Source organism: Pseudomonas sp. WS 5021 (assembly GCF_012985535.1).
In the GTDB taxonomy this organism is placed as follows: domain Bacteria; phylum Pseudomonadota; class Gammaproteobacteria; order Pseudomonadales; family Pseudomonadaceae; genus Aquipseudomonas.
Genome location: NZ_JAAQWP010000007.1, coordinates 172131 through 287473, shown reverse-complemented (window position 1 = coordinate 287473; position 115343 = coordinate 172131). Strand labels below are relative to the sequence as shown.

98 protein-coding genes (1 of these 98 only partly in view) are annotated in these 115343 nt (G+C 62.1%); 38 read left to right on the top strand and 60 right to left on the bottom strand.

All coding sequences use genetic code 11. The features are described 5' to 3' along the window. On the bottom strand, positions 1-1468 hold the 5' portion of the coding sequence (locus tag HBO19_RS22300) for a Na+/H+ antiporter (RefSeq protein ID WP_170042929.1). Its footprint begins 173 nt before the window's first position; only the first 1468 of its 1641 coding nucleotides appear in the window; it begins with the start codon at positions 1466-1468; its stop codon lies beyond the left edge, outside the window. Between the two features lie 192 nt (positions 1469-1660). Between HBO19_RS22300 and HBO19_RS22295 the strand changes: the two genes are divergently transcribed. The 6 genes from HBO19_RS22295 to HBO19_RS22270 all read left to right on the top strand — a co-directional run bounded on the left by HBO19_RS22295 (position 1661) and on the right by HBO19_RS22270 (position 5535). After that, a complete protein-coding gene (locus HBO19_RS22295; protein ID WP_169955732.1) occupies positions 1661-2002 on the top strand; it encodes a type II toxin-antitoxin system RelE/ParE family toxin in 342 nt (113 codons plus the stop codon). A 10-nt stretch (positions 2003-2012) separates the two neighbouring features. After that, positions 2013-2315 carry an XRE family transcriptional regulator gene (locus HBO19_RS22290; RefSeq protein ID WP_070995736.1) on the top strand — a complete coding sequence of 101 codons (303 nt, stop codon included), beginning with the start codon at positions 2013-2015 and terminating at the stop codon, positions 2313-2315. A 104-nt stretch (positions 2316-2419) separates the two neighbouring features. Beyond that, positions 2420-2782, top strand: coding sequence for an ArsC family reductase (locus HBO19_RS22285; RefSeq protein ID WP_169955731.1), 363 nt, complete (start codon positions 2420-2422; stop codon positions 2780-2782). A gap of 32 nt (positions 2783-2814) precedes the next feature. Then, a complete protein-coding gene (dapD, locus tag HBO19_RS22280) occupies positions 2815-3849 on the top strand; it encodes a 2,3,4,5-tetrahydropyridine-2,6-dicarboxylate N-succinyltransferase (RefSeq protein WP_169955730.1) in 1035 nt (344 codons plus the stop codon). 70 nt (positions 3850-3919) lie between these two features. After that, positions 3920-5125 carry a cysteine desulfurase gene (locus HBO19_RS22275; protein ID WP_170058328.1) on the top strand — a complete coding sequence of 402 codons (1206 nt, stop codon included), beginning with the start codon at positions 3920-3922 and terminating at the stop codon, positions 5123-5125. Next, a complete protein-coding gene (locus HBO19_RS22270) occupies positions 5122-5535 on the top strand; it encodes a SufE family protein (RefSeq protein ID WP_170058327.1) in 414 nt (137 codons plus the stop codon). The genes HBO19_RS22275 and HBO19_RS22270 overlap by 4 nt, the downstream gene beginning before the upstream one ends. 115 nt (positions 5536-5650) lie before the next feature. Here the strand turns inward: HBO19_RS22270 and tcdA are convergent, their stop codons facing one another. Next, on the bottom strand, positions 5651-6466 hold the full coding sequence (gene tcdA, locus HBO19_RS22265) for a tRNA cyclic N6-threonylcarbamoyladenosine(37) synthase TcdA (RefSeq protein WP_122718756.1): 816 nt from the start codon (positions 6464-6466) through the stop codon (positions 5651-5653). A gap of 202 nt (positions 6467-6668) precedes the next feature. Here tcdA and HBO19_RS22260 point away from each other — a divergent pair, with 202 nt between their 5' ends. The 4 genes from HBO19_RS22260 to HBO19_RS22245 all read left to right on the top strand — a co-directional run bounded on the left by HBO19_RS22260 (position 6669) and on the right by HBO19_RS22245 (position 11906). Then, complete coding sequence (locus tag HBO19_RS22260) at positions 6669-9260, top strand: glycosyltransferase (RefSeq protein WP_169955726.1); 2592 nt, start codon at positions 6669-6671, stop codon at positions 9258-9260. 234 nt (positions 9261-9494) lie between these two features. After that, a complete protein-coding gene (gene dapE, locus HBO19_RS22255; RefSeq protein WP_169955725.1) occupies positions 9495-10646 on the top strand; it encodes a succinyl-diaminopimelate desuccinylase in 1152 nt (383 codons plus the stop codon). Then, positions 10646-11455 (top strand): putative RNA methyltransferase, encoded by an 810-nt coding sequence (locus HBO19_RS22250; protein WP_170058326.1) that lies wholly within the window; start codon positions 10646-10648, stop codon positions 11453-11455. Before dapE ends, HBO19_RS22250 begins: the two co-directional genes overlap by 1 nt. Positions 11456-11528: 73 nt before the next feature. Further along, positions 11529-11906 (top strand): hypothetical protein, encoded by a 378-nt coding sequence (locus HBO19_RS22245; RefSeq protein ID WP_029300131.1) that lies wholly within the window; start codon positions 11529-11531, stop codon positions 11904-11906. 178 nt (positions 11907-12084) lie between these two features. On the opposite strand, the gene HBO19_RS22240 is transcribed toward HBO19_RS22245, so the two are convergent. Further along, a complete protein-coding gene (locus tag HBO19_RS22240; protein ID WP_003189131.1) occupies positions 12085-12294 on the bottom strand; it encodes a cold-shock protein in 210 nt (69 codons plus the stop codon). Between the two features lie 178 nt (positions 12295-12472). Between HBO19_RS22240 and plsB the strand changes: the two genes are divergently transcribed. From plsB to HBO19_RS22225, 3 genes are read left to right on the top strand one after another with little or no spacing between them, the layout of a single operon-like run. Continuing rightward, entirely contained in the window at positions 12473-14977 is a 2505-nt protein-coding gene (plsB, locus tag HBO19_RS22235) for a glycerol-3-phosphate 1-O-acyltransferase PlsB (RefSeq protein WP_170058325.1), read from the top strand. Positions 14978-15028: 51 nt separating this feature from the next. Beyond that, positions 15029-15430 carry a YbaY family lipoprotein gene (locus HBO19_RS22230; protein ID WP_170058324.1) on the top strand — a complete coding sequence of 134 codons (402 nt, stop codon included), beginning with the start codon at positions 15029-15031 and terminating at the stop codon, positions 15428-15430. Positions 15431-15455: 25 nt separating this feature from the next. Beyond that, positions 15456-16142 (top strand): DUF4197 domain-containing protein, encoded by a 687-nt coding sequence (locus tag HBO19_RS22225; RefSeq protein WP_169955721.1) that lies wholly within the window; start codon positions 15456-15458, stop codon positions 16140-16142. 71 nt (positions 16143-16213) lie between these two features. Here the strand turns inward: HBO19_RS22225 and HBO19_RS22220 are convergent, their stop codons facing one another. From HBO19_RS22220 to HBO19_RS22210, 3 genes are all read right to left on the bottom strand, one after another. Further along, positions 16214-16396 carry a hypothetical protein gene (locus HBO19_RS22220; protein ID WP_169955720.1) on the bottom strand — a complete coding sequence of 61 codons (183 nt, stop codon included), beginning with the start codon at positions 16394-16396 and terminating at the stop codon, positions 16214-16216. 138 nt (positions 16397-16534) lie between these two features. After that, positions 16535-19600, bottom strand: a complete 3066-nt coding sequence (locus HBO19_RS22215; RefSeq protein WP_170058323.1) for an efflux RND transporter permease subunit — start codon at positions 19598-19600, stop codon at positions 16535-16537. A gap of 6 nt (positions 19601-19606) precedes the next feature. Next, positions 19607-20710 carry an efflux RND transporter periplasmic adaptor subunit gene (locus tag HBO19_RS22210; protein ID WP_170042934.1) on the bottom strand — a complete coding sequence of 368 codons (1104 nt, stop codon included), beginning with the start codon at positions 20708-20710 and terminating at the stop codon, positions 19607-19609. 92 nt (positions 20711-20802) lie between these two features. On the opposite strand from HBO19_RS22210, the gene HBO19_RS22205 reads away from it, so the two are divergent. Continuing rightward, positions 20803-21438 (top strand): TetR/AcrR family transcriptional regulator, encoded by a 636-nt coding sequence (locus HBO19_RS22205; RefSeq protein ID WP_169955717.1) that lies wholly within the window; start codon positions 20803-20805, stop codon positions 21436-21438. 94 nt (positions 21439-21532) lie between these two features. Here the strand turns inward: HBO19_RS22205 and HBO19_RS22200 are convergent, their stop codons facing one another. After that, positions 21533-22315: a class I SAM-dependent methyltransferase gene (locus HBO19_RS22200; protein WP_170058322.1), complete on the bottom strand. Its 783-nt coding sequence runs from the start codon at positions 22313-22315 to the stop codon at positions 21533-21535. A gap of 95 nt (positions 22316-22410) precedes the next feature. On the opposite strand from HBO19_RS22200, the gene HBO19_RS22195 reads away from it, so the two are divergent. Further along, positions 22411-23031, top strand: a complete 621-nt coding sequence (locus HBO19_RS22195) for an energy transducer TonB (RefSeq protein ID WP_170058321.1) — start codon at positions 22411-22413, stop codon at positions 23029-23031. A 3-nt stretch (positions 23032-23034) separates the two neighbouring features. Here HBO19_RS22195 and HBO19_RS22190 read toward each other — a convergent pair whose 3' ends face one another. From HBO19_RS22190 to ppc, 7 genes are all read right to left on the bottom strand, one after another. Next, the gene (locus HBO19_RS22190) at positions 23035-23733 is read right to left on the bottom strand and encodes an extensin family protein (protein WP_170042936.1); all 699 of its coding nucleotides are present in this window, start codon (positions 23731-23733) and stop codon (positions 23035-23037) included. Between the two features lie 3 nt (positions 23734-23736). Next, complete coding sequence (locus HBO19_RS22185) at positions 23737-24564, bottom strand: isocitrate lyase/phosphoenolpyruvate mutase family protein (protein ID WP_170042937.1); 828 nt, start codon at positions 24562-24564, stop codon at positions 23737-23739. Positions 24565-24589: 25 nt separating this feature from the next. After that, positions 24590-25450: a DUF72 domain-containing protein gene (locus HBO19_RS22180; protein WP_169955712.1), complete on the bottom strand. Its 861-nt coding sequence runs from the start codon at positions 25448-25450 to the stop codon at positions 24590-24592. Continuing rightward, positions 25450-25770: a hypothetical protein gene (locus HBO19_RS22175; protein ID WP_169955711.1), complete on the bottom strand. Its 321-nt coding sequence runs from the start codon at positions 25768-25770 to the stop codon at positions 25450-25452. The genes HBO19_RS22180 and HBO19_RS22175 overlap by 1 nt, the downstream gene beginning before the upstream one ends. Before the next feature lie 279 nt (positions 25771-26049). Next, entirely contained in the window at positions 26050-26733 is a 684-nt protein-coding gene (gene tsaB, locus HBO19_RS22170) for a tRNA (adenosine(37)-N6)-threonylcarbamoyltransferase complex dimerization subunit type 1 TsaB (RefSeq protein WP_169955710.1), read from the bottom strand. A 90-nt stretch (positions 26734-26823) separates the two neighbouring features. Beyond that, on the bottom strand, positions 26824-27471 hold the full coding sequence (gene adk, locus HBO19_RS22165) for an adenylate kinase (RefSeq protein WP_169955709.1): 648 nt from the start codon (positions 27469-27471) through the stop codon (positions 26824-26826). 293 nt (positions 27472-27764) lie between these two features. Beyond that, on the bottom strand, positions 27765-30410 hold the full coding sequence (gene ppc / locus HBO19_RS22160) for a phosphoenolpyruvate carboxylase (RefSeq protein WP_170058320.1): 2646 nt from the start codon (positions 30408-30410) through the stop codon (positions 27765-27767). A 184-nt stretch (positions 30411-30594) separates the two neighbouring features. On the opposite strand from ppc, the gene HBO19_RS22155 reads away from it, so the two are divergent. The 3 genes from HBO19_RS22155 to HBO19_RS22145 all read left to right on the top strand — a co-directional run bounded on the left by HBO19_RS22155 (position 30595) and on the right by HBO19_RS22145 (position 32495). After that, entirely contained in the window at positions 30595-30939 is a 345-nt protein-coding gene (locus HBO19_RS22155; protein WP_057441782.1) for a hypothetical protein, read from the top strand. A 293-nt stretch (positions 30940-31232) separates the two neighbouring features. After that, a complete protein-coding gene (locus HBO19_RS22150) occupies positions 31233-31658 on the top strand; it encodes a DUF4398 domain-containing protein (RefSeq protein ID WP_029300159.1) in 426 nt (141 codons plus the stop codon). A 54-nt stretch (positions 31659-31712) separates the two neighbouring features. Beyond that, on the top strand, positions 31713-32495 hold the full coding sequence (locus HBO19_RS22145) for an OmpA family protein (RefSeq protein WP_169955707.1): 783 nt from the start codon (positions 31713-31715) through the stop codon (positions 32493-32495). 86 nt (positions 32496-32581) lie between these two features. Here the strand turns inward: HBO19_RS22145 and HBO19_RS22140 are convergent, their stop codons facing one another. The 16 genes from HBO19_RS22140 to HBO19_RS22065 form a co-directional block, all read right to left on the bottom strand. Further along, positions 32582-32893 carry a hypothetical protein gene (locus HBO19_RS22140; RefSeq protein WP_170058319.1) on the bottom strand — a complete coding sequence of 104 codons (312 nt, stop codon included), beginning with the start codon at positions 32891-32893 and terminating at the stop codon, positions 32582-32584. Between the two features lie 99 nt (positions 32894-32992). After that, on the bottom strand, positions 32993-33319 hold the full coding sequence (locus HBO19_RS22135) for a hypothetical protein (protein WP_032858203.1): 327 nt from the start codon (positions 33317-33319) through the stop codon (positions 32993-32995). Then, positions 33316-34230 carry an alpha/beta hydrolase gene (locus HBO19_RS22130; protein ID WP_170058318.1) on the bottom strand — a complete coding sequence of 305 codons (915 nt, stop codon included), beginning with the start codon at positions 34228-34230 and terminating at the stop codon, positions 33316-33318. The genes HBO19_RS22135 and HBO19_RS22130 overlap by 4 nt, the downstream gene beginning before the upstream one ends. Positions 34231-34373: 143 nt before the next feature. Beyond that, positions 34374-35651 carry a flavohemoglobin expression-modulating QEGLA motif protein gene (locus HBO19_RS22125; RefSeq protein ID WP_169955704.1) on the bottom strand — a complete coding sequence of 426 codons (1278 nt, stop codon included), beginning with the start codon at positions 35649-35651 and terminating at the stop codon, positions 34374-34376. Between the two features lie 21 nt (positions 35652-35672). Further along, the gene (locus HBO19_RS22120; RefSeq protein ID WP_170042943.1) at positions 35673-36221 is read right to left on the bottom strand and encodes a hypothetical protein; all 549 of its coding nucleotides are present in this window, start codon (positions 36219-36221) and stop codon (positions 35673-35675) included. A 43-nt stretch (positions 36222-36264) separates the two neighbouring features. Continuing rightward, complete coding sequence (locus tag HBO19_RS22115) at positions 36265-36981, bottom strand: TetR family transcriptional regulator (protein WP_029300174.1); 717 nt, start codon at positions 36979-36981, stop codon at positions 36265-36267. 108 nt (positions 36982-37089) lie between these two features. After that, complete coding sequence (lysS, locus tag HBO19_RS22110) at positions 37090-38589, bottom strand: lysine--tRNA ligase (RefSeq protein WP_170042944.1); 1500 nt, start codon at positions 38587-38589, stop codon at positions 37090-37092. A gap of 110 nt (positions 38590-38699) precedes the next feature. After that, positions 38700-39795, bottom strand: a protein-coding gene (gene prfB, locus HBO19_RS22105; protein WP_104911704.1) for a peptide chain release factor 2 whose coding sequence is annotated in 2 segments (ribosomal slippage) — positions 38700-39722 and positions 39724-39795 — 1095 coding nt in all. Because the reading frame shifts where the segments join, the coding sequence is not laid out codon by codon here. Positions 39796-40030: 235 nt separating this feature from the next. Continuing rightward, the gene (locus HBO19_RS22100) at positions 40031-41032 is read right to left on the bottom strand and encodes a diguanylate cyclase (RefSeq protein WP_169865341.1); all 1002 of its coding nucleotides are present in this window, start codon (positions 41030-41032) and stop codon (positions 40031-40033) included. 51 nt (positions 41033-41083) lie between these two features. Further along, positions 41084-42094 (bottom strand): chemotaxis response regulator protein-glutamate methylesterase, encoded by a 1011-nt coding sequence (locus tag HBO19_RS22095; RefSeq protein ID WP_169955701.1) that lies wholly within the window; start codon positions 42092-42094, stop codon positions 41084-41086. After that, positions 42091-44388 (bottom strand): hybrid sensor histidine kinase/response regulator, encoded by a 2298-nt coding sequence (locus HBO19_RS22090; protein ID WP_170058317.1) that lies wholly within the window; start codon positions 44386-44388, stop codon positions 42091-42093. The genes HBO19_RS22095 and HBO19_RS22090 overlap by 4 nt, the downstream gene beginning before the upstream one ends. Continuing rightward, positions 44385-45083 (bottom strand): chemotaxis protein CheW, encoded by a 699-nt coding sequence (locus HBO19_RS22085; RefSeq protein WP_169955699.1) that lies wholly within the window; start codon positions 45081-45083, stop codon positions 44385-44387. Before HBO19_RS22085 ends, HBO19_RS22090 begins: the two co-directional genes overlap by 4 nt. Further along, positions 45080-46345 (bottom strand): CheR family methyltransferase, encoded by a 1266-nt coding sequence (locus tag HBO19_RS22080; RefSeq protein WP_170058316.1) that lies wholly within the window; start codon positions 46343-46345, stop codon positions 45080-45082. Before HBO19_RS22080 ends, HBO19_RS22085 begins: the two co-directional genes overlap by 4 nt. Beyond that, the gene (locus tag HBO19_RS22075; protein ID WP_169955697.1) at positions 46345-46866 is read right to left on the bottom strand and encodes a chemotaxis protein CheW; all 522 of its coding nucleotides are present in this window, start codon (positions 46864-46866) and stop codon (positions 46345-46347) included. The genes HBO19_RS22080 and HBO19_RS22075 overlap by 1 nt, the downstream gene beginning before the upstream one ends. Continuing rightward, a complete protein-coding gene (locus tag HBO19_RS22070; protein ID WP_169955696.1) occupies positions 46866-48488 on the bottom strand; it encodes a methyl-accepting chemotaxis protein in 1623 nt (540 codons plus the stop codon). The genes HBO19_RS22075 and HBO19_RS22070 overlap by 1 nt, the downstream gene beginning before the upstream one ends. A 147-nt stretch (positions 48489-48635) precedes the next feature. Then, positions 48636-49346 (bottom strand): tellurite resistance TerB family protein, encoded by a 711-nt coding sequence (locus HBO19_RS22065; protein WP_169955695.1) that lies wholly within the window; start codon positions 49344-49346, stop codon positions 48636-48638. Between the two features lie 991 nt (positions 49347-50337). On the opposite strand from HBO19_RS22065, the gene HBO19_RS22060 reads away from it, so the two are divergent. Further along, positions 50338-51963, top strand: coding sequence for a glucan biosynthesis protein D (locus tag HBO19_RS22060; protein ID WP_169955694.1), 1626 nt, complete (start codon positions 50338-50340; stop codon positions 51961-51963). Between the two features lie 45 nt (positions 51964-52008). Here the strand turns inward: HBO19_RS22060 and HBO19_RS22055 are convergent, their stop codons facing one another. From HBO19_RS22055 to HBO19_RS22035, 5 genes are all read right to left on the bottom strand, one after another. Continuing rightward, the gene (locus HBO19_RS22055; protein ID WP_170058315.1) at positions 52009-52194 is read right to left on the bottom strand and encodes a hypothetical protein; all 186 of its coding nucleotides are present in this window, start codon (positions 52192-52194) and stop codon (positions 52009-52011) included. A 246-nt stretch (positions 52195-52440) separates the two neighbouring features. Next, positions 52441-52974: a GNAT family N-acetyltransferase gene (locus HBO19_RS22050; protein WP_170058314.1), complete on the bottom strand. Its 534-nt coding sequence runs from the start codon at positions 52972-52974 to the stop codon at positions 52441-52443. Between the two features lie 105 nt (positions 52975-53079). After that, on the bottom strand, positions 53080-54186 hold the full coding sequence (locus HBO19_RS22045; protein WP_169955691.1) for an NADH:flavin oxidoreductase/NADH oxidase: 1107 nt from the start codon (positions 54184-54186) through the stop codon (positions 53080-53082). 170 nt (positions 54187-54356) lie between these two features. Next, positions 54357-56066 (bottom strand): single-stranded-DNA-specific exonuclease RecJ, encoded by a 1710-nt coding sequence (gene recJ / locus HBO19_RS22040; protein ID WP_170058313.1) that lies wholly within the window; start codon positions 56064-56066, stop codon positions 54357-54359. A 172-nt stretch (positions 56067-56238) separates the two neighbouring features. Beyond that, positions 56239-56781, bottom strand: coding sequence for a YaeQ family protein (locus HBO19_RS22035; RefSeq protein ID WP_057438005.1), 543 nt, complete (start codon positions 56779-56781; stop codon positions 56239-56241). A 147-nt stretch (positions 56782-56928) separates the two neighbouring features. On the opposite strand from HBO19_RS22035, the gene HBO19_RS22030 reads away from it, so the two are divergent. Together HBO19_RS22030 and HBO19_RS22025 are read left to right on the top strand one after the other, a co-directional pair. Next, positions 56929-58128 (top strand): CaiB/BaiF CoA-transferase family protein, encoded by a 1200-nt coding sequence (locus HBO19_RS22030; protein WP_169955689.1) that lies wholly within the window; start codon positions 56929-56931, stop codon positions 58126-58128. Between the two features lie 25 nt (positions 58129-58153). Beyond that, positions 58154-59038 (top strand): TIGR02285 family protein, encoded by an 885-nt coding sequence (locus HBO19_RS22025; protein WP_170058312.1) that lies wholly within the window; start codon positions 58154-58156, stop codon positions 59036-59038. A 170-nt stretch (positions 59039-59208) separates the two neighbouring features. Here the strand turns inward: HBO19_RS22025 and HBO19_RS22020 are convergent, their stop codons facing one another. Next, positions 59209-59493: a DUF3509 domain-containing protein gene (locus HBO19_RS22020; RefSeq protein WP_169955687.1), complete on the bottom strand. Its 285-nt coding sequence runs from the start codon at positions 59491-59493 to the stop codon at positions 59209-59211. A 193-nt stretch (positions 59494-59686) separates the two neighbouring features. On the opposite strand from HBO19_RS22020, the gene HBO19_RS22015 reads away from it, so the two are divergent. Beyond that, complete coding sequence (locus tag HBO19_RS22015; RefSeq protein ID WP_169955686.1) at positions 59687-60349, top strand: response regulator transcription factor; 663 nt, start codon at positions 59687-59689, stop codon at positions 60347-60349. Between the two features lie 27 nt (positions 60350-60376). Here the strand turns inward: HBO19_RS22015 and HBO19_RS22010 are convergent, their stop codons facing one another. The 12 genes from HBO19_RS22010 to ffh form a co-directional block, all read right to left on the bottom strand. After that, on the bottom strand, positions 60377-61606 hold the full coding sequence (locus HBO19_RS22010; RefSeq protein WP_169955685.1) for an EAL domain-containing response regulator: 1230 nt from the start codon (positions 61604-61606) through the stop codon (positions 60377-60379). Positions 61607-61678: 72 nt separating this feature from the next. Then, positions 61679-65221 (bottom strand): transporter substrate-binding domain-containing protein, encoded by a 3543-nt coding sequence (locus HBO19_RS22005; RefSeq protein ID WP_170058383.1) that lies wholly within the window; start codon positions 65219-65221, stop codon positions 61679-61681. 291 nt (positions 65222-65512) lie between these two features. After that, complete coding sequence (gene thrC, locus HBO19_RS22000; RefSeq protein ID WP_170058311.1) at positions 65513-66922, bottom strand: threonine synthase; 1410 nt, start codon at positions 66920-66922, stop codon at positions 65513-65515. Between the two features lie 66 nt (positions 66923-66988). Next, complete coding sequence (locus tag HBO19_RS21995; RefSeq protein WP_029296281.1) at positions 66989-68293, bottom strand: homoserine dehydrogenase; 1305 nt, start codon at positions 68291-68293, stop codon at positions 66989-66991. Between the two features lie 127 nt (positions 68294-68420). Beyond that, entirely contained in the window at positions 68421-69152 is a 732-nt protein-coding gene (gene dsbC / locus HBO19_RS21990) for a bifunctional protein-disulfide isomerase/oxidoreductase DsbC (protein WP_170058310.1), read from the bottom strand. Positions 69153-69293: 141 nt separating this feature from the next. Continuing rightward, positions 69294-70190 (bottom strand): site-specific tyrosine recombinase XerD, encoded by an 897-nt coding sequence (gene xerD / locus HBO19_RS21985; protein WP_169955682.1) that lies wholly within the window; start codon positions 70188-70190, stop codon positions 69294-69296. A 138-nt stretch (positions 70191-70328) separates the two neighbouring features. After that, complete coding sequence (locus tag HBO19_RS21980) at positions 70329-70742, bottom strand: acyl-CoA thioesterase (protein ID WP_057437995.1); 414 nt, start codon at positions 70740-70742, stop codon at positions 70329-70331. A gap of 82 nt (positions 70743-70824) precedes the next feature. Continuing rightward, positions 70825-71175: a 50S ribosomal protein L19 gene (gene rplS, locus HBO19_RS21975; protein ID WP_003175895.1), complete on the bottom strand. Its 351-nt coding sequence runs from the start codon at positions 71173-71175 to the stop codon at positions 70825-70827. A gap of 45 nt (positions 71176-71220) precedes the next feature. Next, entirely contained in the window at positions 71221-71994 is a 774-nt protein-coding gene (trmD, locus tag HBO19_RS21970; RefSeq protein ID WP_170058309.1) for a tRNA (guanosine(37)-N1)-methyltransferase TrmD, read from the bottom strand. Continuing rightward, the gene (gene rimM, locus HBO19_RS21965) at positions 71976-72512 is read right to left on the bottom strand and encodes a ribosome maturation factor RimM (protein WP_010565276.1); all 537 of its coding nucleotides are present in this window, start codon (positions 72510-72512) and stop codon (positions 71976-71978) included. Before rimM ends, trmD begins: the two co-directional genes overlap by 19 nt. A 5-nt stretch (positions 72513-72517) precedes the next feature. Next, positions 72518-72769, bottom strand: coding sequence for a 30S ribosomal protein S16 (gene rpsP, locus HBO19_RS21960; RefSeq protein ID WP_003175899.1), 252 nt, complete (start codon positions 72767-72769; stop codon positions 72518-72520). A gap of 250 nt (positions 72770-73019) precedes the next feature. Then, a complete protein-coding gene (gene ffh / locus HBO19_RS21955) occupies positions 73020-74396 on the bottom strand; it encodes a signal recognition particle protein (RefSeq protein WP_029296179.1) in 1377 nt (458 codons plus the stop codon). Positions 74397-74639: 243 nt separating this feature from the next. Here ffh and ccsA point away from each other — a divergent pair, with 243 nt between their 5' ends. The 3 genes from ccsA (at position 74640) to HBO19_RS21940 (ending at position 78357) form a co-directional block, all read left to right on the top strand. Then, on the top strand, positions 74640-75443 hold the full coding sequence (gene ccsA / locus HBO19_RS21950; RefSeq protein ID WP_169866826.1) for a cytochrome c biogenesis protein CcsA: 804 nt from the start codon (positions 74640-74642) through the stop codon (positions 75441-75443). A gap of 12 nt (positions 75444-75455) precedes the next feature. Continuing rightward, positions 75456-76694: a transporter associated domain-containing protein gene (locus HBO19_RS21945; protein ID WP_170058308.1), complete on the top strand. Its 1239-nt coding sequence runs from the start codon at positions 75456-75458 to the stop codon at positions 76692-76694. 352 nt (positions 76695-77046) lie between these two features. Next, complete coding sequence (locus tag HBO19_RS21940; RefSeq protein ID WP_169878379.1) at positions 77047-78357, top strand: MFS transporter; 1311 nt, start codon at positions 77047-77049, stop codon at positions 78355-78357. 78 nt (positions 78358-78435) lie between these two features. On the opposite strand, the gene purT is transcribed toward HBO19_RS21940, so the two are convergent. The 5 genes from purT to HBO19_RS21915 form a co-directional block, all read right to left on the bottom strand. After that, positions 78436-79617 (bottom strand): formate-dependent phosphoribosylglycinamide formyltransferase, encoded by a 1182-nt coding sequence (gene purT, locus HBO19_RS21935; protein WP_076962107.1) that lies wholly within the window; start codon positions 79615-79617, stop codon positions 78436-78438. 69 nt (positions 79618-79686) lie between these two features. Continuing rightward, the gene (locus HBO19_RS21930) at positions 79687-80154 is read right to left on the bottom strand and encodes a VUT family protein (protein ID WP_169956637.1); all 468 of its coding nucleotides are present in this window, start codon (positions 80152-80154) and stop codon (positions 79687-79689) included. A 146-nt stretch (positions 80155-80300) separates the two neighbouring features. Then, positions 80301-80516 carry a DUF1289 domain-containing protein gene (locus HBO19_RS21925; RefSeq protein ID WP_057437987.1) on the bottom strand — a complete coding sequence of 72 codons (216 nt, stop codon included), beginning with the start codon at positions 80514-80516 and terminating at the stop codon, positions 80301-80303. Then, positions 80513-81037, bottom strand: a complete 525-nt coding sequence (locus HBO19_RS21920; RefSeq protein WP_170058307.1) for a gamma carbonic anhydrase family protein — start codon at positions 81035-81037, stop codon at positions 80513-80515. Before HBO19_RS21920 ends, HBO19_RS21925 begins: the two co-directional genes overlap by 4 nt. Positions 81038-81072: 35 nt before the next feature. Further along, positions 81073-81675 carry a CoA pyrophosphatase gene (locus HBO19_RS21915; protein WP_029296164.1) on the bottom strand — a complete coding sequence of 201 codons (603 nt, stop codon included), beginning with the start codon at positions 81673-81675 and terminating at the stop codon, positions 81073-81075. Between the two features lie 146 nt (positions 81676-81821). On the opposite strand from HBO19_RS21915, the gene HBO19_RS21910 reads away from it, so the two are divergent. The 8 genes from HBO19_RS21910 (at position 81822) to HBO19_RS21875 (ending at position 96176) form a co-directional block, all read left to right on the top strand. Continuing rightward, on the top strand, positions 81822-82370 hold the full coding sequence (locus HBO19_RS21910) for an NUDIX hydrolase (protein WP_170058306.1): 549 nt from the start codon (positions 81822-81824) through the stop codon (positions 82368-82370). A 35-nt stretch (positions 82371-82405) separates the two neighbouring features. After that, on the top strand, positions 82406-82909 hold the full coding sequence (locus HBO19_RS21905; RefSeq protein WP_170058305.1) for a L,D-transpeptidase family protein: 504 nt from the start codon (positions 82406-82408) through the stop codon (positions 82907-82909). A gap of 261 nt (positions 82910-83170) precedes the next feature. Continuing rightward, positions 83171-83929 (top strand): GntR family transcriptional regulator, encoded by a 759-nt coding sequence (locus HBO19_RS21900; RefSeq protein ID WP_169956645.1) that lies wholly within the window; start codon positions 83171-83173, stop codon positions 83927-83929. Positions 83930-83938: 9 nt separating this feature from the next. Next, positions 83939-85045: an N-acetylglucosamine-6-phosphate deacetylase gene (nagA, locus tag HBO19_RS21895; protein ID WP_169956647.1), complete on the top strand. Its 1107-nt coding sequence runs from the start codon at positions 83939-83941 to the stop codon at positions 85043-85045. After that, a complete protein-coding gene (locus HBO19_RS21890) occupies positions 85026-86048 on the top strand; it encodes an SIS domain-containing protein (RefSeq protein WP_169956649.1) in 1023 nt (340 codons plus the stop codon). The genes nagA and HBO19_RS21890 overlap by 20 nt, the downstream gene beginning before the upstream one ends. A gap of 36 nt (positions 86049-86084) precedes the next feature. After that, complete coding sequence (ptsP, locus tag HBO19_RS21885; protein WP_170058304.1) at positions 86085-88595, top strand: phosphoenolpyruvate--protein phosphotransferase; 2511 nt, start codon at positions 86085-86087, stop codon at positions 88593-88595. Between the two features lie 26 nt (positions 88596-88621). Then, positions 88622-90319, top strand: a complete 1698-nt coding sequence (nagE, locus tag HBO19_RS21880; RefSeq protein WP_170058303.1) for an N-acetylglucosamine-specific PTS transporter subunit IIBC — start codon at positions 88622-88624, stop codon at positions 90317-90319. Positions 90320-90431: 112 nt separating this feature from the next. After that, positions 90432-96176, top strand: a complete 5745-nt coding sequence (locus tag HBO19_RS21875) for a membrane-targeted effector domain-containing toxin (RefSeq protein ID WP_170058302.1) — start codon at positions 90432-90434, stop codon at positions 96174-96176. Positions 96177-96253: 77 nt separating this feature from the next. Here the strand turns inward: HBO19_RS21875 and HBO19_RS21870 are convergent, their stop codons facing one another. Both HBO19_RS21870 and purL read right to left on the bottom strand, forming a co-directional pair. Beyond that, positions 96254-96565: a YqfO family protein gene (locus tag HBO19_RS21870; protein WP_169956665.1), complete on the bottom strand. Its 312-nt coding sequence runs from the start codon at positions 96563-96565 to the stop codon at positions 96254-96256. Between the two features lie 4 nt (positions 96566-96569). Further along, positions 96570-100466, bottom strand: coding sequence for a phosphoribosylformylglycinamidine synthase (gene purL / locus HBO19_RS21865; protein ID WP_169956698.1), 3897 nt, complete (start codon positions 100464-100466; stop codon positions 96570-96572). A 287-nt stretch (positions 100467-100753) separates the two neighbouring features. On the opposite strand from purL, the gene mltF reads away from it, so the two are divergent. Then, a complete protein-coding gene (gene mltF / locus HBO19_RS21860) occupies positions 100754-102214 on the top strand; it encodes a membrane-bound lytic murein transglycosylase MltF (RefSeq protein ID WP_169956667.1) in 1461 nt (486 codons plus the stop codon). Between the two features lie 77 nt (positions 102215-102291). On the opposite strand, the gene HBO19_RS21855 is transcribed toward mltF, so the two are convergent. The 5 genes from HBO19_RS21855 to treP form a co-directional block, all read right to left on the bottom strand. Beyond that, positions 102292-102576, bottom strand: a complete 285-nt coding sequence (locus tag HBO19_RS21855; protein ID WP_170058301.1) for a PTS transporter subunit EIIB — start codon at positions 102574-102576, stop codon at positions 102292-102294. Positions 102577-102578: 2 nt separating this feature from the next. After that, positions 102579-105110: a phosphoenolpyruvate--protein phosphotransferase gene (ptsP, locus tag HBO19_RS21850; RefSeq protein ID WP_170058300.1), complete on the bottom strand. Its 2532-nt coding sequence runs from the start codon at positions 105108-105110 to the stop codon at positions 102579-102581. Between the two features lie 169 nt (positions 105111-105279). Next, a complete protein-coding gene (locus tag HBO19_RS21845; protein ID WP_170058299.1) occupies positions 105280-106500 on the bottom strand; it encodes a carbohydrate porin in 1221 nt (406 codons plus the stop codon). A 71-nt stretch (positions 106501-106571) separates the two neighbouring features. Further along, the gene (gene treC, locus HBO19_RS21840) at positions 106572-108218 is read right to left on the bottom strand and encodes an alpha,alpha-phosphotrehalase (protein WP_170042962.1); all 1647 of its coding nucleotides are present in this window, start codon (positions 108216-108218) and stop codon (positions 106572-106574) included. 119 nt (positions 108219-108337) lie between these two features. Beyond that, positions 108338-109780 (bottom strand): PTS system trehalose-specific EIIBC component, encoded by a 1443-nt coding sequence (treP, locus tag HBO19_RS21835; protein ID WP_170058298.1) that lies wholly within the window; start codon positions 109778-109780, stop codon positions 108338-108340. Positions 109781-109980: 200 nt separating this feature from the next. Between treP and treR the strand changes: the two genes are divergently transcribed. The 4 genes from treR to HBO19_RS21815 all read left to right on the top strand — a co-directional run bounded on the left by treR (position 109981) and on the right by HBO19_RS21815 (position 115071). Further along, positions 109981-110685 (top strand): trehalose operon repressor, encoded by a 705-nt coding sequence (gene treR, locus HBO19_RS21830; protein ID WP_169956677.1) that lies wholly within the window; start codon positions 109981-109983, stop codon positions 110683-110685. 64 nt (positions 110686-110749) lie between these two features. Next, positions 110750-113782 (top strand): membrane-targeted effector domain-containing toxin, encoded by a 3033-nt coding sequence (locus tag HBO19_RS21825; RefSeq protein WP_170058297.1) that lies wholly within the window; start codon positions 110750-110752, stop codon positions 113780-113782. A 118-nt stretch (positions 113783-113900) separates the two neighbouring features. Then, a complete protein-coding gene (locus tag HBO19_RS21820; protein WP_170058296.1) occupies positions 113901-114671 on the top strand; it encodes an APH(3')-II family aminoglycoside O-phosphotransferase in 771 nt (256 codons plus the stop codon). 88 nt (positions 114672-114759) lie between these two features. Then, a complete protein-coding gene (locus HBO19_RS21815; protein ID WP_169956683.1) occupies positions 114760-115071 on the top strand; it encodes a hypothetical protein in 312 nt (103 codons plus the stop codon). Positions 115072-115343: the final 272 nt, after the last annotated feature.

Sequence of the window (115343 nt, the reverse complement as noted above, 5' to 3'; positions counted from 1 at the left end):
CCTGGGCTTCGGCCGAGTCATTGAACACCTCCAGTTGATGGCGATATTCCGACATGATCCGCGCCTTGAGCTCCGCTGCCAGCGCAGCCTGGGCCGCGTCCAGGGGCGCCTCTGCCGCCTCCTCCACCTCAAGGGCATGAATCGCGGCCTCGGCGGTTTTCCTCCAGGCATCGCGCACCTCGCCGCGGCGCTTGTCATCCGGACTCTTCTCGATGCCCCGCAGCAACAGGGGCAAGGCAATACAGGCGGCCACCAACGACAACAGGATGACCCCGGCGGCAATGAAAATCAGCAGGTCGCGCTCTGGAAATGCCTGGCCGGGGGCGAACAGCAACGGCACCGACATCACACCGGCCAGGGTCACCGCCCCGCGCACCCCGCCGACGGTCAATAGCCAGCAGGATCGGGCCGTTGGCACCAGGGTCAGCTCGCTTTTGCCGCGCAGGCGGCGTAGAAGGCCGGACAGGCGCCAGATGCTCTGCACCCAGATAAACCGCAGCACCAGCAGCACCAGGAAGATCGCGATCACGTCCAGGCAGCGATAGAACAAGGTCGGCCACAGCATGCTCTCGTGGCTGGTCACCGCCTTGATGATGTCGGGCAATTGCAGGCCCAGCAGCAGGAAGATCAGCCCGTTGAAGGCAAACTCCAGCAGTGACCAGACACTGCGATTGAGCAAGCGCGTACTGGTCTGGCGTGGCAGCAGGTCGAGCCAGCTCTGCATCATGCCCGCCGCCACCGCCGACAAAATCCCCGACGCCCCCAGGCGCTCAGCCAGCACATAGGCGGCAAACGGCAGCAGCAACATAAACACCACGTGGGTCGCCGGGTCATCCCAACCCCGGGCAATCATCCAGGCCCGCAAGCGCCCCACCAGCCAGCTCAGGGCCACACCGATGGCCAGGCCACCGAGCGCCACCAGCACAAACGTAAGGCTGGCATCGGCCAGGGAAAACACTCCGGTCAACGCCGCCACCAGGGCGAACTTGAAGGTCACCAGGCCCGACGCATCGTTCATCAGGGCTTCGCCCTGGAGCATATGCATCAAGGGCGTGGGCAGGCGGTTCTGGGAAATTGCCGACACCGCCACCGCGTCTGTCGGCGATAAAACGGCCGCCAGGGCGAAGGCCACCGGCAGCGGAATACTCGGCAGCAACCAATGGATAAAGTAACCGGCGCCCACCACGGTAAACAGCACCAGCCCCACCGCCAACGTCAGGATCGGCCCGCGCAGGCGCCACAATTCACGCTTGGGCATGCGCCAGCCGTCGGAGAACAGCAGCGGCGGCAGGAACAGGAAAAGAAACAACTCCGGGTCCAGTGCCACGTGCAGTCCCAGGGTTGGCCACGCCAGCAAGGCACCAGCGGCAATCTGCACCAAGGGCAACGGCAATGGGATAACACGCCCGACCAGACGCGAAACGCTGACCAGCATCAGCAGGATAAGAACGGTGTAGGCGGTTTGCATAAAGCGGGGTTCCTGGACAATCGACTTGCAATGACACACTTGAGGCAACAACGCGCCTTTGAAGTGCCATATTAGCTGCCTATGCTGCTGGATGACCGTTGCACATAAGTCGCAGCCAGGGCCTAGACCAATGGATAGCGGACCGCAGAGCGACACATTGAAAAATGCACCATTTTAGGTACACTCCAGCACATGAGTAAAAACTCACTCACTTTACATGTGAGCTTTTTTCGCACTGACGCAGGTAACGAGCCGGTACGTGAATGGCTGATAGATCTGCCCCGTGAACACCGGCGAATCATTGGGATAGAAATAAAAACCGTGCAACTGGGATGGCCAATCGGCATGCCCGTAGTGCGAAAGCTCGATTCAGGGCTATGGGAGGTCAGGGTTGAACTGGAGGGCACCATCGCCCGCATTATCTTCACGGTGATCGGCAGCAACATGGTGCTACTCCACGGTTTCATCAAGAAAAGCCAAAAGACACCGGCGTACGACATGGCAACCGCCAAGCAGCGTAAGGCAAGGTTATGAGGTACCACACATGAACAAGCATATCGGTTCTGACTTCGATGATTTCCTCGCCGAGCAAGGGCTCGGCGAGGAAGTCTGCGCGGCGGCCCTCAAGCGTGTCATCGCCTGGCAGATCGCGCAGGCGATGAAGCACCAACGAGTCAGCAAAAAAGCGCTGGCAGAGCGGATGCACACCAGCAGAACCGCCGTGGACCGTGCCCTTGATCAAAATGACTCGGGTATGACCCTCGCCACTTTGGCCAGCGCTGCCAGGGCCCTGGGCCAACGCGTGGAAATCCGCCTGGTTCCAGAGGATCAAGCAGCCCACGCATGACCTGCCCACCTTTGGACCAGGTAGCCTGCGCGCAGTGGCTCTACGTGGCATAATCCTTGGCTGAATTTTTGCGACCCTATTGGGGAGATTTTTAGGAATGAAATATGCCCAATAAAAACAATCAGTTACAGATTTTCGGCATCAAAGCCTGCGACACCATGAAAAAGGCTCGTACCTGGCTCGATGAAAATGCCATCAGCTATGAGTTTCATGACTACAAGACAGCCGGTATCGACCGCGAACACTTGACCCAATGGTGCAACGAGCACGGTTGGCAGGTGGTTTTGAACCGTGCAGGCACGACCTTTCGCAAACTCGAAGACGAACGCAAAGCCGATCTCGACCAGGCGAAAGCCATTGAACTGATGCTCGCACAACCCTCGATGATCAAGCGTCCAGTGCTCGATCTCGGTGACAGAACCCTGATTGGCTTCAAGCCAGAAAGTTATTCGGCGGCCCTCAAGTAGGCCAGCCACTTCATTTTTGTAGAGGTAACAGCATGTCCAATTCCCTGTTCAGCCTGGGCTTCGGCGTCGGCACCCAGAACCGCCAAGGTGCTTGGCTGGAAGTGTTTTACGCGCAGCCATTGCTCAACCCTTCGGCCGAAATCGTCGCCGCCATCGCGCCGATCCTTGGCTACACCGAAGGCAACCGGGCGATCACCTTCACCATTGCCCAAGCCTCGCAACTGGCTGACGCACTGAAAAATGTAGATGCCACCCAGGCCGCCCTGCTGACCCGCCTGGCCGAAAGCCACAAGCCGCTGGTCGCCACGCTGTTGGCTGAAGACGCCGCACTGACCTCCACGCCAGAGGCCTACCTCAAGCTGCACCTGCTGTCCCATCGCCTGGTCAAGCCCCATGGCCTGAGCCTGGCCGGTGTGTTCCCGCAACTGCCGAACGTAGCCTGGACCAGCCAGGGTGCGATCGATATCGGCGAACTGGCCGAACGCCAGCTGGAAGCACGCCTGCGTGGCGAGCTGCTGGAGGTGTTCTCGGTGGACAAGTTCCCGAAAATGACCGACTACGTGGTCCCGGCCGGTGTGCGGATCGCCGATGCCGCGCGTCTGCGCCTGGGCGCCTATGTGGGCGAAGGCACCACCGTGATGCATGAAGGCTTCATCAACTTCAATGCGGGCACCGAAGGCCCGGGCATGATCGAAGGCCGTGTATCGGCTGGCGTATTCGTCGGCAAGGGTTCGGACCTGGGCGGCGGTTGCTCCACCATGGGCACCCTGTCGGGCGGCGGCAACATCGTGATCAAGGTCGGCGAAGGCTGCCTGATCGGCGCCAACGCCGGTATCGGTATTCCATTGGGCGACCGCAACACCGTGGAATCAGGGCTGTACGTGACTGCTGGCACTAAAGTGGCGCTGCTCGATGAGCAGAACCAACTGGTCAAGGTGGTCAAGGCCCGTGAATTGGCTGGCCAGCCGGACCTGCTGTTCCGCCGTAACTCCGAGACCGGTGCCGTGGAGTGCAAAACCCACAAGTCGGCCATCGAACTGAACGCAGCGCTGCACGCTCACAACTAAGCAGCGACTCGATGCCACCGGAGCCGGCCGTGCCTTGCAGCACGGCCGGTTCATATGAGTCTTCAATCCCATGCTTGTGCCCTCGCCCTGGCGCGCCGATTTCCCGGCCATCGCTACCTTGCAACGGCAAGACCAGACCTACCTGGACAACGCCGCCACCACGCAAAAACCTCAAGCCCTGTTGGACGCCCTTGGCCATTACTACGCCAATGGCGCAGCTAATGTGCACCGTGCCCAGCATTTGCCGGGCGCCCATGCGACCCAGGCGTTCGAGGACAGTCGCAGCAAAGTGGCGCAATGGCTCAACGCAGGTGACAGCGGGCAGATCATCTTTACCCACGGCGCGACGTCTGCGCTGAACCTCCTGGCCTATGGCATTGAGCACCTCTTTAATCCGGGCGATGAAATTGTCATCAGCGCCCTGGAACATCACGCCAACCTGTTGCCCTGGCAGCAGTTGGCCAAACGCCGTGAGCTCACGCTGGTGGTACTGCCCCTCGACGACGAGGGCTTGATCGACCTGCAAGCCGCCGCCGCGCTGATCGGGCCTCGCACCCGGCTACTGGCGGTGAGCCAGCTGTCCAACGTGCTGGGCGCCTGGCAGCCCCTCGCACAGTTGCTGGCACTGGCCCAGGCACACGACGCCTTGACCGTGGTGGACGGCGCCCAGGGTATCGTCCACGGGCGCCATGACGTGCAGGCCCTGGGCTGTGACTTCTATGTGTTTTCCAGCCACAAGCTCTACGGCCCGGACGGCGTCGGCGTGCTTTATGGCCGCACCGAAGCCCTGCATCGGCTGCGCCACTGGCAGTTTGGCGGCGAGATGGTGCAACAGGCCGACTACCACAGCGCCAGCTTCCGCCCCGCGCCCCTGGGTTTCGAAGCGGGCACGCCGCCGATTGCCGGGGTGATTGGCCTGGGGGCGACCCTGGACTACCTCAACTCCCTGGATCAACAGGCGGTGCTCGCCCACGAAGCGGCGCTGCATGACTACCTGTTGCGCGGCTTGCAGGCGCGCAATGGCGTGCGCCTGCTGGGCGCGCCGCAGGTGGCCCTGGCCAGCTTTGTGGTGGACGGCGTACACAACGCCGACCTCGCCCACCTGCTGACCGAGCAGGGCATCGCGGTCCGCGCCGGCCATCACTGTGCAATGCCCCTGCTCAAGAGCCTGCATTTATCTGGGGCGATCCGGGTTTCTTTGGCGCTGTACAACGACTCCGATGACCTGGAGCGCTTTTTTGAAGCGCTGGACCAGGCACTGGACATGCTGCGATGAGCCTGCCAGTGGATGCGCAGGCCGCACTGCTGGCCTTTCAGGCGGTCGGCAGTTGGGAGCAACGCGCCCGCCTGCTGATGCAATGGGGCGAGCGGCTGCCGGTGTTGGCGGATGAAGGCAAGGTCGACGCCAACCTGGTACAGGGCTGTGAAAGCCTGGTGTGGCTGGTAGGGCGACTGCAGGACGGCCATTGGCAGTTTGCCGCCAGCAGCGATGCGCGCATGATTCGTGGGCTGGTGGCCTTGTTGCTGGCGCGGGTCAATGGGCTCTCGGCGGCCGAGTTACAGGCAGTCGACTTGCCTGACTGGTTCAACCAACTGGGGCTCTCCCGCCAGCTGTCGCCGTCGCGCAGCAATGGCCTGAATGCAGTTTTGCAGCGCATGCGCGACTTGAGCCATACGCAAAACTAACTGTGGGAGCGGGCTTGCCCGCGATATCGATGTACCAGTCAATATTGCAGTGACTGAAGAATGGCTATCGCGGGCAAGCCCGCTCCCACATTTTGTTTTATACCCAGCAGTGAGATCAGCTGGGTTTGACCCGCTCGGAAGGCCTGCGCACCCCGGCCACGATCTTGTCCACCGCCTTGGTCGCCGCCACCATGCCAAAGGTCGCCGTCACCATCATCACTGCGCCAAACCCACCCGCGCAGTCCAGCTTCACGCCATCGCCCACAAAACTCTTCTGCAAACAGATGCTGCCGTCGGGCTTGGGATAACGCAGCTGTTCGGTGGAAAACACGCAGGGCACACTGTAGTGACGGGTCACGGTGCGCGAGAAGCCGTAGTCGCGGCGCAAGGTGGAGCGCACTTTCGAGGCCAGTGGATCGTTGAACGTGCGGTTCAGGTCGCACACCTGGATCAGCGTCGGGTCAATCTGCCCGCCAGCGCCACCGGTGGTGATGATCTGGATCTTGCGGCGCTTGCACCAGGCGATCAGCGCTGCCTTGGCGTTGACCGCGTCGATGCAGTCGATCACGCAGTCGATAGTCGGCGTGATGTACTCGGCCATGGTGTCGCGGGTCACGAAATCCGCCACCGCGTGCACGGTGCAATCGGGGTTGATCGCGCGCAGGCGCTCAGCCATCACCTCGACCTTGGGCTTGCCCACGGTGCTGTCCAGGGCGTGCAACTGGCGATTGCTGTTGCTGACGCACACGTCGTCCAGGTCAAACAGCGAAATCTCGCCCACCCCGCAACGGGCCATGGCTTCTGCCGCCCACGAGCCAACACCGCCCACGCCGACGATGGCCACATGGGCCGCTTTCAAGCGTTCCAGACCTTCAATGCCATATAGACGGGCGACACCGGCAAACCGTGGATCTTCTGTGCTCATGACCATTACCCCAAAAACCGGCGCGCATTATAGGGCTACGCAGCGATAAGTTCTAAGCTACAAGCTATAAGTAAAGAACTTACCAGCGCTTTCGCTGCCCAATGCCCGGTTTTTCCTGGCTTGCTGTACGCTCAGGGAAGGGCCGGTGTAGGATGCGCGCCGTTCGACACCTCCATTCGTTCCACACCCTTTGGAACCCGAAACAGCTATGTCATCGCGTAAATTTGGACTCAACCTGGTGGTGGTGCTGGCAATTGCCGCGCTGTTCACTGGTTTCTGGGCGCTGATCAACCGCCCGGTCACTACTCCCAACTGGCCCCAGCAGATTTCCGGCTTTTCCTACTCGCCGTTCCAGCAGGGCCAGTACCCGCAGAAAGACCAGTATCCGAGCGACGAGCAGATGCGTCAGGACCTGGCGATCATGAGCAAGCTGACGGACAACATTCGGACCTATTCGGTCGACGGCACCCTGGGGGATATTCCCAAGCTGGCGGAAGAGTTCGGCCTGCGCGTGACCCTGGGGATCTGGATCAGCCCGGACCTGGAGCGCAACGAGCGCGAAATCCAGCGGGCCATCGAGATCGCCAACACCTCGCGCAGCGTAGTGCGCGTGGTGGTCGGCAACGAGGCGATCTTTCGCAAGGAAATCACCCCTGAGGAGCTGATTGTCCTGCTGGACCGGGTGCGCGCTGCCGTCAAAGTGCCGGTGACCACCTCCGAGCAGTGGCACATCTGGGAGCACAACCCGCAGTTGGGCAAGCATGTCGACCTGATCGCCGCGCACGTGCTGCCGTACTGGGAACATGTGCCGATGGCCCAGGCCGGGCAATTCGTCCTCGACCGGGCCAAGGATCTGAAGAAGACCTTCCCGAAAAAACCACTGCTGCTGTCGGAAGTCGGCTGGCCGAGCAACGGCCGCATGCGCGGTGGCGCAGACGCCTCCCCGGCCGACCAGGCCATTTACCTGCGTACCCTGGTGAACAAGCTGAACCGCCAGGGCTACAACTACTTCGTGATCGAAGCCTTCGACCAACCCTGGAAAGCCAGTGACGAAGGCTCGGTCGGCGCCTACTGGGGTGTGTTCAACGCCGCGCGCCAGCAGAAATTCAACTTTGAAGGCCCGGTAGTGGCGATCCCGCAGTGGCGAGTACTGGCCATCGGCTCGGTGGTGCTGGCGCTGCTGTCGCTGACCCTGCTGATGATCGACGGCTCGGCCCTGCGCCAGCGTGGCCGCACCTTCCTGACCTTTATCGCGTTCCTGTGCGGGTCGGTGCTGGTATGGATCGGCTACGACTACAGTCAGCAATACAGCACCTGGTTCAGCCTGACGGTGGGTTTCCTGCTGGCACTCGGTGCGCTCGGGGTGTTTATCGTGCTGCTGACCGAGGCCCATGAGCTGGCGGAAGCGGTCTGGACTCACAAGCGCCGGCGCGAATTCCTACCGGTTGAAGGCGATTCGGACTACCGCCCGAAAGTGTCTATCCATGTGCCGTGCTACAACGAGCCACCGGAGATGGTCAAACAGACCCTCGACGCCCTGGCAGCCCTCGATTACCCGGACTACGAAGTCCTGATCATCGACAACAACACCAAGGACCCGGCCGTGTGGGAACCGGTGCGCGACTACTGTGAGACGCTGGGCCCGCGCTTCAAGTTCTTCCACGTCGCGCCCCTGGCCGGTTTCAAGGGTGGCGCGCTGAACTACCTGATCCCGCATACCGCCAAGGATGCCGAAGTGATCGCGGTGATCGATTCGGACTACTGCGTGTCGCCCAACTGGCTCAAGCACATGGTGCCGCACTTCGCCGATCCGAAAATCGCCGTGGTGCAGTCGCCCCAGGATTACCGCGACCAGAACGAAAGCACCTTCAAGAAGCTCTGCTACGCCGAATACAAAGGCTTCTTCCATATTGGCATGGTCACCCGCAACGACCGCGACGCGATCATCCAGCACGGCACCATGACCATGACCCGTCGTTCGGTGCTCGAAGAGCTGGGCTGGGCCGACTGGTGCATCTGTGAGGACGCCGAACTGGGCCTACGGGTATTCGAGAAAGGTCTGTCGGCTGCGTACTACCACACCAGCTACGGCAAGGGCCTGATGCCCGATACCTTTATCGACTTCAAGAAACAGCGGTTCCGTTGGGCCTATGGCGCAATCCAGATCATCAAGCGCCACACCGCCAGCCTGTTGCGCGGCAAGGACACCGAACTGACCCGTGGCCAGCGCTACCACTTCCTCGCGGGCTGGTTGCCGTGGGTGGCAGATGGCATGAACATCTTCTTCACCGTCGGCGCCCTGTTGTGGTCGGCGGCGATGATCATTGTGCCGACCCGGGTCGACCCGCCGCTGCTGATCTTCGCAATCCCGCCGTTGGCGCTGTTTGTGTTCAAGGTCGGCAAGATCATCTTCCTCTACCGCCGCGCCGTTGGCGTAAACCTCAAGGATGCGTTCTGCGCGGCCCTGGCCGGGCTGGCGTTGTCCCACACCATCGCCAAAGCGGTGCTGTATGGTTTCTTCACCACCAGTATTCCGTTCTTTCGTACACCGAAAAACGCGGATAACCACGGCTTCTGGGTCGCAATTTCCGAAGCGCGGGAAGAGATGTTCATCATGTTGCTGCTGTGGGGCGCGGCGCTGGGGATCTACCTGGTGCAGGGCCTGCCGAGCAACGACATGCGCTTCTGGGTGGTGATGTTGCTGGTGCAATCGCTGCCGTATGTGGCGGCGCTGATCATGGCGTTCCTGTCGTCACTGCCGAAACCGGCAGCGGTGGCGGAGCCTGCAACCGCTGCGTAAAAACTTGCGCAATGCACTAAACGGCGGCCTCTGGTCGCCGTTTTGCTATAAGATAACGGCCCTTTATGGGTTCAAGCAGCCACTGCCTCCCCCTTGTGGGAGCGGGCTTGCCCGCGATGGCATCGCTGCGGTGCAACTGCTACACCGCGGCGCCTGCATCGCGGGCAAGCCCGCTCCCACATTGGATATATTTCACTCTCGTCTTGCGCCCTGACACACCTTCGGAGTTTTCCCATGACGGCCCACGCCGACCTTTCGCCGACCCTCCAACTCGCTATCGACTTGATCCGCCGCCCGTCGGTGACGCCGATCGACGCCGACTGCCAGAAGCTGATGATGCAGCGCCTGGGCGACGCCGGCTTTGCGCTTGAGCCGATGCGCATCGAAGATGTGGATAACTTCTGGGCCACCCACGGCAAGCATGCAGGCCCGGTACTGTGCTTCGCCGGCCATACCGACGTGGTCCCGACCGGCCCGGTGCAGGCCTGGCAGAATGACCCGTTCGACGCATTGATCGACGAACACGGCATGCTGTGCGGGCGTGGCGCGGCCGACATGAAAGGCAGCCTGGCCGCGATGCTGGTGGCCTCCGAGCGCTTTGTGAAGGACTATCCGGACCACAAGGGTTCGGTCGCCTTCCTGATCACCAGCGACGAAGAAGGCCCGGCGCACCACGGCACCAAGGCCGTGATCGAGCGCCTGGCGGCACGCAAGGAGCGCCTGGACTGGTGCATCGTCGGCGAACCGTCGAGCACCACCCTGGTGGGCGACGTGGTGAAGAATGGCCGCCGTGGCTCCCTCGGCGCGACCCTGACCGTGCGCGGTGTGCAGGGCCATGTGGCCTACCCGCACCTGGCGAAAAACCCGATCCACCTCGCCGCCCCGGCCCTGGCCGAATTGGCCGCAGAGCATTGGGATGATGGCAACACCTTCTTCCCGCCGACCAGTTTCCAGATTTCCAACCTCAATTCCGGCACCGGCGCCACCAATGTGATCCCCGGTGACCTGACGGCGGTGTTCAACTTCCGCTTCTCCACCGAGTCCACCGTCGAAGGCCTGCAGCAGCGGGTCGCGGCGATTCTCGACAAGCATGGCCTGGACTGGCATGTGGAGTGGGCGCTGTCGGGCCTGCCGTTCCTCACCGAGCCGGGCGCGCTGCTCGATGCGGTGTCTGCCAGCATCAAGGCCATCACTGGCCGCGAGACCCAGGCCTCCACCAGCGGCGGCACGTCCGATGGGCGCTTTATCGCGACCCTCGGCACCCAAGTGGTGGAACTGGGCCCGGTCAACGCGACGATCCATCAGGTCAACGAACGTATCCTGGCCAGCGACCTCGATGTGTTGACCGAAATCTACTACCAGACCCTGATCAAGTTGCTCGCCTGATGCTCGCCTGCCCCATTTGCAGCGCCCCCCTCAATGAGGTGGACCATGGCGTGGTATGCCCGGCCGGGCACCGGTTCGACCGGGCCCGCCAGGGTTACCTGAACCTGTTGCCGGTGCAGCACAAGAACAGCCGCGATCCGGGCGATAACCTGGCCATGGTGCAAGCGCGCCGCGACTTCCTCAACGCCGGGCACTACGCGCCAGTGGCCAAGCGCCTGGCGGCACTGGCGGCGGAACGCAAACCCCAGCGCTGGCTGGATATTGGCTGCGGCGAAGGCTATTACACTGCACAAATAGCCGATGCCCTGTTACGCGCTGATGGCTATGCCCTGGATATTTCCAAGGAAGCAGTCAAGCGTGCGTGCAAACGCAACCCGACGCTGACCTGGCTGATCGCCAGCATGGCCCGGGTGCCGTTGGCCGACGGCAGTTGCCAGTTCCTCGCCAGCGTGTTCAGCCCGCTGGACTGGCAGGAAACCAAGCGCCTGCTCAGCCCTGGCGGCGGCCTGATGAAGGTTGGCCCGACCAGCGGCCACCTGATGGAGCTGCGCGAACGCCTGTACGACGAAGTGCGCGAGTACACCGACGATAAGCACCTGGCCCTGGTGCCGGACGGCATGAGCCTGCAACACAGCGAAGTGCTGGAGTTCAAGCTCAGCCTGGCCGACCCCAAGGACCGCGCTAATCTGCTGGCGATGACACCCCACGGCTGGCGCGCCAGCGCCGAGCGCCGCGCCCAGGTGATCGAGCAGGCCGAACCGCTGCGGGTCACCGTTTCGATGCGCTACGACTATTTCGTGCTTCAATAACCGACTTTTCCGGGCGTTCGCGCCCACCCTGAATCCGCGAATGGATTTTCGAATCCCGCAACGAGGAACATCCATGCGCCAACCCGATATCGAGATTTACCTCAAGGACGCCGACGTCGACCACAAGGCCATCGCCGCCTGGCTGGGCGCCGCCCTGGGTCCGTGTACCGACTGGGTACAAAAGGGCCAGACCTACAAGTGCAAGGCCGGCAATGTGCCAGTGACCTGGCTGCCCAAGGCCGTGGGCAAGTGGAACAGCCTGTACCTGGAAAGCGACCAGACCCCGTGGGAAGACGACATCGCCTGCGCCCGTGCGGCGTTTGCCGCGCTGAACGTTGAAGTGCGCTGCGCGCCGGGGACGTGGGTCGAGGAAGAGGGCGAAGAAAGCGCCGACACCTGGATTCGGATCAGCACCGATGGTGAAGAACAGATCACCTGGAAAACTGCCTGACCCAACCTGGTCAGTGTGGGGGCTGGTTTGTGCGGGAGCGGGCTTGTGTGGGAGCTGGCTTGCCTGCGATACAGGCACCTCGGTCTCTCTGTCAGACCACGGTGATGCTATCGCAGGCAAGCCAGCTCCTACACAAGCCCGCTCCCACATGGGTTCAGCGGCGTTGCAGAAATCTGCCTTAAAGACCGACCACATCCTCCGCCTGCAAGCCCTTCTCGCCGGTCACCACGGCGTATTCCACCTGCTGGCCCTCGGCCAGGGAGCGGTGGCCTTCACCACGGATGGCGCGGTAGTGCACAAACACATCCTTGCCGTCTTCCCGCTGGATAAAGCCATAGCCCTTGGCGTCGTTGAACCACTTCACATTGCCGGTTTCGCGCGTTGTCATCTGTTTGCTCCCACTGGTTTTTATTGTTGAGTCAGTCGCATTGAACTGCCGAGTATAAGACAGGCTCAAAAACGATCAACTCAACTTTACTTCGCTGCTTTTTGCCGATTTTCGGCGAATACGGCACACTACCCGCCCGAGCGCCTGCTCGGTTTTTTCCACTCAAAGCAGCACGCCTATGACCCGCTCCCCGTTCCGCCGTCTGGTATTTGGCACCTTGCGCCGACTGTTGTACCTCTGGGTTCGCTCGGAGACGATCAACCAGTCGTCCCTCACCCTTAACCTGGACCGCAGCCGGCCGGTGTTCTACGTTCTGCAATCACCCTCCCTGACCGAACTGGCCGTGGTGGATGCCGAGTGCACCAAGGCCGGCCTGCCGCGCCCGGTGCTGCCAGTGGCCGTTGGCCCGTTGATGGAGCCGGCGGCGTTCTTTTACCTGACCCCCGACCCGGACTGGCTCGGCCGCCAGGACAAGCGTGGCGCGCCGCCGACCCTGACGCGCCTGGTCAACACCCTGACCGAGCACGCCGAAGAAAACGCGCAGATCATCCCGGTCAGCGTGTTCTGGGGCCAATCGCCGGCCAGCGAGTCGAGCCCCTGGAAACTGCTGTTCGCCGACAGCTGGGCAGTCACCGGGCGCCTGCGCCGGCTGTTGAGCATCCTGATCCTGGGGCGCAAGACCCGGGTGCAATTCTCTGCGCCAATCAACCTGCGTGAATTGATCGAGCACAATAAAGGTCACGAACGTACGGTGCGCATGGCCCAACGGATCCTGCGGGTACACTTTCGCAACCTGAAGACCGCGGTGATCGGCCCCGACCTGTCCCACCGGCGCAACCTGGTCAAGGGCCTGGTGAACATGCCACTGGTGCGCCAGGCGATCCTCGACGAGGCCGAGCGGGAAAAAATCACCCCGGAAAAAGCCAAGGCCCAGGCCCTGCGCTATGGCAATGAGATCGCCTCGGACTACACCTACACCGCCATCCGCTTCCTCGAAGTGGTGCTGAGCTGGTTCTGGAACAAAATCTACGACGGGATCAAGGTCAACAATATCGAAGGTGTGCAAAAGGTCGCCCAGGGCTACGAAGTGATCTACGTGCCTTGCCACCGCAGCCACATCGACTACCTGCTGCTGTCCTACCTTCTATTCAAGAACGGCCTGACCCCGCCGCACATCGCCGCCGGGATCAACCTCAATATGCCGGTGATCGGCAGCCTGCTGCGCCGGGGCGGGGCGTTTTTCATGCGTCGCACGTTCAAGGGCAACCCGCTGTACACCTCGGTGTTCAACGAATACCTGCACACCCTGTTTACCAAAGGCTTCCCGGTGGAGTACTTCGTCGAGGGCGGCCGCTCACGGACCGGGCGCATGTTGCAGCCCAAGACCGGGATGCTGGCGATTACCCTGCGCAGTTTCCTGCGTTCCTCGCGCATGCCAATCGTGTTTGTGCCGGTGTATATCGGCTACGAGCGGGTGCTGGAAGGTCGCACCTACCTGGGCGAATTGCGCGGGGCGACGAAAAAGAAAGAGTCGATCTTCGATATCTTCAAGGTCATTGGCGCGCTCAAGCAGCGCTTTGGCCAGGTGGCGGTCAACTTCGGCGAGCCGATCAAGCTGGCGGAGTTCCTCGACCACGAGCAACCGGACTGGCGTACCCAGGAGCTGGCGCCCAACTACAAGCCCGCCTGGCTCAACGAGACCACCAACCGCCTCGGCGAGCGCGTGGCCCAGCACCTCAACGAGGCCGCCGCGATCAACCCGGTGAACCTGGTGGCGTTGGCGCTACTGTCCACCAGCCGCCTGGCCCTGGACGACCAGGCCATGGCCCGGGTGCTGGACCTGTACCTGGCGCTGCTGCGCCGGGTGCCCTACTCGCCCCATACCACGTTGCCCGAGGGTGACGGCCAGGCCTTGATCAAGCACGTCAAGGACATGCACCTGCTGTCCGAACAGAGTGATGCCCTGGGCAAAATCCTCTATCTGGACGAGCAAAACGCGGTCCTGATGACCTATTACCGCAACAACGTGCTGCATATCTTCGCCCTGCCGGCGTTGTTGGCCAGCTTCTTCCAGAGCAGTTCGCGCATGAGCCGCGAACAGATCCTGCGCTATACCCGCGCGCTGTATCCGTACCTGCAATCGGAGTTGTTTATCCGCTGGTCCCTGGACGAGCTCGACGCGGTGGTCGTCCAGTGGCTCGAAGCCTTGGTAGAACAAGGCCTGCTGCGCTTTGAAAACAACATCTACCTGCGCCCGGCGCCCAGCTCGCGCAACTTTGTGCTGCTGACCCTGCTGTCCAAGAGCATTGCCCAGACCCTGCAACGCTTCTACATGGCCATTTCCCTGCTGCTTAACAGCGGCCAGAACAGCATCAGCGCCGAAGAGCTGGAAGACCTGTGCACGGTCATGGCCCAGCGCCTGTCGATCCTGCATGGCCTGAATGCCCCGGAGTTCTTCGACAAGAGCCTTTTCCGACATTTTATTCAGACGTTGCTCGAGCAAGATGTGCTGCGCCGCGATGAAGCCGGCAAGTTGAGTTACCACGACCTGCTCGGCGAATTGGCCGAAGGCGCCGCCAAACGGGTGTTGCCCGCAGAGATTCGCCTGTCGATCCGCCAGGTGGCGCTGCACCGCAACGACGAAGCGCCCGCGCCGGACGTCGAGCCGGACGAAACCCGCTAGATTTACCAGGGCGCCAGGGTGTTTCTGGCGCCGTCGACAAGGAGCTGTACCATGAAAAAGATCATTCTCCTGGGCCTGACCGCCCTGCTGGGAGCCTGTCACTCGATGAATCCTGCGCCCAAAGCCAGCCTTGATGGCGAAGTGTTCTACCTGCAGCGCATCGCCCTGCCACCGGCCGCCACCTTGAGCGTCAGCCTTATGGACGTGTCCCTGGCCGATGCGCCCGCCGTGACCCTGGCCGAGCAGAAAGGCCCGGTCAACGGCCAGGTGCCGCTGCCCTTCCACCTGAGCTACGACCCGGCCCAGGTCAAGCCTGGCCACAGCTATTCGGTCAGCGCTCGCATCGAGCTGGATGGCAAGCTAATGTTTATTACCACCGAGCGTCATTCGGTGCAGTTGAACGGCCAGGATCCCCAGCCGCTTCGCCTGCGCGTTGATGCCGTTGCCCACTGATCCAGTCGATTAAAAGGAAGCGCCCATGCTCCGTAACTCTCTTCGCCTCAGCGCCCTGTGCGCCGGCCTGCTGCTTGGCGCCAACGCCATGGCCCTGTCCCTCGGTGACCTGTCCCAGGGCGACGCCACGGGTGGCCTGAAGGACGCCCTGACCCAAGGCGCACAGATTGCCGTCAAGCAACTGGGGGCTCCCGGTGGTTTCAGCAACAACCCCGAGGTCAAGATCGGTTTGCCGGGCAAGCTTGAAAAAGCCGCCGGCGCCCTGAAAATGCTCGGCATGGGCGATCAGATCACCCAGCTTGAAGCCAGCATGAACAAGGCTGCCGAATCCGCCGTGACCCAGGCCCAGCCGATTCTGGTGAACGCCGTGAAAAACATGAGCGTGAGCGACGCCAAGGGCATCCTCAGCGGCGGCCAGGACTCGGCGACCCAGTATCTGGACAAAAGCAGCCGCGAGCAGATCCGCGCCAAGTTCCTGCCGATCGTCAAGCAATCCACGGACAAGGTCGGCGTAGCCCAGCAGTACAACGCGCTGGCCAAAAAAGCGCCCATGGGCTTGCTGGGTGGCAAGAGTGACAGCGTCGAAAACTACGTGACTGAACAAGCGCTGGACGGCCTGTTCAAGATGATTGCCCAACAGGAAGAAAGCATCCGCCAGAACCCGGCAGCCGCCGCGACCAGCCTGGCGAAGAAAGTGTTCGGCGCGCTGTAGATCCATCGCCGGCCACAAATACAAACGCCCCGAAAAATCGGGGCGTTTGTGTTACTGCACCAGGGGCGTCATCAGCCGTAGGTGATTTTACCTTCGAACTTGACGTTACTCGCGCAAGGCCGCGGCAGCGTCGGCTGCCATGGCGTAGGCTTGCAGGGGGGCTTGCACTTGTTGCGCTTTTTGCCCATTTTGAACGCCATCATCGGCATCACGCCGATACCAATACCTATACCACCCATCGCAAACAAGCCCATAGGTCATTCCTCACGTCTAATTAAACCTCTTCCTGTAGCAACTTCGTTGTCAGAAAAAGGCACCTGCAACCCAGGTAACCCCTGAGTGGCAGGCACGCAAGAAACAGTTCCTGAACCGTGTAGCCGCTTTACGCAGGTTTACGCCGACTTAGGCTGGACCCGGAACCACGCCGCATACAACGCCGGCAAAAACAGCAAGGTCAGGGCGGTGGCCACGATCAAGCCGCCCATGATCGCCACCGCCATTGGCCCGAAGAACACGCTGCGCGACAGCGGGATCATCGCCAGCACTGCCGCCAGCGCCGTCAGGACAATCGGGCGGAAGCGCCGTACGGTGGCTTCGATAATCGCCTGCCACGGCTCCAGGCCCGCCTTGATGTCCTGCTCGATCTGATCCACCAGGATCACCGAGTTACGCATGATCATCCCCGACAACGCGATGGTCCCAAGCATGGCCACAAAGCCAAACGGCTGGCGGAACACCAACAGGAACAGCGTCACGCCAATCAGCCCCAGGGGCGCGGTAAGAAACACCATGGCCGTGCGCGAGAAGCTGCGCAGTTGCAGCATCAGCAAGGTCAGCACCACCACGATGAACAGCGGCACGCCGGCCTTCACCGAGTTCTGGCCACGGGCGGAGTCTTCGACGGTACCTCCCACGTCCAACAGGTAACCGTCCGGCAGTTCGGCCCGCACCTGGGCCAGGGTCGGCAGGATCTGCTGGACCAGGGTCGCCGGTTGCTCCTTGCCGTAGATATCGGCGCGTACGGTCACCGTGGGCAGGCGGTTGCGATGCCAGATAATGCCTTCCTCGAAGCCATACTCCAGGGTGGCGATCTGCGACAGCGCCACGCTGGTGCCGTTGTCGGTCGGCACCGCCAGGCTCGGCAGCAGCGACAACTCGGTGCGCTCATGCACGGTGCCGCGCAGGAGGATTTCGATCAACTCGTTGTCCTCCCGGTACTGGCTGACGCTGGAACCGGTCAGGGAGCTCTGGAGAAATTTCGACAGGTTGGCCGTGCTCACCCCCAAGGCGCGGGCGCGGTCCTGGTCGACATTGAGGTAGACGATCTTGCTCGGTTCTTCCCAGTCCAGATGCACATTCACCACGTGGGGGTTTTCCCGCACCTTGGCCGCGACCTTGCGCGCCAGGGCCCGCACTTCTTCGATGTGCTCGCCAGTCACGCGAAACTGCACCGGGTAGCCAACCGGCGGGCCGTTCTCCAGGCGGGTGACCCGCGAACGCAGATCGGGGAATTGCTCGTTGAGGGTTTCGATCAACCAGGTGCGCAGGGTTTCGCGCTCCTCGATGGTCTTGGCCAGCACCACGAACTGGGCAAAGCTGGCCGCCGGCAACTGCTGGTCCAACGGCAGGTAGAAGCGCGGTGAACCGGTGCCGACATAGGCCACGTAGTTTTCGATCCCCCCATGCGCCTTGAGCAAGCCTTCGAGACGCTTGACCTGATCGGCGGTGTTGCTCAGCGAGGCGCCTTCCGCCAGTTTCAGGTCGACCATCAGCTCCAGGCGCCCGGACGCCGGGAAGAACTGTTGCGGGACAAAGCGGAACAGCGCCACCGAGCCGATAAACAGCAGCACGGTCAGTACAATCACGGTCTTGCGCCGGCGCACGCACCATTCCACCCAGCGCCTTACGCGCTGATAGAACGGCGTGCCGTAAGGATCCGGGCCATCAGTGCCGTGCTTGGCCGCATGAATCTTCGCCAAGTCCGGCAGGAGTTTTTCCCCCAGGTACGGCACAAACACCACGGCGGCAACCCACGAGGCCAGCAGCGCGATGGTCACCACCTGGAAGATCGAGCGGGTGTACTCACCGGTACTCGATTGCGCGGTGGCAATCGGCAAGAAGCCGGCTGCGGTGATCAACGTACCGGTAAGCATCGGAAACGCCGTACTGGTCCAGGCGAAACTGGCGGCCCTGAGACGGTCGTAGCCCTGCTCCATTTTGATCGCCATCATTTCCACGGCGATGATCGCGTCGTCCACCAGCAGGCCCAAAGCCAATACCAAGGCACCCAGGGAGATCTTGTGCAGGCCGATCCCCAGGTAATACATGCAGGCAAAGGTCATGGCCAACACCAACGGAATCGCCAGGGCCACCACCATGCCGGTACGCACGCCGAGGGAGAAGAAACTCACCAGCAATACAATCGCCAATGCTTCGGCCAGCACCTGGACGAATTCGCCCACGCTGGTCTTCACCGCCGCGGGCTGGTCCGACACCTTGCGCAGCTCCATGCCTGCCGGGAGGTTCTTCTGCAAGCGTGCGAATTCGCCCTCAAGGGCCTTGCCCAGTACCAGGATGTCACCGCCATCGCGCATGGCCACGGCCAGGCCGATCGCATCGTCACCCATGTAGCGCATACGCGGCGCGGGCGGGTCGTTGAAGCCACGGTGGATCTCGGCCACGTCACCAATGCGGAAGGTGCGGCCGCCCACGCGGATCGGGAAATCGCGGATTTCCTCCACCGCCTTGAAGTTACCCGACACCCGCAGTTGCACGCGCTCGCTCGGGGTTTCAAAAAAGCCGGCGGTGGACACCGCGTTCTGCTCCTGCAACGCCTGTTGCACCGCCGCCAGGGGCAGGCCGAGGGTGGCGAGCTTGAGGTTGGACAGCTCGATCCAGATCTTCTCGTCCTGCAACCCCAGCAGCTCGACCTTGCCCACATCCGGCACCCGTTGCAGCTGGATCTGGATGCGGTCGGCGTAGTCCTTGAGCACGGCGTAGTCAAAACCCTCGCCGGTCAGGGCGTAGATATTGCCAAAGGTGGTGCCGAATTCATCGTTGAAGAACGGGCCCTGGATATCCGGGGGCAGGGTCTGGCGGATATCGCTGATCTTCTTGCGCACCTGGTACCACAGGTCGGGAATCTGCGCCGAGTGCATCGAGTCCCGCGCCATAAACGTGACCTGGGATTCGCCCGGGCGGGAGAACGAGACGATGCGCTCGTACTCGCCGGTTTCCATCAGTTTCTTTTCAATACGCTCGGTGACCTGGCGCGAGACTTCCTGGGCCGTGGCGCCTGGCCAGTTAGTCTTGATCACCATGGCTTTGAAGGTGAACGGCGGGTCTTCACTTTGCCCCAGCTTGGTGTAGGACAACGTACCGACAACGGCCAGCAGCAGCATCAGGAACAGTACGATCTGGCGATTACGCAACGCCCATTCGGAAAGATTGAAACCCATCGGGGACTACTCCTTGTTGGCCGCCAGATTCACCACCCGGTTGGAGCGATCCACCGGGCGTACTTGCTGGCCCTCATGGAGCACATGCACACCGGCGGCAATCACCCAGTCGGAGGGGGTCAGGCCTTCGAGCACCGGCACGCTTTTTTCGCCGAAGGCGCCGATGCGCACCGCTGTGCGCTTGAGGGTGTTATCCGGCTTGACCAACCAGACGTAGGACGCACCGTTCTCTGCGCTGAGGGCAGACAGCGGCACCGACAACGGAACCACGCCGTCAGCCTGGATGAAAACCCGCGCACTCTGCCCCAGCTCGGCCGGGACTTTGCCGGCGTTGAAGGCGACGCGGGCGGCGAAGGTGCGTGACTTGGGATCGGCTGCCGGCGACAGCTCGCGAATACGCCCCTCGAAACGCTGGTCGGGCTGGCTCCACAGTTCCACGGAGACCGGCTGGCCGACCTTGAAGCGGCCGAAGCTTTGCTCCGGGAAGCTGATCAACACTTCACGCTCGCCATCGGTAGCCAGGGTGAACACGGTCTGCCCCGCAGACACCACTTGCCCGACTTCCACCGCACGCTTGGCCACCACCCCGTCCTGGGGCGCGCGCAACACGGCATAGCCAGCCTGGTTGTTGGCCACGTCGAATTCTGCCTTGATCTGCTGCAAGCGGGCGACGCCTGCGCGGTAGAGGTTTTCGGAATTATCGTACTGGGAGCGGCTGACCATCTGACGGTCCATCAGGGTCTTGTAGCGATCACGCTCGGCCCGCACCAGGCTCAGGTTGGCCTCGGCCGCCGTGACTTGGGCACGGGTAGCCTGCAGTTGCAGGCGCACATCCTGGGGATCGAGCTCCGCCAGCGGCTGGTTGGCCTTGACGCGCTCGCCCTCCTCCACCAGACGACGGCTGACTTTGCCGCCGATGCGAAAGGCCAGGTCCGGTTCATACCGGGCACGAACCTCGCCTGGATAACTGTCCATTGCCAACGCAGAGGGTTGTGGCTGCACCACCATGGCCGGGCGGACGGTGGTTTGGGCCGCTTCTTCATGGCCGCAGGCAGCCAGTAAAAGAGCAAGGCTCGCAGGCAACGCGAGGTGCAGGAAGATGCTGCGCATGCTGAAGGACCTTTCGCAAATGGTGCTTGGAATAATTATACTGGCCGGTATGTTATTAATACCAAACTCACCAGTCCAGTATTAAAGTGAAAATGTCCGACAATCCTGTAAACACCAATAGCCCCGGGCGCCCCAAGGACATGGCAAAACGCCAGGCAATCCTCGACGCGGCGAAAATCCTGTTTTTGAGCAATGGTTATGCGAGTACCAGCATGGATGCCGTGGCCCTTGAGGCTGGCGTGTCGAAACTGACGGTCTACAGCCACTTCACCGACAAAGAAACGCTATTCACCGCCGCCGTCGAGGCCAAGTGCGAAGCGCAACTGCCGGTCATGTATTTCGAGCTTCCCGACGGTGTGCCGGTGGAGAAGGTGCTGCTCAACATCGCCCGGGGCTTTCACCTGCTGATCAACAGTGAGGAGTCGGTGAACCTGCACCGTTTGATGATGACGTCGGGCAATCAGGATCCGAAGCTGTCGCAGATTTTCTTCGAAGCCGGCCCCATGCGGATGCTGCAGGGGATGGAGCGCTTGCTGGGCAAGATCAACCAGAGCGGTGCGCTGAGCATCGACAAGCCGTTTACCGCAGCCGAACACTTCTTTTGCCTGCTCAAGGGCACGGCGAACTTCTGCTTGCTGTATGGCTGCGGCGACCGCTTGAGCGAAGCGGCCGCCGAAGAGCATGTGCAGGAAGTGGTGGGGTTGTTTATGCGGGCGTATCGACCTTGAACAGTCGTTGATCGATCTGACGCCATCGTCGGCAAGCCGGCTCCTACAGGTGATTGCGTTTATTGTAGGAGCCGGCTTGCCGGCGACGGGGCCCTCAGGCCTTGAGCGCTTTTTTAGGGTAAATATCGTACCGGCTGGATTTGCCGTCCAGCGCGTGGCTCGGCTTGGGCCCGTCAATACACGGCGCCTTGCGCGGGCGCTTGACCACCACCCGGTGGCTGGCCAGGGCCAAAGCCGCCGCGAGCAACGCCGGGGCATCCGGATCGTCGCCCACCAGCGGGCGAAACAGGCGCATTTCTTTCTTCACCAAGGCGGTTTTCTCACGATGGGGAAACATCGGGTCCAGGTAGATCACCTGCGGCGGCTCACCTTCCCAGTTACGCATCAGCTCGATGGAGTTGCCCTTGAGCAGGATCATCCGCCCAACGATGGGCGCCACTTCAAAATCATCGGCCCCACGCGCCAGACCATCTTCGAGCAAGGCACCAATCAACGGTTGCCGCTCGATCAGGCTCATCTCGCAGCCCAGGCTGGCCAGCACGAACGCATCCTTGCCCAGGCCGGCCGTGGCATCCAGCACCCGGGGGCGCACACCTTGAGACACGCCTACGGCCTTGGCGATCATCTGCCCGCTGCCACCACCGTAAAGCCGGCGATGGGCCGCGCCGCCCTCGACAAAATCCACCCGCACCGGCCCAGGCGCATCGGCACCCAGCTGTTGCAGTTGCAGGCCTTGCTCACCCACTTGCAGGGCAAAATCGGCATCCGCCAGCTGCAACGGCAGGCCGAGCTGCTCGGCCCAGTACTGGGCACGGGCCTGGAAACCTTCGGCCAAGGCCTCGACCCGAATGCGGCTGGCCGCGGGTTGTTCGCTCATCGTTTACTACGCTCAAAAATATTAAGGATCGGCAAAAAGCGGCCGATAAAAAAGGATCAGGCATTTTGCCAGACCCTGAGCGTCGACCGAGAGAAATGTCAGACATTCATTCCCTATTCACCGGTGTCCTGCCGACCCACAACCACTTCGGCCTGCGCAATACCCAAGCGCTGGCCGGCGTCAGTCATGTGTGGCAGGACTTCTTCGCCCGGGCGTTGGCCGAGCAACTTGGCCAGGAGCCAGGTGCGCAGCTGGCCGCAGATCCGGTGCCGGTGGATGCCTCGATCGAACCCAGCGCCGGCAGCGACCTGCTGACCCAAATCGTTACCCAACGTCATTGCGACGTCCAGGACACCGAGGTCGCCCCGCCTGAACCGCTGTTCCTGCCGATTGCCGAATTCGAGCTGGACCTGCTGCCACCCGCGGCCGTGCCGTTCCCGGATGATGAAATCGTCGCCCAGCAACGCCAGCAGAACTTCGAGAGCGGCTGGGTACGCCCGATCGTCCTGACCGCTGGCCAGCCACTGCCCGAGCCAGGCCCGGCGCCACAACCCAAGCCGCTGTTCCTGCCGATTGCCGAGTTCGAACTGGACCTGCTGCCAGCGGCGGCCGAACCGTATCCGAATGAAGAACTGGTGCAGCAGCAAAAGGCCCTGGACTTCGATTGCGGCTGGGCCCGCCCACTGATCCTCAACAACCTGCGCCTGGCGGCCTGACCCTTAGCGGCACACCCACCAACGCCCCATGTCCAGATGGAAATGGTTGCGATGGGCAGCGTTGTAGTCCGGGCTCAAGACCACGTTGAAATCGTTGCACGCACGGTCGCGCACCTGACGCAAAAAGCGCGCGTTGGCGCCCTCTCCAGGCCAATCCTTCAGCACGTTGATACTGCGCCCATCCGCCAGGCGAAACCCGGCGATATCCAGGGCATTGGCCGAGGCGTGCTGGCTGAGCCGCCCTTCGGCACGCCCATACATATTGCGGCAGGCAAAACTGCCCAGGTGATCGACCCGCGTCACCGCCTGGCCAAACACCGCCTGGGCGGCCGGCTGCAAGCTGTGGCGCTCGAACAGGGCAAACGCCACCGCCAAGGGGCAACTGGCGAGAAAGCTGCTACTCAAACCCACCTGCGCGCCCTGCACCCGCAGGGTATTGCGCAGTGGGCAAGCCGCATCAGCGGGACTGTCCGCCTGATGGCTGACCCGCAGCCCGGAGGTTTTCAGCACCTGGTCGCACAGTGCCGGATCATCCTGCAACCGTCCGAGTTTGAACCGCGTCAGCAGGTTGGGCACGGCGCGCACATCCAAGGGCGCCCAGGGGTTCCATTCGGCGGGCAACGGCACCCAGCCGCGCCAGATGCCTACGAGTAGGCCGCCCGCGAGTAGCAGCAACACCCCCAACACTTTGAAAAAAGCCACGACTCAACCTTTGAACAACTGATTTGCCTGGCTGAACGGCATCGAGCGCTCGGTAAAGGTGAAGGTTCCCAGTTCCTGAACCTCCCGCGCGGCCCTGAAGAACTCCCCGTAGGCCGCCAGGGCCATGGCCGAGCCAACGCTGATGCGCTTGACGCCCATCTCGCTCAGTTGCGCCACCGAGAGCTTGAGGCCACCTGACATCAGCACATTCACCGGTTTTGGCGCCACCGCCCGCACCACCGCCAGTACTTCCTCAGCACTGCGCAGGCCCGGAGCATACAACACGTCGGCGCCCGCTTCGGCGTAGGCCTGCAAACGGCGAATAGTGTCGGGAAAATCCAGGCGACCATGTAGGAGGTTTTCCGCACGGGCCGTCAGCATGAAGGGGAATGGCAAGCTGCGCGCCGCAGCGACGGCAGCCTCGATGCGTTCAACAGACAGATCAAAGGGGTAGATCGGGTCGACCGCAATCCCCGTAGCGTCTTCGATAGAACCGCCGACGATGCCGGTAGCGGCGGCCCGCAACAGGCTCTGGGCACAACCTTGAGGCGTATCGCTGAAGCCGTTTTCCAGGTCCGCCGCCACCGGCAGCGCGGTGGCCTGAACGATCATCCCGGCGTTGCCCAAAGTGTCCTCCAGCGACAGCGCACCTTCGGCATCCGGACGCCCCAGACTGAAGGCAAAACCCGCGCTGGTAGTGGCCAGGGCTTCAAAGCCGAGGCTGGCGAGCATCTTGGCGGAACCGGCGTCCCACGGGTTGGGCATCACGAATGCACGGTCACGCTCGTGCAGGGCTCGAAAGGATTCGGCGCGAAGGGTTTGGGCATCCATGACTGACTCCAGGCATAAAAGAACCCTAGAGTAACCCCAGTTGCTCCACAGCGGGCTCCCGATGCAACTGCGCTAACGCCGGCAACCCAGGCAATCGCACCATCAATTGCTGATGAAAACGCATGGCCAATTGGGCCGCCAGGCGGTTGTCCGAGGTGTGCAGGAACACATAGGGCGTGCGGCCCTCCTCGATCCAGCCAGCGACCTTTTCAACCCACGGCACCAGGAACGGATCGTTGGCTTCCAGGTCCGGGTGGCCGATAAAACGCACCTGGGGAAACTGGGTCAACGCCGCAGGCCGGGGCGGTACCTTGGGCTTTTTCGATTGGGCGTGGAGTACCGCCGCCGAGGTGGACGTGCAACTGAACAGCGCCCGAGGATCCAGGCAGATCCGCTCGACACCACGGTCACGCAGCAGGCGGTTGAGGCTGCGCTCGGCATCGCCTTTGGCGAAGAACTCGCGGTGACGCACCTCCACCGCCAATGGCCGCTCCAGGCCGTCGATAAACCCTGCCAGTTCCCCCAGCCGTTGCGGGGTGAAGCTGGCCGGTAGTTGCAGCCACAGTGGCGAAACCCGCTCGCCCAGCGGGCTCATCAAACCGAGGAAGCTTTCGGCGGCGGGCAACTGTTCGCGCAGGTCAGCGCTGTGGCTGATATCACCGGGAAACTTGGCGGTAAAGCGAAAGTGCGCGGGCATGATCTCGGCCCAGCGCTGCACAGTCGCGACGGAGGGCCGCGCATAGAACGTGGTGTTGCCTTCGCAGGCATTGAACACCTGGCAATACAGCCCGAGAAAATCTGTGGTGCGGGCGTCTTGCGGATACAGGTACTCGCGCCAGGCGTTTTCACTCCAGGACGGGCAACCGAGGAAATAAGGCAGCAACATCAGATGTGGATATCGAGACCCAGCACTTCCATATCCCAATCGACAAAGCCTGCTGTGGTCAGGTAGCTGGCCAGGGCCGTGGCGACGTTCTTGCTCATGGAGCGCGGGAAGACCATGTCTTGCTGGCGGGCCGGAACGCCGCCGATACGCGCACCGCTGGCACCTTGGGCACGGGCGGAAACCGCTGCGCCCTGGGAGGTTTCGGGCTGGATTTCAATAAAATCGGGGGATTCTTCGACGGACTCGTCTACCTTCACGTTCGCCTTGCGTGGCTTGCGCTTGAGGGGGTAGGACTGGGAGGAAAAGCCGTCTATACGCATGCATGCAGATCCGTGATCAATGATGGCAATTTAGCGGCACTTTCCTTGGCGCGCAAATGCTCTGGTGATAACTAGAACACATAAACGGGCAAAGGTTTAAAACCGGGGGCAAATTCTGACGATTGGCGCCAATTGCCGGCGATCAACGGTGGAAGCTGTCGAGCCCCAGCGAGGCTGCGATGGCGGCGACACTGCCACTATTCATGGCACCTGACACACCGCTATAGCAGCCTCGCTGGGGCTCGACAGCTCCCACATTAGAGGCTAACCGCAATAAGCCTAGAGCCCGCGCTCGGCCTTGGTCTGCGCCACTTTATCGCGCAGGTACACCGGGGCGGCCTGGTCGGCGGGAATCGCCTCGCCGCGTTCCCAGGCAAAACGCGCCAGGGCCAGCAGGTCTTCGGCATGGGGCAGCATCGTGGCATCCTGGCCCATCGTGGGCACGGCGATCCGCTGGCCATACCCCCAACCGGTACCGGCACCAAACCAGTCGCCACTGGCATCGGCCGGCAACGCGGCGGCCTCGGGCGGCTGTACGGCTTCAACGCCGACCAGGCGCATTTCGCCTGCGGTCTCGCGGTAGCAACCCCAGTAGACCTCATCCATCCGCGCATCGATGGCTGCCGCGACCTGGGCCGCGCCGTGCTCACGCAGCGCGCGCTGGGCCAGCACGGCCAGGTTGGACACCGGCAATACTGGCCGTTCCAGGGCAAACGCCAGGCCCTGCACCACCCCGATGGCGATGCGCACGCCGGTGAACGCGCCCGGGCCACGACCAAAGGCGATGGCGTCCACCGCCGACAAGGTGGTGCCGGCATCGAGCAATAACTGCTTGATCATCGGCAGCAGCTTTTGCGCGTGCAGGCGCGGGATCACCTCATAGTGGCTCGTGACCTTGCCGTTATGCAGCAGGGCAACGGAGCAAGCTTCAGTCGCGGTGTCCAGGGCCAGCAGGGTGCTCATCGGTGTGGGTGTCCAAATCGAAAAAAAGTGCGCCAGTATAAACAACAACGGCCCGCAAGCGGGCCGTTGAACATCACGCCGATCGTCAGATCAGTTCAGCGCTTCCAGCACCTTGGCGGTGATGGCTTCCACCGAGCCAACGCCGGGGATGTGGCTGTATTTCGGTTTGCCCTGGGCAGCCGACAGCTTCTGGTAGAAGTCCACCAGCGGCTTGGTCTGGGAGTGGTAGACCGACAGGCGATGACGCACGGTTTCTTCGGTATCGTCCTTGCGCTGCACCAGGTCGTCACCGGTTACATCATCCTTGCCAGCCACTTTTGGCGGGTTGTAGACGATGTGGTAGACGCGGCCCGAGGCTTCGTGAACGCGGCGACCGGCGATACGCTGGACGATCTCTTCGTCTTCAACGGCGATTTCGACCACGGCATCCAACTCGACGCCGGCCTTCACCAGGGCTTCGGCCTGGGGAATGGTGCGTGGGAAACCGTCGAACAGGAAACCGTTCTTGCAGTCTTCCTGGCTGATGCGTTCCTTGACCAGGTTGATGATCAGGTCGTCGGAGACCAGGCCACCGCTGTCCATCACGCTCTTGGCGATCAGGCCCAGCTCGGTACCGGCCTTGACGGCGGCGCGCAGCATGTCGCCCGTGGAGATTTGTGGAATGCCGAACTTTTCAGTGATGAACTTTGCCTGAGTACCTTTACCGGCCCCGGGAGCTCCCAGCAGAATGACGCGCATCGATGTGCTCCTCAATTTTTTATAGAGATGACGCTCGGATTCGCCGCGTGGGGCCAATCTCGTAGAATATGCTCGTAAAAATACGAATCCAGGCCGCCCAAACGGCCAAAGGCTGATCAAGATACACAGCGAGCCCTAACCACACAAGCCGCCAAAAGTCGGAAGAACCCGCCCCACACAAGCCTTTTGGTCGCGGTATCCCTTGGTGCAACCCAAACCCAAAACCGCCGGCAGAGCCCTTTCGGGTCAACCGGCGGTTTTGCGTGCAAGCCCTTGAGAACACGCGACAAATGTCAGCCGGTATTACGCAGCCCGGCGGCAATACCGGCCACGGACACCAGCAGCGCCTGTTCCAGAGGGCTGTCCTGTGTCGCTTCCTGCTGGCGGGACCGCGCCAACAACTCGGCCTGCAGCAGGTGCAATGGGTCAAGGTAGGTGTTGCGCAGGCGGATGAACTCCAGGGTGTCGGGACTGTGGGCCAGCAGTTGCGACTGCCCGGTCAGGCCAAGCACCACGGCACACGCCTGCGACAATAGGTCGCGTAAATGCGCACCCAATGGCAGCAGGTCCGGCTGCACCAGACGCTCGTCATACAGGCGGGCGATATCGGCGTCGGCCTTGGCCAGGACCATTTCCAGCATGTCGATGCGCGTACGGAAGAACGGCCATTGCTCACGCATCTGCCCCAGCAACTCGCCTTCGCCCCGCTCCAGGGCCTTGCTCAATGCCGCTTCCCAGCCCAGCCAGGCCGGCAACATCAGGCGCGTCTGGGTCCAGCCGAAAATCCACGGGATCGCACGCAGGCTTTCGATGCCCCCAGCACGGCGTTTGGCCGGGCGACTGCCCAGGGGCAAGCGGCCCAGTTCCTGCTCGGGCGTGGACTGGCGGAAGTACTCGACGAACTGCGGATTTTCCCGCACTACCGCGCGATAGGCGCTGACGCCATCGGCGGCCAATTCGTCCATCAAATGCCGCCAGGCCGGCTCCGGGGGCGGCGGTGGCAATAAGGTCGCCTCCAGCACTGCGGCCAGATACAGATTGAGGTTCTGCTCGGCGATATCCGGCAAGCCGAACTTGAAGCGAATCATCTCGCCCTGCTCGGTGGTGCGAAAACGCCCGGCTACCGAGCCCGGTGGCTGCGACAGGATCGCCGCGTGGGCCGGGCCACCGCCACGGCCAACGGTGCCGCCACGACCATGGAACAACAACAGTTCCACCTGCTGCTCGCGGCAGATATCCACCAGCCGTTCCTGGGCCCGGTACTGCGCCCAGGCCGCAGCGGTAGTGCCGGCGTCCTTGGCCGAGTCCGAATAGCCGATCATCACTTCCTGCGGGCCTTGCAGGCGCGCGCGATAGCCCGGTAGCAGCAACAGGCGCTCGATTACCGGGCCGGCGTTGTCCAGGTCGGCCAGGGTCTCGAACAGCGGCACCACACGCATCGGCCGCTGCACCCCGGACTCCTTGAGCAGCAGCTGCACCGCCAGCACATCGGATGCCGCACCCGCCATGGAGATGACGTAGGAACCCAGGGATGCGGCTGGCGCGGCGGCAATTTCCTTACAGGTATTGAGCACTTCGGCGGTGTCGGCCGACGGCTTGAAATAGCCTGGCAACAATGGGCGACGGTTGGCCAACTCCTTCATCAGGAAGGTGATGCGCGCGTCTTCGTCCCAATCCTCATAGCGGCCCAGGCCCAGGTAGTCGGTGATCTCGGTCATCGCCGCCGAGTGACGGCTGGAGTCCTGGCGCACATCCAGGCGCACCAGGAACAGGCCGAACGTTACCGCACGGCGTAGGCAATCGAGCAGCGGGCCGTCGGCAATCACGCCCATGCCGCAGGCGTGCAGGGACTGGTAGCACAGCTCCAGCGGCTCCAGCAGGTCGCGATTGTTTTGCAGCACATCAGCCGGCGCCGGGAGGCTGGCGGTCAACGCCGCGTGCGCCCAATTGCGGGTGGCGCGCAGGCGTTCGCGCAGTTGCTTGAGCAAGGCCCGATAAGGTTCGACGCTCTCGCCGACCTTGGCCTGCAACTCGGGGCTGGCCTGCTGCATCGACAGCTCGGATGCCAGGTGATCGATGTCACGCAAATACAGGTCTGCGGCCATCCAGCGCGCCAGCAGCAATACTTCGCGAGTCACGGGCGCCGTCACGTTGGGGTTGCCGTCACGGTCACCGCCCATCCATGAGGCAAAGCGGATCGGTGCCGCCTCCAGGGGCAGGCGCAGGCCGGTCGCGGCGTGCAAGGCGTGATCGGCCTTGCGCAGGTAGTTGGGGATGGCGTGCCACAGCGAATGCTCGATCACCGCAAAGCCCCACTTGGCCTCGTCCACCGGGGTGGGCCGGGTGCGGCGGATTTCTTCGGTGTGCCAGGCTTCGGCGATCAGCCGTTGCAAGCGCTGGCGAATCTGCTCGCGCTCGGCGCTGGTCAAGTCACGGTGATCCTGCAACGCCAGTTGGGCGGCGATGGCGTCATATTTCTGGATCAGGGTGCGGCGCGCAACTTCGGTAGGGTGGGCGGTGAGCACCAGTTCGATCTCCAGCCGCGCCAACTGCCGGGCCAGGGATTCGCTGCTATGGCCCTCACTCTGCAGGCGCGCCAGCAGCTCGGGCAGTACCCGCGACTCGAACGGGGCGGGCTGGGATTCATCGCGCCGGTGAATCAGTTGGTACTGCTCGGCGATATTAGCCAGGTTGAGGAACTGGTTGAACGCACGTGCCACCGGCAACAGCTCGTCTTCCTGCAACTGGTTGAGGCTGGCGCTGAGCTCTTCGCCAGCTGCCGCCTCGGTTGCCCCGCCCCGGCGATCGGCCTTGGCGCCCTTGCGGATCTGCTCGATTTTGGCGAGGAACTCATCACCGTACTGTTCTCGAATCGTGTTGCCCAACAGTTCACCCAGCAGGTGAACATCTTCACGCAAACGTGCATCGATATCGCTCATCAGCCAATCTCCAGCCAGGAATCCGGGACGCTTTGATCTTTAAGAGTGCCGATCAAGCCTTGCTCTTACAAGGAACTTTAAACCTTGGCGGTTGCAGCTAGTCTCAAGGATACGTCGTCGCGTTATCCACGCCGCGACCGGTCACTCATCACCGCCCGCTACCCTGGGCATCACTGAGGTTGCCATGAAAATCCGAGAACTGGCCCAGCAATGGGAAGAAACCGCCAAGGGTCGCCTGACCAAGACCGAATATGCCATCCACCTGGATGTCGAGGCCGCCGCACGGCTGGCGGCCATCCGCGAGATGTACCCCAAGCGCAGCACCGAGGAATTGCTCGGCGAGTTGATCGGCGCCGCCCTGGAAGAGCTGGAAGCCAGCTTTCCCTATATCCGGGGCCAGCATGTGGTTGCCACTGATGAAGAGGGTGACCCGTTGTATGAAGACGTCGGCCCCACACCGCGCTTCCTGTCGTTGTCACGGCGCTACCTGCACGATATGTCAGCCACGCCTGACGATCAGAAACACTGATAAACATCCGCTGAAAAAAACCATTCCCCAGCGTACCGGGCCTTTCATAGGCCCGGCATACCGCTATGGATGGCAAAAGTTCCGATTTTTAAACACTGACCACTCAGTCAGATTTGTTCAGATGTTTTTTCGGGCAAATCGCCATCTTTGGCTGAACTATTCAAAAAAGCCTCGGGTCACAGCCAGTAAGCCATCACTTGGAACAGGCGTTTGAAAAGGCACACTGAGCTTCACCGCCAAAACGCAGACGCTGAACACCGTAGATGGATTTGATGTTTTTCTGGAGTTATCCAATGGAGTTGAAGACGATGAAGACCAGCACTGCCAAATCCTCGTTTAACCACCTGCGCGGGCTCAAATTGGCCGCGTTGGCAATCGGCACCAGCTTCGTCCTCGCGGGCTGCGCCGGCAACCCGCCGACCGAGCAGTACGCGGTGACCCAATCGGCCGTGAACAGCGCTGTAAGCGCTGGCGGTACCGAATACGCTGCCGTGGAAATGAAAGCTGCCCAGGACAAGCTCAAGCAAGCCGAGCTGGCCATGCACGACAAGAAGTACGACGAAGCCCGTCGTCTGGCCGAACAGGCTGAGTGGGACGCTCGCGTTGCAGAGCGCAAGGCCCAGGCTGCCAAGGCCGACCTGGCGCTGAAGGATTCCCAGAAGGCTGTTCAGGAGCTGCGTAACGAAGGCATGCGTCCTGCTGTGATCCAGCAGAAGTAAGCAGCGCCCTTGTTTGCATCGCACCCGAAATCGAATTGAAAGGACGACACCACTATGCGTAAACAATTGATGATCCCTGCCCTGCTGGCGATGAGCGTTGCATTGGCGGCTTGCTCCACCCCGCCTAACGCGAACCTGGAAAACGCACGGACCAACTTCTCGGCCCTGCAAGCCAACCCGCAAGCGACCAAAATCGCCGCCCTGGAAACCAAGGACGCCAGCGAATGGCTGGACAAGGCCGACAAGGCGTACCGCGACAAGGAAGACGAGAAGAAGGTCGACCAACTGGCCTACCTGACCAACCAGCGCGTTGAAGTGGCCAAGGACACCATCGCCCTGCGCGAGTCCGAAGCCAAGCTGAAAAACGCCGGCGACGAACGTGCCCGCGCCCTGCTCGAAGCCCGCGACGCGCAGATCAAGCAGCTGCAAAACAGCTTGAACGCCAAGCAGACTGAACGCGGGACCCTGGTGACCTTTGGTGATGTGCTGTTCGCCACCAACAAGGCCGACCTGAAATCCAGCGGCCTGGTGAACATCAACAAACTGGCGCAATTCCTCCAGGAAAACCCAGATCGTAAAGTCATTATCGAAGGCTACACCGACAGCACCGGCAGCGATGCCTACAACCAGACCTTGTCCGAGCGCCGTGCTACTTCGGTGCAGGTTGCACTGATCAAGATGGGCGTTAACCCAAGCCGCATCGTGACTGCTGGCTACGGCAAGGCATACCCGGTTGCCGATAACGCAAGCGTTTCGGGCCGCGCCATGAACCGTCGCGTTGAAGTGACCATCTCCAACGACAACCAGCCGGTCAAGCCACGTTCTTCGGTTCAGTAACCGACTGACGTACACCGCTAAAAAAGCCCTGCCTGGATTCCAGGCAGGGCTTTTTTTGTAGAAGAACTGCGGCAGATGGCTTTGGATCAGCCGAAGTTGACTGAGTTGGTGTTCTCTTGGGGCATCTGCATGCCTTGCTGGCCGTCGCGATCCATCTGCTTGCGCAGAGGATCTTGCTCATCCTCGCCACCACCACTTGCGCCACTGCCCTGGGAGCCGCCTGCACCGCCCGCGCCGCCCAACAGTTGCGCCAGGAGTTTCTTCAGCGCTTCCGGGTCTGCACCACCCTGCTGCTGGCCCCCTTCGACGCCCTTGCCGACCATATTGCCGGAATCGCCCATGCCGGCGCCGCCGAAGTTACCGAACCCGCTACCACCACCTACTCCACCAATACTCATAGCGATACTCCACATAATTAAGGGGGTTGCTCGTCAGCGCTGCTGACAACCCAATCAGTGGCTTCACACAAAATATGGTTCCAAAAACTACCAGCGTGCTTACTCCTGCAATTGCGGGGTTTCCTGGCCCATGCAACGCACCGCCTGCTTCTTGTTATTCACCAGTACACCGGTCAACCCTTTCTGCTCGGTATCAAACAGCACCAGCACACCGTCGACGCACTGCGCCACCTGGGGAGCCGGGGTCAGGGAGACTTTATAGTCCTCGCCGGGCACCGTCTTGAGCATGGTGAAATCACTGAGCAGCAACGCGTCCTCGGGCTTGGCGAAGTGCAGGTAGCCGTAGTACCACAGGCAGCCAACGGTGCCGATGATGGTGCCGATACCGGTGAGGATCAGGGGGATCATGTTGCGTTCTTCGCTCATTGCGGGCTCTCTGATGATTCAACTTTAGGAGTGGCGGCCGCCGGGTAATTGGGGATTTCCCCCAGGCGGCGCAGGCCATTGAAATGCTGCGGGTCGTCAAGATAACGCAGCATCACGGTTTGCCAGGTCTTGTCGGCAAAAGTCTGCACATGCCCACCGCGGGTCAATTGCAGCACCCTTGGCGGCGGCGCAGCTTGATACAGACGGATGCCGTTGGAAAGCGGCACGATCGGATCATCCAGACTGTGGAACAGCAGTTTCGGCACGCCGGTCAGCTGCGGCATGCCGTGGATCGCGCTGTCGGCGTCCGGCACCAGCCACGACAACGGCACCTGAAACGGCCATGTTAGCCAGGAAGTGCTCAGGGCGAATTGCCCTACATCACGATAACTGGCGGGCACGCCATCCAACACCAGCGCCTTGAGCCGGGGCTGGCGCTCGGGATGTGCCGCCAGGTAATGCACCGCCAATGCCCCGCCCAGGCTCTGGCCGAGCACCACCAACGGCTGGCCCTGGGTCTCGGGGGCCTGGTCAAGCCACTGGAAAGCCGCATCCAGGTCCTGGTAGATGGCCGGCAGCGAAGGTTTGCCTTCGGACACGCCATAGCCGCGATAGTCCAGCATCAGCACTTGATAACCCTGGGCCGGCAGCCACCAACTGCCCCCCAGGTGCCCGGACAGGTTGCCCCCGTTGCCGTGCAAATGCAGCACCGTGCCCTTGAGCGGCACACCGGCCTTGGCCGGCAGCCACCAGGCGCGCAGCTTGAGGCCATCGGCGGTGGTCAGGGTGACGTCACGGTATTCCAGGCGCGCCTGTTGCGGGGTAAATGGCAGGCCGGGCTCGGGGTAGAACAGCAGCGAGCTGCAGCCGTTGAGGGTCAGGAGCAGGCATAGAATGCCGAGCAGTCTCATCCGTTGAAACCTCGTAAATGGGTGGGGACACAACCCTGATAATCAATGAAGACTAACTGTCGGAGCTGGCTGTCAGTTACTCCACCGGTGGCTGACAGACCGCGATCGCAGGCAAGCCAGCTCCTACAGTTGATGGGATTTGGTCAGAGGATATTGGAGTAGTCCGCCTCGATCCGGTCCAGGCTCAGGTGATTGAGGAAGTTGGAGAAGCACATCCACGCCGACAACGCGTTCATATCGCGAAACTGCTCCGGCAAGTACTTGGGCGGCACCACCAGGCCTTCGTCCACCAATTGGCGCAAGGTGCGCATGTCTTCCAGGGTGGTCTTGCCGCAGAACAACAGCGGCACCTGCTCCAGCTTGCCCTTGCGCACGGCCAGCTGGATGTAGTTGTAGACCATGATAAAGCCCTTGAGGTAGGACAGATCCTTGGTAAACGGCAGGCCCGTCGGCGTCGAGCCGCGAAACACCCGGCTGGCGTTGCCGTAGCTCTCGGCCATTTCAAAGCCCTGCTCGCGGAAGAACTCGAACACCTGCAGGAAATCGGCGCCCTCTTCCACCATATGGATCGCGCGGGTGCGGTTGGTCAGCTTGCGCAGGCGGCTGGGGTAGGAGGCGAAGGTGATGATCTCCATCAGGATCGCCAGGCCCTCCTGGGTCACGGTCGACGACGGTGGGCCCTTGGACAGGAAGGTGCAGATCGGCTGGTTCTGGCCGTTGAGGGTGGTGCCCACATGGACCAGCCCTTCGTGGACTTCCAGGGCCCGCACATCGCGCTCGTTGAACATCGCATCGGTGCGGATCTTGATGTAGTCGGCACCCGCCGCCGCGTCGGCGACGATGCCATCGGACTCAAATACGCGGATGGTTTCCTCGGCCTCGCCAAACACCTTGTTCAGGCGGCTTTGCAGCAGGCTGACGGCGTCCTTGGCGGTCAGGGTCTTGGCTTCGTCCTTGAGATCGCCACGGCCGTCGATATTGTTCAGGTAATCGGAGAGCATCAGGCCCAGGTCGGCCAGCGTCGGGTCGCCGGCATGGAATGCATCGGAGGCCGCGCCGTAGAGTTCCTGGGAAATCAGGCCGAAATCCTCGGTGCCACGGGCTTCGAGCATGCGCACCACCATGCGGTATTCCTTGCACATACGCCGCATGATCTGCCCGACCGGGTTGAACTGGCCCAATTGGCGAGTGATATCACGCTCAATGTTCTGGAACTCCAGCTTCACCTTGCTGGAGTCGAACGACAATGGCCGGTTCAGGTAATAGTCGCGGTCCACGGCCGGCATGTGCTTGCCCTTGCCCTGGAGGAAGCCCTTGCGAATGTTGTCGTCCCACTTCACGGCGTCGAGGACGCGAATCGGTGTTTGCGCCAGCACAATGCGATCGGACAAGGTGCGTATCGTCTGCTGGTAATCGTCCACCCGGTGCTTCCTCTTTAAACGTTATTTGCCCACATGTTTATAGCGTACGGCTTCGACAAACACATCGGCGTTGGCCGGATCATCCAGGTAAGCCAAGACCTGGCTCATGGGGCTGTCGATCAATGTCCCGTCCCCTTCGACGGTCTCGACACTGCTGCCACTCAGGGTTTTGTGCGTGATGGCCTGGTTGATCGCCTCGGGATCGAGGTTGTAGACCACCAGTTCGCGGGCCTCATTCAATTCAAACCCGGCGAGGATAAAGTGCCCGCCCAGCTTGTTTGGCAGCGGCGCCGACAGGTACCAGCGGTTGCCGTGGCGGGACACACTGAACAAATACTCGTCGCGCTTGATCGGCTGGGTCTGCGAGGTGCTCACTGCCTTGTAGCGATGCTGGCCCACCCGGCTGATCTGCAGGTCGAGCGGTTCGCCCCAGGCGTTCCTGCTGGCCCACTTGCCCAGCAGCGCGTCAGGTGCGGCCTCGCTGGCCGGCAGGGGCTCCTTGAAGGTCACCAGGCAGCCGCTCAGGAGCAGCGACACCATCGCGGTCACTAACACACGCCAGGTTTTCATCCATCACTCCACAGCTGTTTTGGGCAGCCTGGCCCCCACATGACTAGACCGAGGCCAGTACCAGGTGCATGTAACGCTTGAGAATCTCGAGCATTTCTTCGCCAGTCAGGGCCTCGGGCTCGAACAGCAGGCCCTGATATTCCATCCGACTGATAATCGCCGTCAACACTTTGGCATCCTGTTGCGGCTCGCGGGAGCCCAGCACCTGGAAAAACTGGCAAGTGCCCTGCAACAAAATCTGCTGGTGAGAACGTACCAGTTCGCCCAGGCGCGGGTTCAACAAGGCTTCCTGGCGAAAGGCCTGTTCGGCCATCAGGTACTCACGCCGGTTGAGCAGTTGGCGCAGGACGTAATCGGCAGTCAGCCGCGCAATATCATCGGCCAGTTGCGAGCGCGACTCGGCACTGCCATCACCGTAGGCCACCATCTCGCGCAGCAAACCTTCGTTACGCACCCACAACTTGCCCATGAACGCCGCACTGCGCTCCACATACTGGGCAAAGGTGTCGGTGAGCAGGTCGTCGATATCCTTGAAATAGTAGGTGGTGGCCGACAGCGGCACGCCGGCCTCCGCCGCCACCGCCCGATGGCGCACCGCCCGCACGCCATCGCGCACGACAATGCGCATGGCCGCGTCGAGAATATCCTGGCGACGCTGTTCGCTGCCCTGGCGACTGGCCTTGCGGCCCTGGTACTGAACACTTTCAGCCACGGCGGCAGCGATGCCAGCGGCGCCTTCTTGAGCCATTACGCGCTTCACGAAAGATCGTCCTCTCACTCAACAAAAGTCTGGCGCCGTACGCTTGACGTTAGTACAGGCCACACAAAAAAGCCGCCTTATAAAAGGCGGCTTCGGGATTCGCTAAGGTTACGCTTGCGGCCGCATGTGCGGGAACAAGATGACATCGCGGATCGACGGTGAGTTGGTCAACAACATCACCAGGCGGTCGATACCGATACCTTCACCGGCCGTTGGCGGCATGCCGTACTCCAGCGCCCGCACAAAGTCGGCGTCGTAGTGCATGGCTTCATCGTCACCGGCGTCCTTGTCGGCCACCTGGGCCATGAAACGCTCGGCCTGGTCTTCCGCGTCGTTAAGCTCGGAGTAGGCGTTGGCGATTTCGCGACCACCGATAAACAGCTCGAAACGGTCGGTGACGTTCGGGTTGTCGTCGTTGCGACGGGCCAGCGGCGACACTTCGAACGGGTACTGGGTAATGAAGTGCGGCTGTTCCAGCTTGTGCTCCACCAGTTCTTCGAAAATCATCACCTGCAGCTTGCCCAGGCCTTCGAAGCCCAGGACCTTGGCCCCGGCTTTCTTGGCAATGGCGCGAGCCTTGTCGATGTCGTTCAGGTCGTCAGCGGTCAGCTCGGGGTTGTACTTGAGGATCGAATCGAACACCGACAGGCGCACGAACGGCTCGCCGAAGTGGAACACCTTGTCGCCGTACGGCACGTCGGTAGTCCCGAGAACCAGTTGCGCCAGCTCGCGGAACAGTTCTTCGGTCAGGTCCATGTTGTCTTCGTAGTCGGCGTAGGCCTGGTAGAACTCCAACATGGTGAATTCTGGGTTGTGACGGGTCGAGACACCTTCGTTACGGAAGTTGCGGTTGATCTCGAACACCTTTTCAAAACCACCGACCACCAGGCGCTTGAGGTACAACTCTGGCGCGATACGCAGGAACATTTCCATGTCCAGAGCATTGTGGTGGGTTTCGAACGGCTTGGCTGCCGCGCCGCCCGGAATGGTCTGCAGCATCGGCGTCTCGACTTCGAGGAAGTCACGGGCCATCAGGAAGCTGCGGATGTGCGCGATCACTTGCGAGCGCACGCGGAACGTCTGGCGCACTTCTTCGTTGACGATCAGGTCGACGTAGCGCTGGCGATAGCGCTGCTCGGTGTCGGTCAGGCCGTGGTGCTTGTCTGGCAGCGGGCGCAGCGACTTGGTCAGCAGGCGCACGTTGGTCATTTCGACGTACAGGTCGCCCTTGCCGGAACGGGCCAGGGTGCCTTCGGCGGCAATGATGTCGCCCATGTCCCAGGTTTTCACCGAGGCCAGGGTTTCTTCCGAGAGGGTCTTGCGGTTGACGTAGACCTGGATGCGCCCGGTCATGTCCTGGATCACCATGAACGAGCCACGGTTGAGCATGATGCGACCTGCCACCTTGACCGGGATCGCAGCTTCTGCCAGCTCTTCCTTGGTCTTGTCCGCGTATTGCTTCTGCAAGGCATCGCAGTAGTTTTCGCGGCGGAAGTCGTTGGGGAAGGCGTTACCCTTGGCACGCTCGGCAGCAAGCTTTTCCTTGCGCAGGGCGATCAAGGAGTTTTCTTCCTGTTGCAGGGCCTGATCGAGTTGTTGGTCGCTCATGTCTTTAAATATTCCATCTGGTTCGTTGTCCCCAGCCTGCGGCTGGGGATCGCGGGCAAGCCCGCTCCCACAGGGATCGAGGAGTGTCAGCCAATCCCGCGTTGCATGTATTACAGGCCTGATTTCAGGCTGGCTTCCAGGTATTCGTCGATATCGCCGTCGAGTACCTTGTCGCAGTCACTGCGTTCGATGTTAGTGCGCAGATCCTTGATCCGCGACGCATCAAGCACATACGAACGGATCTGGTGGCCCCAGCCGATATCCGACTTGGTGTCTTCCAGTGCCTGGGAAGCGGCGTTGCGCTTCTGCATTTCCTGCTCGTACAACTTGGCCCGCAGCATTTTCATGGCGGTGTCCTTGTTCGCGTGCTGGGAACGTTCGTTCTGGCAACTGACCACGGTGTTGGTCGGTACGTGGGTGATACGTACGGCCGAGTCGGTGGTGTTTACGTGCTGGCCACCGGCACCGGAGGAGCGGTAGGTGTCGATGCGCAGGTCGGCCGGGTTGATCTCGATTTCCACCTTGTCGTCGATCTCGGGGGAGACGAAAACCGCAGAGAACGAAGTGTGGCGACGGTTGCCGGAGTCGAACGGGCTCTTGCGCACCAGGCGGTGTACGCCGATCTCGGTCCGCAACCAGCCAAAGGCGTATTCACCCTTGATATGCACGGTCGCGCCCTTGATACCGGCAACTTCACCGGCGGACAGTTCCATGATGGTTGCTTCGAAACCGCGTTTGTCAGCCCAGCGCAGGTACATGCGCAGCAGAATGTTGGCCCAATCCTGGGCTTCGGTGCCGCCGGAACCGGCCTGGATATCCAGGTAGGCGTTGTTCGGGTCCATTTCGTGGCTGAACATGCGGCGGAATTCGAGTTTGGCGAGGTTGTCCTCGAGACGGGCCAGCTCGGCGACGACATCGCCCACTGCGCCTTCGTCGTTTTCTTCGACGGCCATGTCCAGCAGGTCGCGGCAGTCGCCCAGACCGGTGTTCAATTCGTCGAGGGTGTCGACGATCTGCGCCAGCGCAGCGCGCTCGCGGCCCAGTTCCTGGGCGTATTCAGGTTTGTTCCAGACAGCCGGATCTTCAAGCTCGCGATTGACTTCGGTCAGACGCTCATGCTTTTGATCGTAGTCAAAGATACCCCCGAATAGTTTCGGAGCGCTCGGACAGGTCCTTGATGGTGTTCAGGATCGGGTTGATTTCCATGGCGGGCAGCACTCGTTGGCGAACTTTTGAAAGCCGGCGAGTATAACGGCAAAAGGCTGGAAACGGCAGTCCGCTTGGCCGAAAAGGCTGGGTTTGTGTGATATCTACAGCCCGATAAAGATCAAATGTAGGAGCTGGCTTGCCTGCGATACAGACGACTAGGTGTATCAAGTAGACCGAGGAGACGCCATCGCAGGCAAGCCAGCTCCTACATTGGGTTGGCGGTGTTCGCAGGCTATTCGATCCCCACCTGGTTGCGCCCATTGTGCTTGGCCAGGTACAACCCCTTGTCCGCTGCCGAGATCAATTGCCGGCAATCGGTCCCCAGCAGTGGCGTCATGGTCGCAAGACCAATGCTGATGGTCAGGCTCGCCCCTTCAGAGGGTGCGATGTGCGGGATTTTCAGCGCGGCAACGGCCTGGCGCAGTTTCTCCGCCACCAGCCGCGCACCACCCGGCGAGGTGTTGGGCAGCACCAGGGCAAACTCTTCGCCCCCGTAGCGCGCCGGCAGGTCCGAAGGACGGCTGCTGGCGTCGCGAATGCTCGCCGCCACCTTGCGCAATGCTTCGTCCCCTTCCAGGTGGCCAAAGCTGTCGTTGTAGGTCTTGAAGAAGTCCACGTCGATCATCAGCAACGACAACTGGGTCTGGTCACGCATGGCGCGTCGCCATTCCAGCTCCAGGTATTCGTCGAAGTGCCGGCGGTTGGACAACCCGGTCAAGCCGTCGGAATTCATCAGGCGTTGCAGCACCAGGTTGGTGTCCAGCAGTTGTTGCTGGCTGACCCGCAGCGCACGGTAGGCCGCGTCCCGCTGCAGCAGGGTCATGTAGGAGCGCGAGTGGTAGCGGATCCGCGCCACCAGCTCGATGTTGTCCGGCAGTTTCACCAGGTAGTCATTGGCCCCGGCGGCAAACGCGGCGCTCTTGATCAGCGGGTCTTCCTTGGTCGAAAGCACAATGATCGGGATATTCTGGGTCGCCGGATGGTTACGGTACTCACGCACCAGGGTCAGGCCGTCCAGCCCGGGCATGACCAGATCCTGGAGAATCACCGTCGGCTTGATGCGGATCGCCTGGGAGATGGCCTGGTGGGGGTCGGCACAGAAGTGGAAGTCGATATTGTCCTCATGGGCCAGACCGCGCCGCACGGCTTCGCCGATCATCGCCTGGTCGTCCACCAGCAACACCATGGCGGCGTTTTCGTCGGTCTTGAAGTCGTCGAGCTGTAAATCATTCATTTGCGGTCACCTGAATTACTACGTGCAGGCCAGGACAGCGAGTTATATCGGTCATTTTGCGAATACCTCCAGCAATCGTGGCGCAATTCTGTCCAATGGGCGAATCTCAACAGCGGCATCAATCGCCGCTGCCGCTTTGGGCATGCCGTAAACCGCACAGCTCTGCTGATCCTGAGCGATGGTCAGATAGCCCTGCTGACGCATCAATTTGAGTCCCTGGGCTCCGTCGCGTCCCATGCCGGTCAGCAAGACGCCGACGGCATCGCCGTTCCAATGGCTGGCGACGCTCTCGAAAAACACGTCGATGGACGGCCGATAAATCTCGTTCACGGGCTCCGCCGTGTAGGCCAGCGTGCCGTTTTTCAGCAGCCGGATATGATGATTGGTGCCGGCCAGCAACACCACGCCGCTTTGCGGCGGCTCCCCTTCACGCGCCAGGCGCACCGGCAGGCCCGAGGCGCTGCTCAGCCACTCGGCCATGCCGGCGGCGAACACCTGGTCCACATGCTGCACCAGCACAATGGCTGCGGCAAAGTCCCGAGGCAAGCCCTTGAGCAGGGTTTCCAGCGCCGCCGGGCCACCGGCCGAAGAGCCGATCGCCACCAAGCTCTGGCGCTTGCCCGTCCCTCGCGGATGCACAGGTTCAGCGCGCACCCGGCTGCCGCGCTGGCCGATCAGCCAGCCGATATTGAGGATCTTGCGCAACAGGGGCGCGGCCGCCTCCTTGGCATCGCCAACCCCCAGGGCCGGGGTGTCCACCACGTCCAGGGCGCCATGGCCCATGGCTTCGAACACGCGGCTGACATTCTGCTGGCGATCCACGGTGACGATAACGATAGCGCATGGCGTCTCGGCCATGATCTGCCGGGTCGCCTCGACGCCATCCATCACCGGCATGATCAAGTCCATCAGGATCAGGTCCGGCGTCAGCTCGGCGCAGCGCTGCACCGCTTCCAGGCCATTGGTGGCCACCCACACCACTTCGTGGGCCGGCTCGAAGCTCAAGGCCCGGCGCAAGGCCTCGACCGCCAGGGGCATGTCATTGACGATGGCGATCTTCATGCCCGGGCGCCTCCAATCAGTTCTACCACTGCATCGAGCAGGGCATCGTCATGGAAACTGGCCTTGGCCAGGTAATAGTCGGCGCCGGCATCCAGGCCGCGACGCCGGTCTTCTTCGCGATCCTTGTAGGACACCACCATCACCGGCAGCGACTGCAGGCGAGTGTCTCGGCGCAAAAGTGTGACCAATTCAATACCGTCCATGCGAGGCATATCAATGTCAGTGATCAGCAGGTCGAAGTCTTCGGAACGCAGAGCATTCCAGCCATCCATGCCATCGACGGCGACCGCCACGTCATATCCACGATTAAGTAATAGCTTGCGCTGCAGTTCGCGCACGGTCAGTGAGTCATCCACCACCAGAATGCGCTTGCGTGCAGCCTCCACGGTTTGCTGCGCGCGGCGGGCAATGCGCTCCAGGCGACCGGTATTGAGCAGCTTGTCCACCGAGCGCAGCATGTCCTCGACATCGACGATCAGCACCACCGAGCCGTCGTCCAGCAGCGCGCCGGCAGAAATATCCTGCACCTTGCCCAGGCGATCATCCAGCGGCAACACCACCAGGGTGCGTTCGCCGATAAAGCGCTCCACGGCAATCCCGTACACCGCATCGCGCTCGCGGATCACCACGACCTTGAGGGTGTCCTGGTTGGCCTGCCCGGGCGGGCGCTGTAATAGCTGGCTGGCCGCGACCAGGCCGACATGCCGGCCTTCGTGCCAGAAATGCTGGCGGCCTTCCAACTGCACGATTTCGTCAGGTTCCAGGTCGCACATGCGTTCGATGTGGGCCAGGGGAAAGGCGTAGGCTTCTTCGCCAACTTCCACCACCAGGCTGCGCACCACCGACAAGGTCAGCGGCACTTCCAGATGGAAGCGGCTGCCCTGCCCCGCCGTCTGTTCCAGCACCACCGCACCACGCAGTTGGCGGACCATGTGCTGCACCGCATCCAGGCCGACGCCGCGCCCGGAGACTTCGGTCACCTTGTCGCGCAGGCTGAAGCCCGGCAGGAACAGGAAGGTCAGCAATTCCTCTTCGCTCAGGCGCAAGGCGGTTTCCAGCGGCGACAGATTGCGCTCGACAATACTGCCGCGCAGGCGCTCCAGATCGACGCCGTTGCCGTCATCGCTCAACTCCAGCACCAGCAGGCCAGCCTGGTGCGAAGCGCGCAGGCGGATCAGGCCCTCGGCCGGCTTGCCCGCCAGCAGGCGCTGCTCGGGCATTTCGATGCCGTGATCGACGGCATTGCGCAACAAATGGGTCAGCGGCGCCTCGAGTTTTTCCAGCACATCGCGGTCGACCTGGGTCTTCTCGCCTTCGATTTCCAGGCGTACCTGCTTGCCCAGGCTGCGGCCCAGGTCACGCACCATGCGCGCCTGCCCCGCCAGCACATCGGCAAACGGGCGCATGCGGCACGCCAGCGCCGTGTCATATAGCACCTGGGCACGTTGCCCGGCCTGCCAGCCGAACTCATCGAGCTCGGCGGTCTTTTCCGCCAGCAGCAACTGCGCTTCGCTCAACAGGCGGCGGGCATCGGCCAGGGCTTCCTGGGCTTCGAGGTTCAGGTCGACCGTCTTGAGCTGGCCGTCGAGGTTGTCCAGGGCCCGGGCGCCGTTGCTCTGGATGCGCTTGAGGCGTTGTAGGCTGGACAGGTACGGCTTGAGCCGCTGGGTTTCCACTAGGGATTTGCTGGACAGGTCCAACAGGCTGTTCAAACGCTCGGCCGTGACCCGCAACACGCGCTCGCCGCCTTCGGTCATGCGTTTGTTCTGGCGCGGCGTATCACTGCTGACGGGCGGCGCGGCCTCCGGTTCCGGGGGCAATAGCAGTGACTCTTCAAGGGGCGGCAACGGCTGTGCAGGCGGCGCAGTCACAGGCGGCGGTGCAACCACTTTGGCCGCGGGTTGCGACGGATCCAGCAAGCGCTCCATCAGCGCCACATACGCCTGGATATCGGCCGGGCCCACGCTGTTGCCCGGTGTGGCGATGCGCATCAGCAGGTCGGTGCCCTGCAACAACGCGTCGATATGTTCGGGTTGCAGGTACAACCGGCTTTCCTGGGCGCTGACCAGGCAGTCTTCCATCACGTGGGCCACGCTGACGCCAGCGTCGACCCCGACAATCCGCGCCGCGCCCTTGAGCGAATGCGCCGCGCGCATGCAGGCTTCGAGCTGGTCGGCCTGGGTCGGGTTGCGCTCCAGGGCCAGCAAGCCGGCACTCAGGACCTGGGTCTGGGCATCGGCTTCCAGGCTGAACAGTTCCAGCAGCGAGGCGTCGCGCATCTGGTCGGGGGTCATGACAGGCTCCGGGTCACGGCAGACAGCAATTGCGCCTCGTCCAGCCAGCGCAGGCTGCGGCCCTTGAACTGCAACACACCCTGGGTGTAGCGCGCACTGGCCTGGGTGCCGGACGCAGACGCCGCTTTGAGGGTGCGCTCATCGATGGCATGAATGCCATCCACTTCATCCACCGGCACCACCACCGGGCCGTCCTGCGCGGCGATGATCAACATGCGCGGCATGATCCGCCCGCCGCTGGGGCCGCCGCCCGTGCTGTCGAGCCCGAGCAGTTCCACCAGGGACAGGCAGGCCACCAGCGCGCCGCGCACATTGGCGACCCCGAGCAGCGCCCGCGAGCGCTGGTGGGGCAAGGAATGGATCGGCTGCAGCGGCGCCACTTCCACCAGGCAACGGGTGGCGATGCCCATCCACTCCTCGCCCAGGCGGAACATCAGCAACGACCGGGTGGCCACCTCATCGTCCGCCTGCGCGGCGGCGGCATGCCGATGGTCTTCCTGCTGCAGGGCATAACGATCAAGCAGGCGGGTGGCGGCAGCGGAATACACTGCACAGTTGCGGCAGTGGATGTGCTCGGCCAGCAACGGGCAGGATTTATCGCCGTGGATCCCGATGCGGTTCCAGCAATCGTCGATGGCCTGGGTATCGGCCACCGTCAGGTCCAGGTCGGTGTCCGGGAGTGCGGAGCTACTCATCGTTTAGGCTCACTGTCGGCGGCTCGCTCGCTACGGGCAGCACGGGCTTGCAAGCGCCGCGCCCCCGCCGTATCGCCCTGGGATTCCAGCAGCGCGGCCAGGTGCATCAAGGCCTGCGGATGCTGGGGCTCCAGGTACAAGGCTTTTCGATAATACCCCTGGGCTTCCAGGGCGCTACCCGCTACATCGCTGAGCAGGCCCAGCCAATAGAACACCTGGGCCGCCGGTGGATGGTTTTGCAGGTAGCGCTCGCAGGCCGCACGGGCCTCAAGGCTTTTGCCTTCATTGGCCAGGGTTGCGATCTGCCCGAGCAGCTGCGCCGCATCCGAGTGCACGGGTGCCGGCTTGGTCGGCAGCACCGGCGCGGCGAATGCCCTGAATGGCCGGGGTTTACTCGCAATCGGCGCGGCGCTGCGCTGGGGCACCGGAGGCGGTGTCGGGGTGAAGACCGGTTCGGGTGTGGTTTGGGCATGACGACTGAAGGCAAACGACTGCGGCACCCCAATCGAACGCATGCCCAGGCGCCCCAGCAGGCTACCTTCGGCCGGGCCGATAAACAGCACACCGTCGACATGGGTCAGGCCCTTGAGCACTTCAAACACCTGCTTCTGGGTCGGCTGGTCGAAATAGATCAACAGGTTGCGGCAAAACACAAAGTCATAGGTCGGCTCGTTGGCCAGCAACTGCGGATCCAGCAGGTTGCCCACTTGCAGGCGCACCTGTTCACGCACCCGATCAGCGACGCGGTAGCCGTCATCTTCGGCGCTGAAATGCCGCTCACGAAACTCGATGTCCTGGCCACGAAAGGAATTCTTGCCATACACCCCACGCCGCGCCCGTTCCACCGACAGCGGGCTGACGTCCATGCCCTGCACCTTGAACTGGTGGGGCGAAAGGCCCGCATCGAGCAGGGCCATGGCGATGGAATAGGGCTCCTCGCCAGTGGAGCACGGCAGGCTGAGGATACGCAGGGCGCGCATGTGCTTGATCTCGCCCAGTCGCGTGACGGCCAGCCGCGCCAGGGTGGCGAAGGATTCGGGGTAACGGAAAAACCAGGTCTCGGGGACGATGACCGCTTCGATCAACGCCTGTTGTTCTTCGCTGCTGGTTTGCAGGCGCTGCCAGTATTGATCGGCGCTCAGCCCCTGCAATGCCTGGCTGCGCTGGCGCACGGCGCGCTCGATAATCGCTTCGCCCACCGAGGCGACATCCAGGCCGATACGCTCCTTGAGGAAGTCGAAAAAGCGTTGGTCACTGCTCATCACGCCTCCCCAACAGTCAGGTCGGGGGCAAACAGCAAGGCGCGGACCTCGGCGGTGAGCAGGTCGGCGACGCCAATCCACTGTGTCAGGCCCCGTTCGTCTTCGCGCACCGGGCCCAGGTACGGCGCCTGGCGATTGTCCAGGCCGTAGGGTTGGAAATCCGCCGGATCGCAGCGCAGGGTGTCAGTCGCCTGTTCGAGGATCAGCCCCAGCCAGCGCGGCTCCAGCCACGCCTCTGGGCGATAGTTGACCAGTACCAGCCGCGTGCTGGTACGGGCTTGGGCCGGTGTACCAAAGGTCAGGGCACTGAGGTCGATCACCGGCACCATGTTGGCGCGATGGGCGAAAATCCCGGCGACCCACACCGGCGCATGGGCGATGGGCTTGAGCGGCAGGCGCGGCAACACCTCAGCCACTTCCGTGGCCTTGAGGGCGTAGCGCTCGCTGCCGATATGAAATACCAGGAACAAGGCTTTTCTGGCTGCCGTCACCGCGCCGCGTTTAGCCGCTGGATCACTCATCAGACTTTAAAACGCGACACGCCGCTGCGCAGACCCACCGCAACCTGGCTCAATTCATCAATGGCAAAGCTGGCCTGGCGCAGGGACTCCACGGTCTGGCTGCTGGCATCGCCCAACTGCACCAAGGCATGGTTGATCTGCTCGGCACCGGTGGCCTGGGCCTGCATGCCCTCGTTGACCATCAGCACGCGCGGCGCCAGGGCCTGCACCTGATGGATGATCTGCGACAGTTGCTCGCCCACTTGCTGCACTTCGAACATGCCGCGCCGGACCTCTTCGGAGAACTTGTCCATGCCCATCACACCGGCCGATACCGCCGATTGGATCTCGCGCACCATCTGCTCGATATCGTAGGTGGCCACGGCAGTCTGGTCGGCCAGGCGCCGCACTTCAGTGGCGACCACGGCAAAGCCGCGCCCGTATTCACCGGCCTTCTCGGCCTCGATGGCGGCGTTGAGGGACAGCAGGTTGGTCTGGTCGGCCACCTTGACGATGGTCACCACCACTTGGTTGATGTTGCCGGCCTTCTCGTTGAGGATCGCCAGCTTGGCGTTGACCAGGTCCGCGGCGCCCATCACCGAGTGCATGGTTTCTTCCATGCGGGCCAGGCCCTGCTGGCCGGAACCAGCGGCCACCGAAGCCTGGTCGGCGGCGGTGGACACTTCGGTCATGGTGCGCACCAGGTCCTTGGACGTGGCGGCAATTTCCCGCGAGGTCGCACCGATTTCGGTGGTGGTGGCCGCCGTTTCGGTGGCTGTGGCCTGTTGCTGCTTGGAGGTGGCGGCAATCTCGGTCACCGAGGTGGTGACCTGCACCGACGAACGCTGGGCCTGGGAGACCAGGGCGGTCAGCTCGGTCATCATGTCGTTGAAGCCGGTCTCGACGGCGCCGAACTCGTCCTTGCGCTCCAGGTTCAGGCGCTTGCTCAAATCACCGGTGCGCATGGTTTCGAGGATGTCGACGATGCGTTTCATCGGCGCCATGATCGCGCGCATCAGCAGCAGCCCGCACAGGCCGGCGGCAAGGATCGCGAGGAGCAGCGACACGCCCATACTGATTTTCGCGGCAGCTACGGCGTCATCGATGGCCGCAGTGGCTTTATCGGCCACCTGCTTGTTCTCGTTGATGATGTCATTGAGCTTCATGCGCCCTGCGGTCCAGGCCGGGGTCAGTTGCTCGTCGAACATCTTGACCGCCTCGGCTTCCTTGTTGGCCTGGTGCAGTTCCAGGACCTGGGCCAGCACCTGGTTGTACTTCTGGTGCAGGGCTTCGAAGGTGTCGAACTCGGTACGATCCTGGTCGATATTGATCGTATTGGCGTAACTGGCCATATGCTGCTCGAGGCGTGCCTCGAACGACTTGTAATCCTGGCGATCAGCGTCGGAAATGCCCTGGTGCTCACGCAGCCCGATCAGTTCCTGGGTCTGCAGGTAGCTGTCGACCCAGGCGCTGCGGATCATCGAGCTGAAAAACACCCCCGGTACGGCGTCGTCGCGTACCGAGTTTTCGCTCGTTTCGATCTTCAGCAACCGTGAGTACGAGACCACAACCATCAGCAGCATGATGGCGATAATGACCGCAAAGCTCGCCAATATGCGTTGGCGCAAGGTCCAGTTCTTCACAGTATTTCCTCGAGGGCCGATCAAATGCCGGGGAGTATAGCTGAGGCCGTGCCATCATTTATCAATGGGTTGTGGGCCAAGTCTCAAGGAATACAAAAACACCCCGCAACCTGGATGGCGGCGGGGTGTTTTTCTGTACCGGGCGGGTCAGAGCGTGGCTTGGCGCACCTGTTTTTCCAGCTCGGTCTTCAGGCCCGGCTCCAGCTTGAGCTGGCGGGCCAGTTCGTCGAGGTAGGACTTCTCCATGAAGTTTTCCTCGTCCACCAGCATGACGCTGGCGATGTACATTTCGGCGGCCATTTCCGGGGTGCTGGCGGCGCGCGCTACATCGCTGGGGTCCAGGGGTTTGTTGAGCTCGGCATGCAGCCAGTGTTGCAGCTCCTGGTCGTTGTCCAGCTTGACGAACTCGCCTTCGATCAAGGCGCGCTCGCGCTCATCGACATGGCCATCGGCCTTGGCGGCGGCTACCAACGCCTTGAGAATGGCCTGGCTATGCAGTTCGACCTGGGCCGGTGGCAGGCGGTCGAGGGTCTGCGGCTCGCCTTTGGGCGCACCGGCCTGTTGTGCCTGCCAGTTGCCGTAGGCCTTGTAGGCGATCACGCCGAGTGCTGCAAGGCCGCCATAAGTGAGGGCTTTACCGCCAAAGTTGCGGGCTTTTTTGTTGCCCAGCAGCAGGCCCATGGCCCCGGCCGCCAACGCCCCACCACCTGCGCCACCGAGCAGGCTGCCGAGCCCGCCACCGCCGAGCAGGCCGCCCAGGGCGCCTTTGTCATCACCTTTACGTTGACCGCCAGCCTTGTTTTGCAACATGTCCTGGCCGGACTTGAGCAATTGATCAAGCAATCCACGGGTATTCATTCATAGCCTCCAGAGACTTGGGTTCATAGGGTTGATAGGCCTCCAGCGTAAAACTAAGTGCCAATTATCCTGGATATAGAGTGCTTCCAGATGTAACTCAACTGCGATGGTTTTGGGTCGGTGTGTATATCCATTGCTGCGGTCACGGCCGCTATTGGTTCCGCTCTTACAGCGGGTCACTTTTGGAAAAGAGCCCGGAGTGCCGGCCCAGCCAAAAGTAACCAAAAGGGCTCTTGCCCCACCACTCGGCACCTCGCCCAGGCTCGGTGTGGTTTAACGGGGCGCCTAAGATCAAAAGCAAAGCGAGGCGGCCTGACAGCCGACCTGATCGTCGAGGCGTGCGCGGACTCTGTAGGAGCTGGCTTGCCTGCGATGGCGGTGTATCAGCCAATACATTTATCGACTGATACACCGCCATCGCAGGCAAGCCAGCTCCTACAGGGGAAGGCAGCTTCGTGCTCTGGCTTTGCTGTTGCTCTGCTTTTGATCTGGCTTTTGATCTTAAGCGCCCCGTTAAACCACGATGGCCGCAGGCAGGTATTGCGCAGTGGGCACCCCGGCATGGATGCCGGGGTAGACGCGACACGGCCATGGATGGCCGATCGCGGCGGGCCCACGGAGCAATGCCTGACTGCGGGCATGCCGAGCCTAGGCGAGGCACCGAGTGGTGGGGCAAAAGCGCTTTGGTTACTTTCGCGCTCTTCGAAAGTGACCCGCCGTAAGGGCGGAACCAATAGCGGCCCTGAACGCAGCAATGGATATACACACCGACCCAAAGCCATCCCCAGCAACCTCCCCTGCTGACACGTCTTGTTTCATATGCAACGCCATCATCCCGCTATCAATCAATTTTCCTTCCCTACCGAACCCCTTAAGCTATCTGGCATCTGTTTAATGTCCGTTGCGTTTGGCCGAAGGCATGTCCGAACCGTTATTTCTGATCCAGCACGCGCCAGGAACGGCACGGGATTGCTCACCACAGGTTGTATTTATGCACCGCAGGAATTTGCTCAAAGCGTCCATGGCCATCGCGGCCTACACCGGGCTGTCGGCCAGTGGCCTGCTGGCCGCCCAGGCCTGGGCAGGGAATCGTGCAGCCGATGGCGACGCCAAGGCGTTCGACTTCGACTGGCTCAAGCTGCAAGCCAAGCAACTGGCCGGCAAACAGTATCAGGACACCCGCCAGGTGCTGCCGCCGACCCTGGCGACCATGACCCCGCAGAATTTCAATGCCATTGGCTACGACGGCAATCATTCGCTGTGGAAAGATCTCAAAGGCCAGTTGGACGTGCAGTTTTTCCATGTCGGCATGGGCTTCAAGACCCCGGTGCGCATGCACAGTGTCGACCCCAAGACCCGCCAGGCGCGGGAGGTGCATTTCCGTCCGTCGCTGTTCAACTATGAAAAAACCACGGTCGATACCAAGCAGCTCAAGGGCGACCTGGGTTTTTCCGGCTTCAAGCTGTTCAAGGCCCCGGAACTGGACCGCCACGACGTGGTGTCTTTCCTCGGCGCCAGCTATTTCCGCGCGGTGGATAACACAGGTCAGTACGGCCTTTCGGCACGTGGCCTGGCCATCGACACCTACGCCGACAAACGCGAAGAGTTCCCCGATTTCACCCAGTTCTGGTTCGAGACGCCGGACAAGGACAGCACCCGTTTCGTGGTCTACGCCCTGCTCGACTCGCCGAGCGCCACCGGTGCCTATCGCTTCGATATCGACTGCCAGGCCACCCAGGTGGTGATGGCCATCGACGCCCATATCAACGCACGCACCGCGATCCAGCAGATGGGCATCGCGCCGATGACCAGCATGTTCAGTTGCGGCACCCATGAGCGGCGCATGTGCGACACCATCCACCCGCAGATCCACGACTCCGATCGCCTGGCGATGTGGCGCGGCAACGGCGAGTGGATCTGCCGCCCGCTGAACAACCCGGCCACCCTGCAATTCAATGCCTTCGCCGATAAAGACCCGAAAGGTTTCGGCCTGGTGCAGACCGACCATGAGTTCGCCAGTTACCAGGACACCGTCGACTGGTACAGCAAGCGCCCAAGCCTGTGGGTGGAACCGACCACCGCGTGGGGCGAAGGCTCTGTCGACCTGTTGGAGATTCCTACCACCGGCGAGACCATGGACAACATCGTCGCCTTCTGGACCCCGAAAAAACCGGTGGCCGCCGGCGACTCCCTGAACTTTGGCTACAAGCTCTATTGGAGCGCCCTGCCCCCGGTCAGCACGCCGCTGGCGCAAGTCAACGCGACCCGTTCCGGCATGGGCGGCTTCACCGAAGGCTGGGCACCGGGTGAGCATTACCCACCGGTCTGGGCTCGTCGTTTTGCCGTGGACTTCAAGGGCGGCGGCCTCGACCGCCTGCCCGCTGGCACCGGGATCGAGCCGGTGGTCACCTGCTCCCATGGCGAAGTAAAAGACTTCAGCGTGCTGGTGCTGGATGACATCAAGGGCTACCGCATCCTCTTCGACTGGTACCCGACCAGCGACAGCGTGGAGCCGGTGGAGATGCGCCTGTTCATTCGCACCAATGACCGTACCTTGAGTGAAACCTGGTTGTACCAGTACTTCCCACCCGCACCGGACAAGCGCAAGTACAGCTGATGCCAGGCGTTCCCACGCTCATGGCGTGGGAACGCCCCTGCCGGTTCAAAAGCGCGAAATACTCTTCATCGCGCCAATCAGATAACGCATCGCAACCTGATCGTTTTCCGTCAAGGCCCGGTACTGCTCCAGCAGTTGCGTCTCGTCCGAGCTCAGCCGGCGGCCATGCAATGACAGCTTGCGCCTGAAAAAAAGCGTCAGAACCCCTGCTACACCAATGCACTTGGTCATGGAATGTTTCTCCGTGTAGTAAACAACAACTCCTGATGCCCATAACCCTGCCCGCGAAGTGCAATGCCTCAGCGAGCAAACAGACTGACTTCCTGGGCCAGAAGCCGCCTTACTTCAAGCGTAGAAACTATCCTGGCGCGTGTGAGATTTTTTTAGAGTATTCACTTAAATAATTGCCTTGAGGCAAAAGACCTTCAGAAAATCCTCACGCACCGACCGCCGTGTACGCGCCTGATGCCGGACAGATCAGGGCAGCAGGCGATACAAGTGGATGTCATTGGGTTCCCGGTGGTACAGCTCGCTGTCGGGCTGCTTGAGCAAACGACAGCCGTGATGCAGATAAAAATCCACGGTGTTACGCGACTCGGTGGCCGAGATATACAGCGCCTGCGCACCCAGCGTTACCCCGTGCGCGCAGGCCAGCGCCAGCAGCCGCCCGCCCAGCCCATGCCCTCGGCCACTGTGGCTGACATGCAGGAACTTGAGCTGATGCATACGCAGGCCCTGGTTATGGATCACCCGGTTATCCACCACCGCTGCCGCCAGCAGCGTCGGGCCAGCAAACACCCCATGCAACCACCCGCCGCGCAGCCAGCAGCCATGCAGCTCCAGGGCATCCTGCTCGGCTTCGCCTTCGGGCCAGCCGCGCATGTCGTGGTGAGCGGCGTAGAGCACCAACTCGCCGTGTTCCAGGCGATAGCACTCATCAATCAGCTCAGTACGGTCAATCAACGCCAGCAGGGGAATGTCGCTTTCATTCAAATCACGTTCCACCAGCATCTTGGCCTCCAGCGTCCAGGACGCTCAGGATCGCTACTCCCCCGGCGACAGGCAAGAAAAAACCCACCGTGATCAGCGGTGGGTCTGGGTGATGAATGTAAAAAATCAGTCGCGCAAGTCAGACTCATGGATCGGCTGGTCGCGGTGGGTAGCCCGCTGGTATTGCGCCGGCCAGATCGCCTTACGCCCGCCCAGGTCGTCATCGGCGTGCAATGGCCAGTACGGGTCACGCAGCAGTTCGCGGGCAAGGAAGATGATGTCGGCCTGGCAGGTGCGCAGAATATGCTCGGCCTGGGCCGGCTCGGTAATCATGCCAACCGTGCCCGTGGCCATGCCGGACTCCTTGCGCACACGCTCGGCAAAGCGCGTTTGATAACCCGGCCCGATGGGGATTTCGGCATTGGCGGCGGTGCCACCGGAGGACACGTCGATCAGGTCCACACCCAGGTCTTTGAGGCGGCGTGCCAGTTCCACGGTTTCGTCGGGGTTCCAGCCGTCCTCCACCCAGTCGGTGGCCGAGACGCGTACAAACAGCGGCAGCTCTTGCGGCCACACATCGCGCACTGCCTGGGTGACTTGCAACACCAGGCGGATACGGTTTTCAAAGGATCCGCCGTATTGATCCTGGCGCTGATTGCTCAAGGGCGAGAGAAATTGATGCAGCAGATAACCATGGGCGGCATGGATTTCCACCACTTGGAAGCCGGCGGTCAGGGCACGCTTGGCGGCGGCCACGAAGTCGGCGATCACTTGCTGGATTTGCCCTTCGTCCAACTGCCGGGGCGCGGTGTGCTGCGGGTCGAAGGCGATGGGCGACGGACCTACCGGCACCCAGCCACCGTCTGCGGGCTTGACGCTGCCGTGCTTGCCGATCCATGGCCGATGGGTACTGGCCTTGCGCCCGGCGTGGGCCAGTTGGATCCCCGCCACCGCGCCCTGGGCGCGGATAAAGCGGGTGATACGCTGCAGCGGCTCAATCTGGGCATCGTTCCACAGGCCCAGGTCCTGGGCGGTGATGCGGCCATCGGCAGTGACGGCGGTGGCTTCGCTGAAAATCAGCCCGGCACCGCCAACGGCACGGCTGCCCAAGTGCACCAGGTGCCAGTCATTGGCCAGGCCATCGACGGCGGAGTACTGGCACATCGGCGACACGGCAATGCGGTTGAGCAGGGTCAACTGGCGCAGGGTATAGGGTTCAAGCAACAGACTCATGGGGCACCTCTTCTCGTATCCGGTGGGCATTGGCTCCAGGGTTCTGTCTGACCGGTGCGGGTGACGAAAAGATGAAAGGCCCGTCCCCTTCGGGCTAAAAAACAGACAAGGTCACAAGACCAATCACACAGTGCTTAGAGACTAGTCGACAACCGGGGATTGCACAGGGTTCAGCGTGGTTCGATGTGGGCAATCATCAGCTGCACGGTTTCCTGGCCACGGAATTCATTGACGTCCAGCTTGTAGGCCAGCTCCACCCAGCGAATGGTCGGGTTCGGCCACACTTCGCGGTCGATGCCAAAGGCAATGCCATCGAGCTTTACCGCGCCACACTCACTCTTGAGCACCACCTTGAGGTGACGCTCGCCCACCACCCGTTGCTCCACCAGTTGAAACACCCCGTGAAACAGCGGCTCGGGAAAATGCTGGCCCCAGGGCCCGGCGTTGCGCAGGGCGCGGGCCAGCTCCAGGTGGAACTCTTCCACCGCCAAGGTGCCATCGGACAGCAAGCGCCCGGTGAGGTCTTCTTCACGCAGTTGTCGGCGCACTTCGGCGTCGAAGGCTTCGGCGAACAACGGGAAGTTGGCTTCAGGCAAGGTCAGGCCCGCCGCCATGGCGTGGCCGCCGTATTTGGCGATCAGGTTCGGGTGCTGGCTGGCCACCACCGCCAGGGCATCACGGATATGAAAGCCCGGCACCGAGCGCCCGGAGCCCTTGAGCAGGCCATCACCGGCGTCGGCAAAGGCGATGGTGGGGCGGAAATAGCGCTCTTTCATACGCGACGCGAGGATCCCGATCACACCCTGGTGCCACTCCGGGTCGAACAGGCACAGGCCAAACGGCATCGAGTCCAGCGGCAAGTCCTTGAGCTGGGCCAGGGCTTCGCGCTGCATGCCCTGCTCGATGGCCTTACGGTCCTGGTTCATGCCATCCAGTTGCGCGGCCATTTCCCGGGCCTGGGCGAAGTCGCTGGTGAGCAGGCATTCGATGCCCAGGCTCATGTCATCCAGGCGCCCGGCCGCATTGAGCCGTGGACCGAGGATAAAGCCCAGGTCGGTGGAGGTGATGCGCGTGTGGTCGCGCTTGGCCACTTCCAGGATCGCCTTGATGCCTGGCCGCGCACGCCCGGCGCGAATCCGCTCCAGGCCCTGGTAGACCAGGATGCGGTTGTTGGCATCCAGCGGCACCACGTCGGCCACGCTGCCCAGGGCTACCAGGTCGAGCAACTCGCCGATATTGGGCTGCGGCTGCTTGTCGTACCAGCCCAGGCTGCGCAGGCGCGCACGCAAGGCCATCAGCACATAGAAGATCACTCCGACGCCCGCCAGGGCCTTGCTGGGGAACCCGCAACCGGGCTGGTTCGGGTTGACGATGGCATCGGCCGCCGGCAGTTCATCACCGGGCAAGTGGTGGTCGGTGACCAGCACCTTGAGCCCTGCCGCCTTCGCCGCCGCCACGCCTTCGACACTGGAGATGCCGTTGTCCACGGTGATCAGCAACTGTGGCTCGCGCTGCAAGGCCACGGCGACGATTTCCGGGGTCAGGCCGTAGCCGTATTCGAAGCGGTTGGGCACCAGGTAATCCACATGCGCCGCCCCGAGCAAGCGCAGGCCCAGGGTGCCCACGGTGCTGGCGGTGGCGCCATCGGCGTCGAAGTCACCGACGATCAGGATGCGCTGGCGCTGCTCCAGGGCCGTCACCAGCAACTCCACGGCGGCATCGATCCCTTTGAGCTGCTGATAGGGAATCAGCCGCGCCAGGCTTTTATCCAGCTCATCCTGCGAAGTCACGCCACGGGCGGCGTAGAGACGGGTCAGCAACGGTGGCAATTCACCGAGGAACGGCAGGACGGCGGGCAATGGGCGGGGATCGATGCGCATGGGGTGATGGGGGCTTCTGTGCAATACAACGGTTAAAAAACACTACCAGGAACGACGAACATCAAATGTGGGAGCGGGCTTGCCCGCGATAGCGGTGGATCAGTTAAAGATAAGCCGACTGACACATCGCAATCGCGGGCAAGCCCGCTCCCACACAAGCCAGCCTACAGGGTCAGCCGCGTTCGCCAACCAGCCACTGCAGCTGCACTTCGTGCTGGCCGCGGTCGTCGGTGACGAAGATCGTGCCTTCGCTGATCATCACATCCCACTTGATCACCCGTGGCATGTCCTTGGCCAGGGTTTCCAGGATTTCCTGGGGCACCGCGGCGATATGCACGTTTTTCAGGTTGTTGGCCACCGGCACCACTTTGCCTTCCCACACCCGCAGGCTGCCGTAGGCCAGCAGGCTGGTCCGTTCGGTGCGGCGTGAGCACCAGGTCAGGCGGTCGGCATCGGGCTGGCCGACTTCGATCCAGTGCAAAACCCGATCATCCAGGCTTTTTTCCCACAGGGCTGGTTCGTCCACATCTGACAGTCCGCGACCAAACGACAACTGCTCGTTGTACCAAAGGGCGTAGGCCAGCAAACGCACGGTCATGCGTTCTTCGGTTTCCGAGGGGTGACGGGCGATGGTTTGCTTGACGCTCTCGTACACCGAACGATCGAGGTCGGTCAGGTTGAGTTCAAACTTGTAGGTCGTGGACGGCTGGGCCATGAACGGACTTCTAGAGACAGGGAAAGGCGGCCAGTCTAACCGATGGCGGGCTCATTCAACGAATCCTGCGCTGCATCATCCTTATCCCTGCACCGCTCGCCTATGTTAAAAGGCAATACAAACCTTCCTGCGCTAGTAAGGATCCTCATGTCGTTTACCGCCAAACCGCTTGCCGGCCTGAAAGTCATCGAACTGGGCACCCTGATTGCCGGCCCGTTCGCCTCGCGCATCTGCGCCGAGTTCGGCGCCCAGGTGATCAAGGTCGAATCCCCCGACGGCGGCGACCCGCTGCGCAAATGGCGCAAGCTGTATGAAGGCACGTCGCTGTGGTGGTTTGTCCAGGCGCGCAATAAACAGTCCCTGACCCTGAACCTCAAGCACCCCGATGGCCTGGCGATCCTCAAGCAATTGCTGGCAGACGCCGACATCCTGATCGAAAATTTTCGCCCTGGCGTCCTGGAAAAACTTGGCCTGGACTGGGACACCCTGCACGCCCTCAACCCCAAGCTGGTGATGGTGCGGCTCTCGGGCTTTGGCCAGACCGGGCCGATGAAGGATCAACCGGGCTTCGGCGCGGTCGGTGAATCCATGGGGGGCCTGCGCTACATCACCGGTTTCGAGGACCGCCCGCCGGTGCGCACGGGGATCTCCATCGGCGACTCCATCGCGGCGCTGTGGGCAGTGATCGGCGCACTGATGGCCCTGCGCCATCGCGAGGTCAACGGTGGTCTCGGCCAGGTAGTGGATGTGGCGCTGTATGAAGCGATCTTCGCGATGATGGAAAGCATGATCCCCGAGTTCGATGTGTTCGGGTTTATCCGCGAGCGTACCGGCAACATCATGCCGGGCATCACCCCGTCGTCGATCCATACCACCGCCGATGGCAAGCATGTGCAGATTGGCGCCAATGGCGATGCAATCTTCAAGCGCTTCATGCTGACCATTGGCCGGGAGGACCTGGCCAATGACCCGCAACTGGCCAGCAACGATGGCCGCGATACCCGGCGCGACGAGTTGTACGGCGTGATCGACCGCTGGGTCAACAGCTTGCCACTGGAACAGGTGGTGGAGCAGTTGAACCTGGCCCAAGTGCCTGCCAGCCGGATCTATAGCGCCGAAGATATGCTGGGCGACCCGCAATTCCTGGCCCGGGAAATGTTCCTCAAGGCCCAGTTGCCCGACGGCAAGGATTTCAAGATGCCCGGCATCGTACCCAAGCTTTCCGACACCCCAGGCAGTTGCGAGTGGGTCGGGCCGCAGTTGGGCGAGCACAATGCCGTGATCCTGCAAACTCTGGGCTACGACAGCAGCGCCGTGGCCCGCTTGCGCAAGGATGGCGCGATCTGATGCCGCTCGGAGCATGCGCAAGATAATGGCCGGCCGTTTCATCATGGCGCTGCGGCGCCTATGGCTCATCGCCCCGCTGCTTGGGATGTGGCCGCTATCCGGCCAGGCACAGGACACCTTGACCTGGCTGGTGCGCGACCTGCCGCCGATGACCATTTTCGATGGTCCGCAAAAGGGCCAGGGCAGCGTCGATAAACTGCTACCGTTGTTGATCGAGCGCCTGCCGCAGTATCGCCACCAGATCCTGCACGTTAACCGCGCCCGTGGCATGCAAATGCTCAATGCGCCCTCCTTCACCTGCGATCCATCGCTGGTATGGACACCCGCGCGAGCCAGGAACATTGTCTTTTCCACACCGACGTTTGCCGTGTTGAGCAATGGCATCGCGATTCGCCGTAACCGACAGGACGCCCTGGCAAGCTATGTGGTTGAGGGCCAGTTCGACCTGGCGAGGTTTCTCGATGCGCGACAGACACGTCTTGGGATCGTCGCCGAGCGTAGCTACGGCCCCGGGATTGACGAACAGTTGATCCACGCCGACCCACTCGAACTGGCCCCACACTACGGCAACGATGCCCTGGGCAGTTTGCTGCAGATGCAGCGCCTGGGGCGGCTGGAAGCCGTGTTGGGCTACTGGACGGAAATCCGCTATCAGGCAGCGCAACAGGATATTGATCCACAAGACCTGATGTTCTATCCGATCAAGGGCACGACGCGCTATCAACGGATCCATATCGGCTGCTCGAACACCCCGCAGGGGCGCCAGGCCATTAGCCATATCAACCGCGAATTGCAGAATATTCCCCAGGCGGCGCTACTTGAGTCCTACGCCAACAGACTGGACCCGCTGATGCGCGAGCAATACCTCAAGGACAACCCGAGGTTTTTCAGCGAAACACCGCCGCCCTGATAAATTTTTGGCAAAAAGAAACCCCGAGCAGTGGGGAGACAACTCGGGGTTAAACGTGGCCTACAAAGACCAGTACAACAAGCTACAAGCACCGGAGCACAATGCTTGATCCTGCTGTTACAAGGTCTGACTCGCCTTCCTGTAGGAAGGTTCCAAAGATAAAAATTTCTTCATGCCTGGGCGGGAGCGCGCGCCTGGGCGGCGTTGCGCAAGGCCGCGATCACCGAAGGTTCCAGGCGCCCTTCGGCGATTTTCAGGTCGCGATGCAGGCAGTCCACCACGTCCACCAGGGCTCGCTTGTCGGTCAGTTGTGCGCGATCCACTTCGCGTTCGACCATGATCGCGCCCGTCGGGCTCTTCACCGTCACCAGGCATTCGCCGTGTACACCCGAGGCAGTCAGCGTGACCTGATAAGGGCTCAGCGCTTCGCCGAGCAATAGGCTGATACTTTCCATCTCGATCACCACTCAATCATGAGAAAAATAAATAACCACTGTAGGAGCACGCTCGCTCCTACAGGTAAGTGACCTACGCCAAAAGCACAAAGTTCGCCCTTGAGCTGAGCTTATCGAGCATGCATGGCAAATATGACAGAGAGAAAATAGCCGCCGACAGGCTAGAATCCCCTGATTATTGCCGGAGTCCACCGTGAGAGACGCGTCTGAACTGCCCCTGCGCATTGTCATAGCCGACGATCATCCGATTTTCCTGATCGGTTTGCGCGCAGTGCTGGAGCGCGACGCCCAGGTGCGCATCGTCGGTGAGGCCAACTCGCCCCAGGCCCTGGCCGCCCTGCTGCAAGACCGCCCCTGCGATGTACTGGTCACCGACTTCATGATGCCCGCCGAACCCCAGGCCGACGGCCTGCGCCTGATCGAACACCTGCGCCGGCATTACCCCGACCTGCCCATAGTGGTGGTGACCATGCTCAACAATGCGGGGCTGTTTCACTCGATCCTGGAACTGGGGGTCATGGGCCTGTTGAGCAAGGCCAGCCTGGCCGACGAGTTGCCCGAAGCTATCGACCAGGTGCGCCAGCAGCGGCCCTATGTGGCGCGTACCATTGAGCAGGCGCTGGCCCTGGCCGGCGCCGTGGGGGCTGATCGCCTGCATTCGCAGGACCAGCTATCCCCCCGGGAACTGGAAGTGATCCGCCTACTGGCGGGGGGTAAGACGGTGGGCGAGATTGCCGCGCACCTCAATCGCAGCAAGCAGACGGTCAGCACACAGAAGGTCAGTGCCATGCGCAAACTGGGGCTGATCAGTGATGCTGCGCTGTTTATCTACGTGCAGGAACATGGGCTGGCCTAGATTGTGTAGGCACCGGCAAGCCAACGCCTACAGGGCTATCGCGGCGGACTGGGCGAGCCAGTGTTGCAACATCTGGGCACTCATCGGATGGGCAATCAGGCAACCCTGCAGCCAGGCCGGCCCCAGCGCGCGCACGGCGTCGCGGTCGCCGGGGGTTTCGATTCCGGTCACGACCACGCCGACGCCCAGGTGCTGGGCCATGCTCATGGCCCCGGCAACCACCGCGCATTTGCGCTCGTCACCCGCCATCCCACTGGCAAATACCGGGGGAATCTTCAGCTCGGTGAACGGCAACTCCAGCAAACGCTGCAAGCTGGTTCCGCCGATGCCGAAATCACCAATCGACAACTTGCAGCCGATCATCCGCAGGCGCAGCAAACCGGTGACATGGGCGCTGTCGGTCTTCAGGCGCGAGGTTTCCACCAGCTCCAGGGTCAGGTTGCGCGCGGGTACGGCAAAGCGTTGCAGCAGGCCTTGCAGCGTAAGCGCGAAATGCTCCTGCTCCAGCAGCCGCCCGGGAATGTTGACCGATACCGGCAGTTCCCGACCTGTGTCCCGGGTCACCTGGGCGCAAAGACGCAACACCTGATCCAGCACGTACCAGGTAAAGGCCTGTTCTAGCCCCGCCAACTCCAGCAGCGGCAGAAACTCGCTGGGCATCAACTGGCCATGCTCCGGGTCTTGCCAGCGGGCCAATGCCTCCACGCCTTGCAGATCACCGGCCTGGTTGACAATGGGCTGGTAGCAGACACTGGCGTAACGCTCGATGGCCGCCTCGCCGACCTCGGCGCAGAGTTTCTCGGTCGCGAATTCACTAACCCCCAGCATCTGGTGCACGCGCTCCCAGGACAATGCGTGCGGGCTAGGCCGCAAGCGTTGCCGGCAGGCATCGAGCATTTGCCCGATGGCCGTGGCAGAAGCCGGTTTGGGCATGCACCCCAACACGTTGAGCCCCGCCTGGCGCGCCATGCTCGCCACGCCTTCGAGCACATCGGGATCGGCATCGCTCAACAGGACCAGCACCTGGGCCTGGCTCTGCTCGGCCATTTCACGAATCAGCCCCAGTGAGTCGCCATGCTCCAGGTACAGATCGCAGATGGCGATATCCACCGGCCCCTTGCTCGCCAGCGACTGGCGGGCGACCTCGACGCTTTCGGCCGTCAGCACGTTGAACACGCCGTTGGCGTTGAGCATCTGGTGCAGGGCCATCAGCTGGAACGGGTGATCTTCGAGAATCAGGACTTTGAGTGAGCGCATGGAAAACTCTGGGGCTGCGTGCAAGATGCTGCACATTAGCCAAAACTGCGACAAGACCCCATAGGACGCGTCCTATTCTTGCCTGTTCAGATATGGCCGGATTTGCTCCTGCAACACCCGTATGGCCACGCAAACATTTTGCCAGCGCTGCGCCAACTCATCCTCACGGTACTCGCGCGCACTGCTTTCCAGGGCAATACAGGCCTTGGCCAATGGCAGCGCATCCACCAGGCAACAAATGCCCTTGAGGCGGTGCAGGCTGGCCCGCAATTGCGCCAAGTCGTGTTCGGCCATGGCGTGGCCCAACAGGTGGTGCTCGTGCTCAAGGTTATTGGCCAACTCCTGCAACATGCTTTGCAGGATCGGACCGTCGGCCTGGGTCATCTTGCGCAGGGCCTGCAAGTCGAAGGCAGGCACCGCCGTGACCCGGGCCAGCACCTGGTTCCACTGCTCCAGGGTCACCGGCTTGACCAGCAGCGCATCCATGCCCGCCCGCTGGCCGCGCTGGCCCTCGTCTTCCTGGGCATCGGCGGTGCAACCGACCAACGCACAGCGCGGGCGCTGCTCCTGGGCCTCTATCTGGCGAATGGCCTCGGCCAGGGCAAAACCGGACATGCCCGGCATATGACAATCGGTCACCAGCACATCGAACGCCTCGCTGCGCCAGCGCTGCAACGCCGCCTCGGCACTGTGCACGGCCACCACCTGGTGCCCGAGGAACTGCAACTGCTGGGCCAGCACCAGGCGGTTGGCCGACAGGTCGTCGACAATCAACACCGACAATGCCCGATCTGCCGGCAGCAAAGACGCTGCGGCCACCGGCGCGGGCAGGTCGTCACTGCCGACCCGGTCCAGGCGCAGGTCGATACACACGGTGGTGCCTTCGCCCAGGACGCTGTGCAGGGTGATTTGCCCGCCCATCAAGTCCACCAGTTGTTGGCAGATGCTCAAGCCCAAGCCGGTACCGCCATGTTCGGCTGCCGTCAGCGGGCTGCCCTGGATAAACGGCTTGAACACCCGCGCCTGCTGGTCGACGCCGATACCGGGGCCCGTGTCCTCGACGCACAGGTGCAAGTATTCATGCCCCTCGCCATCCAACTGGCAGGCGACACGCACGCGCACTTCTCCGTGCTGCGTGAACTTGAGCGCATTGCCCAAAAGGTTATGCATGACCTGGCGCAGGCGCAGCGGGTCGAACCAGTAAAAGCCTTGCGCCTGGGGATCGAAAGCCAGGGTCAGGTGTAGGCCCTTTTTCTGCGCCGTGGCTTCAAACAGCCGCTGGATGCCCTCGAAGAACCCTTTCAGGTCGGTGGTCTGTGGCGCCAGTTGCAGGTGGCCGGCTTCGATCTTCGCCAGGTCCAGGCTATCGCCCATCAAGGCAATCAACTCCCGCGCCGAACGATGGGCCACCTGCAGCGCCTCGGAGACGGGTGCGCCCGAGGCCAGGGCGCGTTCCTGCTCCAGTTCCAGCAGGCCGATAATCGCCGTCATCGGCGTGCGGATCTCATGGCTGAGGTTCGACACAAAGGCACTCTTGGCGAAGTTCGCTTCATCGGCGGCGCGCCGCGCATCCATCAACTGGGTTTCCAGGACCTTGCGCTCGTTGATGTCGACCCAACCGCCGAGCAGCCCCTGCAACTGGCCCTGGGCATCATAAAACGGCACGGTCCATTGATAGACATGGGCGATGCCGCCATTGAACTCCAGCTGGCGGTCGATAAACAGCGACTGCTGCGTGGCCAGTTGCTCCATGTGCCCGGTATGCAGGCGCAAGGCCGTGGCGGCGGGCAGCACTGCGCTCTGCGGCAGGGTCAGGCCGCGAATCTGGTCTAACCGGGTGGCCAACTGTTGTTCATAGCTTTTGTTGCAGGTGACCAGGCGGCCAGCGAGGTCGCGCACAAATACCGGGTTGGGGATACCGTCGAGCAAGGCCCGCTTGAAGGCCAACTGGTCATTGAGCCGCCGCTCGGCCTCGACGCGCTGGCGGATCTGGCGCTTGAGCCGGCTGTTCCAGACCAGCGACACCAGCACAAACAGCAGCGCCGTGGCGACCGTCCAGTAGGCCCACGATGGCACACGCTGCCAGGCCGGCACCGGCACCGCCACCGCGCCCATCCAGCGCAGGCGCAGGGCACTCAACTCGGCCACCGGCAAGGCTTCCAGGGCCTTGTTCAAAATACTCAGCAGCTCGGGATGGTCCTTGCGCACCGCCAGGCTGTCACTGGACCACTTGCCATCGACGCTGCGACCGGCCCGCAATTCATCGGCCGGGTAGCTCTGCACTTCCACTTCACTCTGGATGGTCGCGGCGGCGTCTCCCCGGGCCACCAGGGCGCGGGCCTCGGTGTAGTTGGGCACCAGGCGCAGGCGGATCGTCGGATATTCGCGGCGGATATAAGCCTCCAGCACATGCCGCGCGGGCAGCGCCAAGACCCTGCCCGAGAGCTGTCGCAGGTTGATCACCGGCGGTGCATCGGCCCGCTCGACGAACACCCAGCCGGCGCCGCCAAACCCATGGCTGAAATCCAGAAAGCGCCGGCGCTCGGTGTTTTCCACCAGGGTGGTACTCATGTCCGCCGCGTGGTTTTCCAAGAGCTCAAGGGTTTGTGCGGTGGAAAACACTTCCTCGAGGACGAACTGCAAACCGGTCATGCGCGACAGGCGATTAAGCAGATCTACGTTCAGCCCGACCCAGCGGCCGTCCTTGTCCTTGAATACATACGGCGAATATTGCTGGGCCGCCACCAGCACCTGGGGATGGCGCAGCATCCAGGCCTGCTCGGCGGCGGTCAGGGGGATGCGCTCACCGTCAACGTCCACCCCCAGGCCGGTGGTCCAGCGGGCGAGGATTTCGCGGCGGACCGAGTCATCGATGCTGTGCAGCGCGCGGTCCAGCATGCGGCCCAACAAGGGGTCGGCGTGGCGCGTGGCGAAGGCAAAGCCAATCGGCGCCAGGCGGCTCTGCTCCTTGATCTGCATACCCAGGTAAGGCCGCAGGGACTTGTAGGCGCGCACGATCACTTCATTGCCGATAAACGCATCCACATCGCCCTGGGCCAAGGCCTCCAGGCCGCTGTAGAGGTTGGGCGCGAGCATGATATGGCTTTGCGGGTACGCCGCATGCACGTTCTTGACGTTGGCGTAACCATCAAGCAACACAACTTTCTTGCCCTTGAGGTCGTCTTGCATGGCCTCGTCAGTGCGCACCACCACCACTGAACGGTCCGGCATATAGTCCGGGGTAAAGGCCAGGCCAGGCACATCCCGCTCGTAGCCGTTGGCACTGGTGAGGATATCGATAGCCCCGCTGCGCAACGCTTCCACGGCCTGGGCCCGCTCGGCAAAACCCATCACTTGCATCGGCACGCCAAGCCGCGCGCCCACCAGGCTCAGGTAGTCGGCGCTGATGCCCTGGTAGCGATTGTGATCACGGGTGATATCGATGGGTTGGTAATCATCGATGGAGATCCCCACTTTCAAGCTGGGATGCTGCGCCAGCCATTGCTGCTCGGCGGGTGCCAGGGGCATGGGCGCCAGGGTGATAAACGCCGGCACCAGGTTGAACGGCAGGCTGACGGCGGCCAGGCTTGCAGGCAGATGACCGAGCAAGAGCATGCTCAGGAGGCACTGGCGCCATCGGGTCGTGAACCGCACCGTGGGGGTTTCCTTGTTGGTTATTGCGCACACAGCATAGCCTTACACCAAGCGACACCCCCTGTGGGAGCGGGCTTGCTCGCGATTGCGGCGGGTCAGCCAGCACATACTGCGCCTGGCACACGGCTATCGCGAGCAAGCCCGCTCCCACATTGGTGCTTCGGTGAGCGATGTACCCCAAATAAAAACGACGTTTCCCATCACGGGGTAAACGCCGTTTTTTCAAGCAAACAACATTGAGTCAGCCAAGACTCAGAGCGGCTTACCACGATTGCCATGCTGGCTGACGAACGCCTGAATAGCCGTCAGATCATTAGGCAATACCGTGCAACGCTCTTCCCGCTCAAACAGGTCAGCCAGGTGCGGCGGCAGTTCCAGAGCCTTGCCGACACCGGCCTTCTGCACCGCCTCAGGGAATTTCACCGGGTGGGCCGTGCCGAGGATCACCATCGGGATATCCAGGCTGCGCCGGCATTCGCGCGCGGCCTTGACGCCAATGGCGGTGTGCGGGTCCAGCAGCTCGCCGGTCTGGGCATAGACTTCAGCGATGGTCTCGCAGGTCTGGGCATCGTCCACGGCCAGGGAGTCGAACAGCTTGCGGGTCTCGGTCCAGCGCTCCTGATCGACGCTGAAACCGCCACCCTGCTTGAAGCTGTCCATCAGGCCGGCCAGGGCCGCGCCGTTACGACCGTGCATGTCGAACAGCAGGCGTTCGAAGTTCGACGAGACCATGATGTCCATCGACGGCGACAAGGTCGCGTGCAGGGTTTCCTTGACGTACTGGTTGCCGCTCATGAAGCGGTGCAGGATGTCGTTGCGGTTGGTGGCGACGATCAACTGGTTGATCGGCAGGCCCATGTTGCGCGCCAGGTAGCCGGCGAAGATATCGCCGAAGTTGCCGGTCGGCACCGAGAACGACACCGAACGCGCCGGCCCGCCCAACTGCAGCGATGCGTGGAAGTAGTAGACGATCTGGGCCATGATCCGCGCCCAGTTGATCGAGTTCACCGCAACCAGGCGCGTGCCTTTAAGGAAGCTCTGGTCAGCAAAGCTGGCCTTGACCATTTCCTGGCAGTCGTCGAAGTTGCCTTCGACCGCGATGTTGTGGATGTTCTCGCCAAAGATGGTGGTCATCTGCCGGCGCTGCACGTCCGATACACGGTTGTGCGGGTGCAGGATGAAGATGTCGACGTTTTCGCAGTGCTTGCAGCCTTCGATGGCCGCCGAGCCGGTATCACCGGAGGTGGCACCGATGATCACCACGCGCTCGCCGCGTTTCTCCAGCACGTAGTCCAGCAGGCGGCCGAGCAATTGCAGGGCAAAATCCTTGAACGCCAGGGTCGGGCCGTGGAACAGCTCCAGCACCCATTCGTTGCCGTTCAACTGGCGCAGCGGGGCGATGGCGTTGTGGGAAAACACGCCGTAGGTTTCTTCGAGGATCTTCTTGAAGTCAGCATCGGGGATGCTGCCGGTGACGAACGGGCGCATGACCCGGAACGCCAACTCGTGGTATGGCAGGCCGGCCCAGGAGGCGATTTCTTCCTGGGTGAAGCGTGGCAGGTTTTCCGGCACGTACAGGCCGCCGTCAGTGGCGAGGCCTGCGAGCAGGACGTCTTCGAAATTCAGGGCCGGTGCCTGGCCGCGGGTGCTGATGTAACGCATGACTGGCTCCTCTACAACATTCTTGAACAGAGGCCGCCGAACCTGCGGGGCCTCTGCAACCTATCGTTAGTTCAGGTGTTCGACACGGATCCGTACCACCGGCCCGACCACGCCTTGCAAGGCTTCCAGGGCGGCGATGGCATCGTTCATGTGCTGTTCCAGCACCCGGTGGGTCAGTAGGATCATGGGCACCAGGCCGTCGTGTTCTTCGACTTCCTTCTGCATGATCGACTCAATATTGATGCCACGCTCCGAGAGGATGCTGGCCACCTGGGCCAACACGCCTGGATGATCCTTGGCCTGGATCCGCAGGTAGTAGGAGCTTTCGCAGGCTTCGATCGGCAGGATCGGGTGGGCCGACAGCGAATCCGGCTGGAACGCCAGGTGCGGCACGCGGTTTTCCGGGTCGCTGGTCATGGCGCGGACCACGTCCACCAGGTCGGCGATCACCGACGAAGCGGTGGGTTCCATGCCGGCGCCAGCGCCGTAGAACAGGGTCGAACCGGCCGCATCACCATTGACCATCACCGCGTTCATCACGCCATTGACGTTGGCGATCAGGCGGTCGGCCGGGATCAGGGTCGGGTGCACGCGCAATTCGATACCGGCAGCGGTGCTGCGCGCCACGCCCAGGTGCTTGATGCGGTAGCCCAGGGCTTCGGCGTAGTTCACGTCGGCGGTGGTCAGCTTGGTGATGCCTTCGGTGTAGGCCTTGTCGAACTGCAGCGGGATCCCAAAGGCGATGGACGCCAGGATGGTCAGCTTGTGCGCTGCGTCGATGCCTTCCACGTCAAACGTCGGGTCGGCTTCGGCGTAACCCAGGGCCTGGGCCTCGGCCAGCACGTCTTCGAAGGTACGGCCCTTCTCGCGCATTTCGGTAAGGATGAAGTTACCGGTGCCATTGATGATGCCGGCCACCCAGTTGATACGGTTGGCCGACAGGCCTTCGCGGATCGCCTTGATCACCGGGATACCGCCAGCGACTGCGGCTTCGAACGCCACGATCACGCCCTTCTCGCGGGCCTTGGCGAAGATTTCGTTGCCATGCACGGCAATCAGCGCCTTGTTGGCGGTAACCACGTGCTTGCCGTTTTCGATGGCCTTGAGCACCAACTCACGGGCGACGGTGTAGCCGCCGACCAGTTCGATGACGATATCGATTTCAGGGTTTGTGGCCACGTCGAAGACATCGTTGGTAATCGCAATACCGGTCGTTTGGTACTGAGGCTTTGGCGTACGCATGGCAATTTGTGCCACTTCAATCCCACGCCCTGCACGGCGGGAAATTTCCTCAGCATTACGCTGAAGTACGTTCAAGGTGCCGCCACCGACGGTCCCTAACCCACAGATGCCTACTTTGACCGGTTTCACTGAAGAACTCCCCATGAAACGGCCGACTCAAGGTCGGCCGTGAAAAACAGCCGCACAACTGCGGCTCGCTATTAATGACCCGCCGACGGGTCGGCGGGTCTGACCGTCAAAGGCTCGACGATACTGTTTATTTGGCACCCAGCGCCAGTTTGGCGATTTGTGGGGCCGGCTGGTAGCCCGGAATGACCTGGCCGTCAGCCAAGACGATGGCCGGCGTACCGTTCACGCCAATCGACTGGCCCAGGTTGAACTGCTTGGAGACCGGGTTGGCACAGGCAGCAGCCTTGATGTCCTTGCCGTCGACCATCTTGTCCATGGCGCCTTTTTTGTCAGCCGAGCACCACACCGCCTGCAACTGCTTGTCACCCGGCGAACCCAGGCCCTGGCGCGGGAACGCGACGTAGCGCACTTCGACGCCCATCTTGTTCAGCTCAGGCACTTCGGCGTGCAGCTTGTGGCAGTACGGGCAGGTGGTGTCGGTGAACACGGTGATGTGGGTCTTGGTCTCGCCAATGGCCGGGTACACCACGGTTTCGGCAACCGGGATGGCGTTGATCAACTTGGACACGCCCAGGCGCTCGGCCTTCTCGGTGAGGTTGACCGGCTTGCCGTCTTTCAATTGGAACAGGTAGCCCTGGACGATGTACTGGCCGTCGGCGCTGGCATACAGCACGCGGCTGCCCTTGAGCTTGACTTCATACAGGCCGGCCATGGGGCTGGCGCTGATGCTTTCGACCGGAGTTTCGAGTTGGAGGCTTTCCAGACTCTTACGGATTGTCTTCTCGGCGGCGTCATCGGCGACGGCAAAGGTTGAGACCAACGCAATGGCTGCGGCGGCAAAAATCTGGGTCAAGCGCATGGGAACTCCTGAAGGCAGATGCAGGGACGAAGGCCAGGACGCCGATCTGGAAACACGGCTCGGGACCGTCCCCTTTGCAAACCGGCAAAGCCTACCACAATTGGGCGCCAGGGCAGACGCCGACGGCCAAATTGGGGCCTGTCAGCCCCTCGGGTGATGTTTGGCATGCAGGTCCTGCAACCTTGCGCGCGCCACGTGGGTATAAATCTGCGTGGTCGACAGGTCGCTGTGGCCCAGCAACATCTGCACCACGCGCAAATCCGCGCCATGGTTGAGCAGATGGGTGGCAAATGCATGGCGCAGGGTATGGGGGGACAGCGACTTGCCGATCCCGGCCACCTTGGCCTGGTGCTTGATGCGATGCCAGAAGGTCTGGCGGGTCATCTGTTCGCCGCGCAGGCTGGGAAACAGCACGTCACTGGGGCGCCCGCCGAGCAACTCGCTGCGGGCATCGCGCATGTAGCGCTCGACCCACACGATCGCCTCTTCACCCATGGGTACCAGGCGCTCCTTGCTGCCCTTGCCCATCACCCGCAACACGCCCTGGCGCAGGTTGACCTGCTCCAGGGTCAGGCTGATCAGCTCGGTGACGCGCAGGCCGCAGGCATATAAGACTTCCAGCATGGCGCGGTCACGCTGGCCGATGGCTTCGCTCAGGTCGGGCGCGGCCAGCAGGGCCTCGACGTCGGCTTCTGACAAGGACTTGGGCAACGGCCTGCCGAGCTGCGGCATATCGACTTGCAGGGTCGGATCGACAGCAATCAGCTTTTCCCGCAGCAAATAGCGATAAAACCCACGCACTCCCGAGAGGAATCGTGCAGTGGAGCGCGGCTTGTAGTTTTGCTCAAGACGCCAGGCCAGGTGATCGAGAATCAACTCGCGCCCGGCATGGCTCAGTTCGAGGTTTTTCTCCAGCAACCAGCCATTGAACAGGGCCAGGTCGCTGCGGTAGGACTGGCGAGTGTTGTCCGACAGGCCTTTTTCCAGCCAGAGGGCGTCGAGGAAGCGGTCGATCAGGGGGTGGTCAATGGCGGGCATGGGCGCTCGAACGGAGAAAAGAATGGGTAGATCCTATCGCAGCCGCGCTCTATGTAGGAGCCGGCTTGCCGGCGATGGCGGTCTCACGTACTGCGGTGTTGCTGCGGTCCTCATCGCCGGCAAGCCGGCTCCTACGGGTCAATCCACAAACCCAGGCAACACCGGCACCGGCCGCTTATCGTCATCAATTGCGACAAAGCTGAACACACCCTGGATCGCCTTCTCGCGGCCATCGGCACTCATGCTCTCGACAAATACTTCCACTTCCACCTTGAGGCTGGTGTTGCCAACCTTGATCACGCGGCCAATCAGTTCGACGATGGAACCGGCCGGTATCGCGTGATTGAAGTCGATACGATCGGTAGACACCGTCACCAGCGGCAAACGGCAAAAACGCGTGGCGGTGATGAACGACACTTCGTCCATCCAGGCCAACGCAGTGCCGCCAAACAGGGTGTTGTGGTGGTTGGTGGTCGGCGGGAATACGGCCTTGGTGACGTGGGTCACGGACAGGTCGGTGCGGCGCTGGATTTCTTCGAGGCGGGTGGTCATGAACGGGTTCCGGGCAATGGGCAAATTTCAGGCACAAAAAAGCAGCCCGTAGGCTGCTTTTTTCTGCATCGGGAAGCTGGACTTAAGCCAGTTTTTCCTTGATGCGAGCTGCTTTACCGGACAGGTCACGCAGGTAGTACAGCTTGGCTTTACGTACGTCACCGCGACGTTTAACGGCCATGCTGTCGATTTGCGGGCTGTAGGTCTGGAAAGTACGCTCTACGCCAACACCGTTGGAGATTTTACGAACAGTGAAAGCACTGTTCACACCACGGTTACGCTTGGCGATTACTACGCCTTCGAACGCTTGCAGACGCGAACGGTCGCCTTCCTTCACTTTCACCTGAACGACAATGGTGTCGCCCGGGGCAAAGGTAGGGATCTCTTTGGTCATCTGCTCTGCTTCGAGTGCAAGGATGATTTTGTTAGTCATGCTGTGCTCCTAAGGTAAATCGTCGGATCTACCATCGATACGTTGTTAACTATCGTCCCGCGCGAGGATGTATTCCTCGAGCAGCTTCTTCTCTTCTCCAGAAAGCGAGCGGCTTTCCAGAAGATCGGCGCGTCGTTCATAGGTCCGACCAAGGGACTGCTGTAAACGCCAACGCCGGATGTGTGCGTGATTGCCACTTAGCAACACGTCGGGAACACGCTGATCCGCATACACCTCCGGTCGGGTGTAGTGCGGGCAATCCAGCAAACCATCCGTGAAGGAATCTTCCTCCGCGGAGTCCGCATGCCCTAAAGCTCCAGGCAGCAGTCGTGTAACCGCATCTATCAGGACCATCGCCGGCAGCTCACCGCCAGACAGGACATAGTCCCCAATCGACCACTCTTCATCGACATGAGCTTCAATAAAACGCTCGTCAATGCCTTCATAGCGACCGGCAATCAGGATCAGTGTTTCCTCATTCGCCAGTTCGCGTACCGCAGCCTGTTTCAGCTGGCGGCCTTGAGGGGACAGGTAAATTACCTTCGCCTTCTCCCCTGCTGCTGCCTTGGCCTGAACCAGGGCGTCTTCCAGGGGCTTGATCTTCATCACCATGCCCGGGCCACCGCCAAAAGGGCGATCATCCACAGTGTGATGTCGATCCGTCGTGTAGTCTCGCGGGTTCCAACAAGTAAGCTGCAAGAGCCCTTGTTTCACCGCCCGACTGGTGATGCCGTACTCGCTGATGGCGGAAAACATCTCGGGAAACAAACTGATCACTTCAATGCGCAAATTAGCCACGCTTAGAAGTCCGCGTCCCATTCCACCTTCATCTCGCCCGCTGCCAGGTCGACGGCCAACACGCATTGCTCGGTATACGGCAACAGGCGTTCGCGATCATCCAGGCTGCCAGCGCAAGGCTTGACCACCATTACATCATTGGCGCCGGTTTCCAGAAGATGATCGATTTTCCCGAGCAATTGCCCGAGTTGATCAATAACCTTCAGACCTTCCAGCTGGTACCAGTAGTACTCGCCATCGGTCAATTCAGGGAACAGGTTGCGCGGCACACAGATCTCATAACCGGCCAGAAGACGCGCTTCTTCACGATCATCGAGACCCTTGAGCTTTGCGACCAGGAACTTGTCGTTCCCGCGTCCACTGACCAGCTCGACCTGTTTCACACTACCTTCGCGCTTGAGCGTCCAGGTCTTGTACTGCAACAGGTTTTCAGTCGGATCAGTAAAGGAATACACCTTCACTTCGCCGCGAACGCCATGAACAGAGTAAATCTTGCCGATAACGATCAAATCATCAGCAACAGCTGGCGTCGCGTTCATATTGCTCAGGCTGCGGCCTTAGCCGAGTCCTTCAACAACTTGGCAACACGCTCGGATGGCTGTGCACCAACGCTCAGCCAGTAGGCTACGCGCTCTTGGTTCACGGACAGACGAACTTCTTGACCACGAGCAACAGGGTTGAAGAAACCAACCTGTTCCTTGTGCGAACCGTCACGCGGGTTGCGGCTGTCGGTTACGGTCAAGTGGTAAAACGGGCGCTTTTTGGAGCCGCCAAGGGCAAGACGGATTGTTAGCATGTGAACATCGTTCCTGTAGTCGGTGCTGCAAATCTAAATGCACAGCGGGCATGGGTGCCCGAAAGGCCGCATATTCTAAGGAATATCCGGACTTTTGCAAATGTCTTTTTCCGGCGCCTGACCGCGTGCCATTCAGATCTGCTATAGAGCCGTCGGTTAAAACGGCGAGTCAGCTCCCGCCAACGGCGGGTTTGCTGGAGATCCCACATCCCTGTGGGTCTGCGCAAGAGCGAACTCTTGCGCGAATTCTTTACATCTTCGGCATGCCACGACCGGGCATCATACCTCCCATGCCACGCATCATTTTGGCCATGCCGCCTTTGGCCGAGAATTTCTTCATCATCTTTTGCATCTGCTTGTGCTGCTTGATCAAGCGACCGATGTCCTGCACCTGGGTGCCGGAACCCATGGCAATCCGACGTTTGCGCGAACCGCTGATCAGCTCAGGGTCACGGCGCTCGGCCGGGGTCATGGAGTTGATGATGGCTTCCATCTGCTTGAACTGCTTCTCTGCCGCGCCCTGGGCATTGCCCATTTGCGCCAGGTTCACACCACCGATGTTCGGCAGCTTGTCCATCAGGCCGCCGAGGCCGCCCATGTTCTTCATCTGTTGCAGCTGATCACGGAAGTCTTCGAGGTCGAAGCCCTTGCCCTTCTTCAGCTTCTTGGCCAGTTTGTCGGCCTTGTCCTTGTCGAGGGTTTGTTCAGCCTGCTCGATCAGGCTGAGCACGTCGCCCATGCCGAGGATCCGCGAGGCGATCCGCTCCGGGTGGAACGGCTCAAGCGCTTCGGTCTTCTCGCCCATGCCGATGAACTTGATCGGCTTGCCGGTAATTGCGCGCACCGACAGTGCGGCACCGCCACGGGCATCACCGTCGACCTTGGTCAGGATCACGCCAGTCAAAGGCAGCGCATCACCAAAGGCCTTGGCGGTGTTGGCCGCATCCTGGCCGGTCATGGCGTCGACCACGAACAGGGTTTCTACCGGGTTGATCGCAGCATGCAGCGCCTTGATCTCGCCCATCATCTCTTCATCGATGTGCAGGCGACCGGCGGTATCGACGATCACCACGTCGATGAATTTGAGCTTGGCTTCTTTAATAGCAGCGTTGGCAATGTCGACCGGCTTCTGGCTCAGGTCGGACGGGAAGAAGGTCACGCCGATTTCCCCGGCGAGCATTTCCAACTGCTTGATCGCGGCCGGACGGTAGACGTCGGCCGACACCACCATCACCGACTTTTTCTTGCGCTCTTTAAGGAAGCGCGCCAGCTTGGCAGCGGTGGTGGTCTTGCCCGCCCCCTGCAAACCGGCCATCAGCACAACGGCCGGCGGCACGGCGCTGAGGTTCAGGTCTTCGTTGGCCGCGCCCATCAGGCTTTCGAGTTCGGCCTGCACGACCTTCACAAAGGCCTGGCCCGGCGTCAGGCTGCGGGACACTTCAGTGCCAACCGCACGCTCCTTGACCGAGTTGACGAAATCCTTGACCACAGGCAAGGCAACGTCGGCTTCGAGCAACGCCATGCGCACTTCGCGCAGGGTGTCTTTAATATTGTCCTCGGTCAGCTTGGCCTTGCCGGTGACATGGCGCAGCGTCTGCGAGAGACGGTCAGTCAGGTTTTCAAACATGCGCGATCCTTTCAGGCCCTATTCATCGAAGTGCATCGGTAGACCGAGGTAATGGCGGCCCAGGCTGTGATAAATCGCTATTAAAAACAGCGCTCGGCGAGCCTGCGGCGTGGGCAGGTCGCGGATTATAGCGAAGACTGCCGCCATGCACACCCGCTGTCTGGCCCAGTGGTCTTTCGTGGAACGCAGGTGTGTGCCAAACTCATCGGCTTTCGGGCTTGCCTAACAGGATTTATGCTCCCTTTGTCACCCAGTTTGCTACCCAGTCTCGCCGCCGCACTCTTGTATGCCGCTGCGACCCTCTATCAGGGCACCCGCCTGGCCCAACGCGCCAGGGCGGACAAACGCCTGCTGGCCGGCCTCGGCGTGCTCGCCCTGGTGGCCCACGCTGCCAGCCTGTTCACCCACCTGATGACGCCAGTGGGCCTGGGCCTGGATTTTTTCAGCGCCGCCAGCCTGATTGCCGCCGCGGTCATCGCCTTGACGCTGCTGGCCTGCGCGCGGATCCCGGTGGAAAACCTGCTGTTGCTGCTCTTTCCCCTGGGCATGCTGACGGTGCTGCTGGCGCAATTCGCCCCCACCGGCACGGTGCAGGTAATTGATGAAGAGCCGGGCATCCTCGCGCACATCCTGTTGTCGATCCTGGCCTACGGCATGTTTACCATCGCCGTGTTCCAGGCATTGCTGCTGCTCTTGCAGGACCACCAGCTCAAACACAAGCACCCTTCCGGGCTGATCAAGAACTTCCCGCCGCTGCAGACCATGGAAAGCCTGCTGTTCGGCTTTCTCTGGGCCGGCTGGACGCTGCTGTCGCTGTCGCTGATTTCCGGCTGGCTGTTCGTCGAGAACCTGTTCGCCCAGCACCTGGTGCACAAGACCCTGCTGGCATGCCTGGCCTGGGTGGTGTTCAGCGTACTGCTGTGGGGCCGCAATCGCCTGGGTTGGCGTGGGCACAAGGCAATCCGCTGGACCCTGGCCGGTTTCTGCCTGCTGATGCTGGCGTATTTCGGCAGCAAGCTGGTTCGCGAATTCATCCTGCATATCTGACGGGCAGCGATTATGGACAATTTGCCCCTGGAGCCGATGCTCGCCGTAGTCGCGCTGCTGGTCTTGTGGTCAGCGCTGTTTACCGCCATCGAAGCCGCCCAGCACCATTTGCTGGCCCTGCGCCCCGGTACACGCCAGGGCGACAAGGCCGCCGCCCGCCTCAGCTTCCCGCGCAATAGCCTGATCCTGTGCAATACCTTATGCCGCGCGGTGGTAGTGATTCTCTGCACCCTGCTGGCGCTTCATGCCTGGGCCGAAAACGGTCCCTGGCTCGGCTGGCTGATCTCCAGCGGGCTGCTGCTGGTGCTGGCCGATTACCTGCCGCGCACCCTCGCCACCCGCTACCCACTGGCGGTGCTGGGGTTTGGCAATACGCTGCTGGGCGTGCCGCTGAAGATCCTCTACCCCTTGGCCTGGGTGCTCAATGGCCTCAGCCTGCTGTTGTTGCGCCCTTTCGCACGCAAGTCCGGGATCGTCAAGAAAAGCGACGAGCCACAGAGCGACCCGTCCGACGAGCAAGCGTCAGACGCGAACGATGACCCGACGTCAGGCATGCCGGGCATCCACGCCCTGGACAACATCACCGTCAATGACATCCTGGTGCCGCGCAGCGAAGTGGATGGCATTAACCTCGACGACCCTATCGAAGAGATCATCGAACAACTGCGCACCTCCCAGCGCACGCGGCTGCCGGTGTTCCACAGTGATATCAACCAGGTCGAGGCGGTGCTCAACACCCGGCAGATCCAGCACCTGCTGCCCGACGCCAGCCTGACCAAGGACGCCCTGCTCGCGGCCTGCCACGAGCCGTACTTCGTCCCGGAAAGCACGCCGCTGCAACTGCAACTGCTGAATTTCCACAAACAACAACGCCGCCTGGGCATGGTGGTGGACGAGTACGGTGAAGTGCTGGGCATCGTCACCCTGGAAGATATCCTGGAAGAGATCGTCGGCGAATTCGAAAGCGAGCAGAGCCTGGACAACCCGCTGATCCAGCCCCAACCAGACGGCCGCTACGTGATTGACGGCGCCGTATCGATCCGCGAACTGAACAAATGCCTGGGCTGGCACCTGCCCAGCGACGGCCCCAAGACCCTTAACGGCCTGGTGACCGAAGCACTGGAGACCATTCCCGATTGCGCGGTGTGCGTGAAGATCGGCCGTTATCGCCTGGAAATCCTCGAAACTGAAGACAACCGGGTGAGCAAGGTGTTGATCTGGCATATCGGCTCAGCGCCGATTGCTACCTAAATCCGAGAGCAGGCTTGTGTGGGAGCGGGCTTGCCCGCGATAGCATCACCTCAGTGTCACTGATACACCATCGCGCCAGGATCGCGGGCAAGCCCACATTTGATCTTTCCAGCCCCAAAGACCGCGCTCCAGCCCTTGTTTGCAGCGCAAAGCCCTTCCTATAATCAACCCCGCTTACCCAAGCCCCGCCCGACCGCGTGCTACCCGCACTGAGCGTGTCCAGGCACCGCGTCATCGTGTCTGACCGGTACTCGCTCCCATCCCGAGCCGACTCCGCGCACTGCCCTGATCCATGGGTGCAAGACCAATAATAATCCGCGCCAAAGGCGCAATGACCATCAGGGATACCTCAATGAGCACCACCTATAACGAGGCCGCTCCCGCCGCCCCGACCAACTCGACCAGCCGCGTCGCGACCGCGAGCATCATCGGCACCGCCATCGAGTTCTACGACTTCTATATCTACGCCACGGCCGCCGCGCTGGTGATCGGCCCGGTGTTCTTCCCGCAAAGCTCCGGCACCGCGCAGATGCTGGCGGCGTTCCTGACCTTCGGTATCGCGTTCATCGCCCGCCCCCTGGGCTCGGCGCTGTTCGGCCATTTCGGAGACCGGATCGGGCGCAAGTCGACGCTGGTCGCCTCATTGCTGCTGATGGGCGTGTGCACCACCCTGATCGGCCTGTTGCCGGGTTACGACAGCATCGGCGCCTGGGCACCGATCCTGCTGTGCGTGCTGCGTTTCGGCCAGGGCCTTGGCCTGGGTGGGGAATGGGGCGGCGCCGCACTGCTGGCCACCGAGAACGCTCCCAAGGGCAAGCGCGCCTGGTTCGGCATGTTCCCGCAACTGGGGCCTTCCATTGGCTTTTTGGCGGCCAACGGGCTGTTCCTGATCCTGGCGATGAACCTGGACGATGAGCAATTTCGCAGCTGGGGCTGGCGCATTCCGTTCCTGCTCAGCGCCGCGCTGGTGATGGTGGGCCTGTATGCACGCCTCAAACTGCACGAAACCCCAGTGTTCGCCAACGCCGTGGCCAAGGAAAAACCGGTGAAAGTGCCGCTGGTCGAGCTGTTCAGCCAGCATTGGTTGCAGGTGCTGCTGGGCGCGGCGGCGATGGTGGTGTGCTATGCGCTGTTCTACATCACCACGGCATTTTCCCTGAGTTACGGCGTGAGCACCCTGGGCTACAGCCGCGAAACCTTCCTCGCCCTGCTGTGCTTTGCCGTGCTGTTCATGGGCGCGGCCACCCCGCTGGCAGCCCTGGCCAGCGACCGTTATGGGCGCAAACCGGTGCTGATCGTCGGTGCGGTGCTGGCGATTCTTTCAGGGTTCACCATGGAACCGTTGCTGACCCATGGCTCGACCTGGGCGGTGGCGCTGTTCCTGTGCCTGGAACTGTTCCTGATGGGCGTGACCTTTGCGCCGATGGGGGCGCTGTTGCCGGAACTGTTTCCGACACGCGTGCGTTATACCGGGGCGTCGGCGGCGTATAACCTGGGCGGGATCGTTGGCGCTTCGGCCGCACCGTTTTTCGCGACCAAACTGGTGGCGATGGGTGGGCTGAGTTATGTCGGCGGGTATGTGTCGGCGGCAGCGTTGCTTAGCTTGATTGCGGTGCTGTGCCTGAAAGAGACGCGGGATAACGATTTGAATAAAGTCGCCTGATAGACCGCTATCGCGGGCAAGCCCGCTCCCACATGTGCAATGCATTCCAATGTGGGAGCGGGCTTGCCCGCGATGCTTTTACAGCTCTACAACCACCGCCTGGGAAGCACGGGTAGCCTTGGCCCGGGCAGCCTCGATCGACTCATCCCGCGCCAGCGCCACGCCCATGCGGCGCTGGCCATTCACTTCTGGCTTGCCGAACAGACGCAATGCCGTGTCCGGCTCGCTCAGGGCCGCGCCGAGGTTGGCGAACGCTGTCTGGGTCGACTGCCCTTCCACCAGGATCACCGCCGAAGCCGAAGGCCCGAACTGGCGGATCAACGGAATCGGCAAGCCCAGGATCGCCCGCGCATGCAGGGCAAACTGCGACAAGTCCTGGGAAATCAAGGTCACCAGGCCAGTGTCGTGGGGGCGCGGCGAGACTTCGCTGAACCACACCTGGTCGCCCTTGATAAACAGCTCGACACCAAACAGGCCACGGCCACCCAGGGCCTCGGTCACGGCTTTGGCGACGCGCTCGGATTCAGCCAGGGCCGCCGGGCTCATGGCCTGGGGCTGCCACGACTCCTGATAGTCACCCTTCTCCTGACGATGGCCCACAGGCGCGCAGAAGGTGGTGCCACCCACGTGACGCACGGTCAGCAGGGTGATTTCGTAATCAAAGTCGATAAACCCTTCGATGATCACCCGGCCCTTGCCGGCGCGGCCGCCTTCCTGGGCGTAGTCCCAGGCTTTCTGCACGTCATCGACGCTGCGCAACAGGCTTTGGCCCTTGCCCGACGAACTCATCACCGGCTTGACCACGCACGGGAAGCCCAGGTCTTCGACGGCCTTGCGATAGTCTTCCACGGTGTCGGCGAAGTGGTACGGCGAAGTCGGCAGGTCCAGCTCTTCAGCGGCCAGGCGGCGAATGCCTTCACGGTTCATGGTCAACAGCGCCGCGCGGGCGGTGGGGATCACGGTAAAGCCTTCAGCCTCCAGCTCCACCAGGGTGCCGGTGGCGATGGCTTCGATTTCCGGGACGATGAAGTGCGGTTTTTCCGCCTCGATCACCGCACGCAGGGCCGCGCCGTCGAGCATATTGATCACGTGGCTGCGATGCGCCACCTGCATGGCCGGCGCGTTGGCGTAGCGATCCACGGCAATCACTTCAACGCCCAGGCGTTGCAGTTCGATTACCACTTCCTTGCCCAGCTCACCGCAGCCACACATCAATACGCGGGTCGCGGTTGGCGACAATGGAGTTCCGATTCGGGTCATCTCAGGTCCTCAGGGGAGCGGATCAGGGGGAGAAAGGCCGGCATTTTACATGAACGGCGGGCATTGGCCTCAGTTAGCGACACGCTGGCGCCGCAAACGCCAGGCCATGGCCAGCCACACCACGGTGACCCCGGCAAATTTCGAGGCCAGGGCGGTGCCGACCACAGCGGGCGTCAACGCGCCGATCAGGCCAAAAAAGATAAAGGTATCGAGGGGAATGCTCAGTGCCGAACTTATCCACAGCCGGTCGTGCAACGGGCGCTTGGTGATGCTGAAGACCAGCCAGTCGATGCACTCGGACACCGCGAACGCCGTGGCGCTGGCCAGGGCGATGGACGGATCGGAGGTGATATAGGACAGCGCCAGCGCCGCGAGCATGGCGATGATCGCCCCGTGGCCGAAGCGCGTTTGCACCATGTCCCGCAGGATAAACACCAGGCCACCCCAGGCGGACCAGATGACATCCAGGTGCGGGGCGGTGGAAAAGGCGAAGTTGATCAGCACGACGCTGCTGATATAGGCGATCAGGAAGAGCATGGGGCGAGGGACCTGTGGGCAAGGGGCACAGGGTACTGCACATTTAGAAATATGTCGTCTGGGCGGGCCTCATCGCGAGCAAGCCCGCTCCCACCTGTTGAAATGCATTCCAATGTGGGAGCTGGCTTGCCTGCGATAGCGGTGGTTCAGGCGCCAGACTTTCCGGGAATCATCCACAACACCCCACTGGCCTTCGCCCGCTCATGACACAGCCCCAGCACCACCCGGCGCTCGGCGTTGTCCATGCGGCTCCAACGGGTGATTTCGTCGACATTGCGCTGACAACCGGTGCAGATATCGTCGTCATCCAGCGCACAAATGCTCACGCAGGGCGAGGCGACGGGGCGTTCAACCGGGTTCATTCCGGCTGCTCGACCAGATCACGGGCATAGCGCTGGGCGTTGTGCACATAGTGCGCAGCACTGGCTTCAAGCATCCTCTTCTGCTGCTCGGTCAACTCCCGTACCACCTTGCCAGGCGAGCCCATTACCAGCGAGCCATCGGGGATTTCCTTGCCTTCGCCGATCAACGAATTGGCGCCGATGATGCAGTGCCGGCCAATCTTGGCGCCGTTGAGGATCACCGCATTGATGCCAATCAGGCTGTAGTCGCCGACGGTGCAGCCATGCAGCATGGCGTTATGCCCAACCGTCACACCGGTGCCCAGGGTCAGCGGGTAGCCCATGTCGGTGTGCATCACGCTGCCGTCCTGCACGTTGCTGTTCTTGCCGATCAGGATCAGCTCGTTGTCGCCACGCAACACCGCGTTGAACCAGACGTTGGCGCCCTCCTCGAGCTTGACCTTGCCTACCAGCGTGGCATTGGGAGCCACCCAGCTGTGTGGATGGGTCTCGACACGGGCATCGCCCAGGCGGTAATTCATGGTCTTCCCTCACGGCTTGCCATTCAAACGATGGCTTAAGTATTGATAAAGCTTTTTGGCGGGCGATGCAGGCTGATGTCGGCATCATCATAGAGCAGGTTGATCAACTCGACGATCATGATCGCCGTCAGGCCCCAGATCTTGTATTCACCAAACCGATAGCTGGGCACATACCAACTGCGGCCCTGGTAATCGATGCGATGGGTGTGCTCGCGCGGGTCCTGGCGGAAAAACTCCAGGGGCACGCTGAACACGGCGGCAATTTCGGCGTCGTTGGCCAGGTACTCGACGTAATCGGGGATCACCCCCACATAGGGGGTCACGCGGATGCCGTGCAGGGAGATCAGGGGGCTCAAGGGCCCGATCACTTCCACCAGGCCCGGTGGCAGGCCGATTTCTTCTTCGGCCTCGCGCAACGCGGTGAACACCAGGTCGGGGTCTTCGGGGTCGCGGCGCCCACCCGGGAACGCCACTTCGCCGCCATGGGTCGACAGGCCGCTGGCACGCAGGGTCAGGATCAGCTCGGGTTCGTCACTGCGGGTAATCGGCACCAGCACCGCGGCCTCGGGGAAACGTCCGTCAGTTTCCAGCGTGCGTGGCGTGTGATTGCTTACCCGGCGAAGTAGCTCGTCCAGCATGAGTCATCTCGATCTGTTGGCTACCTTGCATCATGCACCAAAGCGTACGGGTGCCCAACCCCAAAACCCCGGCGGTGTCGCTAAACGACAACTTGCAGGCCACTGCCCTGCACGCCAAGATAGGCGCAGTCCCCAGGAACCCAAGCATGAACTTCTGCAGCCAGTGCGGTAAACCGGTCACCCAGCGCATTCCCGAAGGCGATACACGCCTGCGTTATGTGTGCGACCACTGTCAGACCATTCACTATCAGAATCCCAATATCGTCGCCGGCACCCTGCCCGTCTGGGGCAATCAGGTGCTGTTATGCCGGCGCGCCATCGAGCCGCGCCTGGGCTACTGGACCCTGCCTGCAGGCTTTATGGAAAACGGCGAGACCGTCGAACAGGGCGCCCTGCGCGAAACCCTCGAGGAAGCCTGCGCCAGGGTGCGCAACCTGAGTATCTACACGCTGATCGACGTACCGCACATCAGCCAGGTGCACATCTTCTACCGCGCCGAACTGGTCGACCTGGACTTTGCCGCCGGCCCCGAGAGCCTGGAAGTCCGGCTGTTCGATGAGGCGGACATCCCTTGGTCCGAGCTGGCTTTCCGCACGGTCAGGCGTACCTTAGAATGCTTTTTTGCCGACCGTCGGCAACAGGTGTTTCCCGTGCGCAGCGAATCGGTGCCACCCTTGACTCAGCCTGCAAAATAACAATCGAAGGTCACCTTCAAAGGGATATCGCTTCAATGCGTTGGTTGCTTGCTCTGCTCTGCCTGTCGTTCGCCACGCTGTCGTGCGCCACCACCCTGCAAACCCTGGGCGGTAAACCCGTCGAGAAGATCCTGGTACTCAAGTCCGCGCACCAGTTGCAACTGATCAACGATGGCAAACCGCTGAAGACCTACCGCATTTCCCTGGGCAAGAACCCCAAGGGCCACAAGCTGATCGAAGGCGACCGTCGCACGCCAGAAGGCTTCTACTGGATCGACTGGCGCAAGACCAGCGACCGCTTCAACCTGTCGATGCATATCTCCTACCCCAATATCAGCGATGCCGCCCGCGCCCGCCGCGAAGGGGTCAAGCCCGGCAGCATGATCATGATCCACGGCACGCCAGACAGTGAGGATTACCCGGAACAGTGGTTCCACACCCTGGACTGGACCGACGGCTGCATCGGCATGCGCAATGTCGACATGCGCGAAGTGTGGAACCTGGTCAAGGACGGCACGATGATCGAGATCCGTCCGTAACCTCGACCGTTGGTAAAATAATTCAAAAAAAATCTACCTCTCCTACAGCCCCTGTCGATGAATACCATTTCACCGACAGGGGCTGCGTCTTTCTGCGCGCGATAAAGACCTCTCTAATACCACTTGATACCAGGCACCTTTAGGGTGCCTGTAAACAGGCATGTGCCCGCTTTTGGCGGCATTGACATGGTATTTAAGTGGTATTAATTTCCGGCCATTACCGGGCGACAACACTCCAATAACGCATCGGAAACCCTACAGATGAATCCCATCCAGACCCTGCGTCCTGACGATCGGCAATCCACGCCGCTGTACCTGCAACTGGCCCGCAATCTCGAAGCGGCTATCCATGCCGGCCAGTGGAAATCCGAGCAGGCCTTGCCCTCCGAGCGCGTACTCAGCGAGCAGTTGAGCATCTCCCGGGTAACCGCCCGCAAAGCCCTGGAAGTGTTGTTCGCCCAAGGCCTGATCCGCCGCAGCCAGGGCTCTGGCACGTTTATCACGCCACGCCTGGAACAGCCGCTGTCGCGCCTCTCGGGGTTCAGCGAGATGTTGCGGCTCAAGGGGTTTGCCCCCAGTTCGCAATGGCTGGTGCGCGAAATCACCCCGCCGACCCATGAAGAGCTGATCCGCCTGTGCCTGTCGCCCACCGACAAAGTGGCGCGGCTCAAACGCCTGCGCAAGGCGGATGACACCGTGATGGCCATCGAAATGAGCGCCCTGCCCGCCTCGATCATTCCCAACCCCCAGGCCATCGGCAGTTCGCTCTACGAATACTTGGAAGGCATCGGCAAACCGGTGGTGCGAGCCCTGCAGCATATCCAGGCCATCAACGCCTCGGACGAGTTCGCCGCCCTGGTGGGCATCGCCCCCGGCACCGCCATGCTGCTGATGACTAGGGTCGGCTACACCGCCGACAACACGCCAATCGAGATCACCGACACCTACTGCCGCAACGACTACTACGACTTTGTCGCAGAGCTGCGTAGGTACGATTTTTCCGCTGAACTGCGGCCCTAGAGAACTGCCATGTCCGAAGACAATATCCTCACGCCCCACGGCTGGATTCGCGGCCGCCTGGTGCACCACGAAGGCAAGGTCGGCGCCGTCGAAGGCGTGCCTTGCGACCCGGCCGACAATGACCTGCCCTACCTGCTGCCGGGTTTTATCGACCTGCATGTGCACGGCGGCGGCGGCAAGGACATCATGGAAGGCAGCAGCGCCTTCGAGACCATCACCCGCACCCATGTGCGCTTCGGCACCACCTCGCTGCTGGCCACCACCATGACTGCGCCGGTCGAGGAAATCTCCCGGGTGCTCGGCGAACTCGGCCAGTTCTGCGAACGACGCCCGGCCGGCAGCGCCCGGGTGCTGGGCGTGCATCTGGAAGGCCCCTACATCAACCCAGGAAAGCTCGGCGCACAGCCCAACTTTGCCCACACCGCATTGATGGCCGAGGTCGAGGAGTACCTGCGCCTGGCACCGATCCGGGTGATTACCATTGCCCCGGAAATCGCCGGGCATGACGCTTTGATCCGTGCCCTCAGCCAGCGCGGCGTGCGCATGCAGATCGGCCATACCCTGGGCAGCTATGAAGAAGGCGTCGCTGCGCTGGCGGCCGGCGCCACCAGCTTCACCCACCTGTACAACGCCATGAGCCCGCTGCATCACCGCGAGCCGGGCATCGTCGGCGCCGCCCTGGCCCACGCGCAATACGCCGAGCTGATCCCGGACCTGTTGCACGTACACCCCGGGGCCATGCGCGTGGCCCTGCGTTCGATTCCCTGCCTGTACTGCGTCACCGACTCCACCGCTGCGGCGGGCATGCCCGACGGCGAATACAAGCTGGGCAGCCACACCGTGACCAAATGCCTGGGCGGCGTACGCCTGGCCGACGGCACCCTGGCCGGCAGCACCCTGACCATGGATCAGGCGCTGCGCAACCTGGTGAAGATCGGCCTGCCCATCAGCGAAGCCTCACAGCGTCTGTCGCAATTTCCTGCGGATTACCTGGGCCTGGAACAACGCGGCCGCCTGCAACCGGGCAGCTTTGCCGACTGCGTGCGCCTGGACCGCTCCCTGCACCTCACCGACGTAATGGTCGAAGGAGAAACCATTGACTTCAAAAATGCTTGAAGAGGCCCTGTCCTCCTGTGAGGCCGTCGCGGCCCAGCTGCAATGCCTCGACCCGCTGCTGGCCGAGGTCGCCGGCCGCCTGCGCCGCCAGCCGCCGCAAGTGGCGATGACCGTCGCCCGTGGCAGTTCGGACCACGCCGCCAGCTACTTCGCCTACCTGACCATGCAGCACGTGGGCGTGCCCGTGGCGTCGCTGCCGATGTCGGTGGTGACCCTGGCGCAGGCGCCGCTGAAAGTCAGCGGCCAGGCGGCCTTCGGTTTCTCTCAGTCGGGGCAGAGCCCGGACCTGGTCAACAGCCTACGCCTGCTGCGCAAGCGCGGGGCCTTGAGTGTGTCGATGGTCAATGCCGAAGATTCGCCCCTGGAAGCCGCCTGCGAATTCCATGTGCCGCTGTGCGCCGGCCCCGAACGCAGCGTGGCGGCGACCAAGAGCTTTATCGCCACCCTGAGCGCCAGCGCCCAGTTGGTCGGCCACTGGAACCAGGAAGACGGCCTGCTCGAAGCCTGCCATGCCTTGCCCGCCGGCCTGCGCGAAGCGGCGACCCAGGACTGGAGCCTGGCCATCGACGCCCTGCGCGATTGCCAGCGCCTGATGGTCATCGGCCGTGGTGCCGGGTTTGCCATCGCCCAGGAAGCCGCGCTCAAGCTCAAGGAAACCTCGGCGATCCAGGCCGAAGCTTTCAGCAGCGCCGAAGTGCGCCACGGGCCGATGGCGTTGATCGACGACAACTACCCGCTGCTGGTGTTTGCCCCGCGCGGCGCCGAACAACCGGGCCTGCTGACCCTGGCCACGGAAATGCGCCAACGCGGGGCCCGAGTGCTGCTGGCCGCGCCTGACGATATTGCCGAACGCGACCTGACCCTCAGCCGCGCCGAGCACCCGGCACTGGACCCGATCCTGGCAATCCAGAGTTTCTATGTGATGGCTGCAGGCCTGGCCCAGGCCCGGGGCATGGACCCGGATCAACCCCGCCACCTGAGCAAAGTCACCCGCACCCACTGAGTTGGTTTCTGTCGTTTCCTGATGAGTACCGTGCCCATGCCCGACAATAATAATGACCTCACCCTCAGCGCCCCCCTCAGCGGGCCGGTGCTGACCCTGGGCAACGTGCCTGACGACGTGTTCGCCAGTGGCGCCATGGGCGACGGGATTGCCATCGACCCCCTCAACGACTGCCTGCATGCGCCGTGCGCGGGCGTGGTGATCCACGTTGCCCGTACCGGCCACGCCCTGACGATCCGCGCCGACAATGGCGCCGAGGTGCTGCTGCATGTAGGCATCGATACCGTCCAATTGAATGGCGAAGGCTTTGCCCTGCTGGTCAAGCAAGGCGCGCGGGTCAGCAACGGGCAGCCCCTGGTGCGCTTTGACCTGGACCGCATCGCCCGCCAGTGCAAAAGCCTGGTCAGCCTGATCATCCTCACCAACGGCGGGCAGTTCGAGTTGCGCCCGGTGGCCGTCAATACGGTCAAGGTCGGCGAAGCCCTGCTGCGCATCGTTGCGCGTCAGCCTGCCGCCGTGCAGTCTGTGTCCGACAACTCCCAGGCACATGCCAGCGCTAGCGTGCGCATTACCCACCGGGGCGGTTTGCATGCACGGCCGGCGGCATTAGTGCGCAAGGCCGCGCAGGGTTTCAGTAGCCAGGTGCAGTTGCATTTCGCCGGCAAGTCAGCTTCGTGCGACAGCCTGATCGGCCTGATGGGGCTGGGTATTGGTGAGCAGGACGAGGTACAGGTCACCTGCCTGGGCAAGGATTGCGACGCGGCGTTACAGGCATTGGTCGCAGCCCTATCGGTCACCACCCACGAACACGAGCAGGCCCCAGTGCTCGTGACTGCGCGCCCGCTCAACACCGAAGCGGGCGTATTGCAGGGTGTGTGTGCCGCACCCGGCCTGGTCTGCGGGCCGCTGTTGCGGCTGCACACCATCGAGTTGCCGCAAGACCCGGGCAACCACATGCGCGAAGAACAATTGCAGCACCTGGACAGCGCCCTGGAGCAGGTACGCGGGGAAATCCGCAACACCCTGGAGCACGCCCGCCAGCGCAAGGCCGTCGAGGAAGAAGAGATCTTCGCCGCCCACCTGGCCCTGCTGGAAGACCCGACCCTGTTGGAGGCCGCCACCGCCGCCATCGAGCACGGCAGCGCCGCCACCCATGCCTGGCGCGATGCGATCCAGGCCCAATGCGCGGTGTTGCTGGGCTTGGGCAAGCCGTTGTTTGCCGAACGCGCCAATGACCTGCGGGACTTGCAGCAACGGGTGCTACGCGCCCTGCTGGGTGAGGCCTGGCAGTTCCAAATGCCTGCCGGGGCGATTGTCGTCGCCCATGAATTGACGCCCTCGGACCTGCTGCAACTGAGCGCGCAAAATGCTGCCGGCATATGCATGGCCGAAGGCGGCGCCACCTCCCACGTGGCGATCCTGGCCCGGGGCAAAGGCATGCCATGCGTGGTCGCCCTGGGCAGTGCAGTGCTGGAGGTGCCGCAAGGCCAACGGGTCGTGCTGGACGCCGGCAATGGGCGCCTGGAACTCACCCCGGACGATGCCCGCCACGCCCAGGTCCACCAGATTCGCGAGGCGCAACAGCAGCGGCGCCAGCAGCAACAGGCCCAGGCCCAGGCAGCGGCCAGCACCCTGGATGGCGTGGGCATTGAAGTGGCCGCCAATGTCGCCTCCAGCAGCGAGGCGCAGATTGCCTTGGCAAACGGCGCCGATGGCGTGGGGCTGTTGCGTACCGAGTTTCTGTTTGTCGACCGTCGCACCGCACCCGACGAGCAAGAACAACGCCAGGCCTATCAGGCGGTGCTGGATGCCATGGGCGACAAATCCGTGATCATCCGCACCATCGACGTGGGCGGCGACAAGCAGCTCGACTACCTGCCCTTGCCCGCTGAGGCCAACCCGGTGCTGGGCCTGCGCGGTATTCGCATGGCCCAGGTACGCCCGGAGTTGCTCGACCAGCAACTGCGCGCCCTGCTGCAGGTCTGCCCGCTGCAGCGCTGCCGGATCCTGTTGCCGATGGTCAGTGAAGTCGACGAATTGCTGCACATCCGCCAGCGCCTCGATCAGCTGTGCGCCGAGCTGGAACTGACCCAGCGCCCGGAACTGGGGGTGATGATCGAAGTGCCGGCCGCCGCGTTGATGGCCGAGCAACTGGCCGAACATGCGGACTTTTTGTCGATCGGCACCAATGACCTGTCCCAGTACACCCTGGCCATGGACCGCGACCACGCCGGCCTGGCCGCGCGGGTCGACGCCCTGCACCCGGCGCTGCTGCGCCTGATCGCCCAGACCTGCATTGGCGCGGCGAAACACGGGCGCTGGGTCGGGGTGTGCGGCGCCCTCGCCTCTGACCCGCTGGCCACCCCGGTGCTGGTGGGCCTGGGGGTGCGCGAGCTGTCTGTCAGCCCGCCGCAAATTGCCGAAATCAAAGACCGCGTGCGCCACCTGGACGCCGCGCAATGCCGGCAGCTGAGCCAGGGCCTGCTCGACCTGAGCAGCGCCAGGGCCGTACGCCAAGCCTGTCAACACCACTGGCCGTTGAGCTGACAACAACAAGAAAAAGGAGACTCGCCATGTACCAACTGTTTATTGAAGGCCTGCAACGCCTGGGCCGTGCGCTGATGCTGCCCATCGCCATCCTGCCGATTGCCGGCCTGCTGCTGCGCCTGGGTGACACCGACCTGCTGAACATCGCGGTGATGCACGACGCCGGGCAAGCGATCTTCGCCAACCTCGCGCTGATCTTCGCCATCGGCATCGCCGTGGGCTTTGCCCGCGACAACAACGGCACGGCCGGGCTGGCCGGGGCCATTGGCTACCTGGTGATGGTCTCCACCCTCAAGGTGATGGACAGCACCATCAACATGGGCATGCTCGCCGGGATCGTCAGCGGGCTGATGGCCGGGGCGCTGTATAACCGCTTCAAGGACATCAAGCTGCCGGAGTACCTGGCGTTCTTTGGCGGGCGACGCTTTGTGCCGATTGTCACCGGGTTTTCGGCGGTGGGCCTGGGGGTGATCTTCGGGTTGATCTGGCCGCCGGTGCAGCACGGCATCAATAGCTTCGGCGTGCTGCTGATGGAAAGCGGCAGCCTGGGCGCCTTTGTGTTCGGCGTGTTCAACCGCTTGCTGATCGTCACCGGGTTACACCATATCCTCAACAACATGGCCTGGTTTGTGTTCGGCAGCTTCACCGACCCGGCCACCGGCGCGGTGGTCACCGGCGACCTGACCCGCTATTTTGCCGGCGACCCCAAAGGCGGCCAGTTCATGACCGGGATGTTCCCGGTGATGCTGTTCGGCCTGCCCGCAGCGTGCCTGGCGATGTACCGCAACGCCCTGCCGCAGCGGCGCAAAATCATGGGCGGGATCTTCCTGTCGATGGCCCTGACGTCGTTCCTGACCGGGGTCACCGAGCCGATCGAATTCGCCTTCATGTTCCTCGCGCCGTTCCTGTACCTGCTGCACGCGCTGCTCACCGGCCTGTCGATGGCGGTCACCAACCTGCTGGATATTCACCTGGGCTTTACCTTCTCCGGAGGGTTCATCGACATGGTCCTGGGCTGGGGCAAGTCCACCAATGGCTGGCTGGTGTTGCCGGTGGGCCTGGCTTACGCGGTGATCTACTACAGCGTGTTCAACTACTGCATCCGTCGCTTCAACCTGAAGACCCCGGGCCGTGAAGATAGCCAGGTGGCACAGGCCGAAGCGATGAGTGATAATCAGCGGGCCAGTGCCTATATCCGCGCCCTGGGCGGTGCCGACAACCTGCTCAGCGTCGGCGCCTGCACCACCCGCCTGCGCCTGGACATGGTGGACCGCAACAAGGCCATGGACGCCGAACTCAAGGCCCTGGGAGCGATGGCCGTGGTGCGCCCGGGCAATGGCGGCAGCTTACAGGTGGTGGTGGGGCCGATGGCCGACAGCATTGCCGATGAGATTCGCCTGGCCATGCCGTCGTTTGTTGCATCGGCGCCCGTGGCGGTTGTGCCTGTGGATAAGCCAGCCATGGTGAATGTGCAGGAGGCCGAACAATGGCTGGGCGCCTTGGGCGGCCGGGCGAATGTACGCCAGCTGGAAGCGGTGGCGATGACGCGGTTGCGGGTGGAACTGGGGGATGATTCGGTGTTGTCCGAAGCTCAGTTGACCGCACTGGGTTGCCAGGGCGTGAGCCGGCTTGAAAGTGGGGTCTGGCACCTGTTGATCGGTGACAAGGCAGCGGGGTTGGGTGAGGCCTTGGAGCGGTTGGTTAGCCGCCCGGTCAACGCCTGATCCGAACGGACGCAGAGCGTCCAGGGCGGCGTACCGCTACTTATCTACCGCCCAGCCAAACGCACAACTCCCCATGCTGAGGGTTCTTACCTCAAGCATGGAGAGCGTGCCCGTGAGCACAACACCCCAGACCTTTGAAGGCATCAAAGGCCACCTCAACCAGATCAGCCATCACCTGCTCCAGGTCGAAGCGCCGCTGCTGCCCGAACAAAAACCTGTTGCCGAACTGGCCTACCTGGAAAAAATCAATGGCCAGCTGACGCGCTACCGCCAGCAATACATGAACAAGAGCCAGGTCCTCTATATCGGTATCAAAGCCGACGTCCTGCCCGCCCGTGTGGCGACACTCAAGACCACCCTGAATACGTACCTGCAACAACTTGATCGCGACGAGCAGATCGACGGCAAACCACGCAAGTCCTATATGACCTTCGAAGCCGGGTTCAGCGCCCTGGCCCATGAAACCAAACTCAGCGCCCAGGACCGCCTTCTGCATCCGCAACAACAGGCCATGCTTGAGCGGGTGCCCCTGGGCAGCACGCAACGCCCGGGCCTGTACGCCCTGTCGTTCCAATACCAGGAGCGCACCGTCGAATTGGCCGGCGCCTTTGTCCTGACTCAGCAATCCAGCCCGCTGGTCGCCGACCTGGACGCCGGGCCAGCGGTGGGTGAAGTGATGCTGTTCACCCCCTCCCGCGGGATCGCATCCTTCAGTTCCCTCGCCCAACTCAACCGGCATCTACTGCAAGGAATGGACGATGCCGAGCAACGTCGCGACTTCATGCAACTGCTGCCCGTGCGTTATCACGATGTCAGCCCCGAGGCCATCTGGCCGCTGCAACTGGCACCGATCAGCGACAGGCCGCTGTTTGAACACACCTACAACGCCCTGATCGACAAGCGCACCCAGGACATCGAGCGCGCCTTGAGCCTGGTGGACAACCCCACACAGAGCCCCGCGCAACTGATCAGTGCCCTGGACCGCGCCATTGCCGGCGCCTTGCCGGACCTGCGCGCGCGCCTGGCGTGGCGCGCGCGCCGCTTGCTGGAGCGCCACCTGCGCCACAGCGCGCCGGACTGGTATCGCAGCGCCAGCGAAGCGCGGCGCGCCACCCTCGCCACCCACCTTTGGCACTACAACGAAGCCCGCCAGGACCTGCTCGACCTGCTGGGCCCGGTCACCACCCCGCAGTCCCTGGCCCGCTACCAGTTGCTTGAACGCCTGAGCGACGAGCTGGACATTCAGGACCTGGCGCCAGAGCACCTGTTGATCAACACCCGGCGCTATGTCTACCCCATCGGCGAGTATGAACATGATCGCAGCCTGGTCGACCTGGCCCTGCGCGGGTTGCAAGACGGGGATGCCCTGCCGGGCTCGGACTTCCTGAACAAAACCACGCTCACCTATCAGGGCGCGACACTGCCCACCGCCTACCAGGACCTGACACCCACCTGGCTCGCACAGACGCTGGCCACCTTACAGCCGCGTATCGACTTTGCCGACGCGCAACGGCAAATGCATGCCAAACCAGAAGTCAGCCGTAGCATCGAACGGATGCTCGACCAAAGGCTCAACGCACTGGCCTACACCGCCCTGCTGCAAGGCCACCTCAGTGACGAGGACTTTCAATTGGTGCAGGACCTGCGCCAGGGCACCAACCCGCACCTGAGCGCCGCCACTCTGTCGCTACATGCCGCTCAATTGCAGGACCTGTGGGTACTGCGCCAAAGCGATGCGAGCGGCGCAATCATCCGCCTGTTGCTGTGCACGCCCGAAGCGCCGCGCGCGCAGCAGTTCATGGCGTTTGACAGTGAACTCGCCTGCCAGAACCACATCCTCGGCTGGAGCCTGGACAATGGCAGCAAACACCCCCCGGGTACCCTCACCGACTATCTGATCAAGCGCGTCGCCCTGCGTTTTCGCGGGGCCATGAAGCAAGTCTTGAGCGGTCTGAGCTTCAAGTTCCACGACCAGGAATACCAAGAGATCGGCTTTGGCAATATCGGCAGCCACGCCATGTGCCTCAAGGCGATGTCGGCCCATGTGCTGGCGACCCGCATCGACGACTATGAATTCGGCACCCCGAGTTGGTACCGATCCGCCAGCGTCGACAACCGCCAGAAGCTGTTGAAACTGGCCGAAGACAGCGAGGGCGCGCTGCTCACCTACAATGAACATCCGTTGTCTGACGCCCGATTTCCCAGCTTTACCCATTACCTGCATGAACAGGCGAGAAAAAGCCTCAACGACTTGCTGGACCGCCCCCAGAACGATGTCGACCCGGACACCGTGTGGGCCTTTTCACCGCCGTCGTTGCTCGGCGCGCTGACCCCGCCGCCCCTGACTTACACCCAGCTGTACCGCGATGGCTACGCCGACGGTGTAGGTTTTCTCGACGAGAAATTCTCGCGTTCGGCTCGTTTCAAAGGCCCGCCCGGCGTTGACTTGAGCCAATTAAGCGCAGAAAAAATTGCACGCTCGGTCACCGGCACCTGGGTCGGCGAGCGCCACATCAACCAGGTCAAGACCCGCTTGCTCAACACCGGCAGCACCGACTATGCACTGCGGCGCAATGCCACCTTGAGCATCACCCAGCACCAACTGCAGAACGCCGCCCTGGAGTGCCGGCTGGAGGGGTATATCGCCGGGGTAGACTGGACGTGGTTGCAACGCAGTATTGCGAGCATGCACGACACCGCCGCCCAGACCCGTGGCACCTACGCTATCCATCGCCTGCTGGTGGATGGCGAATGGGTGATGGGCAACCTGCTCTTCAGCCATGGCGATTTTCCGACGTTGCTCTACACCCCAAACGCACCGGACGGCATCAGCTTTCGCGAAGCGCGGCTGTTCAATTACCGGTTGAAAAAGATTCCCGGCATGGTGGGCTATTTCACCCTGCGGGTCGGCGCCCAGTCCCAGGTGCGGGTCCGGGCCTTCCTGGAAAACGCCAAGGCCCAATTACCCGAAGACCTGAGCCAGACCGACACCAGCCCGGCACGCTATGACTCGACCCACGGGCACCCCCCGCTGCAGGATCTACGCGAGGCCCTGTACAACATGCCGTTGCAGCGCAAGATCGATGACGTGCAAGGCACCACGGTCAATCGCAACCAAATGATCAGCGCCATTTTGTGGAACTGCGTGGAATGGGTCACCGCGATTGCCACCGCGCCGTTTCCCAGCCTCAGCCTGAGCCTGGGCATGCTGCTGGCATTCAAGGACGGCATGCTGGCCCTGCACGCGTACCAGCAGGGCGATACCGGGGCGGCACTGGAACACTTGCTCGGCTACGTGCTTAACAGTGCCGGGGCCGCCGTCACCGATCTGCGCCCGGCCCTGGCCTCGGTCAAACAGCTCGCCCGGCCGGGCCTGCGCCAGGTCACCAGGAGCCACGCTGCACCGAGCGAAGCGGTGAGGCTGGTGCAGCCCCTGCAACCCAAGCCCCTGGCGCTGGAAAATATGCAAGCGGTGCTGTTCGAAGGCCAGGCGCTATGGGCCAAAACCGTTCCGGACCCGATCGGCCGTTACCTGCTGTATCGACTGGATCCTGTCACCGGCAGGCTGGTCTCCACCACTCGGGTGGCCGCGCCAGATAGCCAAGGTGTGTGGCGCCGCACCGGGGTCACTGGTGGCGCACCCAAGTACGAAAAACTACCCGAGCCTCCCGAACCGCTGAAAACCTATGAGATGCCACCGAGCTATGCCCGCGATCTGGGTAAGGCCATCAACCCGGATACGCGCGCACAGATGCTGCTGAACACGAGTGAGTTAGTGGGCTCAGAGGGGGTGGCCAGGGGCGTGCTCGCCCTCGACCTTAACCCGCTGCGTACGGTTTACCTGCAACAGGTCGAACGCCTGAGCACTGACGCCCAGGACTTTTTCACCCAGCTCGCGCCTTTACCGGCGCGCACCGCTCCCCCGGCCGTGGACGCCAGTACCTCATTCGCGCAACTGATCGCCAGCGATGCGTTCAGCGGCAACAAAAACCTGATCATTGGCGCAATACCGGGCTCCATCGCCAGTAAGCAGCTGCTGATCACGCAGATGGATGCCTTGATCAGCAACGGCTTCAAACACTTGTACATTGAGTACCTGCCCGCCGATGCATTCCGCACACGCCTGCAGCGCCTGCATCAGGGTAAAACCTGGGAAAACATTCGCCAGCATCTCGAAGCGGTCGACAAGGGCTTTGGTCTTGCCCCGGACGCCGAATATTCCTACCTTGCCCTGGTACGCAAGGCCAAGGACAAGGGCGTGAAGATCCTGGCCCTGGACGCTTCCACCTCCTACTTGCTGGACGATTTCCTGCAAATGCGCGACACCCCGCCGACCATCCCGCGCAGCAACAGCATCAGGAATTTCTACTCCCATAAAGCCATCGGGGCCGATGCCCTCGTCGAACAGGACGAACGTTGGGTGGCCCTGGTGGATCACAGCCGCCTGCGCACGTTCGAGGGCACGCCGGGCCTGGCCGACTTGCAAGAAGCAGTGGCCCTGCGCGTGGAGGATGTGGCGGCGGGCCAGCCGGTGGGCCTCTGGGTCGACACGCCCGGCGCCATAGCCGGTGACCCGTTGGCCAAGGGCGATTATCGCCTGGCCCTGCACACGGCGTACAAGGAACCCGGGCAAGCCGCTTCTGCCAGCGTCGCGTCTACGACGGACGTGACGCACTTCAGCGACTACGATATCCCCCACGCCTTCCGGGACAGCATCAGCCGGCAAAGCACCGCCGGCCGTGGGCTGGACAGCAACTACGCCTCACCGATCGCCACCGAGCAAAGGGCTTTCAGCGTCTTTCTGGACGCCCGAGAGCGCCTGAGTCGCGATGCGGCGGCTTACCTGGAGCAGCATGCACCGCCAGCCAGGCCCGATCCCTCCACCCTGGGCACACCGGCCACCCCGCAGGCGCTGCTCGAACGTGTTGGGAGCAGCGAGTTTTCCGGGCTGGTGGTCGGTGAAGCGCACCAGGCGCAGTCGAGCAAGCGCTGGCTGCGTGAACATATGAAAAAGCTCAAGGAACAGGCATTCAAGACGCTGTACGTAGAACACCTGTTGACCGATATGCATCAGCAAGATCTGGATCTGTTCCTGCGCACCCAACACCTGCCGGACAACCTCAAGCGCTACCTGGCCATGCTTGATCGCGGACAGATGCCGCACTACAAGGGCAAAAATTCCTACACTGAAGTGATCCAGGTCGCGGCCAGGCATGGCCTGCGCATCCGTGCCCTGGACTGCACCGCCAGCTATAACGTCAAGGGCCTGGAGGATGGCGATCTGGGGCGCAACCAGATGTTCAGTTACTTCGCGTCAAAAGTAATCCAGGCCGACCAGGCAGCACAGGGCCCGCACAAATGGGTGGCCTTTATTGGCAGCGCCCACACCAATAACAACCTGGGCGTGGCCGGGCTTGCGGAACTGCAAGGTGCAGTCAGCCTGCATGTGCGGGATACCGCCCCGGCGTTGGCGCAGAATATTCGCCCGGGGACCTGGGAGGTTTCGACCTCAGGCATAAAGCCGTTCAGGCGGGCGTTACGCGGCGACCTTGTTTTAGAAGCCGGTGTGGAGGGGATTCGTGCGCCAGCGCCCTTTGTCCCGGTAGACCGTCGTCGATTGAATCTCGCAGGCCTGTACTTGATCGAACGCCCGTCGCCTTCGCAGACCAACCTGCTGCACCGCTCGCGCAGCGGCGAAATCGTGTCGACGCCGATCAAGGTCGACCACGACGGCCTGTTCTATGTCGAACGCTGGGCGCCGATGCAGGGCAAGCGTTTCAGCTACGAAAACACGTTGATCAGCGCCCTGGAGGTGGAGGTGGGACTAAAACCTGCGCCAGACATCACGAGGCTTTGATTTCGGCGATCTGACAGGCAAAAAAAACCCGCTGGCCAGTTTGGCCCAGCGGGTTTCTTGTTCTAGCGGCCAGCGGATCAGAAATCCGCCAATTGCCAGACCTCATAAGCCGGTGTCTCGTAGGGATGACTCAGCTTCAACGCAGCAACTACCGCCACGATCAACGCATCGGCCACCACCAGCTCAACCTTCCATTCTGCAACCACCTCGACCTGGCCCACCTGCCCGATAAACGGCTGGCTGCCATCCATCGCGCGGAACTGGCCACGGCCCAGCACTTGCCAGGCACAGTTGTCGTAGTTGCCGATGCGCCCGCCACCGGCCGCGAAGACGGCGCTTTTCACCGTCTCCACATGGCTGTCGGGCACAAAGAAGCTGAGCTTGTACACCGCCTTAGTTCACCCACACACGAGCGTTACGGAACATGCGCATCCACGCGCCGTCTTCGTTCCACTCTTCCGGGCGCCACGAGTTCTGCACGGCGCGGAACACCCGCTCCGGGTGCGGCATCATGATGGTCACGCGACCGTCGCGGCTGGTCAGCCCGGTGATCCCGCGCGGCGAGCCGTTCGGGTTGGCCGGGTAGCTTTCGGTGACCTTGCCGTGGTTGTCGACAAAACGCAGGGCCACGGTGCCGGACAGATCGGCTTCCAGCAACGCTTCCTCGCTTTCGAACTCGGCATGGCCTTCACCGTGGGCGATGGCAATCGGCATGCGCGAACCGGCCATGCCTTGCAGGAAGATCGAGTTCGATTCCTGCACCTGCACCATGGCCACACGGGCCTCGAACTGCTCGGAACGGTTACGTACAAAGTGCGGCCAGAACTCGCTGCCCGGGATCAGTTCGCTGAGGTTGGACATCATCTGGCAACCGTTGCACACACCCAGGGTGAAGCTGTCGTTGCGCTCGAAGAAGCCCTGGAACGCATCGCGCGCGCGGCTGTTGAACAGGGCCGACTTGGCCCAGCCTTCACCGGCACCCAATACGTCGCCGTAGGAGAAACCACCGCAGGCCACCAGGCCCTTGAACTCATTGAGGTCGACGCGACCGGCGAGGATGTCGCTCATGTGCACGTCGATCGCATTGAAGCCTGCACGGTCGAACGCGGCCGCCATTTCCACCTGGCCGTTGACGCCCTGCTCACGCAGTACGGCAACCTGTGGCCGGATGCCTTTCTTGATGTACGGCGCGGCGATGTCCTGGTTGACGTCGAAGCTGAGCTTGGTGCTCAGGCCCGGGTTGTCTTCTTCCAGGATCACGTCGAATTCCTGCTCGGCACAGTCGACGTTATCGCGCAGGCGCTGGATCTGGTAGCTGGTCTCGGCCCACTGGCGTTGCAGCAGGCGGCGCTGGCCTTCAAACACGGTGTCGCCGTTGAAGACGATGTTGATCACGCCGTTGTTGATCGGCTGGCCAACCACCGCCACGCAGTCGCCCAGGCCAGCAGCGCTGAACTGTGCAAGCACGTCCGGGGTGGCGTCCTGGCGCACCTGGATCACCGCGCCCAGTTCTTCGTTGAACAGGATGGCGGCAATGTCAGCGGAAGTTTCCGCCAGACCGTCGAGGTTCAGGCTCAGGCCGCAATGACCGGCAAAGGCCATTTCCACGACGCTGGTCAGCAAACCACCGTCGGAACGGTCGTGGTAGGCCAGCAGGTGGCCGTCGGCGTTCAGGCCCTGGATCACGGCGAAGAAGGCTTTCAGGTCTTCGGCGTCATCGACGTCCGGCGCCTGTTTGCCAAGCTTGCCGTGGGTCTGGGCGAGGATCGAGGCGCCCATACGGTTCTGGCCACGGCCCAGGTCAACCAGGATCAGGTCGGTGGTGCCCTTGTCCATGCGCAGTTGCGGGGTCAGGGTCTGGCGGATGTCGGTGACCGGCGCAAAGCCGGTGACGATCAGCGACAGCGGCGAAGTGACGCTCTTGTCGGTGCCCTCATCGTTCCAACGGGTGGCCATGGACATGGAGTCCTTGCCCACCGGAATGGTGATTCCCAGTTCCGGGCACAGCTCCATGCCGACCGCCTTGACGGTGTCGTACAGGCGCGCATCTTCACCGGGGTGGCCGGCAGCAGACATCCAGTTGGCCGACAGCTTGATATCGGACAGCTTGCCAATGCGCGACGCGGCGATGTTGGTGATGGTTTCGCCAATGGCCATGCGGCCCGACGCCGGGGCGTCCAGCAAGGCCAGCGGCGTGCGCTCGCCCATGGCCATGGCTTCACCGGTGTACACGTCAAAGCTGGTGGCGGTCACGGCAACGTCAGCTACCGGCACCTGCCATGGGCCGACCATTTGGTCACGGGCCACCAGGCCGGTGATGGTGCGGTCGCCGATGGTGATCAGGAAGCTTTTGCTCGCCACGGCCGGGTGGTGCAGCACGCGCTCGATGCTGTCGGCCAGGTCGAGGCTGCTTGGGTCGAAATCATCGCCCAACTCGGCTTCACGTACCGCCGAGCGGTGCATGCGCGGAGCCTTGCCCAGCAGCACTTCCAGGGGCATGTCCACCGGGCTGTTGCCGAAGTGGCTGTCGGTGACGGTCAGTTGCGGCTCGGCGGTTGCTTCGCCGACGACCGCAAACGGGCAACGCTCGCGCTCGCAGATCGCCTGGAAGCGTTCGAAGTCCGCAGGCCCCACCGCCAACACGTAGCGTTCCTGGGATTCGTTGCTCCAGATCTCGTGCGGGGCCATGCCCGGCTCGTCGTTTGGAATATTGCGCAGTTCGAAACGGCCGCCACGGTCGCCATCGTTGACCAGTTCCGGGAAGGCGTTGGACAGACCGCCGGCGCCGACGTCGTGGATGAAGCTGATGGGGTTCTTGTCACCCAACTGCCAGCAACGGTCGATGACTTCCTGGCAACGGCGTTCCATCTCAGGGTTTTCCCGTTGTACCGAAGCGAAGTCCAGATCCGCCGAGCTGGTACCGGTGGCCATGGAGGAAGCCGCGCCGCCGCCCAGGCCGATCAGCATGGCCGGGCCGCCGAGGACGATCAGCTTGGAGCCGACGAGAATCTCGCCCTTCTGCACGTGGTCTTCACGGATGTTGCCCATGCCGCCGGCCAACATGATCGGCTTGTGGTAACCGCGCACTTCATCGCCACGGGGGGTGGTGATGGACTGCTCGAAGGTACGGAAGTAACCGGTCAGGGCCGGACGCCCGAATTCGTTGTTGAACGCGGCGCCGCCCAGGGGGCCTTCGATCATGATGTCCAGCGCGGTGACGATGCGCTCAGGCTTGCCGTATGGCACTTCCCACGGCTGTTCGAAACCTGGGATCTGCAGGTTGGACACGGTAAAACCGGTCAGGCCGGCCTTGGGCTTGGCGCCACGACCGGTGGCACCTTCGTCGCGGATCTCGCCGCCCGAGCCGGTGGCTGCGCCCGGGAACGGGGCAATCGCGGTCGGGTGGTTGTGGGTCTCGACCTTCATCAGGATGTGCACCGGCTCCTGCACCGCGCCGTACTGGCGGGTCTGCGGGTCCGGGAAGAAACGGCCGGCGACAGAGCCGACGATCACCGAGGCGTTGTCTTTATAAGCCGACAGAACGCCTTCGCTGTGCATCACGTAGGTGTTCTTGATCATGCCGAACAGGCTTTTTTCCTGGCTCTGGCCGTCAATATCCCAACTGGCGTTGAAGATCTTGTGGCGGCAGTGCTCGGAGTTGGCCTGGGCGAACATCATCAGTTCGATGTCGTGGGGGTTGCGCTGCAAGCCGTTGAAGGCGTTGACCAGGTAGTCAATCTCGTCTTCGGCCAGGGCCAGGCCCAGTTCGGTGTTGGCCTTCTCGAGGGCGGCGCGGCCACCGCCGAGCACGTCAATCGCGGTCAGCGGCTTGGGTTCGGCGTGGCTGAACAGGCCGCCAGCCTGTTCCAGCTGGCTGACGATGATCTGGGTCATGCGGTCGTGCAGGCTGCTGGCGATCAGCTCGGCCTCGGCGTCGCTGAACTGGCCAGCCACGTAGAAGGCGATCCCGCGTTCCAGACGCTGGATTTTTTCCAGGCCGCAGTTGCGGGCGATATCGCTGGCCTTGCTCGACCAGGGCGAGATGGTGCCGAACCGCGGCAGAACCAGGAACAAGCGGCCGGTCGGCTCTTGAACGGGAACGCTGGGGCCGTACTTCAGAAGGCGTGCCAGCACTTGCTGTTCGTCGGCGGTCAAAACGCCGTTAACGTCGGCGAAGTGAGCAAATTCAGCATACAAGCCAGTGACAGCTGGAACCTTCTGGCTCAGTTGCTCAAGGAGTTTGCTGTGGCGAAAGGCAGAAAGGGCAGGAGCGCCGCGCAGGATCAACATCTTCGGGACAGCCTCGGGAAGGGGGTGTGCTTTGAGGCCGTGCATTCTAGCGTAAACCTGCGCCAACGGCACCCGAAACGGCACCGCTGGCCGCTGCCGAACGTCAGTTGGCACCGATTGCACGGTATCAGGGCGTTTTCCAGGGCCGGCGGCGCAGTTATTTTAACCGTCACAATCGCGCCCCAGGCCACGTTTCTGCGGGCTGCAGCACAGTTTCGCGGGCGCTAGCAGACAACGCCGATGCTGTCGAGATATGGCGCCATGGGCCGTTTGCGTATACTGCGCAGATGTTCTCCCCAACTGCTTTGCGCCCGCGATGTGCCAAATGGCTCCTCGCCACCGGACTCTTCCTGATGCTCAGCGCCTGTGTTGATAAGCCCAGCACGCTCGAGCGAATCAAGGAGGATGGCGTATTGCGGGTGATCACCCGAAACAGTCCGGCCACCTATTTCCAGGACCGCAACGGCGAAACCGGTTTCGAATACGAACTGGTCAAGCGCTTTGCCGACGACCTGGGGGTCAAGCTTGAAATCGAGACTGCCGACAACCTCGACGACCTGTTCGGCCAGTTGGGCAAACCCAACGGCCCGGTATTGGCCGCTGCCGGCCTGGTCAGCAGCGAACAGCGTAAACAGCAGGTGCGCTTCTCCCATGCGTACCTGGAAGTGACCCCGCAGATCATTTACCGCAACGGCCAGTCCCGCCCCACCAACGCGGCCGACCTGGTGGGCAAGAAGATCATGGTGCTCAAGGGCAGCACCCACGCCGAGCAACTGGCCGAGCTGAAAAAGCAGAATCCTGCGATTGAGTACGAAGAGTCCGACGCCGTTGAAGTAGTCGACCTGCTGCGCATGGTCGATGAAGGGCAGATCGACCTGACCCTGGTCGACTCCAATGAAGTGGCGATGAACCAGGTGTACTTCCCCAACGTGCGGGTGGCCTTTGACCTGGGCGACGCCAGCAACCAGAGCTGGGCCGTGGCAGCCGGGGAAGACAACAGCCTGCTCAACGAGGTCAACAGCTACCTCGACAAGGTCGAGAAGAACGGCACCCTGCAGCGCCTCAAGGATCGTTATTACGGGCATGTCGATGTGCTGGGCTACGTGGGCGCCTACACCTTTGCCCAGCACTTGCAGCAGCGCCTGCCCAAGTACGAGAAGTTTTTCAAGACCTCGGCCAAGGAAGAAAAGGTCGATTGGCGGCTGTTGGCGGCCATTGGTTATCAGGAGTCATTGTGGCAGCCGGCGGTCACCTCCAAGACCGGCGTGCGTGGCCTGATGATGCTGACCCAGAACACCGCCCAGGCCATGGGCGTATCCAACCGCCTCGACGCCCGGCAGAGCATCAAGGGTGGCGCCAAGTACCTGGCGATGATCAAGAGCGAACTGGACGACAAGATTCTCGAACCTGATCGCACCTGGTTTGCCCTGGCGGCCTACAACGTCGGCGGCGGTCACCTGGATGACGCGCGCAAGCTGGCGCAAAAGGAAGGCCTGAACCCGAACAAATGGCTGGACGTGAAGAAAATGCTGCCGCGCCTGTCGCAGAAGCAGTGGTACAGCAAGACCCGCTACGGCTACGCCCGGGGCGGTGAGCCGGTGCACTTCGTGGCCAACATCCGCCGTTACTACGACATCCTGACCTGGGTGACCCAGCCACAGCTGGAGGGCAACCAGGTGGTGGAAGGCAATCTGCATGTGCCGGGCGTGGACAAGACCAAGCCGCCGCAAGATACCCCCCAACTCTGACCCCTGGGAACGACCAGACACCACAAAACCCAATGTGGGAGCGGGCAAGCCCGCTCCCACATTTGTTTTGTGGTGTTCTACAGGCCAGTGATCAGATGTACTACCCCGCCCGCCAGTACCATCACCGCCGTGATACCCGCCACCTTCAGCGCCGCCTCGTCCACCCGCGCCGGGTCCTGTAGCTGCACGCGGATCCGGGTCAATGCCACGCGCTGCTGTGACTTGAGATTACTCGCCCCACCCAACGCACTCAGCACCTCAGGCGCCAGCATCGCATCAGCCGCCGGCTCGGCAACCACCGTTTCTGCCACCAGGTCCGGGGTCAGGGCTTTCCAGAACGCCTGCTGCAATTTCTCGAACATATTCAGTTCTCCACAACCAGTGAGGTTTCCACAGTCGCCGCGTGGTACTGGCTCAAGGCCTCGCGCACCTGGGCGGCTTCTTCCAGGTTTAACACCTGGTGGGCGATCAGTTGGCAGTCCGCCAGGTCCAGCTCACGCACCGTGGCCTTGATGCTCGGGATCAGCGGTACGCTGACGGACAACTCGTCCACCCCCAGCCCGATCAGCATCGGCACCGCCAGCGTTTCGGACGCCAGCGCGCCACACACCCCCACCCACTTGCCGTGGGCATGGGCGGCCTTGACCGTGGTGGCGATCAGGCGCAGCACCGCCGGGTGAAAGCTGTCGGCCTGGCTGGCCAGGCGCGGGTGGTCGCGGTCCATGGCCAGGGTGTATTGGGTCAGGTCATTGGTGCCGATCGAGAAAAAGTCCACGTGGGGCGCGAACACATCCGCCATCAACGCCGCTGACGGCACCTCGATCATGATCCCCAGTTTCGGCAGTTCAGTGAGCCCCAGGGCCGCCGCTTCCTCTTCGAGGATCTGGCGGGCCTGGCGCAGCTCCGACAGCAGGCTGACCATCGGCAACATGATGTGCAACCGGGCCAAGCCCGCGCTGGCGAGGATTGCCCGCAACTGCTCGCGCAACAGCTCAGGACGCTCCAGGCACAGGCGAATGCCACGCAGACCAAGAAAGGGGTTGCTCTCGCTGTCCATCGGCACATAGGCCAAAGGCTTGTCACCGCCCACATCGAGGGTGCGCACCACCAGGTTGCGCCCGGTGCCCAGGGCACCGGCAATGGCGCTGTAGGTCTGGGCCTGTTCCTGCGGGCTGGGCGCACGGTTGCGGTCCAGGTAGAGAAACTCCGAGCGCAACAGCCCCACACCCTCAGCCCCCAAGACCAGGGCTTGCTGCACTTCTTGCAGCGAAGCGACGTTGGCTGTCACCTCGACATGATGACCATCGCGCGTGGTAGCCGCCAAGGCGGCCTGTTGCACATCGCGCTGGTGACGCAACACCTGTTGCGCGCGCGCGGCCCGCAGCCGCTCGATTACCGTCGGGTCCGGGTCCAGGTGCAGTTCGCCTTTATCGGCGTCCAGCAACACTTGCTTGCCCTCGGGCAAGTCCAGGACCTGGGCTGGCACCCCGCACATCGCCGGCAAGCCCAAAGCACGCGCAAGGATGGCGACATGGCTGGTGGCGCCGCCGGCAACGGTGATAAATCCCAACACCTTGCGCGGGTCGAGGCTGGCGGTTTGCGAGGGTGTCAGTTGCTCGGCAATCAGGATTGCCTGCTCCGGCAACTCCCAGGCGCCGTCCTGCACCCCGAGGATCAGCTTGAGCACACGCTGGCCAACATCCGCCATATCGGCGGCGCGTTCGGCCAGCAGGGAGCTGCCGGATTGCTCGAACAGCCCGGCGGTGGCGAGTGTGGCGCTGTTCCAGGCAAAGGCGGCGCTCTTGCCTTGGGCGAGCAGGCCGTGGGCTTGTTCAAGCAGGGTCGGGTCTTCGAGCAATTGCTGATGGGCGCGGAAAATCTCTGCCTGGGCACTGCCACCGGCCTTGTCCTGCAACACTTGCAGCGCTTGGGTTGCAGCGCGCAAGCCACGTGCCAGGGCGGCATGCTCCAGCGTCTCGCCAGCCCCCTGTTCAGGCACATTCAGCTCGGGCTCAGCCACCTGCACCACCTGACCAAACGCCGAACCCGGCGATGCACATACGCCGCGCAGCACGCTTGCCGATGACAGCGGCGCAACTGGCTCAACCACCTCGGCCACCAGCGCAACGGTTTCGCCACAGCCTTCTGTCAACAGCGTAACCAACGCCTGGATCGCCGCCGCGGCATCCTCCCCCGCCGCGCTCACTTGCAGGGTATCGCCCCGTACCGTTTGCAAGCCCATGATCGCCACCAGGGACTTGGCGTTGGCGATCTGGGTTTGCTTGTGCAGGCAGATGCTCGCCTTAAAAGCCTTGGCCGCCTGGGCCAGGACCGCCGCCGGGCGGGCATGCAAACCGTTGGCGTTGGGCAGCTTCAGGGGCTTGGAGAACAGTGCGTCACCCTCCTCCTCGTCATCGTTGGCGGCGCGTATTACCGGCGTCACACGCAACAACGGTTGCCCGGTTTCCACCAACCCCGCGCCCGCCGCCAGCAGCACAAATGGCTCGCCGCTGACCACCAGCATCAGGGTCAGCAAGCTACGGGCATTGAGCGCGATAAAGTCGCCATCGAATTCGATCAAAGGCTGGCCCGCCTCAACCCGCTGGCCTTCCTCGACCAGCCGGGTGAAGCCCTTGCCCGCCAGGTTCACGGTGTCCAGGCCGATATGCATCAGCACTTGCACGCCCTGGTCGTCGGTGACGCTGACCGCATGCCCACTGTCCTGGATATTGCTGATCACCCCGGCCAGCGGCGCGCAGAGGGTCTGCGAGGTGGGATCGATACACACGCCGTCGCCAATCAGGCGGCTGGAGAACACCGGATCCGGCACCTGGTCCAGGGGCAACAGCACACCCGTCAGGGGCGCCAGCAGTTCCAGGGGTTGAGTTGTGGTCATGACATCACCTGCTGTTTGGTTCTGTAAAAAACATGGGCCGAGTACACGTCCCGGGGTGAAATGGGCCCCTGTGGGAGCTGGCTTGCCTGCGATTGCATCAACGCGGTCTCATTGGAATACCGAGCCGCCTGTATCGCGGGCAAGCCCGGCTCCCACATAAAGCCGGTGTTTATTTCCACCAGTATTCGACCTGCACACCGAAGTTGGAACCGTGGCGCGCGGTGCCATAGGAGCCGGTGTCGGACAACGCCGAACCCGCCGCCAGTTCATTGGCCGCGCGCTTGGCTGCTTGGTTCCAGGTGGCATAGGTGTAATACAAGCGCACCTCCGGCCGCGCCCAGAAATCCGGGCCCTTGGGCGACCAGGTCGGGGCGAAGGTGAACTTGCTGAGTTTGCGCGTACCGCCGCTGGCATCGACCTGATCGTGGCCCAGTTCGGTGACCAGCTTGAACTGCTCGCTGATGGCATACGCCGGGCGCACACCGACAGACATCCAGGTCTGGTCCTGGCTGCCGGGGCGCACGTCTTTCTGGTACACCGCCTCCACCTGGCCGCCAAAACGCGGGGTCACTTGCCAGTCAAAAAACTCCACCGCACGGTAGCTTTTGCTACTGCGCTCCAGAGCTGTATTCCCGGTGTAGCCCAGGCCGGTGCCCGGCCCTTCGCCGTACTGCAGGGCGAACTTGTTCTTGCCACCGAGGAACGCGGCCTGCACATGCTGCGCAGTGAGGGCCCAGCCGCTGTGGGTGTCGCGCCCGCCCGCCTGTTCGATATAGCTCAGGCCCAGTTCCAGTTCGCCGCCGGGGTTGGTCTTGAAGCCTGCGACGTTGAAGTCGTGACGGGTGGCGTATTGCTTCTGGTACAGGTTGTCCTTGCGCGACAGGGCGTAGCTGTACTTCAGATCGCCGATCAGCACGTCCTCGATGCCGCCGCCGGTGGCGCTCTGGTTCCAGTAGTAGAAGTCGGAAATATGGATGTCGTTACGTTTGTAGTAGCGCCGACCGGCCCACAGTGAGCCGCCGTTGAGGCTGGGCATGTTCGACCATTGCGCATACATCTGCGGCATGCGCGCCGAGCCGTTGTTTTCGCCCTGGAACTTCAGTTCGCGGTCGTATTTGTTATACAGCGAGGCCATGGCATCCACGCTCAGCACCGAACCGTCGTCCAGGGTGAACAGGTCCTGGCGCAATTCCAGCTCGGCATATTGCTCGCATTCGTTACCCAGGCGGTACTTGGATTGGGCGCCCGGCAGTTGGAAACAATGCTGCGGGCCGCTGCCGGTCGAGGTGCCGGCGCCGCTGCGCAGGTAGCCGGCAAACTCCAGGGCGTGGGCCGCCAGGGGCAGGGTCAGGCAGGATGCGACGAGGCCCAGCTTTATTGTTGTTTTCATGAAGCGCTCCATTATTTTTTTTATTTTTTCCCTGTCGGAGCCGGCAAACCGGCTCCTGAAAAGGGGATGTTTCAGTCGGTCAGGTGCAGCACAAAAGACTCGTAAGGACGCAAGATGAGCGTGTCGGTGCGCACCGGGCAGTCGGGGTAGTTGCTGATCAGCAGGCGTTGCGCGCTCGCCGAGCCAATCACGCTGTGAGGCAGTTGGATTTCGCAGGGCTGGCCGTAGAAGTTGTTCAGCACCAGCAGGCGTTCGCCATGGCCTTCGCGCAGGTACGCCCAGACCTTGTCGTGGTCCTGTAGCAGTTGGCGGTAAACACCCTCCTGGATCAGCGGCTCAAGGCGCCGCAAAACGATCAAGGCCCGGTAGTGATGCAGCACCGAATCCGGGTCATCCAGCTGGCTCTGGACATTGATCTGCGCCGCATTGGCCGGGATGCCGATCCACGGTTCAGCGCGGCTGAAACCGGCATTGGCCTGGCTGTTCCACTGCATCGGCGTGCGCCCGTTGTCACGGGACTTCTGCATGATCGCGGCCATGCTCGAGGCCTCGGACTCACCGGCATCGCGCTTGAGGCGGTAGATGTTCAGGGTCTCGACATCACGGTACTGCTCGATGCTGTCAAAGCCCGGATTGGTCATGCCCAGCTCTTCGCCCTGGTACACAAACGGCGTGCCCTGCAGGAAGTGCAAAGCGGTGGCGAGCATCTTGGCCGAGACCACGCGGTGCTCGCCGTCATCGCCAAATCGCGAGACCACCCGCGGCTGGTCGTGGTTACACCAGAACAGCGCGTTCCAGCCGCCACCGGCCTGCATGCCCATTTGCCAGTCGGAAAGGATCTGCTTGAGCTGCAGGAAATCGAAGTCGGCGCGCACCCACTTTTGCAGGTTGGGGTAATCGACTTTCAGGTGATGAAAGTTGAAGGTCATCGACAGTTCTTTCGACTCAGGGCGAGAGTAGCGAATGCAATGTTCGAGACTGGTGGAGGACATCTCGCCGACGTTGATCAGCGCGTGGCCCTCGAACACTTCGCGGTGCATTTCCTGCAAGTACGCGTGCACGTTCGGGCCGTCGGTGTAGAAGCGCCGGCCGTCGCTGTTGTCTTCGGGGAAATCCGCCGGCTTGGAGATCAGGTTGATCACGTCCAGGCGAAAGCCGCCCACGCCCTTGTCACGCCAGAAGCGCATGAGTTTGTAGACCTCGGCGCGCACCTTGGGGTTGTCCCAATTGAGGTCGGCCTGGGTGTGGTCGAACAGGTGCAGGAAATACTGGCCGGTCTGCGCCTCGTATTCCCAGGCCGAGCCGCCGAACTTGGATTGCCAGTTGTTCGGCTGGTCGCGCCAGATGTAGAAGTCGCGGTACGGGTTGTCGAGGCTGCTGCGTGCCTGCTGGAACCACTCGTGCTCGATGGAGGTGTGGTTGACCACAATATCGAGCATCAGCTTGATGCCGCGCTTGGCCGCTTCGCTGATCAGCAGGTCGCAGTCGGCCATGGTCCCGTAGCTGGGGTCGATGGCGTAGTAGTCGCTGATGTCGTAGCCGTTGTCGCGCTGGGGCGAGCGCAGGAACGGGGTGATCCACAGGTAATCGACGCCCAGCCACTGGAGGTAGTCGAGCTTGTCCACGATGCCCAGCAGGTCACCGGTGGCGTTACCCGCGTGGCTGTGGAAGCTTTTGGGGTAGATCTGGTAGATCACCGAGTGTTGCCAGTCTTGCATGGTGGGTTCCTTCAATTGAGTGGTGTAGCGGCCTTGCGGGCCTCATCGCGGGCAAGCCCGGCTCCCACAGTTGAAATGCATTCCTCTGTGGGAGCTGGCTTGCCTGCGATAGCGATCTATCAGGCGACGCGATAACCCGGCCGCACAATTTTCATGCTCAACCCACAGGTCAGAACAAACGGCACCACCATCGCGACGGCCATGCCGATCACAAAGCTTGGGATGTATTGCGGGATGATCGAGATAAACCCAGGCAAACCACCGACGCCGATGGCCGAGGCCTGGACCTTGTTCAGCGAGAGGAAAATGCTGCCCAGGGCCGAACCCAGCAACGCGGCATAGAACGGAAACTTGAAGCGCAGGTTGACCCCGAACATCGCCGGCTCCGTGATCCCAAAGTAGGCGGAAATCGCCGAGGTCGAGGCCATGCTTTTGTCTCGCGCATTGCGGCTCATGTAGAACACGCCAAGGGCTGCACTGCCCTGGGCCAGGTTGGACATGACGATCATCGGCCAGATAAACGTGCCACCCTGGGTCGAGATCAGTTGCAGGTCCACGGCAAGGAACATGTGGTGCATGCCGGTAATCACCAGCGGCGCATACAGCAGGCCGAAAATCGCCCCGCCCACCATTGGCGCCAGGTCAAACAGGGTGACCACGCCTTCGGTGATCAGGATGCCGAGGTGCCGGGTGACCGGGCCGATGATCGCCAGGGCCAGCACGCCGGTGACGACGATGGTGGTGATCGGTACGACAAGCAGTTGAATGGCATTCGGCACCCGCGCCCGCAGCCATTTTTCAATCACGCTCATGACGTAGGCGGCCATCAGGATCGGCAGGATCTGGCCTTGATAGCCAACCTTCTCGATCTGGAACCAGCCCAGAATGTCGAAGTACGGCAGGCTCTGGCCGTCGAGCCCGGCCACCGCCTTGCCGTAGTTCCAGGCATTGAGCAGGTCCGGGTGGACTAGCATCAGGCCGAGCACGATGCCGAGGATTTCACTGCCACCAAAACGCTTGGCCGCCGACCAGCCCACCAGCGCCGGCAGGAACACAAACGAGGTGTTGGCCATCAGGTTGATCAGGCTCCACAGGCCATCCAGGTTCGGATAGGCCTCCAGCAACGTCTGGCCCTCGATGAACATGCCCTTGGCGCCCATCAGGTTGTTGATGCCCATTAGCAGGCCGGCAATGATCAGCGCCGGCAGGATGGGCATGAACACATCGGAGAACACCCGCACCAGGCGCTGCATGGCGTTGGTCTTGTCGGCGCCCTTTTTCTTCACGTCGGCGATGGTGGCGGCGGCCAGGCCGGTCTGTTCGCGCAGGGCGGCGTAGACCTTTTCTACTTCGCCGGGGCCGATGACGATCTGGAACAGCCCGCCGGTGAAGAACGAGCCCTTGACCAGGTCGACCTGGTTCAACGCACTGGCGTTGACCAGGCTCGGGTCCTTGAGCGCCAGGCGCAGGCGCGTCACGCAGTGGGCCGCTTGCTCAAGGTTATCGCTGCCGCCGAGGTTCAGGAGAATCTCGCGGGCAATGTTGGAATAGTCGTGGCTCATGCTTGGTCTTCCACTTTAGATTCTTGTTATTGGCAGCACGCCGAGGGTAAAAGTACTCGTCTGTACGAGTTAAAGCAACAACTCGTCTGTACGAGTTGTAAAAATATTCGCCCAGCGCTTTCCAAGGGTCCAATGGACAAAGCCCACCTGTGCCACTAAGGTTCCTGCCTTGAACGCAAACGCGGCACAGAGCCCTCTCCATGAGTAAATACAACCAGATCTACACCGATCTGCTTGCCAGCATCACCACCGAACGCCTGCAACGCGGCACGCGCCTGCCTTCTGAAACCGAATTGATGCAGACCTACCAGGCCAGCCGCGGCACCGTGCGCCGGGCCATCGAGCAGTTGCAGGAGCGCGGGTTTGCGCAAAAAATCCACGGCAAGGGCACCTTCGTGCTGTCGCCCAACCCGATTGAGTTTCAACTGGGCGGCATCGTCAGCTTCCACGAAACCCACGCCGACCTGGGCGATGACGTACGCACCGAAGTGGTTGAGTTCACCCAACTCCCGCTGGAAGGTTCGCTGCTGCAACACATCGAGGCCGACCCCGGCACCCTGATCACCCGCATCAAGCGCGTGCGGCGCATTGGCGGCAAACGGGTGATCCTCGATATCAACCACTTCGTTGCCGAGCTGATCCCGGGCTTGGACCAGACGATTGCCGAACAGTCGATCTACGCCTTCATCGAACAAACCCTGCACCTGCAGATCAGCTACGCCCAGCGCACCATCGAAGCCCTGCCCCGCAGCAAGGACGACCAGGCGCACCTGGACCTCGACGGCCAGAGCCATGTGATCGTGGTGAGCAACCAGACGTTTTTGCAGGATGGGCGCCAGTTCGAGTACACCGAGTCGCGGCATACCCTGGATAAGTTCTACTTCTCCGATATCGCCCGGCGTTAATTATCTACCCACACCCACTCTGAAGCGCTTGGCATGCTCGCCTCCCCCCCTCAAGGAGAGCAGCATGCCACTTGCCGACACATCCCCCGCCGCCCAGCAACAACTTCGCGCCCTGGCCCCCGTGGTACTGGATGCCTGCCCGAACATGCAGGCGATGGCCATCGAGGCCGCCGGTGAAATCCTCACGAAACATGGCCTGGCGCACCTGGATCCCGATCAGGTGTACTGGCACCGCTTCAACCGCGGCACCGGTGATCCGGCGACCTTTACCGGCTGGAGCCATAACGAAAAACCCCAGGCGTCGATGACCCTGACGCAGTTGGTCATGCACCGCTTCGAGGTGCATGACCAGGATAATGCCGACCTGCTCGACGGCGATGGCGGCTTCTACAGCGAGGGTGCCCAGGCGCGAGTGTTCGATCAGCACAACGAAGTGCAGCTGTCCGCCAGCGCCGTGCTCCATGATTTCTGGGCGATCAATTTCAGCGATCGCTACACCACGCGCGTGGAGCAATTCTGGAGTACCCACCACCACCATTTCCGCACCCTGGCCAAGGTCAATTGCCTGGCCCAGGCCCTGCAAGCGCGACAGGCCGGGCACCTCGACGAGGAGCAGTTGCAGAAGGTGATCAAGGCCCTTGCCGGCAACCTGGGCTGGCCGCCGACCCTGCCCGACCTGCAAGCCGAGGCAACTCCGGCAAGCGGGCTACGCGTGGCGGCACTGGATATTGGCGGGCATATCGCCACGGACATCCTGCGTATTGTCGATGGCGATGGTCGGCAAATCCTCTACGTGCCCGGCGAGGCCCAGGCCTTCCACTGCCTTGAGACGCCTGCCGACCTGCATTTCTGGCTGTTGAACCAGACCAACCGCGCCGATAACCGCGCGCGTTTCATGGCCCATTTCCCCTTGTCGACCCAGGTCCAGCAGGACGACACCGACGCCGTGACCTGGAAGCAAATGCTGCTGACGCCCGTGCTGATCTACCGCACCGCCCAGGCCGTGGCCGGCACGCTGCCGCCAGACTGGGTGGACAAAGGCCTGAACCACCAACTCGACCAGCTGTTTACCGACTGGGGCACGTGGGACCACCACCTGATCAATCAAGCCGACCAGCCCCTCGACAGCGACGCCTTTACCTGGCTCGCACAGTCGAGCCGTGCGCGCATGGACAACGATGCGCAGTTCTCCCTGCAGAGCAACGGCGACTTGCGCAAGAAGCTGTGGATCGGCTACCTGGCCGCCTTTGGCAAGACCTTCGGACCAATGGCCGTGGCAGGCTGGCCGGTGGCCCTGGTGGTGATGGGCGCCAGCGTGGCCAGTCTGGGCCTGAATATCGACCAGGCGATCAATGGCAAAACCCCGGCCGAACGCCGCGCGGGAGCGCTGGGTGCGGTCCTCAGTGCTATCGATGCGGTGTTCAACCTGACGCTGCTGAAGACCGACGGCGTCATGCCGCAGATCGCCGAAACAGTCGATACCGTGGCGATTGAACACACTACGCCCGCCGTTATACCCATGTCGCCAGAACCGACCGTACCTGCCAGCTACCAAAGCAACCTGATCCTGGAAGGTGAAACCCTCAACACCGCACCCGGCAAGTTTCACCAGGTCTATACCCTCAAAACCTCCAGCGGCATGCCGCAGCACGCCATTATGCTCAACGATGAAGCCTATTACGTACGCTACGAAGCCGACCCCAACGGCCACGGTTTCTGGGCGATCGTCGACCCAAGTAACCCCCATGGCTTTTCCGGCTCGCTGCCAGTGCGCCTGAACGAACTCAACGAATGGGAACCCGTCAGCGCCAGCAAAGGGTTGAAAGGCGGTGGCGGCAACTCCAGCAAGGCCGCACACACGCCAGCGCCCTCCCCTAGCGAGGAACCGGTGACTGCCCCCGTCAACCCGCTGCGCCGGGTCACTACCCCCTTCGACACCCCGCCCTCGACCCGCACGCACATAAGAAAGTGGGTACTGGGCCTGCCTGAAACCCATGTTCAAAGCCGCTTCGGGCGCATCGACCGCTTCACGTATTACTTCGGCGTCACTCACGACAAACTGCTGCAAACGGCGAAAGACTTCTTTACCGAACTGCCCTGGACCCGACTTCCAGCGCGCCCGGACATCCCCGCGTTCGAGCCCACTACGCCCTTTGCCGAAATCATCGAGCGCCTGCCCGAAGACATACCCGGATACGTCATCGGTGAAACCCTGGACCGCATCGCCAGCACCCGCCTGGTGATCGACAACCTGCCCCTCTTCGCGCGCAAAGGTGTGAAGACCCTATATCTGCGCCGCCTGCTCAACGATTTTGTCCAGGATGACTTGAACCTCTATTCGCGCACCGGGGTGATGTCCGAAGACCTGGAAAGCTACCTGAACCGGCTGGGCACCGACCCGGCAGGCCAGTACAACGAGCTGGAGTTGGTCAAGACTGCCAGGGCCAATGGCATCCGCGTGCAGGCTCTGGACTGCGTCGCCCACTACAAGTACCCCAATCCCACCGCCAACCTTTCAGAGCAAGCGATGAGTAACTACCTCGCCCATACCATTATCCAGGCCGACCAGACCCTCAATGGCGGCGGCAAGTGGCTGGTGCTCACTGGCGCGCGAAACATCAATACCTTCAATGGCTTTGCCGGTATCAGTGAACTGCACGGCGGCATCGGACTGCGGGTCGAGGAGGTGCTTCCCGGGCAAGGCAGCGACATACGCATTGACCCCGGCATCGACATCGACCGCGACAGTGCACCTGCCCACGAACACGTCGGAGACAGCTTCGACACCTTGCATGCCGACCTGCGGGTGCAAGTGGAGGCCCCGCTGGTGCACAGGACCCTGGAGCAAAACCAGCGGCTGCTGTTTCGCAAGGGCATGTACCTGATCGATGCAAGCCAGGGCCGCTATACCCTGCTGCATCACAGCCGCGCCATGAGCGTCGTCCGCACCCCCATCAACCGATTGGCCGATGGTAGTTTCTCCATCGACCGGCCGGCCTGGCCCGGGGTACATAACGTGCACTTCGCGACCCTGGAAAAGCTGTCCAGCGCCCTCACCAATATGGGCTTGAACCTGCAATGCCGGCTGCCCGCTTGACGCCCCCGCGCGCGCCAGGCAGTAAAACGCCTGCCGCGCGGGGCGCCCATGACAAGCCGAGGCCAAACGTTGTTTAATCGGCGTTTGACAACGCTCAGGCGAGGACCGGGACAGCACCGTGAACATTCCAGAAAAGTGGCGTGAACAGTTCCCCCTCGCACTCATCGAACAACAGGCCATCGGCGAGTCCCGGGCTGACGTGTTTCGACTGCGCAGGGACAACGGCCCAGACCTGTTCCTGAAAGCCGAGCCCCTGGTCGAACACGCCGAGCTTGCCGACGAAATCGAACGCCTGCACTGGCTGCAGCAACAGGGCCTGCCAGCGCCAGTGGTACTGGACCAAGTGCAGGAAAACCATCACCAGTGGCTGCTGATGAGCGCCATGCCGGGACAGGACCTGGCCAGCAGCAGCGCGCTTTCTTCCGCGCAGATCATCGACGTCCTGGCCACCGCCTTGCGCACATTGCACCAGGTACCCGTGGCGCAATGCCCCTTCGATCACAACCTGGAACAGCGCATCACCGTCGCCCAGGAACACGTCGACGCCGGGCTGATTGATGGGACGGACTTCGACGATGAGCGACTGGGACGCAGCGTCCGCGATGTGTTTGCCGAACTCCTCGCGACACGGCCCGCCACCCACGACCTGGTGGTGACGCACGGCGATGCGTGCCTGCCAAACTTCATGGCAGCGGGCGGTCACTTCAGTGGTTTTATTGACTGCGGTCGCCTTGGAGTCAGCGACCGCTATCAAGACCTGGCCCTGGCGGCACGCAGCGTCGAACGCAACCTGGGGCGGGAATGGGTAAGGCCGTTCTTTGAGCTGTATGGTGTGGAGCCTGATGAGCAGCGAATGGCTTTTTACTGCCTGTTGGATGAGTTTTTCTAATTGCTCCTGAGCAGCCCTCGACACTACCTCGACAAGCTCGCTGATACGACGCATCCGATATATGAGTCAAACCATGAGGAAGAACGCCATGCTCATCAAGAGCCTGTTGCTGAGTTTTTGCGCTGTGTTATTGGTTGGCTGCACGGGCAGGGGCTTTCAACCTCCGCCGCCGGAATTTACCAATTGGAAGAAAATCGGGGTGTCTGAAGAAGGCGTCAAGAGTGCTATGACCGCCTGCGGCTATACCAACCTGATAGGGACGGGGGACAGGACGCCGATTGACCAGGTACTCACGCGGTTTTATTGCATGAAAGACGCCGGTTTCAAGCGCACAGATAACATTGACCTGTGCAAGGAAGGCCGCATCGGCGAATCACCGGTGTGCGAAGGCCGCCGGTAATCCATTGGGGGGGTTGGTGGTAGTAGCGCTGGGCAGTCGCGCCTTCTCGACCGCCATCACCGGGGAACCTGGCGAACCCTGATGCCAGTCAGTTAAGCGGATTCTGCTTTCTGTAGGAGCGAGCTTGCTCGCGAAGGACGTCAACAATAACGCGTGTTTGCTAGGTAACCGCGGCGCTCTCAAGTTCTTCGCGAGCAAGCTCGCTCCTACAAAAAGGCTTAACTGACGGGCATTATGGCGAGCCCCAAAAAGCCAAAAGCCCGCAATTAAGC

What these genes read in the sequence shown, in the direction of transcription:
- HBO19_RS22295 (WP_169955732.1), top strand. Translation starts at nt 1,661, where the DNA reads ATGAGTAAAAACTCACTCACTTTACATGTGAGCTTTTTTCGCACTGAC.
- HBO19_RS22290 (WP_070995736.1), top strand. Translation starts at nt 2,013, where the DNA reads ATGAACAAGCATATCGGTTCTGACTTCGATGATTTCCTCGCCGAGCAA.
- HBO19_RS22285 (WP_169955731.1), top strand. Translation starts at nt 2,420, where the DNA reads ATGCCCAATAAAAACAATCAGTTACAGATTTTCGGCATCAAAGCCTGC.
- dapD (WP_169955730.1), top strand. Translation starts at nt 2,815, where the DNA reads ATGTCCAATTCCCTGTTCAGCCTGGGCTTCGGCGTCGGCACCCAGAAC.
- HBO19_RS22275 (WP_170058328.1), top strand. Translation starts at nt 3,920, where the DNA reads ATGCTTGTGCCCTCGCCCTGGCGCGCCGATTTCCCGGCCATCGCTACC.
- HBO19_RS22270 (WP_170058327.1), top strand. Translation starts at nt 5,122, where the DNA reads ATGAGCCTGCCAGTGGATGCGCAGGCCGCACTGCTGGCCTTTCAGGCG.
- tcdA (WP_122718756.1), bottom strand. Translation starts at nt 6,466, where the DNA reads ATGGTCATGAGCACAGAAGATCCACGGTTTGCCGGTGTCGCCCGTCTA.
- HBO19_RS22260 (WP_169955726.1), top strand. Translation starts at nt 6,669, where the DNA reads ATGTCATCGCGTAAATTTGGACTCAACCTGGTGGTGGTGCTGGCAATT.
- dapE (WP_169955725.1), top strand. Translation starts at nt 9,495, where the DNA reads ATGACGGCCCACGCCGACCTTTCGCCGACCCTCCAACTCGCTATCGAC.
- HBO19_RS22250 (WP_170058326.1), top strand. Translation starts at nt 10,646, where the DNA reads ATGCTCGCCTGCCCCATTTGCAGCGCCCCCCTCAATGAGGTGGACCAT.
- HBO19_RS22245 (WP_029300131.1), top strand. Translation starts at nt 11,529, where the DNA reads ATGCGCCAACCCGATATCGAGATTTACCTCAAGGACGCCGACGTCGAC.
- HBO19_RS22240 (WP_003189131.1), bottom strand. Translation starts at nt 12,294, where the DNA reads ATGACAACGCGCGAAACCGGCAATGTGAAGTGGTTCAACGACGCCAAG.
- plsB (WP_170058325.1), top strand. Translation starts at nt 12,473, where the DNA reads ATGACCCGCTCCCCGTTCCGCCGTCTGGTATTTGGCACCTTGCGCCGA.
- HBO19_RS22230 (WP_170058324.1), top strand. Translation starts at nt 15,029, where the DNA reads ATGAAAAAGATCATTCTCCTGGGCCTGACCGCCCTGCTGGGAGCCTGT.
- HBO19_RS22225 (WP_169955721.1), top strand. Translation starts at nt 15,456, where the DNA reads ATGCTCCGTAACTCTCTTCGCCTCAGCGCCCTGTGCGCCGGCCTGCTG.
- HBO19_RS22220 (WP_169955720.1), bottom strand. Translation starts at nt 16,396, where the DNA reads ATGGGCTTGTTTGCGATGGGTGGTATAGGTATTGGTATCGGCGTGATG.
- HBO19_RS22215 (WP_170058323.1), bottom strand. Translation starts at nt 19,600, where the DNA reads ATGGGTTTCAATCTTTCCGAATGGGCGTTGCGTAATCGCCAGATCGTA.
- HBO19_RS22210 (WP_170042934.1), bottom strand. Translation starts at nt 20,710, where the DNA reads ATGCGCAGCATCTTCCTGCACCTCGCGTTGCCTGCGAGCCTTGCTCTT.
- HBO19_RS22205 (WP_169955717.1), top strand. Translation starts at nt 20,803, where the DNA reads ATGTCCGACAATCCTGTAAACACCAATAGCCCCGGGCGCCCCAAGGAC.
- HBO19_RS22200 (WP_170058322.1), bottom strand. Translation starts at nt 22,315, where the DNA reads ATGAGCGAACAACCCGCGGCCAGCCGCATTCGGGTCGAGGCCTTGGCC.
- HBO19_RS22195 (WP_170058321.1), top strand. Translation starts at nt 22,411, where the DNA reads ATGTCAGACATTCATTCCCTATTCACCGGTGTCCTGCCGACCCACAAC.
- HBO19_RS22185 (WP_170042937.1), bottom strand. Translation starts at nt 24,564, where the DNA reads ATGGATGCCCAAACCCTTCGCGCCGAATCCTTTCGAGCCCTGCACGAG.
- HBO19_RS22180 (WP_169955712.1), bottom strand. Translation starts at nt 25,450, where the DNA reads ATGTTGCTGCCTTATTTCCTCGGTTGCCCGTCCTGGAGTGAAAACGCC.
- HBO19_RS22175 (WP_169955711.1), bottom strand. Translation starts at nt 25,770, where the DNA reads ATGCGTATAGACGGCTTTTCCTCCCAGTCCTACCCCCTCAAGCGCAAG.
- tsaB (WP_169955710.1), bottom strand. Translation starts at nt 26,733, where the DNA reads ATGAGCACCCTGCTGGCCCTGGACACCGCGACTGAAGCTTGCTCCGTT.
- adk (WP_169955709.1), bottom strand. Translation starts at nt 27,471, where the DNA reads ATGCGCGTCATTCTGCTGGGAGCTCCCGGGGCCGGTAAAGGTACTCAG.
- ppc (WP_170058320.1), bottom strand. Translation starts at nt 30,410, where the DNA reads ATGAGCGATATCGATGCACGTTTGCGTGAAGATGTTCACCTGCTGGGT.
- HBO19_RS22155 (WP_057441782.1), top strand. Translation starts at nt 30,595, where the DNA reads ATGAAAATCCGAGAACTGGCCCAGCAATGGGAAGAAACCGCCAAGGGT.
- HBO19_RS22150 (WP_029300159.1), top strand. Translation starts at nt 31,233, where the DNA reads ATGGAGTTGAAGACGATGAAGACCAGCACTGCCAAATCCTCGTTTAAC.
- HBO19_RS22145 (WP_169955707.1), top strand. Translation starts at nt 31,713, where the DNA reads ATGCGTAAACAATTGATGATCCCTGCCCTGCTGGCGATGAGCGTTGCA.
- HBO19_RS22140 (WP_170058319.1), bottom strand. Translation starts at nt 32,893, where the DNA reads ATGAGTATTGGTGGAGTAGGTGGTGGTAGCGGGTTCGGTAACTTCGGC.
- HBO19_RS22135 (WP_032858203.1), bottom strand. Translation starts at nt 33,319, where the DNA reads ATGAGCGAAGAACGCAACATGATCCCCCTGATCCTCACCGGTATCGGC.
- HBO19_RS22130 (WP_170058318.1), bottom strand. Translation starts at nt 34,230, where the DNA reads ATGAGACTGCTCGGCATTCTATGCCTGCTCCTGACCCTCAACGGCTGC.
- HBO19_RS22120 (WP_170042943.1), bottom strand. Translation starts at nt 36,221, where the DNA reads ATGAAAACCTGGCGTGTGTTAGTGACCGCGATGGTGTCGCTGCTCCTG.
- lysS (WP_170042944.1), bottom strand. Translation starts at nt 38,589, where the DNA reads ATGAGCGACCAACAACTCGATCAGGCCCTGCAACAGGAAGAAAACTCC.
- HBO19_RS22100 (WP_169865341.1), bottom strand. Translation starts at nt 41,032, where the DNA reads ATGAATGATTTACAGCTCGACGACTTCAAGACCGACGAAAACGCCGCC.
- HBO19_RS22095 (WP_169955701.1), bottom strand. Translation starts at nt 42,094, where the DNA reads ATGAAGATCGCCATCGTCAATGACATGCCCCTGGCGGTCGAGGCCTTG.
- HBO19_RS22090 (WP_170058317.1), bottom strand. Translation starts at nt 44,388, where the DNA reads ATGACCCCCGACCAGATGCGCGACGCCTCGCTGCTGGAACTGTTCAGC.
- HBO19_RS22085 (WP_169955699.1), bottom strand. Translation starts at nt 45,083, where the DNA reads ATGAGTAGCTCCGCACTCCCGGACACCGACCTGGACCTGACGGTGGCC.
- HBO19_RS22080 (WP_170058316.1), bottom strand. Translation starts at nt 46,345, where the DNA reads ATGAGCAGTGACCAACGCTTTTTCGACTTCCTCAAGGAGCGTATCGGC.
- HBO19_RS22075 (WP_169955697.1), bottom strand. Translation starts at nt 46,866, where the DNA reads ATGAGTGATCCAGCGGCTAAACGCGGCGCGGTGACGGCAGCCAGAAAA.
- HBO19_RS22065 (WP_169955695.1), bottom strand. Translation starts at nt 49,346, where the DNA reads ATGAATACCCGTGGATTGCTTGATCAATTGCTCAAGTCCGGCCAGGAC.
- HBO19_RS22060 (WP_169955694.1), top strand. Translation starts at nt 50,338, where the DNA reads ATGCACCGCAGGAATTTGCTCAAAGCGTCCATGGCCATCGCGGCCTAC.
- HBO19_RS22055 (WP_170058315.1), bottom strand. Translation starts at nt 52,194, where the DNA reads ATGACCAAGTGCATTGGTGTAGCAGGGGTTCTGACGCTTTTTTTCAGG.
- HBO19_RS22050 (WP_170058314.1), bottom strand. Translation starts at nt 52,974, where the DNA reads ATGCTGGTGGAACGTGATTTGAATGAAAGCGACATTCCCCTGCTGGCG.
- HBO19_RS22045 (WP_169955691.1), bottom strand. Translation starts at nt 54,186, where the DNA reads ATGAGTCTGTTGCTTGAACCCTATACCCTGCGCCAGTTGACCCTGCTC.
- recJ (WP_170058313.1), bottom strand. Translation starts at nt 56,066, where the DNA reads ATGCGCATCGATCCCCGCCCATTGCCCGCCGTCCTGCCGTTCCTCGGT.
- HBO19_RS22035 (WP_057438005.1), bottom strand. Translation starts at nt 56,781, where the DNA reads ATGGCCCAGCCGTCCACGACCTACAAGTTTGAACTCAACCTGACCGAC.
- HBO19_RS22030 (WP_169955689.1), top strand. Translation starts at nt 56,929, where the DNA reads ATGTCGTTTACCGCCAAACCGCTTGCCGGCCTGAAAGTCATCGAACTG.
- HBO19_RS22025 (WP_170058312.1), top strand. Translation starts at nt 58,154, where the DNA reads ATGGCCGGCCGTTTCATCATGGCGCTGCGGCGCCTATGGCTCATCGCC.
- HBO19_RS22020 (WP_169955687.1), bottom strand. Translation starts at nt 59,493, where the DNA reads ATGGAAAGTATCAGCCTATTGCTCGGCGAAGCGCTGAGCCCTTATCAG.
- HBO19_RS22010 (WP_169955685.1), bottom strand. Translation starts at nt 61,606, where the DNA reads ATGCGCTCACTCAAAGTCCTGATTCTCGAAGATCACCCGTTCCAGCTG.
- HBO19_RS22005 (WP_170058383.1), bottom strand. Translation starts at nt 65,221, where the DNA reads ATGCTCTTGCTCGGTCATCTGCCTGCAAGCCTGGCCGCCGTCAGCCTG.
- thrC (WP_170058311.1), bottom strand. Translation starts at nt 66,922, where the DNA reads ATGCGTTACATCAGCACCCGCGGCCAGGCACCGGCCCTGAATTTCGAA.
- dsbC (WP_170058310.1), bottom strand. Translation starts at nt 69,152, where the DNA reads ATGCGCTTGACCCAGATTTTTGCCGCCGCAGCCATTGCGTTGGTCTCA.
- xerD (WP_169955682.1), bottom strand. Translation starts at nt 70,190, where the DNA reads ATGCCCGCCATTGACCACCCCCTGATCGACCGCTTCCTCGACGCCCTC.
- HBO19_RS21980 (WP_057437995.1), bottom strand. Translation starts at nt 70,742, where the DNA reads ATGACCACCCGCCTCGAAGAAATCCAGCGCCGCACCGACCTGTCCGTG.
- rplS (WP_003175895.1), bottom strand. Translation starts at nt 71,175, where the DNA reads ATGACTAACAAAATCATCCTTGCACTCGAAGCAGAGCAGATGACCAAA.
- trmD (WP_170058309.1), bottom strand. Translation starts at nt 71,994, where the DNA reads ATGGGACGCGGACTTCTAAGCGTGGCTAATTTGCGCATTGAAGTGATC.
- rimM (WP_010565276.1), bottom strand. Translation starts at nt 72,512, where the DNA reads ATGAACGCGACGCCAGCTGTTGCTGATGATTTGATCGTTATCGGCAAG.
- rpsP (WP_003175899.1), bottom strand. Translation starts at nt 72,769, where the DNA reads ATGCTAACAATCCGTCTTGCCCTTGGCGGCTCCAAAAAGCGCCCGTTT.
- ffh (WP_029296179.1), bottom strand. Translation starts at nt 74,396, where the DNA reads ATGTTTGAAAACCTGACTGACCGTCTCTCGCAGACGCTGCGCCATGTC.
- HBO19_RS21945 (WP_170058308.1), top strand. Translation starts at nt 75,456, where the DNA reads ATGGACAATTTGCCCCTGGAGCCGATGCTCGCCGTAGTCGCGCTGCTG.
- HBO19_RS21940 (WP_169878379.1), top strand. Translation starts at nt 77,047, where the DNA reads ATGAGCACCACCTATAACGAGGCCGCTCCCGCCGCCCCGACCAACTCG.
- purT (WP_076962107.1), bottom strand. Translation starts at nt 79,617, where the DNA reads ATGACCCGAATCGGAACTCCATTGTCGCCAACCGCGACCCGCGTATTG.
- HBO19_RS21930 (WP_169956637.1), bottom strand. Translation starts at nt 80,154, where the DNA reads ATGCTCTTCCTGATCGCCTATATCAGCAGCGTCGTGCTGATCAACTTC.
- HBO19_RS21925 (WP_057437987.1), bottom strand. Translation starts at nt 80,516, where the DNA reads ATGAACCCGGTTGAACGCCCCGTCGCCTCGCCCTGCGTGAGCATTTGT.
- HBO19_RS21920 (WP_170058307.1), bottom strand. Translation starts at nt 81,037, where the DNA reads ATGAATTACCGCCTGGGCGATGCCCGTGTCGAGACCCATCCACACAGC.
- HBO19_RS21915 (WP_029296164.1), bottom strand. Translation starts at nt 81,675, where the DNA reads ATGCTGGACGAGCTACTTCGCCGGGTAAGCAATCACACGCCACGCACG.
- HBO19_RS21910 (WP_170058306.1), top strand. Translation starts at nt 81,822, where the DNA reads ATGAACTTCTGCAGCCAGTGCGGTAAACCGGTCACCCAGCGCATTCCC.
- HBO19_RS21905 (WP_170058305.1), top strand. Translation starts at nt 82,406, where the DNA reads ATGCGTTGGTTGCTTGCTCTGCTCTGCCTGTCGTTCGCCACGCTGTCG.
- HBO19_RS21900 (WP_169956645.1), top strand. Translation starts at nt 83,171, where the DNA reads ATGAATCCCATCCAGACCCTGCGTCCTGACGATCGGCAATCCACGCCG.
- nagA (WP_169956647.1), top strand. Translation starts at nt 83,939, where the DNA reads ATGTCCGAAGACAATATCCTCACGCCCCACGGCTGGATTCGCGGCCGC.
- ptsP (WP_170058304.1), top strand. Translation starts at nt 86,085, where the DNA reads ATGCCCGACAATAATAATGACCTCACCCTCAGCGCCCCCCTCAGCGGG.
- nagE (WP_170058303.1), top strand. Translation starts at nt 88,622, where the DNA reads ATGTACCAACTGTTTATTGAAGGCCTGCAACGCCTGGGCCGTGCGCTG.
- purL (WP_169956698.1), bottom strand. Translation starts at nt 100,466, where the DNA reads ATGTTGATCCTGCGCGGCGCTCCTGCCCTTTCTGCCTTTCGCCACAGC.
- mltF (WP_169956667.1), top strand. Translation starts at nt 100,754, where the DNA reads ATGTTCTCCCCAACTGCTTTGCGCCCGCGATGTGCCAAATGGCTCCTC.
- HBO19_RS21855 (WP_170058301.1), bottom strand. Translation starts at nt 102,576, where the DNA reads ATGTTCGAGAAATTGCAGCAGGCGTTCTGGAAAGCCCTGACCCCGGAC.
- ptsP (WP_170058300.1), bottom strand. Translation starts at nt 105,110, where the DNA reads ATGACCACAACTCAACCCCTGGAACTGCTGGCGCCCCTGACGGGTGTG.
- HBO19_RS21845 (WP_170058299.1), bottom strand. Translation starts at nt 106,500, where the DNA reads ATGAAAACAACAATAAAGCTGGGCCTCGTCGCATCCTGCCTGACCCTG.
- treC (WP_170042962.1), bottom strand. Translation starts at nt 108,218, where the DNA reads ATGCAAGACTGGCAACACTCGGTGATCTACCAGATCTACCCCAAAAGC.
- treP (WP_170058298.1), bottom strand. Translation starts at nt 109,780, where the DNA reads ATGAGCCACGACTATTCCAACATTGCCCGCGAGATTCTCCTGAACCTC.
- treR (WP_169956677.1), top strand. Translation starts at nt 109,981, where the DNA reads ATGAGTAAATACAACCAGATCTACACCGATCTGCTTGCCAGCATCACC.
- HBO19_RS21825 (WP_170058297.1), top strand. Translation starts at nt 110,750, where the DNA reads ATGCCACTTGCCGACACATCCCCCGCCGCCCAGCAACAACTTCGCGCC.
- HBO19_RS21815 (WP_169956683.1), top strand. Translation starts at nt 114,760, where the DNA reads ATGCTCATCAAGAGCCTGTTGCTGAGTTTTTGCGCTGTGTTATTGGTT.